Origin of the sequence: Pseudomonas sp. LTGT-11-2Z (genome assembly GCF_003691445.1) — a bacterium.
Lineage (GTDB): Bacteria > Pseudomonadota > Gammaproteobacteria > Pseudomonadales > Pseudomonadaceae > Aquipseudomonas > Aquipseudomonas monteilii.
This window is the reverse complement of sequence record NZ_CP033104.1, coordinates 914,836-1,030,178: the sequence shown is the minus strand read 5'-3', so window position 1 is coordinate 1,030,178 and position 115,343 is coordinate 914,836. Positions and strand designations below refer to the sequence as shown.

The window sequence follows — 115,343 nt, the reverse complement described above, 5'->3', positions numbered from 1 at the left end:
TGCCTTGCGCGCGCCGAGCTTGCAAAGCGCGTAGCAGCCAAAGCTGCAGCGCATGATGATCGGGGTTGTCGTGCTTCTCGCCCACCATGACTCGGGGAGCGTCTGCCAAGCGCTGCACCAACTGCTCAGGGCTGATCAACTGTCCACTGGCAAGGTCGATGATGTGCCCCAACTCGGCATGCGTGCGCCCTTCACTGCTCTGCCAGGCGGGTAATGGCGGCAAGCTGGCCTGGCAGCCACCCAGTGACAGCATCAGGCATAGCATCAGACCAGACAGCAGCAGATGACGCATCGGCAATGCCTCCTAGCGGGTGATGATCAGCGGGTGCCCACGCTCCGGGTGTGCCTGCACCAGCACGTCAATACCGTATACCGCTTTCAACGCTGCGGGTGTCAACAACGCCTCGGGCGTGGCAAAGGCATGGCAGCGCCCCTGTTCCAGCAACAGGATACGGTCACAGTAACGCGCCGCCAGGTTCAAGTCGTGCAGGATCACCAGCACTGCGGCGCCACGGTCGGCGAAACGGCGTACAGACTCCAGCGTCGTGTGCTGGTGCAGCGGGTCGAGCATCGAGGTGGGCTCGTCGAGCAGCAGCGTGGTGCCCTCTTCGCCCGGCCACAACTGCGCCAGCACGCGGGCCAGGTGTACTCGCTGCCGCTCACCGCCCGATAACGCCAGGTAACTGCGGTCCACCAGATGCCAGGCATCTGCCGCCTGCAAGGCCGCCTCGACAATTTCTGCATCGCGCCGCTGCCCGGTGCCATGCGGCATGCGCCCCATGCTCACAACCTCCTCGACCCGGAAGGAGAAGCCCAGGCTGGACACCTGCGGCAGCACGGCCAGGCGCCTGGCACGCTCCTGCCCACCCCAGTCAGCCAGTGGCCGTCCCTGCAGCGTTACCTGCCCACGGTCCGGTGCCAGTTCGCCACACAGCACCCCCAACAGGCTGCTTTTGCCAGCACCGTTGGGGCCTAGCACACCCACAACCTGCCCCGGGCTCAGTTGCAGGTGAATGTCATGCAGCACCTCATTACTGCCCCGCCGCAGGTGCAGCCCTTCCACTTGCAACATCAGCTGCGCCCTCGTATCAGCAAGAACAGGAAGAACGGCGCACCGATAAAGGCCGTGACGATACCGATCGGCAACTCGGCAGGCGCCAGCAGCAGCCGCGCGGCCAAGTCGGCAAACAGCATCAGCACGCCACCCGCCAGCAACGAAGCCGGCAGCACCACCCGGTGATCAGGCCCGGCCAGCAAGCGCACCAGGTGTGGCACCACCAGGCCGATGAAACCGATCAGCCCAGCGGCAGCCACTGCTGCCCCCACCCCCAGCGCCGTGCAGAACACCAGCTCACGCTTGAGTCGCTCCACATCAACACCCAGGTGGCGCGCCTCAGACTCTCCAAGCAACAGGGCATTCAGTGCCTTGGCCCGGCGCGGCAGCCACACCGCTACCCCCGCCGCCACCAGCAGCAGCGGCCACAGCCGCTCGTAGCTCGCGCCGTTCAGGCTCCCGAGGTTCCAGAATGTCAGGGTGCGCAGGGTAGCGTCGTCGGCCAGGTAGGAGAACAGCCCCACGGCCGCACCGCCCAGCGCGGTCATGGCCACACCGGCCAGCAGCATCGTGGCTACGTTTGTCTGCCCATCGCGCCGCCCCAGGCGGTAAACCAGCGCGGTTACCCCAAGCCCCCCGACAAACGCGCAAAAGGACAGCAAATAGGGCGCGAAGGCCTCCGGCATGCCACCAAACCAGGCACCACCGACAATCGCGACCGCAGCCCCCATCGCAGCCCCGGCGGCCACCCCCACCAGCCCTGGGTCGGCCAGCGGGTTACGGAACAGCCCCTGCATGGCCACACCGGACAGCGCCAGCACCGCGCCCACCGCCAACCCCAACAGGGTACGCGGCAGGCGGATCTGGCCCAGGATCATCTCGGCCTGTTGCAGGCCGTCAGCCGCAATCGGCAGCCCCAGCAGGCGCAGGCCGGCGCGCAGGGTGTCGAACAGCGGCAGGCTGACCGGCCCCAAGGCCAACGACAGCCAGACCGCCAACAGGCACAACAGGCTCAGGCAAATGAACAACGTACGTGGCTGCACCCGCTGCTTCATTGTGCAAAGCTGGCCTTGGCCGCCGGGTAGAAGTTGGCAGCCAGCGACTGCAAGGTAGCCGGCAGGCGTGGCCCAAGACCGCCGACCAGCAATGTTGGGTCAAGCGATACAAGGCGCTTCTCACGCACTGCACGGGACGCCGCCAGCGCGGGGTTTTCTTTCAGCAGCGCCTGCAAGGCCTGCTCATCGGCCAACGCCCGGTCGGAGAACACGATCACATCCGGGTCCAGCGCGGCCAGTGCTTCGTTGGAGAAATTCTTGTAACCCTGATGCGCTGCCAGGTTACGCCCACCCGCCTGGCCCAACAGCCAGTCACCCGCAGTGCCCTGCCCGGCAATCAGCGGCTTGGCACCGGCATGCCCGACGAGTAGCAGCACGCCCGGCGCCTTGTGCCCTGCCTGGGCCTGCTTGACCTTGGCCTGCAAACCCTCAAGTTGCTGGTGGTAACTGGCCGCCAACGCCGACGCTTGCTGCTCGGCGCCAAGCAACTGGCCCAGGTACTTGAGGTTTTCATCCACCGCCGACAGCTCGGCCTTGCTGGAAAACAACTCCACCTGCACACCCGCCTTGCGGATTTGCGCCAGCACCGGTGGCGGGCCCATTTCTTCGGTGCCCACCAGCACATCCGGTCGCAGGCTGAGGATGCCTTCTGCCGACAGTTGCCGCTGATAACCCACGCTAGGCAGTGATTTCAACGATGCCGGGTGCTGGCTGGTGGTATCAACCCCCACCAGCCGCGCTTCACCGCCCAGCGCAGTTATCCACTCACTCAGGGCACCACCCGCGCTGACCCAGCGTTGCGGCAGCTCGGCCGCCAAGGCCTGGGTAGAGAGCACAAGGCTTGCGCACAGCGCGAGCAAGGCGACGGGACGGCGCATCATCGGGTTCCTTCTTAAGGCGGGCCGCGCGCCTTGTGGCGGGCGGCAGAACTGCGCACCATAGGTAGCCAGGCGCAGCGAATGCGGGCAATTTGATAATTATTCGCATTGGCGCGTCAAGCCATCATCTGTTTCACGAGTCGTCCTTGCCATGCACTTCCTTTGTACTTCCCACGGCCTGGCCGAAGGCCAAAGCCGCGCCTTCAGCGTAGACGGCGTCGAACTGTTCGGCGTACGCCGCCAGGGCCAGGTGTACCTGTACCGCAATCGCTGCCCGCATCGGGGGATCCCGCTGAACTGGGCAGAAGACGCGTTTCTGGATGACAGCGCCAGCCTCATCCACTGTGCCCACCACGGCGCGCTGTTCCTAATAGAAAGCGGCGAATGTGTGGCCGGCCCCTGTGAAGGAGAGCAACTTCAGCCCATGGGCTGCCACGAAGACAGCCAGGGTATCTGGTTCAAGGGTTGAGCAGCACTGGCAACCGGCGGTCGATGACGATGCCTTCAGCGTCCAGGCGGGCACCGTAAGCCAGTACCTCCACTCCGTCGGCTACCGCGGCACGCAGGGCCTGAGCGTAGGCACCGTCGATTTCCTCGGCCGGGCGCACGGCATCGATACCGGTCAGGTTCACGCAATACAGTTGTACCGCCCGTACGCCCTGCCGGGCCAGCGTGGCCAACTCGCGCAGGTGCTTTGCACCGCGCTGGGTCACCGCATCCGGGAACGCTGCGACCGTGCTGTCGGGGTAGCCCAAAGTCACGCTCTTGACCTCGACATACACGGGCGCACCGTCAAACTCCAGGCGAAAGTCGATCCGGCTGCCTTCCTCGCCGTAAGCCACTTCGCGCTTGAGCGCCGTGAAACCGGCCAGCTCGACAATCACGCCTGCCCTCAATGCCTCCTCGACCAGCGCATTGGCCCGCCCGGTATTCACACAGGCCAGCCGACCCTGCGGCGTTTCGCTGATTTCCCAGGTGCCCGGCAGCTTGCGCTTGGGGTCGTTGGAGCGGCTGAACCACACCTGCCCGCCTTCACGCATGCAGTTGAGCATGGAGCCGGTGTTCGGGCAGTGAATGGTCAACTGCTCACCGCTGGCCAGTTCGATATCGGCCAGAAAGCGCTTGTAGCGGCGCAGCAGGCGGCCCTGTTCAAGTGAAGGAGAGAAACGCATCAGCCTTGCCAGCTCCGCAGACCACGGGCAATGCGCTGCACCGCCTCCTCCAGGCGTGGCAGGCTCTGGGTGTAGGCAAAGCGCACATGGTGGCCGGCCAGGTGGCGGCCGAAGTCCAGGCCCGGCGTAAAGGCCAGGTGCTCGGTTTCCAGGAAGTGCCGACAGAAGGCGAACGCATCACCGCCAAAGGCACTGATGTCGGCATACAGGTAAAACGCGCCCTGTGGCTCGACGGCAATGCGGAAGCCCAGTTCGCGCAGGGCTGGCAACAGGTAGTCGCGACGGCGGGCGAACTCGGCGCGGCGTTCTTCGAAAATGGCCAGGGTTTCCGGCTGGAAGCATGCCAGAGCGGCATGCTGCGCCATGCTAGGTGCGCTGATGTACAGGTTCTGCGCCAGTTTTTCCAGATCGGCCACTGCGCCGGGCGGCGCCACCAGCCAGCCGAGGCGCCAACCGGTCATGCCGAAATACTTGGAAAAACTATTCAGGACGAACGCCGAGTCGTCGACTTCCAGCACGCTTGGCGCGTCCATGCCATAGGTGAGGCCATGGTAGATCTCGTCCACCACCAGGTGGCCGTGACGCTCATGGGTGGCCCTGGCAAGGCTGGCCAGCTCGTCACGCCCCAGCACGGTGCCGGTCGGGTTGGCCGGCGAAGCGACCAGAGCGCCCACCGTGTCCTTGTCCCAGTAACGGTCGACCAGGTCGGCTGTCAGTTGGTAATTCACGTCCGGCCCTACCGGCACCAACTGCGCGCCACCCTCGACCAGGCGCAGGAAGTGGCGGTTGCACGGGTAGCCCGGGTCGGCCAGCAGCCAGTGCTTGCCTGGGTCAACCAACAGGCTGGTGGCCAACAGCAATGCACCAGAGCCCCCCGGGGTGATGAGGATGCGCTCCGGGTCGATACTCAGCCCATACCGCTGGCCATAAAAGCCGGCAATGGCTTCGCGCAGTTGTGGCAGCCCACGTGCAGCGGTGTAGCGGGTGTGCCCGGCGGCCAACGCTGCCTGCCCGGCGGCGACGATCGGTGTGGCAGTGGTGAAGTCCGGTTCGCCGATTTCCAGGTGGATCACGTCGTGCCCGGCCGCCTGCAGCTCGTTGGCCCGGGCCAGCAGTGCCATGACATGGAAGGGTTCGATGGCGCGACTGCGCGCACTGTAGGGGTGGGCCATGACCTTCTCTCAATTGGGTCTAAACTAGAGATTCTACCTCTGCACGCCACCGAACGTACGGCTCGCGCCGGTGTCAACAAGCAGGATCGGGCGGGCTAGCGCACCCCCGATCTATCTGGTAAGTTCGGCGGCTCGCAGTCGCAGGGCCGGCGGTCGCCGGAGATGGAGCATCCTGCGCATTGGATCAGATGAGTGAGAGGCGGTCTATTCATGTCCACCGTAGAAAAGCAAAAAACCGGTCAAACCATGTACGGTGTCGAGCCCTATAAAGAGACCAAGGGCGAAGAGTACATGGGTGAGCCCATGAAGAAGCACTTCACCAAGCTTCTCAATGCCTGGAAAGGCGAGCTCATGCAGAGTGTGGATCGCACCGTAGACCACATGAAGGATGAAGCTGCGAACTTCCCGGACCCGGCCGACCGTGCCAGTCAGGAAGAAGAATTCGCTCTGGAGCTGCGCAACCGTGACCGCGAGCGCAAGCTGATCAAGAAAATCGACAAGACCCTGCAGAAGATCCAGGACGAAGATTACGGCTGGTGTGAATCGTGCGGTATCGAGATCGGCCTGCGCCGTCTTGAAGCCCGTCCGACCGCCGACCTGTGCTTCGACTGCAAGGAAATCGCCGAGAAAAAGGAAAAAACGGTCGGCAAAGGCTGATCTTTCTTCCACCTGAACGGGGCGCTCGATGCGCCCCGTTTCATTTATATGCCCAGCCAGACCATGACCGACTCCAGCTACATCGGGCGCTTTGCCCCTACCCCCAGCGGCTTCCTGCACTTCGGCTCGCTGGTCGCCGCCCTCGCCTCCTGGCTCGATGCCCGCGCCGTCAACGGCCGCTGGCTGCTGCGCATGGAAGACACCGACCCACCCCGGGAAATGCCCGGTGCCCGTGATGCAATCCTGCAAACCTTGGAGCGTTACGGGCTGGAATGGGATGGCGAAGTGGTGTTCCAGAGCCAGCGGCACGATGCCTACGCCGCAGTAGTCGACCGCCTGTTCAATATGGGCCTGGCCTATGCCTGTACCTGCTCGCGCAAGCAGCTGGAAGGTTACAAAGGCATCTACCCAGGCTTGTGCCGCAACGCCGGTCATGCCCGTGAAGGTGCGGCGATCCGCTTGCGCGTGCCAGAGCTGATTTACCGCTTTACTGACCGGGTACAGGGCGAGTACCAGCAACACCTGGGCCGTGAAGTGGGAGATTTCGTCATCCAGCGCCGCGACGGGCTGTATGCGTACCAGCTGGCGGTGGTGCTGGACGATGCCTGGCAGGGTGTTACCGACGTCGTGCGCGGCGCCGACCTGCTCGACAACACCCCGCGTCAGCTGTACCTGCAGGAGTTGCTGGGCTTCTCACAGCCGCGCTACCTGCATATTCCGCTGATCGTGCAGCCGGATGGGCACAAGCTGGGCAAATCGTACCGCTCGCCACCCCTGCAGGCGGAGCATGCCACGCCGCTGTTGTTGCGGGCGTTGCGGGCGCTGGGGCAGGAGACTGACCCGGAGTTGCTGCTGGCGACGCCGGCTGAAGTGTTGGCAGTGGCCCGCCAGCAGTGGCGGCCGGAGGCGATTGCACAGAGGGCCACAGTGCCAGAGGCTGATTTGCGCTGAGGCCGGCACAGGCAAACCACCTTTAAAAAACAAAAGCCCATTAAATTCAAACCGTTGGCGAACCCTATGGTTTCCCGCTAGCATCCCCCCCGCCATTTGCGCCAATAATAAGTCCAAGCCCGCAGCGCCCAACCATCGAGGCCAGCATGTACATCTATCGTTTGGTCCTGCTTCTGGTCGTGGGGATCTACCTGTTCTCCCCGGCCATCATGGACTGGTGGATCGAACCGACCGGAGCCTGGTACCGCCCTTACCTGCTCTGGCTGATCCTGATCGTCGTCACCTTCATCCTGCAGAGCCAACGAGATGCCGATGAGCTTTAGCCTGACCCAGATGATCCTGATCAGCGCCGGGTACCTCATGGTGCTGTTCGGCGTGGCCTGGATCAGCGAGCGGGGGGTCATCCCGCGTTCGATCATTCGCCACCCGCTTACCTACACCCTGTCGCTGGGCGTGTACGCCAGTGCCTGGGCCTTCTACGGCTCAGTCGGCCTGGCCTACCAGTACGGCTACGGCTTCCTCGCCTGTTACCTGGGCGTGTCCGGCGCGTTCCTGCTGGCACCGGTGCTGCTTTACCCGATCCTCAAGATCACCCGCACCTACCAGCTGTCATCACTGGCCGACCTGTTGGCATTCCGCTTCCGCAGTACCTGGGCGGGGGCGCTGACCACCATCATCATGCTGATTGGCGTGCTGCCTTTGCTGGCGCTGCAAATCCAGGCGGTGGCCGACTCGATCAGCATCCTCACCGGTGAGCCGGTCAAGGCAAGGGTGGCATTCGCCTTCTGTACGCTGATCATCCTGTTCACCATCTTCTTCGGTTCGCGGCACATCGCCACGCGCGAGAAACATGAAGGGCTGGTGTTCGCCATCGCCTTCGAATCGGTGATCAAGCTGCTGGCCCTGGGCGGCATCGGCCTCTACGCCCTTTATGGCGTATTTGGCGGCCCGCACGAACTGGAAGTCTGGCTGCTGCAGAACCAGACCGCCCTGGCCGCCCTGCACACCCCGCTGCAGGAAGGGCCATGGCGCACCCTGCTACTGGTGTTCTTCGCCTCGGCCATCGTCATGCCGCACATGTACCACATGGCCTTCACCGAAAACCTCAACCCACGCTCGCTGGTCAGCGCCAGCTGGGGCCTGCCGCTGTTCCTACTGCTGATGAGCCTGGCCGTGCCGCTGGTGCTGTGGGCCGGCCTGCGCCTAGGCGCCAGTACCAACCCCGAGTACTTCACCCTGGGCCTGGGTATTGCCGCCAACAACGAGGCACTGGCACTGTTGGCCTACATCGGCGGCTTGTCTGCCGCCAGCGGCCTGATCATCGTTACCACCCTGGCGCTGTCGGGCATGGCCCTCAACCACCTGGTATTGCCGCTGTATCAACCCCCGGCCGAGGGCAACATCTACCGCTGGCTGAAGTGGACCCGCCGCGCGCTGATCGTTGCCATCATCACTGCCGGTTTCATGTTCTACCTGACCCAGAACAACCACCAGAGCCTGGCCAACCTGGGCATCGTCGCCTTCGTCGCCACCCTGCAGTTCCTGCCCGGCGTGCTGTCGGTGCTGTACTGGCCCACAGCCAACCGCCGTGGCTTCATCGCCGGGCTGCTGGCCGGCACCCTGGTGTGGATGGTGACCATGCTGCTGCCGCTGCTGGGCAACCTGCAGGGCTTCTACATCCCGCTGCTGGACATGATCTATGTGCTGGACGACACCAGCTGGCACATGGCGGCCATTGCCTCGCTGGCGGCCAACGTGCTGCTGTTTACCCTGATCTCGCTGTTCACCAACGCCAGCAACGAAGAAGTCAGCGCCGCCGAAGCCTGCGCGGTGGACAACGTGCGCCGTCCGCAGCGCCGCGAGCTGCACGCTGCCTCGCCCCAGGAGTTCGCCACCCAGCTGGCCAAACCGCTGGGCGCCAAGGCCGCACAAAAGGAAGTGGAGCAGGCCCTGCGTGACCTCTACCTGCCGTTCGACGAGCGCCGCCCCTATGCCCTGCGTCGCCTGCGAGACCGCATCGAAGCCAACCTGTCCGGGTTGATGGGACCGAGCGTGGCCCAGGACATGGTCGAGACCTTCCTGCCGTACAAGTCCGGTAACGAAAACTACGTGACCGAAGACATCCATTTCATCGAAAGCCGCCTGGAAGACTACCACTCGCGCCTGACCGGCCTTGCCGCAGAGCTCGATGCCCTACGCCGTTACCACCGCCAGACCCTGCAGGAGCTGCCCATGGGCGTCTGCTCGCTGGCCAAGGACCAGGAAATCCTGATGTGGAACAAGGCCATGGAAGAGCTCACCGGCATCGCCGCCAAGCATGTGGTCGGCTCGCGTCTGGTCACCATCGACGAGCCTTGGCGCGGCCTGCTGCAAGGCTTCATCAACGTGCCCGACGAACACCTGCACAAGCAGCGCCTGGCGCTGGACGGCCAGCCGCGCTGGCTGAACCTGCACAAGGCCGCCATCGACGAGCCGCTGGCACCCGGAAACAGCGGCCTGGTGCTGCTGGTGGAAGACCTGACCGAAACCCAGGCACTGGAAGACAAGCTGGTGCATTCCGAGCGCCTGGCCAGCATCGGCCGCCTGGCCGCTGGCGTAGCCCACGAAATCGGCAACCCGATTACCGGCATCGCCTGCCTGGCGCAAAACCTTCGTGAGGAACGTGAAGGTGATGGCGAAATCATCGAGCTGTCCAGCCAGATCCTCGACCAGACCAAGCGCGTCTCACGCATCGTCCAGTCGCTGATGAGCTTCGCCCATGCCGGCGGCAGCCACCAGAACAGCGAAGAGCCGGTGTGCCTGGCCGAAGTGGCGCAGGACGCCATCGGTCTGCTGGCGTTGAACCGGCGTAATTTCGAAGTACAGTTCTTCAACCTCTGCGACCCGGACCACTGGGCCGAAGGGGACCCGCAGCGCCTGGCCCAGGTGCTGATCAACCTGCTCTCCAACGCCCGCGACGCATCAAAGCCCGGCAGCGCCGTGCGCGTGCGCAGCGAAGTGAGCGAGCACACCGTCGACCTGATCGTCGAGGATGAGGGCAGCGGGATACCGAAGAGCATCATGGACCGCCTGTTCGAACCCTTCTTCACCACCAAGGACCCGGGCGAAGGAACCGGACTGGGGCTCGCTCTGGTCTATTCCATCGTGGAAGAGCATTATGGGCAAATCACCATCGACAGCCCGGCCGATATCGAACGGCAACGTGGCACCCGGATCCGCGTGACCCTGCCCCGGCATGTCGTAGCGACGTCCCCTGAAATTCGAGACCGTCGAGAGAATTGAATCAATGCCGCACATTCTGATCGTCGAAGACGAAACCATCATCCGCTCGGCCTTGCGTCGCCTGCTCGAGCGGAACCAGTACCAGGTCAGCGAAGCCGGCTCGGTGCAGGAAGCCCAGGAACGCTTCAGCATTGCCACCTTCGACCTCATCGTCAGCGACCTGCGCCTGCCAGGTGCGCCTGGCACCGAGCTGATCAAGCTCGGCCAAGGTACCCCGGTGCTGATCATGACCAGCTACGCCAGCCTGCGCTCTGCGGTGGACTCGATGAAAATGGGCGCGGTGGACTACATCGCCAAGCCCTTCGACCACGACGAGATGCTGCAGGCCGTGGCGCGTATCTTGCGCGACCGGCAGAACGCTCCGGCCGCTGCACCAGCTGCCGAGCCACGCGCCACCAATGGCAAGGCCGCCCCGGCCGACAAAGCCAGCGCGGCTGCGGCCAATGGCGAAATCGGCATTATCGGTTCATGCCCGCCCATGCAGGACATGTACAGCAAGATCCGCAAGGTTGCGCCCACCGACTCCAATGTGCTGATCCAGGGTGAGTCGGGTACCGGTAAAGAGCTGGTGGCCCGCGCCCTGCACAACCTGTCACGCCGGGCCAAGGCACCGATGATCTCGGTGAACTGCGCGGCCATCCCCGAGACCTTGATCGAGTCCGAACTGTTCGGCCACGAGAAAGGCGCATTCACCGGTGCCAGCGCCGGGCGTGCGGGCCTGGTAGAGGCTGCCGACGGTGGCACGCTGTTCCTTGACGAAATCGGTGAACTGCCACTGGAAGCCCAGGCCCGTCTGCTGCGTGTACTGCAGGAAGGCGAGATTCGCCGGGTGGGTTCGGTGCAGTCGCAAAAGGTCGATGTGCGCCTGATCGCCGCGACCCACCGCGACCTGAAGAACCTGGCCAAGGCCGGCCAGTTCCGCGAAGACCTTTACTATCGCCTGCACGTCATCGCCCTGAAACTGCCTGCCCTGCGCGAGCGCGGCAGTGACGTGAACGAGATCGCCAGCGCCTTCCTCGCCCGCCAACGCGCGCGTATTGGTCGCGACGACCTGCACTTCTCGGCTGAAGCCGAGCAAGCCATTCGTCATTACAGCTGGCCGGGTAACGTGCGTGAGCTGGAAAACGCCGTGGAGCGTGCGGTGATTCTTAGCGAGAGCGCAGAAATTTCGGCCGACCTGCTGGGCATCGACATTGAACTGGGCGACCTGGAGGAGGACGAAGTCCTCAACAACGCCCTGGTTGCAGCCAGTGCTGCCAATGCCAGCCACGAGCCGACCGAAGACCTGTCGCTGGAAGACTACTTCCAGCACTTCGTGCTCGAACACCAGGATCACATGACCGAGACCGAGCTGGCACGCAAGCTTGGCGTCAGCCGCAAGTGCCTTTGGGAACGCCGTCAGCGCCTGGGCATCCCGCGGCGCAAGAGCAACGTTACCAGCGATAACTGACCTGCCTGGCGTACGCCGCAGCATATGCGGCGTCGGGGAGATCGAGCGCCGCCCGCGCGGCGCTTGATCTCACAGGCGCTGAACCTGTCACGGCGAAAACCCAGGTAACACATCAGTCCCCGCAAAAATCTGTTACCCAACCTTTGAGCCGTAACAGTTCCCGAGGCGTACGGTAACGAAATCCTGGCATTTTCAGCCTCTCGAAAATCGCTAGAACGCCTCAACCCCTTGATTTTACTAGGTTTGCAAAAGTTGGCACGGCACCTGCTATATGCTTAGTACAAAAACAATAACAAGCACTGCAACTCAGAATAAGAACAAGACGAAACGGCTCACGCACAATAAAAACAAGACGGCGGAGGCGCAGCTAACTGATTCTTTTGGAGAGGATGCGTGTTTGGGGCTTGCCCCACAACCAGGCAGAGAACAACAAAAACTGCACTAAAAAGCAGCGCCTGAACTGGTTGGATCGACAGATCAACGTGACATCAGCGGCCAAAGCAATCCGTTTGCTCTTAACCCCTGGATTGGGGGTCGTCCACAAGCTTCGAGATTTGTGGACAGGGCACTCAACAAAAACAAGAAGCCCAGCAAAAAAACAATAAGAGCACGCAACGACTTCTTGGGGAGCTTAGGCTCCCCTTGTCGTTTCCACCCTTCTGGCAGGCATCCTGCTACCCGCCTACACCATTCCCTGAGTAAATGCTAGAATCCCCGCCCATCATGCGGCCATTCTCCTATTCTTGGCCGAACATTCCTTCAAACAGTGCATCCCATGCTGAAGAAGCTGTTCCAGTCGTTCCGCCCGCCCGTACCGGGCCAACACCACAGGCGCACCACGCCTGAGGTGATCAACAAGAGCCAGCACTCGCTGCAGCGCCACCAGTTCAGCCGCCATGCGGTGAACATCGTGGAACGCCTGCAAAGCGCCGGCTACCAGGCTTACCTGGTCGGTGGCTGTGTCCGCGACCTGATGCTGGGCATCACGCCGAAAGACTTCGACGTCGCCACCAGTGCCACTCCCGAACAGGTCCGTGCCGAGTTCCGCAACGCGCGCATCATTGGTCGCCGCTTCAAGCTGGTCCACGTGCATTTCGGCCGTGAGATCATCGAAGTCGCCACCTTCCGCGCCCCTCACTCGGAAGACGATCAGGGCGACAGCCACCGTTCGTCGCACAATGCCAGTGGCCGCATCCTGCGTGACAACGTGTACGGCACCCTGGAAGAAGACGCGCAACGCCGCGACTTCACCATCAACGCCCTGTACTACGACCCGGTCAGCGAGCGCATTCTCGATTACGCCAACGGTGTGCACGACGTGCGCAACCGCCTGCTGCGGCTGATCGGTGACCCGACCCACCGCTACCAGGAAGACCCGGTGCGCATGCTGCGCGCGGTGCGTTTCGCCGCCAAACTCGACTTTGGCATCGAAAAGCACACGGTCCAGCCGATTCGCGAACTGGCCCCGCTGCTGCGCGAAATCCCGCCAGCGCGCCTGTTCGAGGAAAGCCTCAAGCTGTTCCTTTCCGGCCAAGGCGCCATCGCTTTCGAAATGCTGGTCGACCTGCAGCTGTTCGAGCCGCTGTTCCCGGCCAGTGCCCACGCCCTGGACGAGCGCCCGACCTACACCCACACGCTGATCAGCCAGGCCCTGAACAACACCGACCTGCGCGTGAAGCAAGGCAAGCCGGTCACGCCGGCGTTCCTGTTCGCTGCACTGCTGTGGCCAGCCTTGCCATCCCGCGTGCTGCACCTACAGAACCAGGGTGTACCGCCGATCCCGGCCATGAACGGTGCCGCTCACGACCTGATCGCCGAGCAATGCGCGCGCATCGCCATCCCCAAGCGCTTCACCCTGCCGATCCGCGAGATCTGGGACATGCAGGAGCGCCTGCCACGTCGCAGTGGCAAGCGTGCCGACATGCTGCTGGACAACCCCCGCTTCCGGGCTGGTTATGACTTCCTGCTGCTGCGTGAAAGCGCAGGCGAAGAAACCGACGACCTCGGCCAGTGGTGGACCGATTACCAGGATGCCAACGACAGCGAGCGCCGCGAGATGATCCGCGAGCTGGGCAGCCGTGACGAAGGCACCGGTGCCGGCCCGCGCAAACGCAAGCGCAGCGGCAGCAAGCGCAAACGCGGTGGCGACGAGGCGTTCGAGTGAAGACCCGCGCCTACGTCGGTCTGGGCAGCAACCTGGACGCACCTGCCGAGCAGCTGCGCAGCGCCTTGCAGGCGCTTGACCAGGTGGACGGAACGCGCCTGGTAGCGGCCTCAGCCCTGTACACCAGCGACTCGTTGCTGCCCGGCCAACCGCGCTACACCAACGCAGTTGCTGCCCTGGACACCGCTCTGCCGCCCCTGGCCCTGCTCGATGCGCTGCAGGCCATCGAGAACGACCAGGGCCGCGTACGCAAGGAACGCTGGGGCCCACGCACGCTGGACCTGGACATCCTGCTGTTCGGTGATCAGGTACTCGACGAACCACGCCTGAAAGTGCCGCACTACCACATGCACGCCCGCCCCTTCGTGCTGTACCCGCTGGCCGAACTGGTACCGGGCGATTTCCGCCTGGCCGATGGCCGCGCCCTCGCACAGTTACTCGACGACTGTCCGTTCGTCGGCCTGGAACGCTTGTAAACCGGGCGTTCCAGCCTGCCACGCCACCGCGGTAACGCCAGTAACACCCTGATCGTAACAATGCGGTAACAGGGTGATTGACTTCCCCCACATCGCTCACGACTATAGGCGTCCCGTGTGACACCAAAGTGCCGCATACCCGTATTTAGGCCCGGACGGACCTGTGCCCGAACATCACGCGCGATGATGTGCCGCTCCGGAAGATGACTACACGCGTTGAATGCAGTCGTTTTTTACAGCGCCTGAACGAGGAATTTCCTACATGCCTGAAGTAACCCTCACCACCCTTAATGGCCTCAAGGCCAAGGGTGAAAAAATCACCATGCTGACCTGCTACGACGCGACCTTCGCCAAGGCCGCCAGCCAGGCCGGTGTCGAAGTGTTGCTGGTGGGCGACTCGCTGGGGATGGTCCTGCAGGGCCACGACAGCACCTTGCCGGTCACCACAGCAGACATGGCCTACCACACCGCCTGTGTCAAACGCGGTAATGACGGCGCCCTGATCCTTGCCGACCTGCCATTCATGGCACATGCCACCCCGGAGCTGGCCTTCGCCAACAGCGCCACGCTGATGCAAGCCGGCGCCCACATGATCAAGATCGAAGGCGCTGCCTGGCTGGCAGAAACCATCCGCCTGCTGGCCGAGCGTGGCGTGCCGGTGTGCGCACACATGGGCCTGACCCCGCAGACCGTCAACGTGCTGGGCGGCTACAAGGTGCAGGGCCGCCAGGAGGCCCAGGCCCGGCAGATGCGTGCCGACGCCATCGCCCTGGAGCAGGCCGGTGCCGCCATGCTGCTGCTTGAATGTGTACCCAGCGAACTGGCGGCAGAAATCACCAATGCCGTGGGCATCCCGGTAATCGGCATCGGCGCAGGCAGCGCCACCGATGGCCAGGTGCTGGTGCTGCACGACATGCTCGGCCTGTCACTGAGCGGCCGGGTACCGAAGTTCGTGAAGAACTTCATGGAAGGCCAGCCAGACATTCAAGGTGCCCTTGTCGCCTATGTCGAGGCCGTCAAGCAAATCAGCTTCCCAGGTAGCGAACACGGGTTCAGTGCATGAATACAGTCAAAACCGTCCGTGAACTGCGTGCAGCCGTTGCCCGCGCCCGCGGTGAAGGCAAACGCATCGGCTTCGTGCCGACCATGGGCAACCTGCACAGCGGCCACGCAGCCTTGGTGACCAAAGCTGCACAGCGCGCCGACTTTGTGGTGGCCAGCATCTTCGTCAACCCGCTTCAGTTCGGCGCCAACGAAGACCTGGACAAATACCCGCGCACCCTGGCCGCCGACCAGGAACGCCTGCTACAAGCCGGCTGCAACCTGCTGTTCGCGCCCACCGTGGAAGAGATGTACCCCGACGGCATGAGCGTGCAAACCCGAGTCAGCGTACCGCAGCTTTCCGAAGGCCTCTGCGGCGCCAGCCGGCCTGGGCATTTCGAAGGCGTGGCCACCGTGGTCAACAAGCTGTTCAACATGGTCCAGCCGGACCTTGCCGTATTCGGTGAAAAGGACTTTCAGCAACTGGCAGTGATCCGTGCCATGGTGCGCGACCTGAACATGCCGGTCCAGATCATCGGCGAGCCCACCGTGCGTGCTGAAGATGGCCTGGCGCTGTCGTCGCGCAATGGTTACCTCACGCCCGAGCAGCGTATTGCAGCGCCCGCGCTGTACCGCACACTGCAGCACATTGCAGCGGGCATCAGCCGTGGCCAACGGGATTTTGCCGCGCTGGTCGCTGAAGGCCAGGCGCAACTGAGCACTGCCGGTTTCCGCCCGGACTACCTGGAAGTGCGTCATGCCGTGAGCCTGCGCCCGGCAATGATCGATGATCGCGACCTGGTTGTGATCGCGGCGGCTTACCTCGGTAACACCCGGTTGATCGACAACCTTTACCTGCACGTCGAAGACAAGACCGCGTAATAGCCTGGGGCTGCTTTGCAGCCCCAAAATCACCCTGCCATACCCATTCCCAGCGCGTGGCCTTTGCCTATAATGATGCCAGCCTGAACCCGGCAATGACTGCCGTGTCCAAGGCATCACCACGCACCAAGGGAACCCCGCGCAATGGCGTATTACCGTACACCCCACGATGTGACGGCCCTGCCCGCCTGGCAGGCGCTTCAGCAACACCGCGACGCCATGCAAGGTTTCAGCATGCGCGAAGCCTTTGCCGCCGATGCCAAACGCTTCGACCAGTTCTCCCTGAGCTGCTGCGGCCTGTTCCTGGACTACTCGAAAAACCTGATCACCGAACAAAGCCGCGACCTGCTGGTCAACCTGGCCAACGAAGTGGGCCTGCAAGACGCCATCAAGTCGATGTTCGGCGGCGAAATCGTCAACGCCTCCGAAGGCCGCCCCGTGCTGCACACTGCGCTGCGCCGGCCAGTGGGCGACAAGCTCAGCGTTAACGGCGTGAACGTCATGCCGGAAGTACACAAGGTGCTCAACCAGATCACCGAACTGGTGGGGCGCATCCACGACGGCCTGTGGCGCGGCTACAGCGAAAAGCCGATCACCGACGTGGTCAACATCGGCATCGGCGGCTCGTTCCTCGGCCCCGAACTGGTGTCCGAAGCACTGCTGCCGTACGCCCAACGCGGCGTGCGCTGCCACTACCTGGCGAACATCGACGGCAGTGAGTTCCACGAGCTGTCGGCCAACCTGCGTGCCGAAACCACCCTGTTCATTGTCTCGTCGAAGTCGTTCAATACCCTCGAGACCCTGAAAAACGCCATGGCCGCGCGTACCTGGTACCTGGCCCAGGGCGGCTCGGAAGCCGAGCTGTACCGCCACTTCATCGCCGTTTCCAGCAACAAGGCTGCGGCCGTGGCCTTTGGTATCCGCGAAGAGAACATCTTCCCGATGTGGGACTGGGTAGGCGGGCGTTACTCGCTGTGGTCGGCCATCGGCCTGCCAATCGCTCTGGCTATCGGCATGGCCAACTTCAAGGAGTTGCTGTCGGGTGCCTACACCATGGACCAGCACTTCCAGACCGCGCCGTTCGACAAGAACATGCCAGTGCTGCTGGCCCTGCTAGGCGTGTGGTACGGCAACTTCTGGGGCGCCAACAGCCATGCGATCCTGCCGTACGATCACTACCTGCGTAACATCACCAAACACCTGCAGCAGCTGGACATGGAGTCCAACGGCAAGAGCGTGCTGCAGGACGGCACCCCGGTGAAAGTTGATACCGGCCCGGTGATCTGGGGCGGCGTCGGCTGTAACGGCCAGCACGCCTACCACCAGTTGCTGCACCAGGGCACCCAGCTGATTCCGGCAGACTTCATCGTGCCGGTGGTGAGCTTCAACCCGGTGGCCGACCATCACCAGTGGCTGTACGCCAACTGCCTGTCGCAGAGCCAGGCGCTGATGCTCGGCAAAACCCGTGAAGAAGCCGAAGCCGAGCTGCGCAGCAAAGGCCTGAATGAAGCGGACATCGAAAAGCTGGCCCCGCACAAGGTGATCCCGGGCAACCGCCCGAGCAACACCTTGGTCGTGGAGCGCATCAGCCCGCGCCGCCTGGGTGCGCTGGTGGCGATGTACGAGCACAAGGTGTTCGTGCAGAGCGTGATCTGGGGTATCAACGCGTTCGACCAGTGGGGCGTAGAGCTGGGCAAAGAGCTGGGCAAAGGCGTATACCAGCGCTTGGTTGGCAGCCTGGAAGACAGCGCCGAAGATGGCTCCACCCAAGGCCTGATCAACTACTTCCGTGGCCGTCACCGCGGTTGATCTAAAGCCTGTAAGGGCCTCTTCGCGGGTTCACCCGCGAAGAGGCCAGCAAGGTTGAACACCTCTCCCAGCTACACTGTCCTATCGAATAGCCGTTGCAGTCCATCGCCCCTTACAAGAGCAGGACCACCCGCCATGTTCGATATCAAGCAGTATCCCAAGGCCCTGGCCGTCAGCCAGTCTGCCGCCCTCACTCCCGACGAATATCGCCGCCTCTACCGCCAGTCGGTCGATGACCCCGATACCTTCTGGGCCGAACAGGCCAAGCGCCTGGACTGGATCAAACCTTGGTCCAGCGTGCAGCAAAGCGACCTGAAAACCGGCAAGGCCCGTTGGTTCGAGGGTGCCCAACTCAATGTCAGCTACAACTGCATCGATCGCCACCTGGCTCAGCGTGGCGAGCAAACTGCCCTGTTGTGGGAAGGCGACGACCCAAAAGACTCAAAAGCCATCACCTACCGCGAGCTGCACCGCCAGGTCTGCCGCCTGGCCAACGCCCTGAAGGCTCGCGGGGTAAAGAAAGGCGACCGGGTATGCATCTACATGCCGATGATCCCCGAGGCCGCCTTCGCCATGCTTGCCTGCACCCGCATAGGCGCCATCCACTCGGTGGTGTTCGGCGGTTTCTCCCCCGATGCCCTGCGTGACCGTATTCTCGATGCCGACTGCCGCACCGTGATCACCGCCGATGAAGGTGTGCGTGGCGGCAAGTGCATCCCGCTGAAACAGAACGTCGACAAGGCCCTTGCCAATTGCCCTGCCGTCAGCAGCGTATTCGTGGTGCGCCGCACCGGTGGCGATGTTGCCTGGGTCGAGGGCCGTGACCTTTGGTACCACGAGGCAACAGAAAATGCCGGCAACGACTGCGTCCCCGAGCCGATGGATGCCGAAGACCCGCTGTTCATCCTCTACACCTCTGGCAGCACCGGCAAACCCAAGGGCGTGCTGCACACCACCGCCGGTTACCTGCTACAGGCGACGATGACCTTCAAGGTGGTGTTCGACTACCGTGACGGCGAGGTGTTCTGGTGCACCGCCGACGTCGGCTGGGTCACCGGCCACAGCTACATCGTCTACGGCCCACTGGCCAATGGCGCGATTTCGCTGATGTTCGAAGGCGTGCCCAACTACCCGGACACCTCACGCTTCTGGCAGGTGGTGGACAAGCATCAGGTGAACATCTTCTACACCGCCCCGACCGCCCTGCGCGCACTGATGCGCGAGGGCTCCGCGCCGCTGCAAAGCACTTCGCGCAAAAGCTTGCGCCTGCTGGGCAGCGTCGGCGAGCCGATCAACCCCGAAGCCTGGGAATGGTATTTCGAGGAAGTCGGGCAAAAGCGCTGCCCCATCGTCGACACCTGGTGGCAGACCGAAACCGGCGGCATCATGCTTACCCCGCTTCCCGGTTCCCAGTCACTCAAGCCCGGCTGCGCGACCCAGCCCATGTTCGGCGTGCAACCGGTACTGCTGGACGAAAAGGGCAAGCTGATCGAAGGCCCCGGCGCCGGCCTGCTGGTGATCAAGGCCAGCTGGCCTGGGCAGATTCGCAGCGTGTATGGCGACCACCAGCGCATGGTGGATACCTACTTCAAGCCCATGCCCGGCTATTACTTCACTGGCGACGGTGCCCGCCGCGATGCCGACGGCGACTACTGGATCACCGGCCGCATCGACGATGTGATCAATGTCTCGGGCCACCGCATCGGCACCGCCGAAGTGGAAAGCGCACTGGTGCTGCATGACAGCGTCGCCGAAGCGGCAGTGGTCGGATACCCCCACGACCTCAAAGGCCAAGGCGTCTACGCCTTTGTCACGCCTATGAATGGCGTGACGGCAGACGACACGCTGAAGGCCGAACTGCTGGCCCTCGTCAGCAAGGAAATCGGCAGTTTTGCCAAGCCCGAGCTGATCCAGTGGGCCCCGGCGCTGCCCAAGACACGCTCAGGCAAGATCATGCGGCGTATACTGCGCAAAATCGCCTGCAACGAGCTGGACAACCTGGGTGACACCTCTACCCTGGCCGACCCCAGCGTAGTCCAAGGCCTTATCGACAAACGCCTCAACCAGTAACCGGCGGCCGCTGCCCATGGCCGCCCTGCACCGCAGGTCGCCATGGAAGCCCTTCGTCGCCGTATCGAAACCCAGGTCATGAGCCTCACCGGGCTGGCCCTCGGCCAGCTCGACCTGGAAACGCCCAAGGGCGACCCCGGCCTGTTCGGCCCTCACAGCATCAGTTGGCAAGTGCATGGCGACTTCCCGAGCATGCTTGTCGGCGGCATCAGTGCACTCATGCTGCAGTTACTGCACCCGCTGGCCCTGGCCGGTGTGTGGGACCACTCCAATTTCCGTGAGGACCTGATCGGCCGCTTGCGCCGTACCAGCCAGTTTATTTCCGGCACCACCTTCGGTTCCACGCGCGATGCCGAATGGCTGATCGACAAAGTGCGCACCATTCACCTGCAGGTCACCGGCACTGCGCCGGATGGCCGCCCTTATGCGGCCAGCGACCCCGACCTGCTGACCTGGGTCCATGTGGCAGAGGTCAGCAGCTTCCTCGCTGCCCACTTGCGCTACCGCAACCCGCAGCTGTCGCGCGCCGAGCAAGATACCTACTACGCCGAAATCGCCCTGATTGCCGAGCGCCTTGGCGCCCGTGACGTGCCACGTTCGTGCCAGCAGATCGAAGACTACCTGCTGCGCATGCGTGCGCAGTTGCGCTGCGACAGCCGCAGCCACGAGGTAGTCGGGATTCTGCTCGATGCACCGGCCCCCAGCCGCCTGGCACAGCCGGTGGGCAAACTGATGCTGCACGCCGGTATCGACCTGTTGCCGGATTGGGCCCAGACCCTGCTCGGCCTGCAGCACGGGCCTTTGCAGCGGCGCCTGATACGCCTGGGCCTGCGACGCACCGCACCGGTATTGCGCTGGGCCATGCGTGACGGTTCGGCGCACCGGGCCAAACGGCGCATGGGCATCGAATAAGGTCAAATGCTCGCCCCTGCGGAACTGATTTAACGTGCCATACTCCAAGCACTCCTGCTTAGACAGACGAAGCGACACATGTACAAAGGATTGACTCGCGCCGCTGGCGCAATCTTGGCCCTGGTGGCCCTCTACAGCCTGCTCGGCTTTCTCATTCTTCCCGGTGTGGCACTGCGCATCGCCAACCAGCAGTTGGCCCAGTACGCGACGGTGCCGGCCCACCTCGAACGGATCGAACTCAACCCCTTCAGCCTGGAGCTGACATTGTGGGGCATGCAGATCGGCGAGCCCGGCAAGGAACAGGTCGGGTTCGAGCGGCTGTACGCCAACCTCTCGCTCGACAGCCTGTGGACCAAAGCGCTGCACCTGGAAGCCGTCGAGCTCAACAAACCGCGTAACGAGGTGCTGTTTGCCAAGGACGGTAGCCTTAACCTGACCGGCCTGTTCAAGCTGCCCGCCAGCGAAGCCAAACCTGACGAGCCACCCAGCGAGCCGTTTCCGCTGCGCATCGGTAGCATCAAGCTCATCGACGGCTACCTGCATTTCGAGGACTTGCGCCCCAGCGAGCCGATCGAGTTCCTCTACGACAACATGAACCTGGAGCTGAAAAACCTCAGCACCTTGCCCGACGACAGTGCCGACATGACCTTGGTGGCCAACGGCCCCAATGGCGGGCGCATTGATTGGAACGGGACCCTGAGCCTGTCACCGATCGCCTCTGAAGGCACGCTGAAGATCACGGAAGGCAAGATGAAGGCATTCTGGCCGTACGTGCGTGATGCCGTGCCACTGGTGCTGGAAGACGGCGTGGTCAGCCTCGACACGCACTACAAGCTCAACCTCGCCAAACAGACAGAGCTGTTGCTGGAAAACACCTCCGTGCGCATTGCACCGTTCGCCATCAAGGCGCCGGATGGCCGCCCCTTGGCACGCCTGGCCAGCCTGGAGGTGAGCGAAACCTCCGTTGACCTGGTCAAGCAACAGGTCACCGTAGGCAAAATCCGCAGCGAGAAACTCGAAACCTGGGCTGCGCTGGAAAAAGACGGCCAGCTCGATTGGCAAAAGCTGTTTGCCAGCCAGCCTGCCAAAGCCACGCCGAAGGAAAAGGCAGAGCCGGCAGCCGCCGAGCCGACACCTGAGCAGCAAGCCGCCAAAGAGCCGAGCAAGCCTTGGCAAGTGCTGCTCAAGGACGTGCAATTGCGCAACTACCTGGTGCACCTGGCAGACCGCAGCCAGAAAGAACCGGTAGCCTTGGACATTGGCCCGCTCAACGCCGACCTGCAAGGCTTCGACAGCCTCAATCAGTCGCCCTTCACGCTCAAGCTCGATACGGGCGTAGGCAAGCAAGGCAAGCTGCAGGCGGCCGGCCAGGTCAACCTGGCGCCAGTATGGGCCAAGCTGGACGTAAGCACCCGCGATATCGACCTGCGCGTAGCACAGGCCTATATCAGCCCGTTCATCCTGCTTGAACTGCGCAGTGGCATGCTCTCCAGCGACCTCAAGGTCGACCTGAAGAACACCGCACCGCTGGCCTTCAATATCACAGGCAAGGCCCAGGTGAACCAGATGCACACCCTCGACACCATCAAGAGCCGCGACTTCGTCAAATGGCAGCAGGTGAACGTCGATGGCTTGTCTTATGTACACGGCGATGCGTTGTCGATCGACAAGGTAACCCTGCTGCAACCCTATGCACGCTTCATCATCAACGAAGACCGCACCACCAACGTCAACGACCTGTTGATCCCGCAACCGGCTGGCACCCCGGCGAAAAGCCAGGCCAAGCCGGCCGCAGCCAGCAATGACAAGCCGCTGGGTATCCACATCGGCCAGATCGACATCAACGACGGCTCGGCCAACTTCGCCGACCTCTCCCTCACCCCCAACTTCGCCACGGCCATTCAGCAGCTCAATGGCCAGATCGGCACCATCGACAACCGCAAGCCGGTGCCGGCCAAGGTCGACGTGAAGGGCAAGGTCGACCGCTATGCACCGGTCACCATCAAGGGCGCACTCAACCCGTTCAACCCGCTGGCCAGCCTGGATATCGCCACCAGCTTCAAGCGCGTCGAACTGACCACCCTCACGCCCTACTCCGGCAAGTTCGCGGGCTACCGCATTCGCAAAGGCCGGCTCAACCTCGACCTGCACTACCTGATTACCAACGGCCAGCTCAAGGCCGAGAACAAGGTGGTGGTGGAGCAACTGCAACTGGGTGAAAAAGTCGACAGCCCAGACGCAGTCGACCTACCGATCCGCCTTGCGGTGGCGTTGCTGAAAGATACCGAGGGCAAGATTTCGATCGAGCTGCCCGTGTCTGGCGACCTCAACAACCCGCAATTCAGTGTGATGCCGATCGTCTGGCAAACCCTGCGCAACTTGGTACTGCGTGCGGCACAGGCGCCGTTCAAGTTCATTGGCGGGCTGATTACCGGCGGTGGCTCGGAAGACCTGGGCAACGTGGCTTTCGCCCCAGGGTCCAGCGAACTCAGTGGCGACGCCCAGTCGTCTCTGGACAAGCTGGCATCCGCGCTGAAAGAACGCCCGGAACTGCGCCTGGAAATCGAAGGCACCAGCGCCCAGGCCAGCGATGGCCCGCTGATCGCCCAGCAGCGCCTGGAGCGTGAGTACCAGGCCACTTGGTACAAGATCCTGCAGCGCCGGGGCGACAAGGTGCCTGCCAATGCCTCGATGCTGGTGGTGGACGACAGCGACAAATCGGCAATGCTCGAAGGCATTTACCGCACTCGCCTGAAGCAGCAGCCACCTGCCGAATGGGAGCAACTGGGCCGCGACGAACGCACCACCAAGCTACGCGAGGCAGTGATCAAGTCGTGAGCCGAGAGTACCGCCTTGCTGCGCACGCTGGGCCAGGAGCGGGCCAGCAGTATCAAGGATTACCTGGTGGACAAGGGCAAGCTGGAAGATGACAGGGTGTATTTCATCGACACCAGCCTTGGGCAGCCTGAGAGCGATGGGCGGGTGGTGACGCCGATGCATCTGGATGCTGAATAATCTCTAAAAGCAGGCCCGGCCTCTTCGCGGGCTCACCCGCGAAGAGGCCGGAACAGTCTTCACACCAACCGCTGCCCCGACACTGCTGGGTGATACAGCGGCTGCACCTTGTTTCCCGCCGGGTCCAGCAGATGGAAGCTGCGCGCCCCGTCACCGTGGTTGAATGGCCGGTCCAGCAGCGTCACACCGTGGGCCTTGAAGTACTGGTACCACGCCTCCAGCTCTTCCACACTGTCCACAATGAACCCGTAATGGTCCAGGGTCTGCAGCCCGTTGGCCGCCCCAGCCCCACGCCCCAGCGAAAGGTTGTCGTTGCCACAGGTGAGGTACACCAGGTCTTCGTTGGCACGGTTCAACACCTCCATACCCAGCACATCGACATAAAAGCGTTCGCACTCTTCCAGGTTGGGTACCAGCAAGGCGATATGGCGCAAGCCATTCAGGCGGCCGGGGCGTGCAGGCAATTCGGACATTAGCGAGACTCCGTTTTTGTATACAATTCATTAATGAATTTAAAACAAAAGGAGCGCCTTGTGTATAGCCTGTTTATCAAGACCCGTGTGAAGCCCGGTTGCGCCGAGGATTTCCTGACGGCGATCAAGGTCAATGCCGCGGCTTCTGTCACCCACGAGCCAGGCTGCCTGGTATTCGATGTGTCGCAGGACCGACTCGATCCGGAGGTAATCTACCTGTACGAAATCTACCGCGATGATGCAGCGTATGAAGCGCATACCCAGACCGCGCACTTTCGCGACAGCCGGCCACTGGTGGAGCCGCTGATCGTCGAGCAGGAATGCTTCGAAAGCGATGTAATCGCCCTCAACCCGGGCTACTGAGCGCAAAAGCAAAGCCCCGGCACAGGCCGGGGCTTCGGTAGAGGTGGCCAAATCCGTTTGGCCGACGGGACATCCCTTATTCGGACTTCAGGCCATCAGCCGATACAGCCTGGACGCCTTTGATCTTCTTGGCGATGGCGACTGCCATCTCTTTCTGTGCATCGGTAATGGCCACGTCGGACGACAGCGACACGACACCTTTATTGGTCTCGACTTTGATGTCACTGCCTGGCACGCCTTTCTCGGTCATCAGGTCAGCCTTGACCTTGGTGGTGATCCAGGTATCGGAGGTAGCTTCCTTGGCTTTGGTCACCTCACCGGCCGCCAGCGTCATGGGGGCCTGGGTGGACTGCTGGGCGAATGCCGCGTTAGCCATGGTCAGGGTCAGAGCGGTAGCAGTAGCGGCAGCAATGGCGAACTTCTTCATGTGGGTCACTCCTGTTTATCGAAAGGTCTGCGCCGTATGTCCTGGCGGCAGGTATGAAGGTAGTTGCATGTGTTGTGCCAGCTTTTCCGCCTCAACTTAACCCTTTTAAATCAATAAGTTAGAAAAATACATCACTTCCGGCGTCGTGCATTTTGCAACCTGCACGGTAAACCTGCATGCAAGATGCAAGTCCGCAAAAGGTTCCCGCAGCCCATAAAAAAAGGGCCCCGAAGGGCCCTTTTCCTGTTGCGTGGCAGTCGCTTAGACGCCCGAGGCCTTGGCCGCGGCAACGTCCTTGATCGACAGCTTGATACGGCCGCGGTTGTCCACGTCCAGTACCAGTACTTCAACTTCCTGGCCTTCTTTCAGGATGTCGGTGACTTTCTCGACGCGAGCATCGCTCAGCATGGAGATGTGCACCAGGCCGTCCTTGCCAGGCAGGATGTTGACGAAGGCGCCGAAGTCGACGATGCGCTCAACCTTGCCGACGTAGATCTTGCCGATTTCGGCCTCGGCGGTGATGCCCAGGATGCGCTGCTTGGCAGCATCTGCAGCTTCCTTGGTTTCGCCGAAGATCTTGATCGAGCCATCGTCTTCGATATCGATCGAAGCCTTGGTCTCTTCGCAGATGGCGCGAATGGTGGCGCCGCCTTTACCGATGACGTCACGGATTTTGTCGGTGTCAATTTTCATCGCGATCATGGTCGGGGCGTTGGCCGACAGCTCGGTACGCGACTGGCCAATGATCTGGTTCATCTGGCCGAGGATGTTCAGGCGCGCTTCCAGGGCCTGGCCCAGGGCGATTTCCATGATCTCTTCGGTGATGCCGTTGATCTTGATGTCCATCTGCAGCGCAGTAACGCCTTTGGCGGTACCGGCTACCTTGAAGTCCATGTCGCCCAGGTGGTCTTCGTCACCGAGGATGTCGGTCAGGACCGCGAACTTGTCGCCTTCCTTGACCAGGCCCATGGCGATGCCGGCAACTGGCGCCTTCATCGGCACACCAGCGTCCATCAGGGCCAGGGAAGCACCGCAGACCGAAGCCATGGAGCTGGAACCGTTGGATTCGGTGATTTCCGAAACCACGCGGATGGTGTACGGGAACACGTCGGCGGCCGGCAGCATGGCCTGGACCGAACGACGGGCCAGACGGCCGTGGCCGATTTCGCGACGGCCAGCACCGCCCATGCGGCCACACTCACCTACCGAGAACGGTGGGAAGTTGTAGTGCAGCATGAAGGGGTCTTTCTTCTCGCCTTCGAGGGTGTCCAGCAGCTGGGCGTCACGGGCAGTACCCAGGGTCGCAACGACCAGAGCCTGGGTTTCGCCACGGGTGAACAATGCCGAACCGTGAGTTTTCGGCAACACGCCTACTTCGATGTTCAGCGGGCGAACAGTCTTGGTGTCGCGGCCGTCGATACGTGGCTTGCCGTTTACGATGTTTTCGCGAACGGTGCGGTATTCGATTTCGCCGAAGATTTCTTTTACTTCGGAGGCCGAAGGCTGGCCTTCTTCACCCGAGAACTTGGCAACGGCCTGGTCACGCAGCTCGCCCAGGCGCGCGTAGCGGTCAGCCTTGACGGTGATGGTGTAGCCCTGCGAAACCGCTTCGCCGAACTCGGCGCGGATGGCGTTGAACAGCTCGGTGTTGGCAACGGCTGGTTTCCAGTCCCAGGTCGGCTTGCCAGCTTCGGCAGCCAGTTCCTTGACAGCCTGGATAACGGCCTGGAATTCGTCGTGGGCGAACAGTACGGCACCCAGCATCTGGTCTTCGGTCAGCTCTTGAGCTTCCGATTCAACCATCAGTACGGCATCGGAAGTACCGGCTACGACCATGTCCAGGCTCGAAGCAGCCAGTTGCTCGTAAGTCGGGTTCAGCAGGTAGCCGGTGCTTTCGTGGAAGGCAACGCGAGCGGCGCCGATCGGGCCTTCGAACGGAATGCCGGAGATGGCCAGGGCAGCCGAGGTACCGATCATCGCGGCGATGTCCGGATCGGTCTTCTTGCTGGTGGAAACCACGGTGCAGACGACCTGCACTTCGTTCATGAAGCCTTCCGGGAACAGCGGACGGATCGGACGGTCGATCAGGCGCGAGGTCAGGGTCTCTTTCTCGGAAGGACGGCCTTCACGCTTGAAGAAGCCACCCGGGATCTTGCCGGCGGCGTAGGTCTTTTCCTGGTAGTGAACCGACAGCGGGAAGAAGCCCTTGCCTGGATCAGCCTGTTTGGCGCCTACCACAGTCACCAGCACGGTGACGTCGTTGTCGACGGTAACCAGCACAGCGCCGGTTGCCTGACGGGCAATACGGCCCGTTTCGAGAGTAACGGTCGATTGACCGAACTGGAAAGTCTTGATTACCGGGTTCACGGTTTCCTACCTTTTTCAGTGGCTCTTGGGGGAACTGGTTTCTTGCGAATTCTTGGGCAGAACGGGGAATCGGCCCCATTGACCGTCCAGATACAACACGAGGCTGGGAGCCTGGCACCAAGCGGAAAAACCGCTCAGCATTGCCAGGCTGCCAACCTCGGAGATACGCGTGGCGTGTCCAACGGCAGCACTGCAAAACAACCCTGCCGAAGCCTGCGACACGCCATGCACACCACTGACCAGGCCGCTATTAGCGACGCAGGCCCAGGCGACCGATCAGGGCGCTGTAACGAGTGGTGTCTTTGCCCTTCAGGTAGTCCAGCAGCTTACGACGCTGGTTAACCATACGGATCAGACCACGACGGGAGTGGTGGTCTTTATCGTTGGCCTTGAAGTGGCCTTGCAGCTTGTTGATGTTGGCGGTCAGCAGAGCAACCTGCACTTCCGGGCTACCGGTATCGCCGGCGGCTTGCTGGTATTCGGCAACGATCTGAGCTTTTTCTTCAACGCTGAGGGCCATTTGGCTTCTCCTGATAACGGATCCCGCAAGCGGGGTCCAATAGGCCAGGGACAAATCCCTGTATTAATAAAAAAGGTGTGACCGTGCCTACTGACAGCCACCCTTGATGCCGTGGGGTTCGGCTACTGCCTGGCCCCCCGGTTTCGGTCATTCCGACCGAATCAGCCGACGCGGCGCAATGCGCCCGTCTTCGCTCACTTCACCGATACCGATGAAGCGCGCATTGTGATCCTGTACCCGGACCATGCCAAATTGTGGCGCGTCCGGTGCGCGTACCGCCTGCCCATGCAGCCAGTAGAACGCACTGTGTTCGGACAGGCACACCAAAGGCCAGTCCTGCAGGCCGCTGTCCGATGGCATCAGGAAGCGATCGAGCGCTTCGTTGCCACCTTCGGCGTGGGCCTGTTCGAGTTCCTCAAGGGTGACCGTCTGTGCCAGCGCGAAAGGCCCGGCCTGGGTCCTGCGCAGCTCGGCGACATAGGCGCCACAGCCAAGGGCCTCGCCAATATCCTCCACCAGGGTACGGATATAGGTGCCTTTGCTGCATCCTACGCTCAACCGTGCACGGGTGCCTTCGCACTCGAGCAACTCCAAGCGGTTAATAGTAACAGAACGCGCCTCGCGCTCCACTACCTCTCCTGCACGAGCCAGCTTATACAGTGGCTGGCCGTCACGCTTGAGCGCCGAGTACATCGGCGGTATCTGGCTGATCTGGCCACGAAAACGCGGCAACAGCGCCTCGATGTCGGCGCGACCAACGGTCACGTCGCGGGTCTGCAGTACCTCACCTTCGGCATCGCCGGTGTTGGTAGTCTGCCCCATCTGCATGACGGTTTCGTAGCCCTTGTCGGAATCGAGCAGGTACTGCGAAAACTTGGTCGCTTCACCGAAGCACAGCGGCAGCACGCCGGTTGCCAGCGGGTCGAGGCTACCGGTGTGCCCGGCCTTTTCCGCATTGAGCAGCCAGCGCACCTTTTGCAGGGCGGCATTGGAGGTGAAACCCAGCGGCTTGTCGAGCAGGATGATGCCGCTGACGTTGCGGCGGATACGTTTGACCTGGGCCACCGCTTACTCCTTGGTGTCCGGCTCGTCGGCTTCCTTGTGCATGCGGTCTTCGGCCACTGCACGTTCGATCAGCGCCGACAGATGGACACCGCGGCTGACGCTTTCATCGAAGTGGAAGTGCAGTTGCGGCACGCTGCGCAGCTGCATCGAGCGGCCCAGGTGCAAACGCAGGAAGCTGGCAGCGCTGTTCAACGCCTTCAGCGACTGCTGCACGGCATCTGGCGTTTCCTCGCCCATGACGGTGATGAACACCTTGGCATGGCCCAGGTCACGGCTGACGTCCACGGCGGTGATGGTCACCAGGCCAACACGCGGGTCTTTGACTTCGCGACGGATCAGCTCGGCCAGCTCACGCTGCATCTGATCGCCAATACGTTGGGTACGGCTATATTCTTTGGCCATTCTTGTTACCTGTAACTTAAAGCGGCAAACGCCCGGTCAGACCAATGCCTGACCGGGCGCTACCTGTAGAGGTGCTGAAAACCGCCGCGTAGAGAAGCGGTTTGCAGCCAGCTCACCCTTAGAGGGTACGAGCAACCTGGACTTTCTCGAAGACTTCGATCTTGTCGCCGACCTTGACGTCGTTGTAGCTCTTGACGCCAATACCGCACTCCATGCCGTTACGCACTTCGGAGGCATCGTCCTTGAAGCGACGCAGCGATTCCAGCTCGCCTTCGAAGATCACAACGTCTTCGCGCAGTACACGGATCGGACGGTTGCGGTACACGGTACCCTCGATGACCATACAGCCAGCGATGGCGCCGAACTTCGGCGAACGGAACACGTCACGTACTTCGGCAACGCCCAGGATGTTCTCGCGAACATCGCTGCCCAGCATACCGGTCAGGGCCTTCTTGACGTCTTCGATGATGTCGTAGATCACGTTGTAGTAACGCATATCCAGACCTTCCTGCTCGACGATCTTGCGCGCGCCGGCATCGGCACGCACGTTGAAGCCGAACAGTACTGCATTCGAAGCCAGCGCCAGGTTGGCATCGCTTTCGGTGATACCACCGACGCCGCCACCAATCACGCGCACCTGAACTTCGTCGTTGCCCAGGCTGCCGAGCGAGCCCTGCAGTGCTTCCAGGGAACCACGCACGTCGGTCTTGAGGACGATGTTGAGGGTCTTCTTCTCTTCCTGACCCATGGTCTCGAAGATGTTTTCCAGCTTGCCGGCGTGAGCACGGGCCAGCTTGACCTCGCGGTACTTGCCTTGACGGAACAGGGCAACTTCGCGGGCTTTCTTCTCGTCGGCAACCACGGACAGCTCGTCACCGGCTTCCGGAGTACCGTCCAGGCCGAGGATTTCGACCGGGATCGACGGGCCGGCTTCCTTCACAGGCTTGCCGTTCTCGTCGAGCATGGCGCGCACGCGGCCATAGTTGGAACCGCACAGGACCATGTCGCCCTGACGCAGGGTACCGTCCTGAACCAGGATGGTCGCCACCGGGCCGCGGCCCTTGTCCAGGCGCGATTCAACGACCACGCCACGACCTGGAGCGGTCGGGGTAGCGGTCAGTTCGAGAATCTCGGCCTGCAGCAGGACGGCTTCGAGCAGCTCGTCGACACCGGTACCCATCTTCGCCGAAACCTTGACGAACGGCGTGTCACCACCCCAGTCCTCGGAGGTAACGCCTTCGACGGCCAGCTCGTTGCGGATGCGATCGAGATCGGCACCCGGCTTGTCGATCTTGTTCACTGCAACCACCAGCGGAACGCCAGCTGCCTTGGCATGCTGAACCGCTTCGCGGGTTTGCGGCATCACGCCGTCGTCCGCCGCCACCACCAGGATGACGATGTCGGTGGCCTTGGCACCACGGGCACGCATGGCGGTAAACGCGGCGTGGCCAGGGGTGTCGAGGAAGGTGACCATGCCACGGTCGGTTTCCACGTGGTACGCACCGATGTGCTGGGTAATACCACCGGCTTCGCCAGCAGCCACCTTGGCACGACGGATGTAGTCGAGCAGCGAGGTCTTACCGTGGTCAACGTGACCCATGACAGTAACGACCGGTGCACGCGACTCGGTCTGGCCTTCGAACTTGAGCGATTCGGCCAGGGAGTCTTCCAGTGCGGTATCGCTGACCAGGGTGACCTTGTGGCCCAGCTCTTCTGCGATCAGCTGAGCGGTTTCCTGGTCGAGCACCTGGTTGATGGTAACCGGGGTGCCCAGCTTGAACATGAACTTGACGACTTCAGCGCCCTTGACGGACATCTGGTTGGCCAGTTCAGAGACCGTGATGGTCTCGCCGATGGTCACATCACGGATGATGGGGCCAGTCGGGTTCTGGAAGCCATGCTGATTGCGCTTCTTCAGCTTGCTCTTGCCACCGCGGCCACGGCGTACGCCATCGCTTTCTTCATCGGTGGTGCGCGGTGCGGCACGTGGAGTCGGAGCCTTTTCCTTCTCCTTGACCTTGACCTTGATCGACACGCGCGGGGCTTCGCCACGACGCTCGCCGCCACGACGGTCTTCGTCACGGGTACGGCCTTCGTTGCGACGGGCTTCGTCCTTCTTGCGCTCGGCAGCACGGGCTGCGGCGTCTTCGGACGCCGGGGCGTCGGCGACTACCGGGGCCGGAGCAGCGGCAGGCGCCGGCTCAGGCTTGGCGGCTGGCGCAGGTGCGGATACAGCAGCTTCGGCGGCCTGACGGCGAGCCTGCTCTTCGTTGCGCTGGCGAACTTCGGCCTCGACCTTGTCGCGAGCGGCATTTTCAGCCGCGCGGCGCTCATCCAGCTCACGCTTCTGCTCAGCCTGAATTTCTTCAGGGCTGCGCTGCACGAATACTTTCTTCTTGCGTACTTCTACGCTGATGCTCTTGCTACCGGCGACACGCAGCGTACTGGTGGTTTTGCGCTGCAAGGTAATCTTGCGCGGTTCTTCCGCCTTGCTTTTGTGGCTGCTCTTCAAATGAGTCAGCAGGGTCTGCTTCTCATTGTCGGTCACTACCTGACCGGCGTCGGTGTGCGGCAGACCTGCCTCACGCATCTGCTGCAGCAGGCGCTCTACCGGTGCCTCGACCTCTTGGGCCAGTTCTTTCACCGTGACTTGCGTCATGCACTTCTCTCCTCAGGCCGCGCCTAATTACTCGAACCAATGGGCTCGGGCGGCCATGATCAACTTGCCGGCACGCTCTTCGTCGATGCCGTCGATGTCGAGCAGATCGTCGATCGACTGCTCGGCCAGGTCTTCGCGGTTAACCACGCCGCGCACCGCCAGTTCAGCCGCCAGGTCCTTGTCCATGCCCTCAAGGGAGAGCAGGTCTTCGGCCGGGTGGGCGTCTGCCAGTTTTTCTTCGGTAGCGATGGCCTTGGTCAACAAACGGTCCTTGGCTCGAGCGCGGAGCTCATTGACGATATCTTCGTCAAAGCCATCGATGTTGAGCATTTCTTCCAACGGTACGTAGGCAATTTCTTCGAGGCTGGTGAAGCCTTCGTCGACCAGCACTTGGGCCAGCTCCTCGTCGACTTCCAGCTCATCGATGAAATTGCGCAGGATGTCACCGGTTTCGGCCTGCTGCTTGGCCTGGATGTCCTTCTCGGTCATCACGTTCAGGGTCCAGCCGGTCAGCTGACTGGCCAGGCGAACGTTCTGACCACCACGGCCAATGGCCTGAGCCAGGTTATCCTCGGCGACGGCGATGTCCATGGCATGGGCATCTTCATCAACGATGATCGCCGCGACTTCAGCCGGCGACATGGCGTTGATGACAAACTGCGCCGGGTTATCGTCCCACAGGACGATATCCACACGCTCACCACCCAGCTCCCCGGATACGGCCTGGACGCGCGAACCACGCATGCCGATACAGGCGCCTTGCGGGTCGATGCGTTTGTCCTTGGAGCGGACGGCGATCTTGGCTCGCGAACCCGGATCACGGGAAGCAGCCATGACTTCGATCAGGCCCTCGGCAATTTCCGGCACTTCAATGCGGAAAAGCTCGATCAGCATCTGCGGCGCGGTGCGCGACAGGATCAGCTGTGGGCCACGGTTTTCGGTGCGAATTTCCTTGAGCAGCGCACGCAGGCGCACGCCAACACGGAAGGTTTCGCGTGGAATGATGTCTTCGCGGGCCAGCAGGGCCTCGGCGTTGTTGCCCAGGTCAACGATCACGTTGTCGCGGGTAACCTTTTTGACAGTGCCGGAGATGATCTCGCCCACGCGCTCACGGTAAGCATCGACCACCTGCGCACGCTCGGCCTCGCGGACCTTCTGCACGATGACCTGCTTGGCGGTCTGGGCGGCGATACGACCGAACTCGATGGACTCGATCTTCTCCTCGATCACGTCACCGACCTTGGCTTCAGGGTGGGTGTCCTTGATCTTGTCCAGCCAGGTCTCGATTGCCGGATCATCAAGATCGGCTTCGTCGACCACGGTCCAGCGACGGAAAGTCTCGTAGCTACCGGTGTGGCGGTTGATTTCCACACGCAGGTCGACTTCGTCTTCAAAACGTTTTTTGGTTGCAGTGGCCAGGGCCACTTCCAGCGCTTCGAAAATGACGCCGGGCGGTACACCTTTTTCGTTGGATACCGATTCAACAACCAGCAGTACTTCTTTGCTCATCGTACGCCTCGCCTTGCGCAAGCCATTGGGCCCGGACAGTTCACCGGGCCCGGCACGTCTCAGTCAAAACTGGGAATAATATTGGCCTTGTCGATCGAGTCGATCGGCAACAGGAACTCCTGGTTGTCCACCTGGACCACCACGTCCTGCTCCTCCACACCGCGGAGAAGGCCCTGGAAGTTACGACGACCCTCGAAGGGTGAGCGCAGCTTGATCTTCACTTGTTCGCCGGCATGCGAGGCAAACTGTTCCAGAGTGAACAGTGGGCGATCCATGCCTGGAGAAGACACCTCGAGGGTGTACTCACTGCTGATTGGATCTTCCACATCGAGGATTGCGCTGGCCTGACGGCTGACCGCTTCGCAGTCGTCCACCAGGATGCCACCTTCCTTGTCGATGTAGATGCGCAGTACCGAATGCTTACCCTGGGAAACGAACTCGATCCCCCAGCACTGATAGCCCAGACCCTCGACAACCGGGGCCAACAAGGCCTGCAACTGTTCTAGCTTGCTCGACACCTGAACCCCCTCGTGCATGCTGTGCAAATAAAAAATGGGCAAAGCGCCCATCCCTGAAAGCGCCGTTGGACAACGACGCCGAAAACTGTTCGGTTAGCAAAAAGCCCCTGAAAAGGGGCTCCGCTGAAGCTGGTTGCGGGGGCTGGATTTGAACCAACGACCTTCGGGTTATGAGCCCGACGAGCTACCAAGCTGCTCCACCCCGCGACAAAGCTGGGGCAAAAGTATAAGACCGAACCCTGTTGAGGGTCAAATCAGAACCTTCACCTGCAAGAAAGCCCGCTAAAGCGGGCTCTCAAGCTTTAATTGGTACCGAGAAGGGGACTCGAACCCCTACACCCTATGGGCACAACCACCTCAAGGTTGCGTGTCTACCAATTCCACCACCTCGGCAATACTACTACTTGAAACCCGTTACTTCTGCTCTTGTGCCGGAGGAGGTACATCACCCGAGTTGCTGGTGGTTTCACTCTTCTGCTGCTGGAGCACCGGTACATCATCATTAACTGCCGGTTTTTGCGGCTCTTTCACTTCTAGCACTGCTGGATCTGGAAGACCTGCTTGGCTAAGCTGGTGAGCTTGTTGCTTCGCGAAGTATCCTAACCCAAGTGCTGTCAAAAAGAAAGTGGCAGCGAGTATAGCAGTTAATTTACTTAGGAACGTTGCAGAGCCCTGGCTTCCGAACACGGTGTTTGAGGCACCCGCGCCGAAAGATGCACCTGCTTCAGCACCTTTACCCTGTTGCAACAGAACCAGCACTACTAGCGACAGCGCTGCCAACAGATGAAAAACAACGATGACTGTTTCCAGCATTTGTTCAGTTTCCTGCGGCGCGACAAATTGCACCGAATTCGTCTGCGTTCAGGGAAGCCCCACCAATGAGACCCCCATCGATATCCGGCATGCCGAACAGTTCGGCCGCATTGGCCGCCTTCACGCTGCCGCCGTAGAGCAACTGCACCTTCGCAGCCACTTCAGCATCTTCTGCCGCCAGCTGGCCGCGGATGGCGGCATGCACATCCTGGGCCTGCTGAGGCGTGGCCGTCAGGCCAGTGCCGATGGCCCATACAGGCTCATAGGCAATTACTGCATTGGCAAAAGCCTTAACACCGAATGCTTCGATGATACTGCTTAGTTGACGCCCGACAACTTCAAGCGTCTTGCCAGCCTCGCGCTCTTCAAGGGTTTCCCCGATGCAAAGCACTGGCTTCAAACCTTTGGCCTGCGCTGCTGCAAACTTGCGATTGAGCACTTCGTCGGTTTCACCAATGATCTGGCGACGCTCCGAATGACCAATCAACACCAACTTGCAACCCGCTTCAACCAGCTGCTCGGGAGCAACTTCCCCGGTCAGCGCACCCTGTTCGGGTTGTACAGCAGAATTCTGTGCGCCAACAGTAATTTCTTTACCTGCCAGGCCATCAATCACTTGATTGATGAACAAGGCCGGCGGAAATACCGCGACTTCCACTCCGCTCGGCAAGGCGAGATTACTCAAGCCTTTGGTCAGCTCAGCGACGCTAGCGCGGGTACCGTGCATCTTCCAGTTACCAGCTACCATAGGGCGACGCATGCTTTACCTCGTCGGTCAAAGTGGGCGCAGATCTTACCCAACCAGATCTGCGCTGGCAAGCGCCTTCAGACACAAACTTCGCCGACCAGTTTGGCCAGCGCTTCAGCGTGCATCCGCACCTGGTTTTCGTCCTCGCCCTCGACCATGACCCGAACCAGCGGCTCGGTACCGGATTTGCGCAACAGCACACGGCCACGACCCGCCAACGCCTCGGTCACCTTGGCACTGGCTTCCTTGACAGCCGGGTGCTCCAGCGGGTCGACCTTGCTGGCGCCGAAGCGCACGTTGATCAGCACCTGTGGGCACTTGCGCAGGGCCTGGCGGGCCTGGGCAAGGGTTTCGCCACGGCGCTTGAGCGCCATCAGCACCTGCAGCGCGGCGATGATCGCATCACCGGTAGTGGTGTGGTTGCAGCACACGACGTGGCCGGAGTTTTCACCGCCGACCAGCCACTCACGCTCAAGCAGCTCGGCCATGACGTAACGGTCACCGACCTTGGCCCGCACGAACGGGATATCCAGGTCCTTCAGCGCCAGCTCCAGGCCCAGGTTGCTCATCAGCGTGCCCACTACCCCGCCCTGCAGCTTGCCGCGGTCGCGCAGATCCCGGGCGATGATGAACAGCAACTCGTCACCATCGACGATGGCGCCGGTGTGGTCGACCATCAACACGCGATCGCCGTCTCCGTCGAAGGCGATACCGAGGTCGGCATGCCCCACCAGCACGGCGGCCTGCAGCGATTCGATGTGCGTCGAGCCGCAACCTTCGTTGATGTTAAGGCCATCCGGCTGCGCATGCAGCACGGTCACGTCGGCACCCAACTCACGGAACACGCTCGGCGCAACCTTGTAGGTGGCACCGTGGGCGCAATCGACCACCAGCTTGAGGCCTTCAAAGCCAGTACCCGTGGGTACGCTGCTCTTGCAGAACTCGATATAACGGCCGGCAGCGTCGTTGATGCGCGAAACCTTGCCCAACTTGCCCGAGTCGACCACGGTCATCGGCTGGTCGAGCAGCTCTTCGATCATCAGCTCGACTTCGTCTGGCAGCTTGGTGCCCTGGCCCGAGAAGAACTTGATGCCGTTGTCTTCGTGCGGGTTGTGCGAGGCACTGATGACAATGCCAGCCTGGGCATGGAACGTGCGCGTCAGATAGGCGATGGCCGGCGTAGGCATTGGCCCCAGCAGCATGACGTCGGCACCTGCCGCGGCCAGACCGGCTTCGAGTGCAGACTCGAACATGTAGCCGGAGATACGCGTGTCCTTGCCCACCAGCACCCGGCAATGGCCTTGCTTGCGGAAGGCCATGCCGGCCGCCCAACCCAGCTTCAGCATGAAGTCAGGCGTGATCGGGTATTCGCCGACGCGGCCACGAATGCCGTCGGTACCAAAGTATTTTCTGCTCATAGGGACTCCAATGTTCTTATTCGGCGTGTTGTACCGCAGCAATCATGCGCACCACATCGACAGTTTCAGCCACGTCATGGACACGAAGGATGCTAGCCCCCTTGGTCATGGCCAACGCCGCCAGCGCAAGGCTGCCGTACAACCGCTCGCCGACCGGACGTTCCAGCGTCAGGCCGATCATGCTCTTTCGTGAAACGCCCACCAGCAGCGGGCGCCCAAGGCGATAGAGCGCTTCCATGTGCTTGAACAGGCTCAGGTTGTGCGCCAGTGTCTTGGCGAAACCAAAGCCCGGGTCAAGGATGATTCTGTTTGCGTCGATGCCCACCGCCGCACAGGCGGCCATCCGCTGCTCAAGATAACGCGTAACGTCAGCGGTCACATCATCGTAATGCGGGTCGTCCTGCATGTTACCCGGCTCGCCACGCATGTGCATGAGGCACACCGGCAGGCCGGTATCCGCCACAGCGTCCAGAGCCCCATCGCGCTCCAGGGCGCGCACGTCATTGATGAGCCCGGCACCGAGACGGGCCGATTCACGGATGACGGCAGGTGTAGAAGTGTCGACCGAGATGACCACATCGAGGCGGCTATTGATTGCCTCGACCATCGGCGCGACACGCTCCAACTCCTCAGTGACCGATACCGCCCGCGCACCAGGGCGCGTGGACTCGCCACCGATGTCGATCAGCGTGGCGCCGGCGGCGACCATTGCCTCGGCATGGCGCAGAGCCTCGTCACGCTGACTGAAGCGTCCGCCATCGGAAAAGGAATCGGGGGTGATATTGAGAATACCCATGACATGGGTACGCGACAAATCAAGAACCCGGTTGCCGCAAGGCAACCGGGTCGGGTACTGCACTGAGCTCATAGATGCCCTTAGTGTTGAGCTGCTGGGCCGCCGATTGGCGATTCCGGACGGTCATTCTGGGCCGCAGGCGTACCCGAATCCTTGTCATCGTCCCAGTCACGCGGTTCGCGCGGCGTACGCCCAGCCATGATGTCGTCGATCTGATCGGCATCGATGGTCTCATACTTCATCAGCGCTTCGGTCATCGCTTCGAGCTTGTCGCGGTTGTCGACCAGCAGCTGCTTGGCTGTGGCGTAGCACTGATCGATGATGCTGCGCACCTCGGAGTCGATCAGCTTGGCAGTCTCGCCAGAAACACTGGCGTGCTGGCTGCCGGCGCTACGACCGAGGAACACCTCACCCTCTTCTTCTGCGTACATCAGCGGCCCGAGCTTCTCGGACAGGCCCCATTTGGTGACCATGTTACGCGCGATCTGGCTGGCACGCATGATGTCGTTGGACGCGCCGGTCGTGACGCCATCGAAGCCCAGCGTCATCTCTTCGGCGATACGGCCACCGTACAGCGAGCAGATCTGGCTGATCAGCGCACGCTTGGACAGGCTGTAGCGGTCTTCTTCCGGCAGGAACATGGTCACACCCAGGGCGCGACCGCGCGGAATGATGGAAACCTTGTAGACCGGGTCGTGCTCAGGCACCAGGCGACCAACAATGGCGTGGCCAGCCTCGTGGTAGGCCGTGTTGCGCTTTTCTTTCTCGGACATGACCATGGTCTTGCGCTCGGCGCCCATCATGATCTTGTCCTTGGCCAGTTCGAACTCTTTCATCTCGACCAGGCGCTTGTTGGAGCGTGCGGCAAACAGCGAGGCTTCGTTGACCAGGTTGGCCAGGTCGGCGCCGGAGAAGCCAGGGGTACCACGGGCAATGACCGCCGGGTTGACGTTTTCGCCGACCGGCACTTTGCGCATATGTACCTTGAGGATCTGTTCGCGACCGCGGATGTCTGGCAGGCCTACCACCACCTGGCGGTCGAAACGGCCAGGACGAAGCAGCGCCGGGTCGAGTACGTCCGGTCGGTTGGTAGCAGCGATGACGATGATGCCATCGTTCATCTCGAAGCCGTCCATCTCTACCAGCAACTGGTTGAGGGTTTGTTCACGCTCGTCGTGACCGCCACCCATGCCGGCGCCACGGTGGCGACCCACAGCGTCGATCTCGTCGATGAAGATGATGCACGGGGCATGCTTCTTGGCTTGCTCGAACATGTCGCGCACACGGCTGGCACCGACACCTACGAACATTTCCACGAAGTCCGAACCGGAAATGGTGAAGAACGGTACTTTCGCTTCGCCGGCAATTGCCTTGGCCAGCAGGGTCTTACCGGTACCTGGCGGACCAACCATCAGCACACCGCGCGGGATGCGGCCACCCAGACGCTGGAATTTCCCCGGATCACGCAGGAACTCGACCAGCTCGCCAACCTCTTCCTTGGCCTCGTCGCAGCCGGCAACATCGGCCAGCGTGGTCTTGACCTGGTCTTCGGACAGCAGGCGCGCCTTGCTCTTGCCAAAGCTCATCGGCCCACCCTTGCCGCCCGCACCGCCTTGCATCTGGCGCATGAAGAACATGAACACGGCAATGATGACCAGGATCGGGAAGCTCGCCACCAGCAATTGCGTCCAGATGCTCTGCTGCTCAGGCTGCTTGCCTTCGATGATGACGTGGTTATCGACCAGGTCACCGATCAGACCATTGTCGGTAATGGCCGGGCGCACGGTCTTGAAGTTGTCGCCGTCGGCGCGCTTGCCGGTAATGATGTAGCCGTCGACGGTCACACGCTCGACCTTGCCATCCTTGACCTGCTGGATGAAGTCGGAGTAGTTGAGGGTCTGCGGCTCGTTAGGGCTGGAGAAGTTGTTCATCACTGTCACCAGGACAGCTGCGATGATCAACCACAGGATCAGATTCTTTGCCATGTCGTTCAATTCGCTACCCTCTGAGGCCGGCGCACGACGCAGCCGTGCCTCGCATGATATTCATCGCCCTAACTTACTACATTACCCACGCAGCCGCAGGCACCGTCTGTAACCCTTTGTGAAAGCTAGACTACACGAAGTTCGGACAATCCTGACGCAGTGGCCGATTGGAATTAACTATCGGCCACCCCGCTTCACACCTTTCACGCCCCTTTGAAGCCCCTGCCCAACAGGTACTGCTCACGGGAACGATCCCGCGACGACGACGGCTTGCGCATCTGCACCTTGTCGAACTTGCTGCGCACGTCCTTCAGGTACACGTCAAAACCTTCACCCTGGAAAATCTTGATCAGGAAGTCGCCGCCGGGCTTGAGCACGCGGGTCGCCAGATCGAGGGCCAGCTCGCAGAGGAACATGGCGCGCGGTATGTCCACCGCAGGCGTACCACTCATATTGGGGGCCATGTCGGAAATCACAAGGTCTACGTGCGAATCACCGACCGCTTCGAGAATGCGCTGTAGGACTTCGTCGTGGGTGAAATCGCCCTGGATGAAGGTCACATCGGCAATCGAGTCCATTTCCAGGATGTCGGACGCGATCAGCCGGCCCTGACCACCAATCAGACGACTGGTCACCTGCGACCAGCCTCCCGGGGCCGCACCGAGGTCGATTACGCTCATGCCTGGACGGATCAGGCGGTCCTTTTCCTGGATCTCAAGCAGTTTGTAGCTCGCACGCGAGCGGTAGCCATCCTTCTGCGCCTGCTTCACAAAAGGATCGTTGAAATGCTCTCGCAGCCAGTTTGCGCTGCTTTTGGAACGTTGTACCACGGGGCACCTCGATGATATGCGTCGTGATTGACTGGGCGGAGCCGGTGGCCCTCGGGTAAAATGCCCGTCAATTTTACAGAATCAGACGGAAAGGGTCAGATTATGCCGCTCAATAACGAGCAGAAGAAGCAATACAAGTCCATTGGTCATGACCTGAAGCCGGTCCTGATCGTTGCTGGCAACGGTTTGAATGAAGGCGTCATCGCCGAACTGGAACGCGCGCTGGTCGACCATGAACTGATCAAGGTCGAGATTCGCTCGGAAGACCGCGAAGAACGCGCCGAAACCATTGCCGAGCTGTGCAAGGCTGGCCGTGCCGAGCTGGTGCAGACCATTGGCAAGAAAGCCCTGATCTACCGCAAGAATCCACAGCCGAACAAGCAGCTGTCCAACATCCACCGCTACAAGTAACGGTGGCTCCGGTCAGTGGCGCGGCGAACGCGCCCTGACCGGCACCGGCTGGGCCACCAGCACGATGCCGGAAAAGCCCAGTACCAAGAAGCAGAACATCTGCCAGCGCTCGCCCACGGAAATACCGTAGCGCAAGGTGTAGTACCCCACGCAGGCGCCGAAGCCGAGCAACAGCATCTGGCCACGGAACTGCCGCCACCAGGCCGCCAGGCCGTCCACCCTTGCCAGCACTGCCAGCTGGGTCAACAAGCCAAGTAACGCCACACCGATCAACCAGCGGTCGATCTGCCCGGCGATATCCTGCACCAGCAGCGGCGCCAGGCCACTGACCTTGAGCGCAGGCACCAGCCCCACGTGAAACACCCAAAGGCCACCGACCCAGAAAACCTGGGCCAGCTGCCAGAGGATCCCCTCGAGGGATGGCGCCCGCAGGCGCCGGTCAGATGTGCTTGACTTCGACAATCTCGTACTCGACCGTGCCACTAGGCGTCTTGACGACGACAATATCACCTTCTTCCTTGCCGATGATGGCGCGGGCAATCGGCGCACCGGCCGAGAGCTTGCCCTTCTTGATGTCGGCTTCGTCCTCGCCAACGATCTGGTAGGTCACCTGGTCACCGGTCTCGGTGTTTTCCAGGTCTACGGTGGTACCGAAGATGACCTTGCCGGTGTGGGGGATGGTGGTCACGTCGATCACCACCGAGTTCTGTAGGCGGCCTTCGATATCGCGGATACGCGCTTCGACCATGCCCTGCTCTTCGCGGGCGGCATGGTATTCGGCGTTTTCCTTGAGGTCACCCAGTTCGCGCGCTTCGCCGATTGCCTGGCTCAGGCGCGGGCGCTCGGTCTTGCTCAGGAACAGGTGCTCCTCTTCCAGGGCGCGAGCGCCCTGGACGGTCATCGGGTACTTGGTAATGCTCATGCTTTCAGTCCTGCATGCAGATCTTGCAAGCGACGAACGGTCTTTTCCGGACCAAACTTCAGCGCTTCGCAGATGGCTTCACCGGCCGCAATGGTAGTGGTGCAGTAAATCTTGTGCTGCAGCGCATTGCGACGAATCGAGTAGGAATCGGCGATCGACTGACGGCCTTCGGTGGTGTTGATGATCAGCGACACTTCGTCGTTCTTGATCATGTCGACCACGTGCGGGCGACCTTCGGTCACCTTGTTCACACGGCGCACTTTCAGGCCAGCCGCTTCGATAACCTTGGCGGTGCCAGCAGTTGCAACCACTTCGAAGCCCAGGGCGATCAGGTCGCGAGCAACGCCAGCCACTTGTGGCTTGTCGTCGTCACGCACGCTGATGAACGCGGTACCGCCGGTCGGCAGCACTTCGCTGGCACCCATCTGGGCCTTGGCGAAGGCTTCACCGAAGCTGTCACCCACGCCCATGACTTCACCGGTCGATTTCATCTCAGGGCCGAGGATCGGGTCAACCCCTGGGAACTTGGCGAACGGGAAGACGGCTTCCTTGACGCTGTAGAAGTTCGGGATGATTTCCTGGGTGAAGCCCAGCTCTTTCAGGGTTTTGCCAGCCATCACGCGGGCGGCGATCATGGCCAGGGAAGTGCCGATGCACTTGGACACGAACGGCACGGTACGCGAGGCGCGCGGGTTGACTTCGATCACATAGATCTTGTCGCCTTGCAGGGCCAACTGCACGTTCATCAGGCCGACGACGCCCAGCTCCAGGGCCATTTTCTTGACCTGTACGCGAACTTCGTCCTGCACTTCCTTGCTCAGCGAGTAAGGTGGCAGCGAGCACGCCGAGTCACCGGAGTGAACGCCGGCCTGCTCGATGTGCTGCATGATTGCGCCGATCACCACATCGGTACCGTCGCACACGGCGTCCACGTCCATCTCGATGGCGCAGTTGAGGAAGTGGTCGAGCAGTACCGGGCTGTCGTTGGACACCTGTACGGCTTCACGCAGGTAGCGCTTGAGCTCGTCCAGTTCGTAGACGATTTCCATGGCGCGGCCACCCAGGACGTACGACGGGCGCACCACCAGCGGGTAACCGATGCTGCCAGCAGCGCTGATGGCTTCTTCTTCGCTGCGTACGGTGGCGTTTGGCGGCTGCAGCAGGTTCAGGCGCTGAACCATCTGCTGGAAGCGCTCACGGTCTTCGGCGCGGTCGATAGCGTCCGGGCTGGTACCAATGATCGGTACGCCGGCTTCTTCCAGGGCGCGGGCCAGTTTCAGCGGCGTCTGGCCGCCATAGTGCACGATCACGCCTTTCGGCTTCTCGACGCGGCAAACTTCCAGCACGTCTTCCAGGGTCAGCGGCTCGAAGTACAGGCGGTCGGAGGTGTCGTAGTCGGTGGAGACGGTTTCCGGGTTGCAGTTGACCATGATGGTCTCGTAACCGTCTTCACGCAGCGCCAGTGCGGCGTGTACGCAGCAGTAGTCGAACTCGATACCTTGACCGATACGGTTCGGGCCACCGCCCAGGATCATGATCTTGTCGCGGGTCGACGGGTTGGCCTCGCACTCTTCCTCGTAGGTGGAGTACAGGTAGGCGGTGTCGGTGGCGAACTCGGCGGCGCAGGTGTCGACGCGTTTGTAGACCGGGAACACTTCCAGCTTGTGGCGGTGACGGCGCAGGTTCTTGTCGGTGATGCCCAGCAGCTTGGCCAGACGCTGGTCCGAGAAGCCCTTGCGCTTGAGGCGCAGCATGTAGTCCTTGTCGATCGCCGACAGGGCCAGGGTCTTGACCTTCTCTTCTTCCTTGATCAGGTCTTCCATCTGCACCAGGAACCACAGGTCGATGCCGGTCAGCTCGAAGATTTCCTCGATGGTCATGCCGGAACGCATGGCGTCAGCCACGTACCAGATACGCTCGGCACCCGGCACAGTCAGCTCGCGCTTGAGGATGCCGGCAGCTTCCGGGCTGGCCAGGTCGACTTTCGGGTCGAGGCCGCAGGCACCGACTTCCAGGCCGCGCAGGGCTTTCTGCAGGGATTCCTGGAAGGTACGGCCGATGGCCATGACTTCACCCACAGACTTCATCTGGGTGGTCAGGCGGGCGTCGGCTTTCGGGAATTTCTCGAAGGCGAAGCGTGGCAGCTTGGTGACGACGTAGTCGATCGACGGCTCGAAGGACGCCGGGGTGCGGCCGCCGGTGATGTCGTTCTGCAGTTCGTCGAGGGTGTAACCAATGGCCAGCTTGGCAGCGATTTTGGCGATCGGGAAGCCGGTAGCCTTGGAGGCCAGTGCCGAGGAACGCGACACACGCGGGTTCATCTCGATCACGACCATGCGGCCGGTGTTCGGGCAGATACCGAACTGAACGTTGGAACCGCCGGTTTCAACACCGATTTCACGCAGCACCGCCAGCGAGGCGTTGCGCATGATCTGGTATTCCTTGTCGGTCAGGGTCTGTGCCGGAGCAACGGTGATCGAGTCACCGGTGTGCACGCCCATCGGGTCGAAGTTCTCGATCGAGCATACGATGATGCAGTTGTCCTTTTTGTCACGGACCACTTCCATCTCGTACTCTTTCCAGCCGATCAGCGATTCGTCGATCAGCAGCTCTTTGGTCGGCGACAGGTCCAGACCACGGGTGCAGATTTCTTCGAACTCTTCACGGTTGTAGGCGATACCACCACCCGTACCGCCCATGGTGAACGATGGGCGGATGATGCATGGGAAGCCCAGCTTCTCGAGGACCGCATTGGCCTCTTCCATGCTGTGGGCGATACCGGAGCGCGGGCACTCCAGGCCGATGTCCTTCATGGCCTTGTCGAAGCGCGAACGGTCTTCGGCCTTGTCGATGGTGTCGGCGTTGGCACCGATCATCTCTACGCCGAACTTCTCCAGAACGCCGTGGCGCTCCAGGTCCAGGGCGCAGTTCAGTGCGGTCTGGCCACCCATGGTCGGCAGGACGGCGTCCGGGCGCTCTTTCTCGATGATCTTGGCCACCGACTGCCATTTGATCGGCTCGATGTAGGTGGCGTCGGCCATGGCCGGGTCGGTCATGATGGTGGCTGGGTTGGAGTTCACCAGGATGACGCGGAAACCTTCCTCGCGCAGGGCTTTACAAGCCTGGGCGCCGGAGTAGTCGAATTCGCAGGCCTGGCCGATCACGATCGGGCCAGCGCCGAGAATCAGGATGCTTTTGATGTCTGTACGTTTTGGCATGGTTGTCACTCAAATCCGGGGTCAGTCGGCAAGCCGCTTTGAACAATCTGGGTCAGGCGCTTCCGGGCGCGGCGCGAGCCGGCCCGGGGCCTTGAAGCAGGATGCTCAGCGGCGCTTGGCCATGGCATCGGTGAAACGATCGAACAGTGGCGCGACGTCGGTCGGGCCTGGGCTCGCTTCAGGGTGGCCCTGGAAGCTGAACGCGCTCTTGTCAGTGCGCTCGATACCCTGCAGGGTGCCGTCGAACAGCGACTTGTGAATGGCGCGGACGTTGCCCGGCAGGGTGGCCTCGTCAACGGCAAAGCCGTGGTTCTGGCTGGTGATCATGACCACGCCGGTGTCCAGGTCCTGGACCGGGTGGTTGGCACCGTGGTGGCCGTGGCCCATTTTCACGGTCTTGGCGCCGGAAGCCAGGGCCAGCAACTGGTGGCCGAGGCAGATGCCGAATACCGGGATCTCGGTTTCGAGGATTTCCTTGATCGCCTGGATCGCGTAGTCGCAAGGCTCAGGGTCACCAGGGCCGTTGGACAGGAACACGCCATCCGGGTTGAGTGCCAGCACTTCGCTGGCCGGAGTCTGGGCCGGTACCACGGTCACGCGGCAGCCACGGGCCACCAGCATGCGCAGGATGTTCAGCTTGACGCCGTAGTCGAAGGCAACCACGTGGTACGGCAGGTCGGCCGCATCGATCGTCGGGTGGCTGTCGGTCTTCAGCTCCCACACGCTGGAGCGCCACTCGTAGCGTTCCTTGGTGGAAACGACCTTGGCCAGGTCCATGCCCTTCAGGCCCGGGAAGCCGCGGGCGGCGGCAATGGCGGCTTCTTCGCTGATGTTGTCACCGGCGAGGATGCAACCGTTCTGGGCGCCCTTTTCACGCAGGATTCGGGTCAGGCGACGGGTGTCGATGCCAGCGATGGCAACAACGTTGTTGGCCTTGAGGTACTCAGGCAGCGACTGGGTGTTACGCCAGTTGCTGGCCAGCAGCGGCAGGTCACGGATGACCAGGCCAGCGGACCAGACGCGGTTCGACTCGGCATCTTCCGGCGTGGTACCGGTGTTGCCGATGTGCGGGTAGGTCAGGGTAACGATTTGCTGCGCGTAGGAAGGGTCTGTAAGGATTTCCTGGTAGCCGGTCATAGCGGTGTTGAATACCACCTCACCAACGGTCTGACCGTCGGCACCGATAGCTTCACCGCGGAAAATACTGCCGTCGGCAAGGGCGAGTATGGCTGGCTTTGTCAAGAAGACCTCCCGTAAATCAAGCATGAAAGGGCGATCGCAGGTTGCAAAAAAGCGGAGTGACGTATGGACACGTCACCCCGCTTTCATGTGCTGAATTCAATTCGCTGCGCGCTTTTAGTGGACACACTAAAGCTGTAGCTTACAGAAAAGTGCGTTTTGGGTCTACCGCGGATGTGTCTCTAAAACACAAGATTGCGACAAAGGGGTGCATCGCACCCCAATCGTGGGCCAGGCCCTTGCAAGGCTCAATGCAGTTCGAGCACATCCTGCATATCGTACAGGCCAGGCTCACGCCCATCCAGCCACAGCGCCGCACGCACGGCACCCTTGGCAAACGTCATGCGGCTGGAGGCCTTGTGGGTAATTTCCAGGCGCTCGCCTTCAGCTGCGAACAGAACGGTGTGATCACCCACCACATCGCCGGCGCGTACAGTGGCAAAGCCGATCGTCTTGCGATCACGCGCGCCAGTCTGCCCTTCACGGCCATACACGGCCACTTCCTGCAGATCGCGGCCCAGCGCATTGGCAACCACTTCACCCATGCGCAGCGCAGTACCCGACGGTGCATCGACCTTGTGCCGGTGATGCGCCTCGATGATCTCGATATCGACATCATCGCCCAACACCCGGGCAGCCAGATCAAGCAGCTTCAGGCTAAGGTTCACACCCACGCTGAAGTTGGCAGCGAACACAATTGGAATGTCCTTGCCAGCCTCAGCCAGCAGCTGCTTTTCTTCAACCGTAAAACCGGTGGTGCCGATGATCATCGCCTTACCGTGCTTGCGGCAGAATGCGAGGTTTTTCAGGGTCACCGATGGGTGGGTGAAGTCGATCAGCACGTCGAATTCGTCGGCGACCTTGGCCAGATCGTCAGACAACAACACACCAATCCGGCCAAGAGCCGCCAGCTCGCCGGCATCAGCCCCGACGAGCGAGCTGTCAGGGCGATCGATCGCCGCCGTCAGCCCTGCACCCGGCGTTTGTTGCACGGCCTCGATAAGGGTCTTGCCCATCCGCCCCGCCGCACCCATCACTGCAATACGTCGCATAGCCTTTTCCTTGTCAGAGATCGCCGAAGAAGCGCTTCACGCCATCGAACCAGCCACTGGCCTTGGGCGAGTGGGAGCTGTCGCCTTCCAGCGAGTCACGCAGTTCTTCCAGCAGCTCGCGCTGGCGACGGCTGAGGTTGACCGGGGTTTCCACCGCCACACGGCACAGCAGGTCGCCCGCACCACCGCCACGCACCGGCGCCACACCCTTGCCACGCAGGCGGAACTGCTTGCCGGTCTGGGTACCTTCCGGAATTTTCAGCTTCACGCGGCCATCCAGGGTCGGCACTTCCAGCTCGCCACCCAAGGCAGCGTCGGTGTAGCTGATCGGTACTTCGCAATACAGGTGCTTGCCATCACGCTGGAAGATCTCGTGCTCACGCACGCTGATCACCACATACAGGTCGCCAGTCGGGCCACCATGGGTACCCGCCTCGCCCTCGCCAGACAGGCGGATGCGGTCGCCCGTATCGACGCCCGCCGGCACCTTGACCGACAGCGTCTTGTATTCCTCGACCCGGCCTTCGCCGTGGCACGAGGTGCATGGGTCGGTGATGATCTTGCCCTGGCCATGGCAGCGCGGGCAGGTCTGTTGTACCGAGAAGAAACCTTGCTGCATGCGCACCTGGCCAATGCCACCGCAAGTCGGGCAAGTCGATGGAGTCGAGCCCTTCTTGGCGCCGGAACCATCGCAAGGCTGGCAGTTGACCAGGGTAGGTACGCGGATGCTGACCGTGGTGCCACGCACCGCTTCTTCCAGGTTCAGCTCCAGGGTGTAACGCAGGTCGCTGCCACGCTGGGCACCGCCACGACCACCACCACGGCCGCCACCGAAGAAGTCACTGAATACATCGCCGAAAATGTCGGAGAAGTTGGCGCCGCCGAAGCCAGCACCGCCGCCACCCATGCTTGGGTCTACGCCTGCATGGCCGTACTGGTCGAACGCCGCACGCTTGCTGGCATCAGACAGTACTTCGTAGGCCTCGTTGGCCTCTTTGAACTTGTCTTCCGACTCTTTATCGCCCGGGTTGCGGTCCGGGTGGTACTTCATCGCCAGTCGGCGGTAAGCCTTTTTGAGGTCAGCTTCACTGGCGCCGCGCTCGACACCCAGAACCTCATAGTAATCACGCTTGGACATAGGTCATTTGCACCTTGTTGGGCGTCTGGCATCTGCGCCGCGCCATCAGCACCTGCCGCCCCCTCCAGGAGCGCTGACAGATACTGTAAAAATTCTCGAATTCCAGATACGCCAACGCGGGAGCAAGCCCCCGCGCGGCGACATCCTACCAGCTCACCGCCAAACGGCGGTGAACTGGCCGACAACATGCAGGGATTACTGCTTGTTGTTGTCTTTCACTTCTTCGAACTCGGCGTCAACCACGTCATCGTGCTTGGCTTCCGGCTCGGCCTGCTGCGCGCCACCCTGAGGCTGTTCAGCCGACTGCTCGGCGTACATCTTCTGGGCAACCGGGGCAGAGACCTTGGACAGCTCTTCAACCTTGGCATCGATTGCGGCCTTGTCGTCGCCTTTGACAGCGGCTTCCAGGGCAACAACGGCGGCCTCGATGGCGGTTTTCTCTTCAGCGGTAACCTTGTCACCTGCGTCAGCGACCATCTTGCGGGTCGAGTGAACCAGCGCATCACCCTGGTTACGGGCAGCGGCCAGCTCTTCGAACTTGCGGTCTTCCTCGGCGTTGGCCTCGGCGTCACGCACCATGCGCTCGATTTCTTCGTCCGACAGGCCGGAGTTGGCCTTGATCACGATCGACTGCGACTTGCCGGTGGCCTTGTCTTTGGCGCTGACATGCAGGATGCCGTTGGCGTCGATGTCGAAGGTGACTTCGATTTGCGGCACGCCACGCGGAGCTGGCGGAATGTCAGCCAGGTCGAACTTGCCCAGCGACTTGTTCTGCGCAGCCTGCTTACGCTCGCCTTGCAGCACGTGAATGGTCACGGCGCCCTGGTTGTCGTCGGCAGTCGAGAACACCTGCGACTTCTTGGTCGGGATGGTGGTGTTCTTCTCGATCAGCGAAGTCATCACGCCACCCATGGTTTCGATACCCAGGGTCAGCGGGCTGACGTCCAGCAGCAGTACGTCTTTCACGTCACCGGCCAGAACGGCGCCCTGGATGGCAGCACCCATGGCAACGGCTTCGTCCGGGTTGACGTCCTTGCGAGCTTCTTTACCGAAGAAGTCAGCAACGGCTTTCTGCACCAGCGGCATACGGGTCTGGCCACCGACCAGGATCACGTCGTCGATCTTGCTGGCATCGATGCCAGCGTCTTTCAGGGCGATGCGGCAAGGCTCGATGGTACGGTTGACCAGGTCTTCGACCAGCGACTCCAGCTTGGCGCGGGAGATCTTCACGTTCAGGTGCTTCGGACCGGTGGCGTCTGCAGTGATGTACGGCAGGTTGACGTCGGTCGACTGGGCGGACGACAGCTCGATCTTGGCCTTTTCAGCAGCTTCTTTCAGGCGCTGCAGAGCCAGCGGATCGTTCTTCAGGTCCATGCCGGACTCTTTCTTGAACTCGTCGACGAGGTAGTCGATCAGGCGCATGTCGAAGTCTTCACCACCCAGGAAGGTGTCACCGTTGGTGGCCAGTACTTCGAACTGGTGCTCACCGTCGACTTCGGCGATCTCGATGACCGACACGTCGAAGGTACCGCCACCCAGGTCATAAACGATGACAGTGTGGTCGCCCTTGGCCTTGTCCATGCCGTAGGCCAGCGCAGCGGCGGTCGGCTCGTTGATGATACGTTTTACGTCCAGACCAGCGATACGGCCGGCGTCTTTGGTGGCCTGACGCTGGCTGTCGTTGAAGTAGGCCGGAACGGTGATGACCGCTTCGGTGACCGGCTCGCCGAGGTAGTCTTCGGCGGTTTTCTTCATTTTTTTCAGGACTTCGGCGCTGATCTGCGGCGGTGCCATGTCCTTGCCGCTGGCCTGCACCCAAGCGTCGCCGTTATTGGCCTTGACGATCTTGTACGGCACCAGCTTGATGTCTTTCTGCACGACGTCTTCTTCGAAGCGGCGGCCGATCAGGCGCTTCACTGCGAACAGGGTGTTGTGCGGGTTGGTGACGGCCTGGCGCTTGGCCGACTGGCCAACCAGGATTTCGCCGTCGTTGGCGTAGGCCACGATCGAAGGGGTGGTACGCGCACCCTCAGCGTTTTCGATGACCTTGACGTTACCGTTTTCCAGAACGGAGACGCACGAGTTGGTGGTCCCCAGGTCGATACCGATGATTTTGCCCATGTTAACTCTCCCGAAACTTGAATTTGGTAGCAGCGACTACTTTGGCCAACTGCGGTAATACTTGAAGGCTTGACACCTAAATGGGGATGCCCCGATGGATTTCAAGCCTTTTCATTGATAGAGGGTTGCGCCGCGCTCGGCGCCTTGCTGACCACCACCATGGCGGGGCGCAGCAGGCGGCCGTTCAGCAGGTAACCCTTCTGGAACACGTTCAGCACACTGTTCGGCTCGACCTCAGCGCTTTCCTGCATAGCCATGGCCTGGTGGTGCTCCGGGTTGAACGGCTCACCGTGCGGGTCGACGGCTTCGAGGTTGTAGCGCTTGAGGGTGTCCTGGAACATCTTGAGGGTCAGCTTGACGCCTTCGCGAATGGCTTTGACTTGCTCGTCTTCGTCATTGGAGTGCGCCAGGGCCAGTTCCAGGCTGTCAATTACCGGCAACAGGTCGTTGGAGAACTTCTCCAGGGCAAACTTGTGGGCTTTTTCCACATCCTGCTCGGCGCGACGGCGCACGTTCTGCAAGTCGGCTACAGCGCGCAGCGACTGATCCTTGGCGGCGGCCAGCTGCTCCTCGAGTTCCAGAACACGGGCGTCCGCAGTGGTTTCTGCACCGGTGTCTTCAACGTTAAGGTCTTTTTCATTCAGCTGTTCGTCAGCCATGGGGTCTCTCCTGCGCAATTTTGTGGACTGCGAGCCAGGCTCGCCTTGGATGTCGGCTATATGGGGTCGGAAAAACCAGCTTCAAGGGGCAAGGTGGTTTTCCGGGCAGCAACAGAATCTGCCAAGGAGCATTGGCAGGCCTGAAAAAAGTACTGTATAAATAACCAGACCTGACTTTCGGGAGCCGCCCCCATGCTGGTGCACCTGTCCATTCACAACTACGCCATCGTCGAGCACCTCGACCTCGAAATTGCCCGCGGCATGTCCGTCATCACCGGCGAGACCGGTGCCGGCAAATCGATCATGCTCGACGCCCTCGGCCTTGCCCTGGGCGACCGGGCCGACAGCGGCGTGGTGCGCCCCGGCACCGACAAGGCAGATATCCTTGCCACCTTCGACCTGGTGGACATTCCCGAGGCCCATGCCTGGCTGGCCGAACGCGACCTGGACAACGAAGGCCTGTGCATCCTGCGCCGGGTCATCACCGCCGAAGGCCGCAGCCGCGGCTACATCAACGGCACACCCTGCCCGCTCGGCGACCTCAAGGCGCTGGGCGAACTGCTGATCGATATCCACAGCCAGCACGAACACCAGTCGCTGCTCAAGACCGATACTCACCGCCGCCTGCTCGACGAGTACGCTGGTGCCGTCGACCTGGCCCGCCAGGTGCAACTGGCGGCCAAGCGCTGGAACCAGACGCGCCTGGAGCTGGAACGGCTGTCCAACTCCGGCGATGAGCAGCGCGCCCGCCACCAGTTGCTGAGCTATCAACTGGAAGAGCTGGACAACCTTGGCCTGGGTGAACACGAACTGGAGCACCTGGAGCAGGAGCACAAGAACCTGACCAGCGCCGAAGCGCTATTCGGCATCTGCCGCCAGGTTATCGATCAGTGCAGCGAAAGCGATTCGGGCAACGTGCTGAGCGCCCTCACCTCCAGCCTCAACCGGCTGGGTGCAGCCACCCACTCACCCAAAGCCCTGGTTGAAGCGGCCAACCTGATTGCCAGCGCGCAGATCCAGGTAGAAGAAGCCGTGGGCGAGCTCAACCGCTTCCTCGACAACTTCGACGCCGACCCTATGCGCCTGCAAGCCTTGGAAGAGCGCCTCGACACCATCTATACGCTGGCGCGCAAACATCGCGTGCACCCCACCGAGCTGCCTCACCTGCAGCAGCAGTTGATGGAAGAGATCGAGGGCCTGAACGCCAGCGACGAGTCAATCGAGCGATTGGGCGAAGAGCTTGCCGCCTTCGCCCAGCACTATAAAGAGAAGGCTCGTGAACTCAGCAGCCTGCGCCAGCAAGCGGCGCAGCAGCTGGCAGGCGCGGTGGAGCAGGAAATCCAACGCCTGGGCATGCCTGGTGGGCGCTTCTGCATCGAACTGACGCCCAACGAAGGCGCAGATTTGTCGCCTCACGGTTTGGAGCAGATCGAGCTGCTGGTCAGCGCCAACCCCGGTCAACCGCTCAAAGGGCTGGCAAAGGTAGCCTCAGGCGGCGAACTGTCGCGTATCAGCCTGGCGATCCAGGTGATTACCGCGCAGACCTCGCGGATCCCCACCTTGGTGTTCGACGAAGTCGACGTGGGCATCGGCGGCCCCACTGCAGAAATCGTCGGGCAACTGCTGCGCCGCCTGGGCGAGCGCGGGCAAGTACTGACCGTGACCCACCTGCCTCAGGTGGCCGCGCAAGGGCATCACCACCTGTTCGTGCACAAGGTGCGCAACAGCGATACCACCCACACGGCCGTGGCCAGCCTGGGCAAGCGTGAGCGGGTCGAGGAAGTAGCGCGAATGCTAGGCGGCATCGACCTGACCAAAGAATCCCTGGCGCATGCGCGCAAGATGGTCGTGAGCGGCAAAGCCTGACCCCTTCTTGTTCGGACCCTCCAAAAGCACAAAGGCGACCCTAGGGTCGCCTTTGCCATTCATAACGATAAAAAATCGTTACTTCTTCTTACGCACATACAGGACCAGATTGTGGTCCACCAGCTCGTAGCCATGCTCGGCCACGATTTCGCGCTGGCGCTTCTCGATTTCGGCGTCCATGAACTCGATGACTTCACTGGTATCCACGTTCACCATATGGTCGTGGTGACCGCCATCGGCCAACTCGAACACGGCGTGGCCGCCATCGAAGTTGTGGCGAACCACCAGGCCAGCCGCTTCGAACTGGGTCAGTACGCGATAGACGGTGGCCAGGCCTACGTCCTCGCCTGCCTCCATCAGCGCCTTGTAGACATCTTCGGCGCTCATGTGACGCTGCTCGGTGGAATCGAGCATCTGAAGGATCTTGACTCGAGGCAGGGTCACCTTGAGACCGGCTTTGCGCAATTCGCTATTTTCAACCATGGTCAGCTTTCTCGCCGATGCTGCTTCGCAGCTTCTCTTAATACGGGTATGATCGGGGTTTACGTTGTCCAGCCAAGATAGTGGAAGTCGCCCACCGATGCAAAACACCAAGCTCTTGCTAAACAGCCTCGCCCTCGCGGGACTGCTCGCACTCGCCGGTTGCTCGTTTCCCGGGGTTTACAAAATCGACATCCAGCAGGGCAATGTCGTCACGCAAGACATGATAGACCAATTGCGCCCCGGAATGACCCGACGGCAAGTAAGGTTTATCATGGGCAACCCGCTGATTCAGGACACCTTCAACACCAACCGTTGGGACTACCTGTACAGCCTGCAGCCAGGTGGCGGTAAACGTCAGCAAGAACGCATGAGCGTGTTCTTCAACGAAAGCGACCAACTGGTCAGCCTGTCTGGCGACTTCATGCCAGGCGTCAGCCGCGACCAGGAAATCCTCGGCGGCAGCAGCGACACCACGGTCAGCCCGGCCACCGAGCCAGGCCAAGCCGAACAGCCAACCGCGCAGCCTGTGGAAAAACCAGCCAAGCCTGGCTCGACCGAAGAGGCCATCCAGCGCGAAATCGACACCATCGAGACTACCCCGGTCCCGACCCCTGCACCGCTGGAAACCCGCTAATAGGGCCAGCAGGCACAAAAAAGCCCGGACGTGTTCCGGGCTTTTTATTTTCGCTCGTTTCAATCAGGCATTCAGTTGCTTGGCGCGCTGGCAGAAAGCATCAACCAACGTGTTGGCCGCCTGGTTGAACAGTGGGCCCAACGTGGCGCGCACAATCGGACCGGCATAGTCGAAGGACAGGTCGAGGCTGATCTTGCAGGCCTTTTCACCGAGCGGCTTGAACACCCACACACCATGCAGCTGGGTGAACGGCCCTTCTTCGAGGTTCATCTCGATGGACTGCCCCGGTACCAGCACGTTACGCGTGACGAAGTGCTGGCTCATGCCCCCCTTGGCCACTTCGAGCTTGGCGCGCATATGCGTTTCGCTGGCTTCCATTACCGTCGAGGCCGAGCACCACGGCAGAAACTCAGGGTAGCTGGCCACATCGTTGACCAGATCGTAAAGCGCCTGGGCGGGGTATGGCAGCAGGGCAGAGCGTTGAATATGGGTAGTCATCCAGGCGTCACTTCCAAGGCTGGGTGGCGACGCTTCGCAGCGTGCCGAAAACAGGTTCTGTGCGTATGACAGGGTTTGTATTGTCCGGTATTCATTCCAGTGGCTCAAGCACACCGAAATCCCATAGCGGACGACGCGCGGACTTGCCTATAATGCCGCCCCTATGGCTAAGCAAAAAAAACATCCGACCGGGACCATCGCGCAAAACAAGAAAGCGCGACACGATTACTTCATCGAACACAAGTTCGAGGCCGGGCTGGTCCTGTCCGGCTGGGAAGTAAAAAGCCTGCGCGCCGGCAAGGCACACCTGACAGACAGCTATGTGCTGCTCAAGGACGGTGAAGCCTGGCTGTTCGGCAGCCACATCACCCCGCTGACCACCGCCAGCACCCACGTCATCGCCGACCCCATCCGCACCCGCAAGCTGCTGCTGAACAAGCGCGAGCTGGAGCGCCTGGAGGCCGCCGTGGCGCAAAAAGGCTACACCTGCGTAGCCTTGGCGCTGTACTGGAGCAAGCACCTGATCAAGTGCGAAATCGCACTGGGCAAGGGTAAGAAGGAATTCGACAAGCGCGACACCATGCGCGAACGCGATTCCAACCGCGAGCTGCAGCGGGCTGTACGGAACAAGGGCAAGGAAGACTAGCTCTTCTTCAGCCTGTTCCGGCCTCTTCGCGGGTTTACCCGCGAAGAGGCCAGCACTGCCCATACAAATCTCAACGCCCGCTGCGCCGCTCCGCCCGCGCCACGCGCTGCGCTTCTTCGTGCGCCTCTTCCAGCACCTCCTGCACATACAAAATGTGCCGACTGGACACCTCCCGCGCATCCTCCGCCCTGCCCTCGACAATCGCCAGGTACAGCTCCCGGTGCTGGCTGATCAGCATGTCCCGGGTCTCGGTGCGTTGCTGGTACATGCCACCAATGTTGGTCACCACGTTGCGCTTGAGCAGGTCGAACAGCCCTCGGATGGTATGCAGCAACACCGCGTTGTGGCTGGCCTCGGCAATCGCCAGGTGGAAGCTTGCATCGGCTGCGCCCTCTTCCGCACGGGTCACTTCATCGACCCGGGCATAGCAGTCCTGCAGTGCATCGAAGGCCGCCTTCAACCGCGCCCGATCCGGCTCGGTGGCACGCTGGGCAGCGTAATAGGCGCAGGACGCCTCCAACGTGTGGCGGAACTCAAGCAAATCACGCTGGGCCTCGGCACTGTGCTCTAGCAACTGCAGCAACGGGTCGCTGAAAGTGGACCCCAACGACTCGGCAACAAAATTGCCCCCGCCCTGCCGGCTGACCAGCAGCCCCTTGGCCACCAGTTTCTGGATCGCCTCACGCAGTGACGGGCGGGACACGCCGAACTGTTCGGCAAGGACGCGCTCGGCCGGCAGCCGCTGCCCCGAGGTCAGCGTACCTTCCAGAATCATCCCTTCCAGACGATCGACAATGTCGTCGGACAGGCGCCGTTGGCGGACCTGATCAAAAACCATCACATGCTCTCCACAAACCCCCGGCAAATTTCAGGGGGCGCCTATTCTCGCCGATCCAGGCCGCGCAAACACCCATCAAGTCGCGATTTTCCCAGCACATCAGGTGCCCGCTCATCGGCACGCGACCAAAGTTTTGCACGGGACAAATTGACACACCCATGACAGCGCTTTTAACCTAGCGCCCAGTCATTGTAAATTGGTCTTACCAATTATCCAATGCCAGTGCTGACCAACAACAATTAGGGGCCACCCCATATGCAAACCTGGCAACAACTCTATAGCCCGCTTGGTAGTCTTGGCCTGTCCGCATTGGCGGCGGTCATTCCCATCGTGTTCTTCTTCCTTGCCCTCGCCGTGTTCCGCCTTAAAGGCCACGTAGCCGGCAGCATCACCCTCGCGTTGTCGATCCTGGTGGCCATCTTCGCCTTCCAGATGCCTGTCGACATGGCTTTCGCCGCCGCGGGTTATGGCTTCCTCTATGGCCTCTGGCCAATTGCCTGGATCATCGTTGCGGCGGTGTTCCTGTACAAACTCACGGTCAAGAGCGGCCAGTTCGAAGTGATCCGCAGCTCGGTGCTGTCGATTACCGACGACCAGCGCCTGCAAGTGCTGCTGATCGGCTTCTGCTTCGGTGCCTTCCTGGAAGGTGCGGCAGGCTTTGGTGCACCGGTGGCAATCACTGCCGCGCTGCTGGTGGGCCTGGGCTTCAATCCGCTGTACGCCGCCGGCCTGTGCCTGATCGCCAACACCGCACCGGTAGCCTTTGGCGCCCTGGGCATCCCGATCATCGTGGCCGGCCAGGTGACGGGCATCGACGCCTTCCACATCGGCGCCATGACCGGCCGCCAGCTGCCGCTGCTGTCGCTGTTCGTGCCGTTCTGGCTGGTGTTCATGATGGACGGCCTGCGTGGCGTGAAAGAAACCTGGCCTGCCGCCCTGGTCGCCGGCCTGAGCTTCGCCGTCACCCAGTACTTCACGTCGAACTTCATTGGCCCGGAACTGCCCGACATCACCTCGGCGCTGGCCAGCCTGATCGCCCTGACCCTGTTCCTGAAAGTCTGGCAACCCCAGCGTTCGTTCAGCGAAGCCAAAGGCAGCGTCGGCGCAGCGGTTGTGCAGCCAAGCGGCAGCCAGCCTAGCCCGTACAGCTTTGGCGAGATTTTCAAGGCCTGGTCGCCGTTCCTGATCCTCACCGTGCTGGTCACCATCTGGACCCTGAAGCCGTTCAAGGCAGCGTTCGCCCCGGGCGGGGCGATGTACAACTTCGTGTTCAACTTCGCCATCCCGCACCTCGACCAACTGGTGATCAAGACCGCACCGATCGTTGCCGCGCCAACCGCCATGCCAGCGGTATTCAAGCTCGACCCGATCTCCGCCACCGGCACCGCGATCTTCCTCTCGGCGCTGATTTCCATGGCAGTGCTGAAGATCAACTTCAAAACTGGTCTGACCACTTTCAAAGAGACCTTCTGGGAGCTGCGCTGGCCTATTCTGTCGATCGGCATGGTGCTGGCCTTCGCCTTTGTCACCAACTACTCGGGCATGTCTTCGACCATGGCCCTGGTACTGGCCGGCACCGGCGCCGCGTTCCCGTTCTTCTCGCCGTTCCTCGGCTGGCTGGGCGTGTTCCTGACCGGTTCCGACACGTCGTCCAACGCGCTGTTCAGCTCGCTGCAGGCCACCACCGCGCACCAGATCGGGGTGAACGACACCCTGCTGGTAGCCGCCAACACCAGCGGCGGCGTGACCGGCAAGATGATCTCGCCGCAATCGATCGCCGTGGCCTGCGCCGCCACCGGCCTGGTGGGCAAGGAGTCCGACCTGTTCCGCTTCACCGTCAAGCACAGCCTGTTCTTCGCCACCATCGTCGGCCTGATCACCCTGATCCAGGCTTACTGGCTGACCGGCATGCTGGTTCATCACTAAAGTGAAAGGGGCCGGGCGCCATCGCGCGCCCGGCACTCCCCACAAGCAACGCTGCGAGAATCCATGATCATTTCTGCCTCTACCGACTATCGCGCCGCGGCCCAACGCAAGCTGCCTCCTTTCCTGTTCCACTATGCCGACGGCGGCGCCTACGCCGAGCACACCCTGCGCCACAACGTGTCGGACCTGGCCAGCATTGCCCTGCGCCAGCGCGTGCTGAACAACATGTCCGAGCTCAGCCTTGAGACCAAGCTGTTCGACGAAACCCTGAGCATGCCCGTGGCCCTGGCCCCCGTCGGCCTTACCGGCATGTACGCCCGCCGTGGCGAGGTGCAGGCAGCCCGCGCGGCTGCGGCCCACGGCATCCCGTTCACCATGTCTACGGTGTCGGTGTGCCCTATCGAAGAAGTGGCCCCAGCCATCGACCGGCCGATGTGGTTCCAGCTGTACGTGCTGAAAGACCGCGGCTTCATGCGCAACGCGCTGGAGCGAGCCAAGGCTGCCGGGGTCAAGACCTTGGTGTTCACCGTCGACATGCCCGTACCCGGTGCCCGCTACCGCGACGCGCATTCCGGCATGAGCGGCAAGAACGGCCCGCTGCGCCGCGTGCTGCAGGCCATGACCCACCCTGAATGGGCGTGGGACGTCGGCGTGATGGGCCGCCCGCATGACCTGGGCAACATCTCCAAGTACCGTGGCAACCCCACCGGCCTTGCCGACTACATCGGCTGGCTGGGCAACAACTTCGACCCGTCCATCTCCTGGAAAGACCTGGAGTGGATCCGCGAGTACTGGGACGGCCCGATGATCATCAAAGGCATCCTCGATGCCGATGACGCCCGCGATGCGGTCAAGTTCGGCGCCGACGGTATCGTGGTGTCCAACCACGGCGGCCGCCAGCTCGATGGCGTGCTGTCCAGTGCCCGCGCCCTGCCGGCGATTGCCGACGCGGTCAAAGGCGACCTGAAGATTCTCGCCGACTCCGGCATCCGCAGCGGCCTCGACGTGGTGCGCATGATCGCCCTGGGCGCCGACACCGTGCTGATCGGCCGCGCCTTCCTCTACGCCTTGGCCGTGCATGGCCAGGCCGGGGTGAAAAACCTGCTGGAGCTGTTCGAGAAGGAAATGCGCGTGGCCATGGTGCTGACCGGCGCCAAGTCGATCAGCGAGATCACCCGCGACTCGCTGGTACGCGAACTGGGCGCCTGACCGCCTGCAAGAACGACCGCCTGATTGACCCGGGGCATGTGGCGCACAGACGCCACGGCCCCGCGAGGAGACTGCATGAGCTTGCCCGCTGCGTTCCTGCGTGATGCCGAGCGCCTGATACCCGCCGAACGCCGCTTCGACGACCCCACTTCCACCCTGGCCTTTGGCACCGACGCCAGCTTCTACCGGCTGATTCCCAAGCTGGTGGTGCGTGTCGAGTCCGAAGACGAAGTGGTCGGCCTGATCAAACTGGCCCAGCGCGAGCGGGTGCCGGTCACCTTCCGCGCCGCCGGCACCAGCCTGTCTGGCCAGGCCATCACCGACTCGGTGCTGATCGTGCTTGGCGATAGCTGGGGGGGTAAAGAAATTCGCGGCCAGGGCGAGCAGATCCGCCTGCAACCCGGCGTCATCGGCGCCCAGGCCAACGCCTGGCTGGCCCCCTTCGGGCGAAAGATCGGCCCGGACCCTGCCTCGATCAACGCCTGCAAGATCGGCGGCATCGTCGCCAACAACGCCAGTGGCATGTGCTGCGGCACCGCGCAAAACACCTATCACACCCTGGCCGGCCTGCGCCTGGTGCTGGCCGACGGCACCCGCCTGGACAGCGAAGACCCGGCCAGCGTGGCCGCCTTTGAACACAGCCATGCCGACCTGCTAGAGGCGCTGGCCCGCCTGGGCCGCGAAACCCGCGCCAACACGGCGCTGGCTGAGCGCATTCGGCACAAATACCGGCTGAAAAACACCACCGGCCTGTCGCTGAACGCACTGGTGGACTTCGACCAGCCGCTGGACATCCTGCAACACCTGCTGGTGGGTTCCGAAGGCACTCTGGGCTTTATCAGCGCCGTCACCTACAACACCGTGCCCGACCACCCGCACAAGGCCAGTGCCCTGCTGGTGTTCCCCAGTGTCGAAAGCTGCTGCCGCGCGGTCACCGTGCTCAAGCGCCAGCCGGTTTCCGCTGTGGAACTGCTCGACCGCCGCAGCCTGCGCTCGGTGCAGAACATGCCCGGCATGCCGCTATGGGTAAAAGGCCTGTCGGACAACGCCTGCGCCCTGCTGATCGAGTCCCGCGCCGCCAGCCAGAGCCTGCTACATGAGCAACTGCAACAGGTGATGGCCTCCATCGCCGATTTCCCGCTGGAACAACAGGTGGACTTCAGCGAAGACCCGGCCGTGTACAACCAGCTGTGGAAAATCCGCAAGGACACCTTCCCCGCTGTTGGCGCCGTGCGCCAGACCGGCACCACGGTCATCATCGAAGACGTGACCTTCCCCGTCGAGCAGCTGGCCGAAGGCGTCAACCGACTGATCCAGCTGTTCGACAAACACCGCTATGACGAAGCGATCATTTTCGGCCACGCGCTGGAAGGCAACCTGCACTTCGTCTTCACCCAGGGCTTCAACAGCGCCGAGGAAGTCGCCCGTTACCAGGCGTTCATGGACGACGTGGCGCAACTGGTGGCCGTGGAGTTCGGCGGCTCGCTGAAGGCCGAACACGGCACCGGGCGCAACATGGCGCCGTTCGTAGAGCTGGAATGGGGCCATGACGCCTACCAGCTGATGTGGACGCTCAAGCGCCTGCTCGACCCCAATGGCATCCTCAACCCCGACGTGGTGCTGAGTGAAGACCCGGACATCCACCTGAAAAACCTCAAGCCGCTGCCTGCCGCCGACGAAATCGTCGACAAGTGCATCGAGTGCGGCTTCTGCGAACCGGTGTGCCCGTCCAAGGGGCTGACCCTCAGCCCGCGCCAGCGCATCGTCATGTGGCGTGACATTCAGGCCAAGCAGCGCGCCGGCATCGACACCCGCGAACTGATGCGAACCTACCAGTACCAAGGCATCGACACCTGCGCCGCCACCGGCCTGTGCGCCCAGCGCTGCCCGGTGGGCATCAATACCGGCGAACTGGTGAAAAAACTGCGCAGCCAAGCTGCCGACCACGGCAAGACCGCCGACTGGCTGGCCGATCACTTCCACACCGCACTGGGCGGCGCCCGCCTGACCCTGACCGCCGCCAACACCGCACGCAAGCTGCTCGGCGCCCCCCGCCTGAGCCGCCTGACCGCCTCGTTGAGCAAAGCCAGCAAAGGCCGCCTGCCCCAGTGGACGCCCGCGATGCCACAGCCGCTGCGCCCGCTGGACTTCGGCCCGGCCAGCAACGACGCCCGCCCCCGCGTGGTGTACCTGGCCGCCTGTGTTTCACGGGTGATGGGCCCGGCCTATGCCGACCGCGAGCAAAGTTCGCTGCTGGACAAAACCCGCGCCCTGCTGGAAAAGGCCGGCTACCAGGCGGTGTTCCCCGACAACGCCGACAGCCTGTGCTGCGGCCAGCCCTTCGCCTCCAAGGGCTACCCCGAACAGGCCGAACACAAACGCCAGGAACTGATCACCGCCCTGCTGCACGCCAGCCGCGGCGGCCTTGACCCGATCTACTGCGACACCAGCCCCTGCACCCTGCGCCTGGTGCAAGACCTGGGCGAAACACGGCTGGACCTGTACGACCCCGTACGCTTCATCCGCACCCACCTGCTCGACCGCCTGGAGTTCACCCCCCAGGACGAGCCGGTGGCTGTACACGTGACGTGCAGCACGCAGCACCTGGGTGAGAGCCAGGCCTTGATCGACCTTGCGCGACGTTGCAGCAAACAGGTGGTGATCCCGGAAGGCATTCATTGCTGCGGCTTTGCCGGCGACAAAGGCTTCACCACCCCCGAGCTCAATGCCCACTCGCTGCGCAGCCTGAAGGATGCGGTGCAGTATTGCAGCGAAGGCATCTCCACCAGCCGCACCTGCGAGATTGGCCTGTCGAGCCACAGCGGCATCGACTATCACGGCCTGGTCTACCTGGTAGACCGCGTTACCCGGCCGCGCAGCATTTAGGCTGGAGGGGTCGCCGTTAGGTTTGCGGCGCCGGTGAGACCGAGCGCCGCCCGCGCGGCGCATCGCGAGCTGCGCTCGCTCCTACGTTTGTTTAGGGCCAATCCTGCCTGTGGCATTTGCACGCGAACGCCTTGGCGCATGGCTGGATATCGCGCCGTACAAACAAGGCGGTCGCGCGAGCCTGTCGCAGGCATAACTGGCCCGAAACAAACGTAGGAGCGAGCGCAGCTCGCGATGCGCCGCACGGGCGGCGCTCGGTCTGCCAGGCGCTATAGAAACAAAGGCGAGCACCAGCAGCCCCGATCCCGATTGAACCCCCGCCAATCCCCCACAGTCCACCTTACAGGCCCACCTTCCAGAGGCCCCAGAGGAGACACCCATGAAAGGTACCGCGCTTTCGGCCCTGTTCGCGGCCGCCACCCTACTGGCTTCGCCTGTGTTTGCCGCCGAAGACCTCTGCACCACCAACCTGCAAAAGATCGACGACAGCATGGCCACCGCCGGCGCCACCTCCGAAGGCCTGGACAAGGCCATCACCGAGCACGTCGACAAAGCCAAGGCCGCCCAGGCCTCCGGCGACACCAAGGAATGCATCGCCATCACCAGCAAAGTGCTGGAGCGCCTGGAGAAAACCGAGAAAGGCAGCGGCACCGGCAGCGGCGGTGCGTAACCCCGAACGCGGGCGACAGGACCGGCTGTCGACGTCGCCCGCGCAATGGCGTATACTCCACTTCACGTGCCGTAAGGTGCGTTAGCGTAACGCTAGTGTGGGGCCGATTAGGATTCGACGCCGGTAGCGAAACTCTAGGTGCATGCCGAGTTGGTAACAGAACTCGTAAATCCACTGTTGCAACTTTTATAGTTGCCAATGACGAAAACTACGGCGCGGAGTACAAGCTGGCTGCGTAAGCGGCCCTCTTGACCCGTTGCTTCTGGTAGCTTCGGCTCCAGCAATCACTAGGGGATGCCTGTAAACCCGAACTGATTGTCATACAGAACAGGATCGTCGCGTAGCACGTTGTGGGCGAAGTGACTAAAACTTACACAACTCATCCAAAGCACCCTGCCCGTCGGGCGGCTGCGGATTAAATCAGTAGACACGGCTAAGCATGTAGTACCGACAGCGGAGTACTGGCGGACGGGGGTTCAAATCCCCCCGGCTCCACCAAATCCAAAGAAGAAGACGCCCTCGGGCGTCTTTTTTTGTTTCTGAAATTTACGATCTGCGGGCTGAAAAATCGGATTTAGCCCCTTCCGTGTAGGGCGTTTCCCAAAGATACTCCCTGCGCCTGTTTTCCGTTGCGGTGATTATTTCAGGGTTTTAGTCTCGGTGGGTCGTTGCTCATCAACGGCATGACTTTGACAGGTCGCGACGGTAAACAACAAAACGGCTCGTCGTTATGGCGGCTGTACGTGCGGGCACGCTTGCGTGCGCCGGAACTTGTTGTTTCCGCCGGTCTGTCAACCCGCGTACAGCTGCCACCCTCTGTTTGACAGCAGATGGTGATAGCCCTGAAATGGAAGCAATCATGTTGAAGATAGTCCCCGATTCACCCCATCACATCCACTCCCTGGAAGACACGATCATGATGGCCTCGGACTACGCACTCTGTGCAGAAGCCGTAGCCCAGCAGGCGATGCTGATACAGCCCAGGTCGCCCGCATCGGTTTTGATCATGGCCTCGATGCACGAGCTTGAAGCCCTGCGGCGATTACTCGAATCAGCGCTGGCACAAATACAGACGCCCGCGAACCCGCAACCGATGCATTGATTCGCATACCGAGCGAGAAACCTGTGGGAGCCCGGCTTGCCGGCGATAGGGCCAGCCCAGGCAATTACAAGACCAGGGAGATTGATCAATGACCACCGAAGACACCCAATGCACTGTTGGTAAAACCATCTTCTTTCAAGGTGAAAACCAGACCCATCCACTGTTCCGCATCGAAGCCGGCATTCCATGCCAGAATGCGCGCGAGCAGGCATCGGAACTGATGGGTTATGCACGGGACCTAACTATCGACGGGTTGATGGAAGATAAACCGAAGCTCATTTGGGCTGCGCACTACCTCTGCGCTTTGGGCAAAGCGCTGCTGGATGATGCAGAGCTCGGGATGATGCGCTGAATTTCGAAGTGCAATGCTTCAAGGGGCCAGCGTCCACCGTTCGGCCCCTAAAGCCTAAAGCGCTCATCGCCGAGGGATGCAATCTTCCTCTGCGACCGTCGCATTGATACGCCGCAACATCGCCATCAAACCACCATGCAGCCCGGTACGCGTCGGTTTACGACTCGCCAGTTGCTGCTGGATGAGAAAGCCCGGCCCGTTGTAGACCTCTTCGAACGTACCGTCGCGGTTCATACGAATACCCAAGTAGTAATCGGGAACATGATGCACCGGGAACGTCAGGCTCGTGCCGAACGTGGTCTTTATCTGAACATTACGCCCCTCGTCACAGACTGCATCATGGTGGTTCGTCAGCCCCTCGTTCAGCGTCAACTTGTAAGCCAAGCTAGCAACCTCTCCGATATCACCGACTAAACGGCCATCCAGGGTAAACGGTTTGCCAGGGTGTGCTGCCTGCAACTGAGAGACGGCTGTGAACAAGCCCTCCAATGCCGCTTGGATTTTCGCTTCGATCGTTGCGTCCATGTAATGCCCTTATGCTCTCAGCCACGCATACGATATCAAATTGACACCAGTGGACCAATTTGCGACCTTTGAGCTCCTAGATTGCGAGAGCTTGATGCGTGCCCAGAACACCTCAGCAATAGAAAGCCACAACAAACGAAGCGATGGGACACGGTAGCCGGTCCCATCCTTTCTAGAGAGCTACAAACCTACTTATCACATCGGTACAGTTGGCCAAGGGTCGCAAACTCGTTCAGCGACTCGCCAAACCCCGGATGCAGGATCTGCATCATTCGGCTCATGGACATTACCGAGGGCAGTTGATGTCGACACTCAATCCCCCATACAACCTCACGCCCCATCACGCTAAGTATTTCGCTTGGGAGCTGACGCGCCGCCGTGCAGCCAGCGAAGAAGACCGCCTTTCTCAGTCGCTGTTCGACGCCAGTGTCGATCTCAACCCACATCAGATTGATGCCTCACTTTTTGCCCTGCAAAACCCTCTGAGTAAAGGTGTGATGCTGGCTGACGAAGTTGGCTTGGGCAAAACAATTGAAGCGGCCTTGGTTTTGGGGCAGATCTGGGCCGAGCGCCGCCGTCGCCTCTTGATCATCTGCCCTGCGGCACTGCGTAAGCAATGGGCGCAGGAACTTTCCGAAAAATTCAATTTGCCCACCCAGGTGTTGGATGCCCGCACTTGGAAACAGCTTCGCCAGACGGGGATCTACGATCCATTTGCTCGCGACATTATCAGTATCATGTCGTTCCACTTTGCCGCGCGTATGGAAGAGCACCTGAGCAATATTCCCTGGGATTTAGTCGTTATCGATGAAGCCCACAAGCTGCGTAATGCCCACCGAAAAAGCAACGAGACAGGGCAATCTCTCAAACGCTCACTGGCCGGGCGACGCAAGCTTTTGCTAACGGCCACTCCGCTGCAGAACTCACTCATGGAGCTGTACGGTCTCAGTTCTCTGATTGACGAGGAAATCTTCGGTGATGAGCGCAGCTTTCGCGCCCAGTACAACAACACGGATGGCGACCTCGCAGCTTTGCGCCGCCGTTTGCAGGCGTTTATCAAGCGCACCCTGCGTAGAGATGTTCTGGAGTACGTGCCTTATACCCAGCGCCATGCGCTGACCACGCCATTTACCCCGAGCGACGACGAGCAGCGGCTTTACGACCTCATCTCCACGTATCTGCACCGCGACTTCAGCTACGGCTTCCCACAGCGTCAGAAGCATCTAGTATCTCTTATCCTACGCAAGCTGCTGGCCTCATCAACGGAAGCTGTCGTCGCCACACTGCAAGCCATCAAAGCACGCCTGCAGAAACTGTTGGACCGCCAAAGCATCGATGAGGAATGGTTCGAGCACCTGATTGAAGAGGAAGACCTGGAGGAGGACCTTCTTGAGGAAACGGAAGGCTCAGCCGATTACGATGTTCATGACTCAGCCAATAAGCTCGATTTCGAACTGCTGAGCAAGGAGATCGCCGAGCTCGACCTTTATATCGAAATCGCTCATAGCATTCGTGAAGATCAAAAATCCGTCGCCCTGCTGAACGCCTTGGAGCAAGGCTTCGTACGCATGTCCGCTATGGGCGCACCGCGTAAAGCTGTGATCTTCACCGAATCCCGCCGCACCCAGGAATACCTGGCTCGCTTTCTTGAAGCTCATGGGCACGCTGGCAAGGTTGTTACCTTCAGCGGTGGAAATCAGGGTGAAGCCGCGACCGGCATCTATCAGCGCTGGCTGGCTCGTTACCATGGCAGCGACCGTATCACTGGCTCCCCCGCCATCGACCGTCGTACAGCGCTGATTGACCACTTCCGCGATAACGCTGAAATTCTGATTGCCACCGAGGCTGCTGCTGAAGGTGTGAACCTGCAGTTCTGCTCCCTGGTGGTGAACTACGACCTGCCCTGGAACCCCCAGCGCGTAGAGCAACGCATTGGTCGCTGCCATCGCTACGGGCAGCGTTTCGACGTAGTGGTGATCAACTTCCTCAACCAACGCAATGCCGCAGACCAGCGTGTACTGGAGCTACTGCAAGACAAGTTTCATCTTTTCGATGGTGTTTTCGGTGCGTCTGACCAAGTGCTTGGCAGGATCGAAGCCGGTATCGACTTTGAGAAACGCATTGCCGAAATTTACGACTGCTGCCGCACACCCCAAGAGATCAATTCCGCTTTTGCCACTCTGCGCGCCGAACTGGATGCTGATATTCAGGCACGCATGCTAGAAACCGAAAAGCTCCTGCTGGAAAATTTCGATGCCGATATCCACAACTTGCTCAAAACCCACAAAGAGCGCGCTGAAAGCCAGCTAGACCGAATCACGCGTCTGTTTTGGCAACTGACCAAGTACATCCTCGCAGAGCAAGCCAGGTTCGACAGCAACCTACTGACCTTCGACCTCAGCCTACCGCCCCTCTCCCAGATCCCAACCGGGCACTACCAGCTCATTCGCAAGGGCGAGCTGGCAAAACAAGTCCAGATTGAAAACACTCGAATCTACCGCCTGACGCATCCACTGGGTGAATACGTACTCGATCAGGGACGTAATGCTCCTGCCCCCACAGCCACTCTGCGCTTCAGTTATGCGCAATGGCTGGAAGGCCGAAACCCGCGCATAAGCGTCATCGAGCAGTTGGTCGGTCAGCAGGGCTGGCTGCAGCTTAATTTGCTGGAGCTCGACAGCTTTCAGCGTGAGGAACATCTGGTATTTACCGCCATGGCCGATAGCGGCGAGTTGCTCGATCAGGAAACCTGCGAGAAACTCTTCCAACTGTTCGCTAGCGCCGAGCCAACGAACAGCACCCCGCCGGATGATCTGCATGGCAACGCCCGTCGCCAGATCGATGCAGCGCTGAGCCAAGCGCTAGAGCAGAACGACAAGTTTTTCCAGCAAGAACGCGAAAAACTGGACGCCTGGGCCGAAGACCGCATCCTCGCCGCCGAGCAAGCCCTGCAAGACACCAAGCTCAAGCTCAAAGGTCTAAAGCGGCAAGCTCGTTCCGCCCAGAGCATGGACGAGGCACGCCGCTTACAGGACGACATCCGCAAGGTGGAAGGCGAGCAACGCCGGCAACGCCAGGAGATCTTTGCAGTGGAGGACGAGATAGAAGCTCGCCGCGATGCCCTTATCGAGGCCTTGGAAAAGCGCCTGCATCGTGCCAGCCGCACCCAAACACTGTTCACTGTGCGCTGGGCCGTGAGCTAACACGTCGCTTAAAAGCCATCTCAAGAACACGTTGTGCGTACATGTCGCCGCCAGCGACACGAGAGTAAAACATGTCGCTGAAACTAAAAAAATGCGACACGTGATCCGCACATGTTTACACTGTCGCCACGAAAAGGGCGCTCATCAGAGCGCCCTTGCTTTAGATGGATACCTCAAGGATCAGGATCGCATCCATGACCGCATCCCCCCTCACCTGGCAGGCCGACAGGCCCTATAACCAGCTGCCGCCTCTGCCACCTGAAGCCGAATTAGAAACCCGTGCAGTGCTCAAGCGTTGTATCGAGGCCCGCGCAGCCTTGGCCGAATTGAAACAGGCGGCCGAGCTGATCCCCAATCAAACGGTGCTGATCAACACCATCCCGTTGCTGGAAGCCAAGGACAGCTCGGAAATCGAAAGTATCGTCACCACCACGGATTTGCTCTTTCAGCACGCCCAGGATGGCGACAACCATGCCGATCCCGCGACCAAGGAAGCCCTGCGCTACCGCAAGGCCCTCCATCATGGCTACCAGTCCCTGGCCGAGCGCCCACTTTCCACCGGCACGGCAGTCGAGATCTGCCGCACGCTCAAGGGCGTAAACATGGATATACGCCGGGTGCCGGGCACACAGCTGGCCAACGACCGCACCGGAGAAATCATCTACACCCCACCGGAGGGTGAAGACCGTTTGCGCGATCTGCTCGCCAACTGGGAGCGCTTTCTGCACAACGAAACGGAGCTAGACCCACTGGTACGTATGGCTGTGGGTCACTACCAGTTCGAGGCCATCCACCCGTTCACCGATGGGAATGGCCGCACCGGGCGCGTGCTCAACACACTGTATCTGATCCACGAAGGTCTGCTGAATCTGCCGATTCTCTACCTCAGCCGCTACATCATCGCCCACCGAGCCGACTACTACCGCCTGCTGCTGGATGTCACCCGCGAACACGCCTGGGAGCCCTGGCTGCTGTACATGCTCAGTGGTGTGGAAGAAACCGCTCGCTGGACCACTGCCAAAATTGCCGCCATCCGCAGCCTGTCCGAGCACACCACCCAGTTTGTTCGCGAACAGCTGCCGAAAACCTATTCCCGCGAGCTGGTAGACGTGATTTTCGAGCAGCCCTACTGCCGCATCAGCAACGTCGTCGATAAACAGATTGCCCAGCGTCAAGCCGCCTCCCGCTACCTCAAAGAGCTAGTCGCCATCGGCGTCCTACAAGAGGTGCAGGTCGGCAAGGAAAAACTCTTTATCCATCCCAAGCTGATGCAACTACTGATTCGTGACAGCAACGACTTCAAGCCCTACGCCTGACCTTTTTTGAGAAGTACCTATGAGCAAGCAAAAAGACCAATTTATCGCCCTGCTGGGCGAGCTCTTCCAGCTAAACCAGCCTGAGCTCGACTTCGGCCTGTATCGCATCCTTCACGCCCGTAGTGCACAGATCAAAACCTTTATCGATACCGAGCTGGGTAGCGAGATCGATGCCCACTTTGCCGGCCAATCGCAAAGCAACGCTCATGACGCGTTAGAAGCCGCCCGCGTAAAAGTCGCCGAGACCCTCGGGGAGGACGCCTTCCTGCCCACGGGTGAACTGAAACCTGAATATCGCGGCACCAAGGTTGGCAAGGAGTTCGAGCTGGCCCAGCAGCACGCCCGGGATGGCGGCGGTGTACTGGCTGACGATGCCCAGGTGTACGAACACCTTTACCGCTTCTTCAGCCGCTACTATGACAAAGGCGACTTCATGTCGAAGCGCTACTTCGTAGCCGAAAACGACAGCCGCGCAGCGCCCTATGCCGTGCCCTACGATGGTCGGGAAGTCATGTTGCACTGGGCCAACAAGGACCAGTACTACATCAAGTCCAGTGAAGCCCTCAGCAACTTCACCTTCGACCTCACCGCAGCCCAGGCCAAGGAGCAGGGCCCGCAAAGCGGATTTGATTTCCAGCCAGCGGCCAAAGAGCCGCTGAAGGTACATTTCCGCCTGGCCGCAGCAGCAGAAGGCGAACACAACAACGTCAAGGAAGGCCAAGAGCGCTTCTTCATTATCCACGCGGCACAACCGCTGAAGCTGGAGACCAACGATAAAGGGCTACCAGAACTCATCGTCCAGTTCGATTATCGCCCCGATAGCATGAAGACTGGCCAAGCCGGTACCTGGCAGCAGAAGCGTCTGGTGGAGGCCGAACAAGTTGTAGCCGAGCAACTGGCTAACCTGGTATTCCCTCACCCAGAGCTGCGCGCCTTCGAGCAGCCGCTGTTTGCTCCAGCTCCCACTGACAAGCAGCCGAACCGTACACTGCTGGGCAAATACCTGGGGCAGTTCACGGCGCGCAATACCATGGACTACTTCATCCATAAGAACCTCGGAGGTTTCCTTCGGCGCGAGCTGGACTTTTATATCAAGAACGAGATCATCCGCCTCGACGATATTGAAGCAGCCGATGCCCCCCGCGTGGATGAATACCTGAAAAAACTGCGCGTTTTGCGCAAAATTGCACGGCGTATTATCGATTTTCTCGCCCAGCTTGAAGACTTTCAGAAAAAGCTATGGCTCAAGAAAAAATTTGTTGTCGAGACTCAATATTGCATCACCCTGGATCGGATCCCCGAAAGCTTCTATCCAGAAATTGCAGCTAATGAGCAGCAGCGGGAAGAGTGGGTAAAATTATTTGCCATTGATGGTATCAAGGCAGATATGGCACAGCCAGGTTACAGCACGCCTCTAACTGTAGATTTTTTGCGTGCCAACCCGTTCCTGACCCTGGACACTCGTTTTCTACACGAGGATACAAAAGAGAAGCTGCTTGCGAGCTTGGTTGACCTTGATGAAAACTGTAGCGGCATTCTGTTAAACGGCGACAACTTCCAAGCATTGAGCCTTGCACAAACCCGCTTAAACAAGCAGATAAAATCCGTATATATCGACCCACCCTACAATACAGACGCTGGGCCTATTGCATACAAGAATGGTTACCGCAGTTCATCTTGGTGCTCACTTATGGCAGACCGGCTTGCGATTACTCCGCCCCTGATGAGCGTCGACGGTGTTTTATGTGCCACAATTGATGATTACCAACAACGTGAGCTTAGCTATCTCATTGAACAGCAGTTTGGACAAGATAATCTGCTTGGTACCATTGCGGTTCGCATCAACCCGTCTGGCCGCCCAGTGCCAAGCGGTCTAGCGCAAGCACATGAATATGCCATTTTCGCCAGAAATACCTCAGCGGGCGAACTAGAAAAACTTCCACGTAGCGAGAAACAATCCGCACGCTACAAACAGGAAGATGAAAGTGGTAATTTTATGTGGGAACTCTTTAGGAAAAGAGGCTCAAACTCAGAGCGAAAGGATCGTCCATCACTCTTCTATCCACTATACGTACTGGGTGAGTCTATACGTGCGCCCAAGATGAGCTGGAACGAAGACAAAAGAGCATGGGTAGATATAGACCCCCAAAACAAGGCGAAGTAGTTGTCTACCCGCTTGACGACTCCGGCAGTGAAAGAACTTGGAGAGGAAAGCCCAGCAACGTAGAGGGCGCACCCGAAAACTACAAAGCAAAAACTAACAATGATGGCAGTATCATTGTCTACTATAAATTTCGCCCAGGCTCAGATGGTGTACTTCCTCCGACCAACTGGACTGATGCTAAGTACTCGGCAACTGAGCATGGCACAGGTGTATTAAAACACTTCTTTACTGGCGTAAGTCCATTTACCTACCCAAAGTCAATCTATGCAGTAGAAGACTGCCTCCGTGTTTCAGGACTAGGAGGATCACAATATGCGCTTGATTATTTTGGCGGTTCAGGAACAACTGGACATGCCGTAATAAACCTCAATAGAGAAGATCGCGGAAGCCGAAAATACGTCTTAGTTGAAATGGGTGCTCATTTCGATACAGTTCTTAAGCCTCGCATTCAAAAAGCGGCCTATTCCAAAGACTGGAGCGAAGGAAAACCCGTATCTCGGGAAGGCATTAGCCATTGCCTGAAATATATTCGACTGGAATCTTTCGAAGACACCTTGAATAATCTGCAACTACCCGAAACACCTCATCTGAACACCAGCACTTCAGAGTCCGTTGAGATGAATCGGGACTACCTCCTGAAATACTGGCTTGAGTTCGAAACCGCAGGCAGTCCGAGCCTACTCAATGTTCGAGAATTCACTGACCCCACCTCCTACAAACTCAAGGTCAAGCAGCCTGGCAGCGATGCCCAAGTGGAGAAGACCATCGATCTGATGGAAACCTTCAACTGGCTGATCGGACTGCATGTCGCTCACCTCGACCAGCCGCGTCGCTATGCCATTGAGCTGGTACGTGAGGCCGACCCAGAACTACCCAAAGACCAAGACACGCGCTGGCTCTCCACCGCCATCAAGGAGCGTGACGATGGCGAGTTCTGGTTCCGTGCCGTGGAAGGTCACATCCTCAGCGTACCTGGGGACGATCTTTCACGCGAACGTGTACTGGTGATCTGGCGCAAGCTGACCGGCGATTCCGGTCGCGATCAGGCCGCCCTCGAGGCCTGGTTGAACAAGCGCGGCATTAACCCGCGTGAAAGCGAGTATGCGTTCATCTACATCAACGGTAACCATGCCCTGCCCAGCGATGGCGATGCTGCCAAACGCGTGCGTCTGATCGAAGAGACCTTCGCCCAGCGTATGTGGGAGGACGCTTAAGATGGCTCGCGCCCCGCGTAAAAGCAAAGTCCAGCCACCGCTGGTAGCCAGTCACTTTCAGGATGCGTTGGTACTCAATCAATACATCATTGGCCTGTTTGGCATCGATCCGCTGGTTACTCATAAAGATGGGGGCCGCCAGGTGCGGCCGCTGGAGATCATCGCAAAATCTCTGCGCGACGCCGAGCCAGGCATCGGACCGGACGGCAAGCACCGCTTTCTGGCCAAGCTGATCTCGCACTTGCCAACCAATGCGACATTGACCCCGGTTGAACTGGAGCGTTACGACGCCAACCTTGTCACGTATACACGCACCATCAATGCCCGGCGCAAGCACAAGACAGAAATCACCTGGAAGTACTTTCAGTGGCTGACACTGCTGTTCGTTGAAGTCTACCTGGACCGCTACTTCAACGACCGTCAGGGGCTGTGTGCGGCGCTCAATGAATCCATCGAGCGCTTCAACCAGCACCATCAAGGCCAAGGTCGCGAAACCGGCATAGGCCCTTACGCTGTTGAAGACCTCAACAAGATCTGCCTGCAAAACGCTACAGGCAGCGGCAAAACGTTGCTTATGCATATGAATTTGCTGCAATTTGCCCAGCACGCGCGCGCAACCGGGCAGGCCGATGCATTCAGCCGGGTCATCGTGCTGTCGCCGAACGAACGTTTGTCTGAACAGCACGAGCGAGAGCTGCGCGAAAACGGCTTCTACCCAGAACCACTGCGCCAGGAAAGCGACCTGATCTCTCGCGGTCAAAATGCCCTTGATGTGCCATTGCTAACCGAAATCACCAAGCTGGCGGACGAACAGAAGGTCAAGCAAATGGCTGTCGACAGCTTTGGCGATGGCAACCTGCTGCTAGTCGACGAAGGCCACCGAGGCATGAGCGGCCGTGACTGGAAAAACAAGCGTGACAAGCTGGCAGCCAAAGGCTTCACCTTCGAGTACTCCGCCACCTTCAAACAGGCCGTCAAAGCAGCAAACGACCGCGTGCTGGCCGAGAGCTATGCCAAGGCCGTGCTGTTCGATTACAGCTACCGCTATTTTTATGCCGATGGCTATGGCAAGGACTACCGCATCTTCAACCTGCCTCGGGATGAGGTGGCCCACAAGGACACCTACCTGACCGCTGCCCTGCTGGGGTTTTATCAGCAACTACGCATGTTCACCGAGGCGGGTAATCGCTTCGCCGGATACAACCTGGATAAACCGTTGTGGGTCTTTGTCGGTGCCAGCGTAACCAGCCGCAAGGTCGATGAGGAAAGCGTATCGCCATCTGATGTGGCTCAGATTCTCGACTTCATTGCACGCTTTCTTATACACCGCGAAGCCTTTACCACGCTCATCCATGGCGTGCTCACCGGCAATAGCCAGCACACCGGCTTGGTCGATGCACAAGGCCACGATATCTTCGTGCAGTCCTTCCCCTACCTGAAGGGGCTGAAGCAAAGCGCAGCGCAGTTCTATTCCGACATCTGCCAGCGTCTGTTCCATGCCCCTGGCGGCGGTCATTTGGTGGTTGAGCGCGTGAAAGGTGACAGCGGCGAGTTGCTGCTGAAGGTTGGCGAATCCGACGAACCCTTCGGCGTCATCAACGTCGGCGATGCAGCGGCGCTAGCCAAGCATGTGCAGGATGAGCTGGAAGCCAAGCACTCCCTTGCAGAGGTACGCCCTAGCGAGTTTGGCGAGCCGGTATTTGGTGATGTGCATAAACCGACCTCTCCCATTCACATGCTGATCGGCTCAAAGAAATTCATCGAGGGCTGGGACTGTTGGCGGGTATCCAGCTTGGGCCTGATGCGCATGGGACAGAGCGAGGGCGCACAGATCATTCAGCTTTTCGGGCGCGGCGTGCGCCTGAAAGGTAAAGATATAAGCCTCATGCGTACAAGCCGCTATCAACCTGTGAATCCACCGCGGGATATTCACTTCCTGGAGACGCTGAACGTGTTCGGTGTGCAGGCTGACTTTATGGCGACTTTCCGCGATTTTCTAGAAAGCGAAGGCCTACCGCCGAACGATGCGCCACATGTTGAGGAAATCACCCTCAACGTCACCCACGACTTTGGCCAGAAGCTGAAGATCCTCCGCTCCAAATTCCGCAAAGACACCCAGGAGCAGTACGACTTCCGCAAACACGGACCCATCGTGGACCTCAGTATCAGAGCCCTCCCGCCCGGTTTGACCAAGGGGGGAATGCCATTGGTGGTTGATCGCTTCCCACGACTGCAAATGATCCAGGCCAAAGAGGTTATGGGCCAGGCTCCTGAGGCAGCCGATAACCCACCACGTCACTTCGATGCCTTGCGCCTGTCGATGCTCGACTGGGACAAGTTATGGTTCGATCTGGAGCGCTTCCGTCGCCAGCGACACCTGGATAACGTCATCGTAAAAGAAGAAGCGCTACGTCCACTGCTGGAGACTCCAGACTGGTATCGCGTCATGGTGCCCGCGCACTGGTGGGCACCTTCGATGGCCAATCTGCGTCACTGGCAATCGATAGCCTTCGAACTGCTCTGCGGTGCTCTGGAGCGCTGCTTCAATCACCAAAAGCGCAAATACCTCGATCCGCGCATGGAACTGGTTCTGCTCACCCGCGAGAACGAAAACCTGCCGAGTGACGACATCAACTACCAGTTAATCGTCGAGGCTACCGAGCAATACCTGATCGACGACATCAAAGCGCTGAAGGCTGAGCTCGCTCAGGTTGGCTGGCGTGATCACGGCCACGTCCAAGGCCTAAGGCTAGACGCTCACCTCTATGAGCCGCTGCTTTCCAGCGAGAAGGTGAAGATCCAGCCCGTCGGTCTCAACAAGTCCGAGTTTCAATTCGTCGAAGACTTGCGCCTCTGGCTGCTGGCCAACGAAACGAATCTTGCTGAACGTGGAGAGCGCATCTTCCTGCTGCGCAACCTGGCCAAGCAGGGCGTCGGTTTCTTTGAGGCTGGCAATTTCTACCCAGACTTCATCCTCTGGTGCCTGAAGTCGGATGGCAGTCAGCGCATCTGCTTTATCGACCCGCACGGACTGGAACACGAAGGCCCCGGTAGCGACAAGATTCAGCTCTCGCAAAACATCAAGGATTTGCAGGCGCGCCTGAATGACCCTGGGGTCACGCTGGAATCGGTCATCCTTTCACCGAGTACGAATCGCATGCGCATCCAGCACCTGTGGAGCCAGCAAGGTCTGCCCACGCCAGATCTGAATGCGCTGCATGTTTTCTTTATCGGAGAACCGGACTACATCGGCAAGGTGATGGAGATCGTTCTACTGTAATCACCTACAAAACCCAAGATGACTTCGAGCGGTTTACCCCGCGCCGAGGGATTTTCCGATCAAGTCGGAACGGGTCGTCTGACCTGTGCTGACTTGATCGGGAAAAGCATATCCGTGGGCTCAAATCCCTTCGGCACTTACTGGGCGTCCCCCCCCCCAACCATTCTGGCCGCCATCAACGTGAAGCCCACGCAACAGCATCACTTCCCCTCTGCATTCCCCCTGCCCCAGCCTTACACCCCCACAACCATGGCAAACCGCCATCAAAACAAGGTAAATTCGCCACATAAATGGCGTCAACAATCGCCACCCCGTTCAAAAAGACAAGGACGTAGCGATGCCCACCCCCAGGTACTCCCTCCTCAGGCACCTGTCCTTAAAGCACGCGCACCACTTCTCCCACAGGCGCTACTCGCAAAGCCGCATGACCGTGGATAAGGAGTAGCATCCATGCCCCAGCCTTTCCACTTCCAAAGCGCACGCTCTGCCGGCTCCAGCACCACAGAAGCCAACATCTTCATCCACGGCTACAGCGCCGGGCATACCGATGAAGACAAGCAGCTCCTGCTCGACAGAATTCCCGAGCAGCTAACGCACTACACCAACATCTTCGCGTTCTGGCCCTCGAATCATATTTTCCGGTTCGACAAATCCTCAGCCTGGAAGCTTGCAGCAGCGGGCCTGAACGCCGGCGCGGCTTTCACCGGCGGCGCCATGGGCTCTCTCGGTCTTGTGGGAACGCTCGCCAAGGACCGGATGGGCAACTTCACCCAGGCCCGCGCACGCGCGGAAAGCATGGGCGCGGCGTTGCTGGACCAGCTCCAGGAGTACCTGAACAGCCACCATCCCCACATCAAGACCATCAACCTGATCGGCCACTCGCTCGGTGGCCGGCTGGTCATCAGTACCCTGAAGAATTTCTCCAACCGGCAGCAGTTGGCCATCAACGATGTGTTGCTGATGGCAGCTGCCGTCGAGGTCACGGCCATCGAAGCACGCAAGATGCGTGGCCTGCTCCAGGGCCGATTGATCAATGCCTATTCGAAGGCAGACAAGACCCTGCTGCTGAACGTGGGTGAAACCTGCTTGGGGCGTAACGAGGTCGAGCACTTCGAAAGCATCGAGATGGACGACTTCGGCCACACCGATTACTGGGAGCGGCTGCCCGAGGTGTTGAGCAAAGCGCGCTTCAAAGCAGGCCGGCCACCTTCACCGGCGCCCGCTCAACCATCCGCTCACGCCAATAAGCCAACCCGCGTGCCTACACAACCCGCCAAAGCAAACACGATGAAACTTGAACTGAACAGCCCACGTGACGTTTACCAGCAAATCAACGATGAACTGTCACTCATCATCGCTGAGCTGAAAAATGCCTCGGACGACGAAGCCTTGAACCAGGCACGCGAAGAGGCGCTCCAACGTCTTGGCCAGCATCGCACCGCGCTGTATGAACGACTCGCCGAGCTGGAAAAGAACGCAGAGTGGAACACGTTCACCATCGCCTTCTACGGCGAAACCGGCGCGGGCAAATCCACCCTTATCGAGACCTTGCGCATCCTGCTCCAGGAGCCTGGCAAGCGGACCAGCCAGCAGGCATTCCGCAAGCTACGCGAGCAATATGGAGTCACGGAAGAAAACCTGAAGCGGCTGCAACAGGATATCGAGCAAGCCGAAGCGCGCCTTGGTGAGCTGACGCAACAGCTGAACGCCACGATGCAGCAGTTCGAACTGCCGTTCAGCGAGGCCCAAAGCGCCCTCGACCAAGCCAATGCACAAGCCAACGAGCTGACTCAACGGCTTGGCGCTGCACTTGAACAACACGAGCAAGCGCACAAGGACGCCTTAACGGCCGTAACCCGACTGCATACGCTGCTCGCCACACGCAAAAGTACCGCCTCGCTCTGGCAAACGCTCTTGGGCATGTTCAGAAAAATGCCGGAAGAGCTCGAGCTGAATGCAGCCACCGCGTCGCTGACCGAAACCACCCAAGCACGCGATAGTGCTGCCGCGACCTTTAACGCCGAACAGCAGAAGACAAGCCATGAGCGCCTTACGCTGGAACGGCAGTTGGTAGAGGTAACGACAGCACGTGACCAAGCCTGTGCGGCGCTTGCCACTCAACAGACGCAGGCAACGCAGCAACAGCAGGCGCTCGTACAACAGCGCCTTGAAAATGAAAGCCAATTAGCGGACCTGGTGGCGCAACTGCAGCTCCATGCCGATGGTGAAATCATCGGTGACGGCCAAGCCGACTACACCCGAACGACACAGCGCTATGAGTTCGAGCTGGACGGCCAGCCATTCGCGTTGCTGGACGTACCGGGTATCGAGGGTAAGGAAGGCTTGGTACTCGACCAGATTGAACGCGCCGTGCAAACCGCTCACGCCGTTTTCTATGTCACCAACCAGCCCGCCCCCCCTCAAACAGGCGATGGGCAGCATCAAGGCACACTGGAGAAAATCAAGCATCACCTGGGGGCGCAAACCGAGGTCTGGACCATTTTCAACAAGAAAATCACCAGCCCCAAGCACTCCCTGGGTAACCGACCGTTGATCTCCGACGATGAACGCATCAGCCTTGCCGGGCTTGACGAGAAGATGGGCGAACAGCTTGGCAAACACTATCAGGAGGTGTTCCCGCTAAGCGCGCTGCCAGCATTTCTCGCTTCAACCGATCACCTCGCGCCGGGGTCACAGAATGCCAAACGGCGCAGCAAAGCGCTTGAAGACTTCGGCGCTGACGAGTTGCTGGAAAAGTCACGGCTGCGCGCCTTCCTGCAACTGCTCGGCGACCGGTTAATCCATAACGGCAAAGCCAAGATCGTCCGGGCCAACTTCAACAAAGCCAATGATGTGCTTAACCAGACCACCACGACGCTTTCAGGCGTGCAGCAAACCTTGGGCGCGCTGTCGAGAAAGCTCTCTCAAGAAGAGCAAAGTGCCAAAAGCCAGCTGAGCAGTAGCTTCCAAGCGCTGAAAAAACGCTTGGAATCCAGTGGCGAAACCTTGATCGACAAGTTCGCCAGCAACGTGCGTAACAGTGTGTATGCGCAGATCGAAGAAAATATCAGCAACGACACTTTCAAAAGCGCCCTGACCGAAGCACTCGAAGACCAGAAGCATCAGCTGAGCGAAAAACTGCCCGACGCCGTGAACGCTGAGGTTGGCAAGTTCCAAAAGGCGGCCGAAGATATTCTCAAGCGCTTCGAAAAACATGCTCAGGAGCTGACCACAAGCTACGCAAAGCTCGGTAGCTTGCGCTTCAACGAGCATTTCAACCTCAACATAAAAATCGATAACGGCATCAAGGTCATGGGATTGCTGGCCAGCCTTGTGGGGATCGCAGCAGCACCGTTCACTGCCGGTGCCAGCCTGTGGGTCGCTGGTGGGGCAGCACTTACCTTCCTGATCGCGGTCGGCAAAGCGCTTTGGAGCGCAATCGACAAGGACTACAAGAAGTCCCAGCAGCGCCAGGCCACTGATAAAAACCTGCGCAGCGCCACCGAGCAACTGAGCGAGACGTTACGCGAGAGCCTAAATAGCGCCCTGGAGGATATGCAAAGCACGATCAAGCAACTCGACCTTGCGCTGGAAGCACCCGCCAAACAGGCTGCCAACCAGGTGAACACACTGTCTCGCTCGACCAACCGCCTGAAAATCCTCTCTCGCCAAATTGAAATCGCAGGAAATCTGTAATGGAAAACACCCTCAAGACATTCAAGGCCCAACAGACAAGTGCGCTGACGCTGCTCGACAGGCTGCAAGATTTTCTCGCACAGGGCGCACAGGCGGGTATACCGATTGACCCTGCGTTGATCGGCAAGCTGCAGAATGTCATCAACAGCATGTCCGGTGAGAAACTCAAGGTCGCGCTGATTGGCGGCTTCTCGGAAGGCAAGACCTCCATTGCGGCGGCCTGGATGGAAAAACTGGACAGGTCGAGCATGAAGATCAGCCACCAGGAGTCTTCCAATGAGGTGAAAGTCTACGAGGTCGGCGAAGACTTCGTGCTGATCGACACCCCCGGACTGTTTGGTTTCAAACAACAGGAGAATGCCGAAACGCACACCGTTGAAAAGTACAAAGACATCACCAAAAAGTACGTGAGCGAATCGCACCTGGTGCTTTACGTGATGAACTCGACCAACCCCATCAAGGAAAGCCACAAGGATGACCTGACCTGGTTGTTCCGCACCTTGGACCTTCTGCCCCGTACCGTTTTCGTCCTCAGTCGTTTCGATGAAGTTGCCGATGTAGAGGACGAGCAGGACTACCAGTCCAACCTGCAGGTAAAACGCAACAACGTGGCAGGTCGCCTTCGCGAACAGATCGGACTGACCGATCAGGAAGCAGCCGAACTGTCCATCGTCGCAGTCGCCGCGAACCCCTTCGACATGGGCGTGGAGCACTGGCTGGCCAACCTTGAGCAGTTCAAGGAGCTGTCGCATATCGCTACCTTGCAGACGGCCACCACTGGCAAGATCCAGCAGAACGGTGGCAGCGCCGCACTGGCCAACGAGATGCGCGCCAGCGTAATCCGAGACGTGCTCAACAACCAACTGCCTGTTGCCATCGAGAACGACGAGAAGGTTGCCCAGGAAGTTGGCCGGCTTGACGAACTCAACACGCGCCTGGTCAATCAACTGGCCGTGACCGGGCAGCAGATCGAAGAGGCGCGCATCAGCCTGCGCAACTTCGCCACGCGCTACTTCTCTGACTTGATCCTTCAAGCCAAAGGTTCCAGCCTGGAAACCTTCGGCGACTTTTTCGAGCGTGAGATCGGTGCTGAAGGCATCATCGTGTCGACCCGCCTGCAAAACGAATTCAGCCGCCAGACCCAGTCGATCACACTCGAAGTTGAAAAGATGCAAGTTGGCTTCGACAGCGAGGTCAACCACTTCAATACCACGGTCAAGGCGCTGGGCAAACAAGGCATCAACCATGTGCTCAAAGGCAACCTGATCAGCAACACCACGGTATTGGCCGCGCGCGATGGCATCACGACAATCGCCAAGACGGTAGGCATGGATATCGGCAAATACCTGAAGTTCAAGCCATGGGGTGCTGTGAAATTCGCCAAAGGTGCCAACGGGGCCCTGGCCTTCATAGGCGTAGCGCTCGAAGCCTGGGATAGCTGGGAGCAATACAAGCGCGAAGAGGCATTCAAGAAGTCTGTTGCGGACATCGTCAGCAACTTCGAACAACAGCGTCAGGACTTCCTTGACCTGGTGAACTCCGAAAGCTTCAAAGAAAAGTTCTTCCCCGACTACCTGCAGCTCAATTCACGCCGCCAGGAACTTCAGGCCAACGTAGATGAAAGCCGTGTCCGTCAGCAGCGGTTCCTGGCATGGCGCAATGAGGCAGAAGCCATCGACGCCGAATTCAAAAGGTTGAGCTAACCCGCCTCAGGTGCCCGCTGCATGCAGCGGGCACACTACAAGCACGGCTAGTCACCAAGCGGACGCACATCGCCGTTCACAACGTCTTCCTTGCCCGCTGTTCAGCTAGCCCCTCGCCGCGCCAAAAACTCCGCTACAGCAGCCTCCAGCCACCCCGCCGCTCGCATCTTCAAATCGGTGCTACCACACCGCGGGCACACCATAAACCATTCACTCGGCCTCAATGCATCGCTACGCGGGGCGATAGTCTTCTTCCAGTTGCAGTCCTCACACACCAGCGTGAAGGGCTTTGGCTTTATGGGCATGAATGCCTACTCCTGTAGAACGTTACCAAGCATCACTGCCCAACCGGCATCATCCCCTGCAACAACTCCACCTTGCGCCGCAACTGCCCCACATGCTCCCGCTCCGCCCGCACCGCCGCCCTCAGCTCCCGGTTCTCCATCTCCCAAATCTGCAACCAGCGCAAATCCTTCTGGCAGTGCTCCACCTTCTTCCCAAGCTCACCCAGCCTCAACCCCTGCTGAATCAGCACCAACAGAATGATCCCCATCGCCACCAGGGCCCCCGTCGCAACCACTTCCGGCATTGTCATGCTCATATCCTTTGCAGCCCCCGATGTATTCCGAAGACGAGGCAAAGATATGTAATGCATAATTACACGTCTAGAATGTAGACTTATACAGGTAAAGTAATCGCGCACATGGAGAGGGTATGAAACGCAGGCAATCCATCGAGCAGGTACGCTGGGACCTGGCACTTCGCTATCGCCTGATCGAAACCGTTGCCTGGTGGGAAGGCCGGCTGACCACGGGCCACCTGATGCAGAGCTTTGGCATCAGCCGCCAGCAAGCGTCGAAGGACATCAATACCTACATCACCGAGCATGCGCCCGAAAACTTGACGTATGACAAGCAGATCAAGGGCTATGTGCCGAGCGAACAGTTCGAGCCGCTGTTCATCGACAACAGCGCCAGCGCCTATCTGCACCTGCTGTATCAGAACAATGAACGCGCCCCGCACATCGACGGGCTGGCGCTGGCTTATGCGCATACCCGGGTGCTGGAAGTGCCTGATCGCCCCATTCGGCCCGAGGTGCTGCGCCCCTTGCTCAAGGCCTGCCGTGAAGGCCGGCGGCTGGAAACCGAATACGTGTCCTTCAACACCCCCAACGTCGAGGTGCGCCTGATCGCCCCGCACACGCTGGTGTACACCGGCATGCGCTGGCACGTACGGGCCTACTGTGAAAAGAATGGCCAGTATCGCGACTTCGTCCTCAGCCGCCTGCGCGGGCAGCCGGACTTGCTCGACGCCTCGCCGAACACACGCGAGCAGGATGAAGACTGGAATGTCGAAGTGCCGATCATCTTCGAGCCTGATTGGCGCTTGAACGCGGCGCAGAAGGCAATCATCGAAACCGACTACGGCATGACGAATGGGCAACTGGTGGTGCCCAGCCGCAGGGCATTGGTGAAGTATGTGTTGCAGCGGTATCAGATCGACCACCGCAACATGGCGATACTGCCCGAGGCCCAGCAACTGGTGGTCAGCAACCTCCAGGCGCTGGACCCGTGGTTGATGAAGTACTAGCGCCCGGATGTCGGGAGCAGGGGCAATGCCCGCCACGCTGCGGGCGCTACAGCATTGCCCCTCGCCTTACCAGCTATAACTCAACTTGGCCGTAACCTCCCGCCCCGGGTTGTAGTAGTTAGCCGTCCCCGCCCCCACCACATGCTGCTCGTCAAACAGGTTGCTCACATTCAGCGCAAGGTCTGTCCCCTTGGCAATCTTGTAGTTCAGCGCCGCGTCAAACAGTGTGGTGCCGTCGCTTTTCTTGGTGTTGGCAGCATCCATGTAATAGCCACCTACGTACCGAGCCCCCAGACCAACGCTCACATCCGTGTTGGCAATGTCGTAGTAGCTCCACAGCGAGGCCGTATGCTTCGGCGCCACGGTGAATTCCTTGCCCTTGAGCGAAGTGCCGTCATACAGCGCGCCGCGCAGCACCTCCGTTTCCATGTAGGAATAGGCACCGATCAGGCTGAGGTTTTGCGTGACTTGCGCCTTGGCTTCCAGGTCCAGGCCACGTGCCCGTGACTCACCCACCGTCTGCTGCTCGATGATGCCGCTCGGCAGCACGACGGCGATAGTGACGTTTTCCTGGGTCAGGTCATAAACGGCAGCAGAGAACAACGCATCCATGCCCAGTGGCGAGTACTTCACGCCCACTTCGTACTGCCTGCCGGTCTGCGGCGTTACGCCAACCTGCGGAGGCGAAACCGACTCCACCATGCTCACGTAAGTGGAAACTTCATCGTTGACGATGTACGTCAGCGCGCCACGGTAGGACGTTTCAGAGAAGTTGTCGCTTTGCTTGTTCACCCCGCCAACGTACTCCGTGCTGGACAGGTCCATGGAGTCATTACGCACACCCGCTGTTGCGATCAGGCGGTCGTAGAAGGACAGGTTCTGCTGCAGGAACACGGCCTTGGTGGTGGCGTCGTTTTTCTTGCGGGTATAGGGCGTAACACCGCCCGGCACGCCGGTGAATACCGGGTTGGCGATATCGATGGAGGGGGCCAGGCTGTAGACGGAGCTCTGTTTGGTGGTCGAGTCGAGGTATTCCACACCCACCAGGGTGCTGCTGTCGATGTGCTCGAACTGGGCATCGTATTGCAGCATCAGGTTACCGTTGAGCTGGTCGGCATCGCTGTCAGTCCCGAATACATAGCGCGGTATGGTGGTACCCACCCGCGAAGCGCTGTCGCTCAGGTAGACATAGCCAAAGTCATCGCTCAACTCGCTGTAGCGCAGGTTACTGCGCAGCGTAAAGCCGTTGTCGAAGTCGTGGGTGATGTTGCCGCTGAGGCTGGTGCGCTCGACATCGTGGAAGTTGTAGCCGGGCTCGCCGTAGAAATCGCTGCGGTCGTATTCCTTGTCCAGTGGGTAGCCACCGCTGTTTGGCGAGCTGTTGGTCTTCAGGTAGTCGAGGATCACCGTGGCCGAGGTGAAGTCGGTAGGTGCCCAGGTCAGCCCACCCATCACGAAGCGGTTGTCGTCCTGCGAATGGTCGTACTCGCGGTCGCTGTTCTGCATCTTGGCTGTGAAGCGGCCGGCCAAAGTCTGTTCGTCATTCAGGGCGTCACCCACATCGATGCCGGTCTCGGCATGGTCATAGGAGCCATAGGTCACGTAACCCTGGCCAAACTTTTCGAAGCGCGGCTGCTTGGTCACGAAGTTCAACGAGCCACCCGGGTCTGCCGGGCCGAACAGGGTGGAGTTGGCGCCTCGCAGAATTTCGATGCGCTCGTATGCGTAAGGGTCTTCGCGCACACCCCGCATCGAGCTCAAGGTCAGGCCGTCACGGTACGTGGTGGCCTGAAAGCCGCGAATCTGGAAGTAGTCGTTGCGGTCGTCCGAGCCGTAGAAGTCGCTGACCACGCCAGGGGTGTATTGCAGCGCCTCTTCCGTGGTGCTGACACTGCGCTGCTGCATTTCCTTGTTGGTGACCACAGACACCGAAGCTGGCGTGTTGAGGATGCTGGTCGCCACCTTGCCACCTACCCACAGTTCCTTGGCAACCACCGAGTTAATGTCGTCATCGGCACTGGCCTTGACCTTGGAGTTGATGATGATGGGCGCAAGGCGATAGTCCTCAGTCGCACCCAGCTCCAGCGGGCCGGCAGGTTTTGGCTGCGGCACCACCAGGTAGGCAGCAGGGCCTTGCTGTTCAAGCTGCAACTCGGTCCCTTGCAGCAACGACGACAATGCCGACTGGGTATCCAGCGCGCCCTGCACCCCTTGGGTGTTGCGGTTGGCCACGTTCTGCGCTTCGAAAGAAAGGCTGATCCCCGCCTCCCGCGCAAAGCGGTCAAGTGCCGGTGCCAGCGGGCCGGCGGGAATGTTCCACTGCTTGAGCGGGCTGCTGTGTTCAGCGCTCGAAGGCTGCGCCAACGACGGTAGCGCGTAAGTGCTGACAACCAGACCAAAGAGTGCCGCGTGTAGGGCACGATTCAATGGGGTGCGCTGTGAAACCGGGGTAAAACTCATTCTCTCGCTCCGTGTCGGGGGTCGGCTGACTGGCCTGTAATCCGGCCTTATCTACACAAGCCGAACGAGAATGAGAAATTACCTCATTTATTTTTACTGGAGTTCACGCTCCGCCACTACACCCCGACTGCAGCACGGAAATGCGGCCGGATTTCGACATTGAATGAGCCGCAGACGACATCTGGAACATGAACCCCTAGCCAGAAATGCAGGCACAAAAAAACCGGACATTGATCCGGTTTTTTGTGCCTGCCAACACCGACAAAAGCCGGTGAACTCACGCGCTATCGCCAGGGCAATTGCCTTACTGCCAGGTGAACTCAATCACCCCATCGAACGCGCCCCCACCGGTTGCGCATGGCCCCGCGAAGTCACGATCCCCAGGAAGGAAATCACGATCGCCAGGCCCAAGGTCGAACTCACTTCCGCCCGGTGCTCAGGCGTGTACATCATCACCGCCAGTGCCCCGGCGATGAAGATGATCACCGCCCAGGTCATGTACGGGAACAGCCACATACGGAACTTCAGCTCGGTGTTCTCCCGCTCCAGGCGGCGGCGCATGCGCAGCTGCGAGATGGCGATGACCATGTACACCAGCAGGGCGATGGCGCCAGAGCTGGCCAGCAGGAACTCGAACACGCCCTTCGGCGCGAAGTAATTGAGGATGGCGATGGCCGCGCCGATCAGGGTGCTGCCAAACACTGCAGCCCGTGGCACGCCAACCTTGGAGGTCTTGTTGAGGAAGGCCGGGGCGTCACCGCGCTTGGCCAGCGAGTACATCATGCGCGAAGCAATGTAGATCGACGAGTTCATGCAGCTGGTCACGGCCACCAGCACCACCAGGTCGACCATGAACGCCGCATTGGGGATGTTCATGATTTCCAGCGCACGCTGGTACGAGCCCACCACGGCCAATTGCGGGTCGTTCCATGGCACCACCGAGATGATCACGAAGATCGACAGGATATAGAAGGTGCTGATACGCCAGATCACCGAGCGGGTGGCCTTGGCAATGTTGCGCGACGGGTCGCTGGACTCGGACGCAGCGATGGTCACCGCCTCGGTGCCGATGAAGCTGAACATCACGGTAATGAACGCGCCCACCACTGCCGACCAACCCTTCGGCGTAAAGCCGCCGTGCTCGGCCATCAGGCTGCTCAGGCCGCTGACCTCGCGGTTAGGCAGCCGGCCCATCAGCGCGGCAAAGCCCAGGCCGATGAAACCCAGAATCGCCGTTACCTTGAGAATGGCGAACCAGAACTCGAACTCACCGTACTTGGCCACGCTGAACAGGTTGGTGCCAGCGAGCAGCAGTACCGAGGCCAGGGCGAAGATCCAGCTGTCCACCTGCGGGAACCAGGCGTTCAACACATGCCCGGCGGCCAGCGCTTCGATAGGGATCACCAACACCCAGAACCACCAGTACAACCAGCCGATGGTGTAGCCGGCCCAACGGCCGATGGCCTGGTCGGCATAGGTGGAAAACGACCCGGTGTCAGGGTGCGCCACGGCCATTTCGCCGAGCATGCGCATAACCAGAACCACCAGGGTCCCGGCCACGAAATAGGAAATTATGGTAGCTGGCCCGGCCGCCGCGATGGCATGGCCAGAGCCTACGAAAAGTCCGGCGCCGATGATGCCGGCGATGGACAGCATCGTTACATGACGTGGCTTGAAACCTTGTGCAAGGTTGCCATCAGATCCCACGGTGTTCATTGATGTTGTTCTCTTTTTGCTGACACAAGGATGGACGGGCAGGCGTAGGCGAAAATATCTCCTTTCAAATCAATAAGTCGACAGGTTGCTCGCGCGCTGTTGTTGATCTTTGGCACGCATCACAGAGCAAGGTGTCATTGCGGTTCGGGCTTCATTTAAGCCCCGCAAGGCTGTGGGAAATTACACGAGAACGCCCCGGAACTGTTCGATCACGACAGGGCAATTCCATTAACGCCAGATGTCGCGAACGGCATGCCCGATCGCGCCATCGGGCCGTCTGAAGCTTTTGTTTTTCATTTGAATGTGCCAACGGGTCTGGCCACGTTTGAGCGCCCACAAAAAAGCCCCGGTCTCCCGGGGCCTCTGTTGCCAAGGCGTCTGCCTACGCCTGCCCGGTGCGCTCGAAGCGTCGGGCCAGCAACAGGTAAGCGAAGATCCCCAGCACGCCATGGGCGGCCACGAACCAGAGTGCGTTATGGAACGAGCCGGTGCTGGCCACCACATAACCGATCACCAGCGGGGTGACGATACCGGCAACGTTGCCGATGCCATTGAACACACCGCCGCACAGGCCAACCATCTTTTTCGGCGCCACATCCGACAGCACCGCCCAACCCACCGCTGCCAGGCCCTTACCGAAGAAGGCCAGGGTCATCATGGCAATCACCGCCGCGTTGCTATCCATGTAGTTGGCCAACACCAGGCTGGTGGACAGCGCCATGCCAACGATGAACGGGGTCTTGCGCGCTCTGGACGGATGCACGCCACGGCGGATCAGCCAATCGGAAATGAACCCGCCAAGGATGCCGCCCGTGAAACCACAGATGGCCGGCAACGCAGCCACCCAGCCTGCCTCCATGATGGTCATGCCACGGCCCTTGATCAGGTAGATCGGGAACCAGGTGATGAAGAAGTAGGTCAGCGCCGTGATGCAGTACTGGCCCAGGTACACCGCCCACAGGTTGCGACTGGTGAACAGTTGCATCACTTCGGCACGGGTCGGTTTGCTTTGGGTCGCCTTGCGTTCCTTTTCCAGGTCGACCAGCGCGCCGCCTTCACGCATGTAATCCAGCTCTTCGCGGCTCAAGCCTGGCGCGCTGTGCGGTTCGTGGTACAGGCGGAACCACACCACGCTCAGTACCAGCCCCAACACCCCCATCCAGATGAACACCTGCTCCCAACTCAGCGTATGGGTCATCCACGCCATCAGCGGGGCAAATACCACCACAGCCATGTACTGCGCCGAGTTGAACAGCGCCGAGGCGGTTCCACGCTCACGGGTGGGGAACCAGCAACTGACGATGCGCGAGTTGGCCGGGAACGCAGGCGACTCCACCAGGCCCAGCATGAAGCGCATGGAAAACAGCGCGACCGCAGCAGACACACCGGCCAAACCCATCCAGCCGACAGTCCCTTGCAGCAGCGTGAACAGCGACCAGAGGATCAGGCTGATGCCATACACGCGGCGGGCACCGAAGCGGTCGAGCAACCAGCCCCCGGGCACCTGGCCCAGGGCGTAGGCCCAGGCGAACGCAGAAAAGATCATGCCCAGCATGACCGGGTCCAGGCCGAGGTCCTTGAGCACCTCGGTGCCGGTGATCGACAAGGTGGCGCGGTCGGCGTAGTTGATGACGGTGATGACGAAGATCAGCGCCAGGACCAGGAAGCGATGGCGACCGATCCCGGCCACGGCCTGCGGTGCGGCGACGGCGGATTTGCTGTTCATGTGGACCCTCTTGCTTCTCGATGGAAGCGATTGTTCTTGTGAAGAGAAGGTGTGGCCCTTGGGCCTTTGAGCTGCTTGTACTGGCCTCTTCGCGGGCACGCCCGCGAAGAGGCCCTAGCGGTAAACCACCCGATTCGGCGGCATCTCACTCCGGAAGCAAGCCTCCAGATTGCTTAAGACCATGCCCCCCATCTCCAGCCGAGTCTGCAACGTGGCACTACCCCGATGCGGCTGAAGGCTGACCTGGTTGAGGTCACGCAAGGCCGGCGGCACCTGCGGCTCATCGACGAACACGTCCAGCCCGGCGCCGGCGATACGCTGCTCGCGCAATGCCTCGACCAGCGCGTCTTCATCCACCAACTTGCCGCGCGCCACGTTGATCAGGTAACCATTCGGCCCCAGTGCCTCCAGCACCTCGGCCGTTACCAACACCTGCCCGCCATCGGCGGAGGCAGCGACCACCAGCACGTCCACCGACCGCGCCAGCTCGACCAGGCCAGCCTCATAGCGGTAGCCCGTTTCCGGCTGTTCACGCCGCCCGTTGTAGGCAATGCGCATGTCGAATGCCGCCGCACGCCGGGCAATCGCCTTGCCCACCTGGCCAAGCCCGACAATGCCCAGGTCGATACCACTGACCCGCCGCGCCAGCGGCAGGTCGACCTTGCCCCACAAACCATCGCGCACCAGCCGTTCGCCCTCGCCCAAACGGCGCAAGGTGTTGATGATCAGGCCCATCGCCAGGTCAGCCACGTCGGCGGTGAGTACACCCGGTGTTGTGGTGACATGGATGCCGCGGCTGGCTGCATGGCGCAGGTCCACGGCGTCGGTACCGATGCCGCTGATGGCGATGATCTCCAGCGCGGGCAGCTGATCCATCAGCGAATTGGACAGCCCTTTGGCACCGCCAGTGACCACACCGCGAATGCGTGGGCCAACGTCGTTGATCAGCTGTTGCGGGTCGCGCTGTTGATACAGGCGATGCACCTGATAAGCGCTGACCAGCTGGGCATCGATGGCCTCGGGGACTGGCTGGGTCAGCAGCACTTCGATGGCATTTTCCTTCATGTTGAGCATCCGGCAGTTCGAAGACATGACTCGATGCTAGGCCTGCAATTGATACAGGTCTAATATAGATACTGGATCGAATAATTCAGGAATTGAATCATGGAGCTGCACCAGTTGCGCTGCTTCGTGGCCGTTGCCGAAGAGCTGCATTTCGGCCGTGCCGCCACCCGCCTGCACATGACTCAACCGCCGTTGAGCCGGCAGATACAACTGCTGGAACATTCCCTGGGTGTACTGCTGCTTGAGCGTAACAACCGCCAGGCGCGGCTGACCCTGGCGGGCCAGAGCTTTCTTGAAGACGCCCGGCGCATCCTGCAAATCGCCGACTCGGCCAGCCACTCGGCACGGCGCATCGCCCATGGCGAGGCAGGCCGGCTGACTCTGGGCTTCACTGCGGTGGGGGCCTACAGCATGATCCCGCGCTTGCTGGTGCATGCCGGGCAGACGCTGCCGGATATCGAACTGGTGCTCAGCGAACGGGTTTCCAGTACCCAGGTGCATGACCTGGAAGCCGGGCTGATCGATGTCGGCCTGGTGCGCCAGGTGCTGCCCAGTGCGCGCGTGGAGTACCTGCCGATTCACCGCGAACCCTTCGTCGCCGCCCTGCCCGCCGGGCATGCGCTGGCACCGCGCGAGCGGATCAGGCCAAGCGATTTCGATAAGCAGCCTTTCGTGATGTACAGCGCCAACGAAGGGCGCTACTTCCATGACCGCATCGCCAACCTGTTTGCGCGGCATGAAGTGCAGCCGAAGTACCTGCACCAGCTGGGGCAGACGCATTCTATTCTGGGCCTGGTCAATGTGGGGTTGGGGTGTGCGGTGGTACCGGCCTCGGCGCAGGCGCTGCGCCTGGAACAGGTGGTGTTCAGGCCGCTGGTGGGGATGGAGCAGCAGGCGGAGATATTTTTGGCGTACTGCCGGGATAACCCCAACCCGGTACTGGGGGCATTCGTAGAGATGGCGCGGGCCTTCTTTGAAGCAGGATAAAAGGTGATGGCCTCTTCGCGGGCAAGCCCGCGAAGAGGCCGGCAGCTTTAACGCACCAGGCAAGGCCGCTTGTTATCGAAGCTCCACCCCGGAATCAGGAACTGCATCGCCACGCTGTCATCCCGCGCGCCCAGGCCCATGTTGCGGTAGCACTCATGCGCCTTGGCCAGCTGATCCTCATCCAGCTCCACCCCCAGCCCCGGCCGTGCCGGTACCCGTACATGCCCGTCGACAATGCGCAGCGGCTCGCGGGTCAGGCGCTGGCCATCCTGCCAGATCCAGTGGGTGTCGATCGCAGTGATCTCGCCCGGCGCCGCAGCCGCCACCTGGGTGAACATCGCCAGCGAAATGTCGAAGTGGTTGTTCGAATGCGAACCCCAGGTCAGCCCCCAGTCATTGCACATCTGCGCGACACGTACCGAACCCTGCAAGGTCCAGAAGTGCGGGTCGGCCAGCGGGATGTCTACCGACTGCAACTGGATCGCATGGCCCATCTGCCGCCAGTCGGTGGCGATCATGTTGGTGGCGGTGGGCAGGCCGGTGGCACGGCGGAACTCAGCCATCACCTCACGGCCCGAGTAACCGTTCTCGGCACCGCACGGGTCTTCGGCGTAGGCCAGCACGTCGTGCTTGTCGCGGCACAGGGCAATGGCTTCCTTCAACGACCACGCACCGTTCGGGTCGAGGGTAATACGGGCTTCGGGGAAGCGCTCGGCCAGGGCCGTTACCGCCTCCATCTCTTCTTCTCCCCGCAGTACACCGCCCTTGAGCTTGAAGTCACTGAAGCCATAACGCGCCTTGGCGGCCTCGGCCAGGCGCACCACTGCTTCCGGGGTCAGGGCCTTTTCGTGGCGCACGCGGAACCAGTCATCCTCGGCATCGGCTTCGTTGCGGTAGGCCAGGTCGGTCTGCTGGCGGTCGCCGATGTAGAACAGGTAACCCAGCATCTTCACGGCATCGCGTTGCTGCCCTTCACCCAGCAATGCCGCCATCGGCACGTTGAGGTGTTGGCCGAGCAGGTCGAGCAGCGCCGATTCGATGGCGGTTACCGCATGCACGGTAATGCGCAGGTCGAAGGTTTGCAGCCCGCGCCCCGCCGAGTCGCGGTTGGCGAAGGTCTGGCGCATGGCATTGAGCACGCGCTGGTAATGGCCGATCGGCTGGCCGACCACCAGGCTGCGGGCGTCTTCCAGGGTTTGCCGAATTTTTTCCCCACCCGGCACTTCACCCAGCCCGGTGTTGCCAGCGCTGTCGCGCAGCACCACTACGTTGCGGGTAAAGAACGGGCCATGGGCGCCACTGAGGTTGAGCAGCATGCTGTCATGGCCAGCCACAGGGATCACGCGCAGGTCGGTGACCACTGGGGTGCTGGTGTGAACGGCGGGATTGGTCTGCATATTCATGGTTGTTGTCTCGCAGTCATCAGTGGGTCTGGCCTAGGGCCGAACGGGCCTTGAGGTCGTCAGAAGGGGCGCCCTTCGGGCGAGTGCGTACAAAGAAGATGGCTATGGCCGCCAGCACCGAGGTCACCGCCAGGCCATACAGGCCGCCTTGGATCGAGCCGGTCTGCTGCTCCAGAAAACCGAAGGTGGTAGGGGCGACGAAGCCACCAAGGTTGCCGACCGAGTTGATCAGGGCGATCACGGCCGCCGCGATGCGGGCGTCCAGGTAACCCTGTGGAATCGGCCAGAACAGAGACGACGCCGACTTGAAACCGATGGCGGCGAAGCACACGGCCACGAAGGCAAACACCGGCCCGCCGGTGGTGGACACGAACATGCCGATGGCAGCGACCACCAGCGCCCCGGCCACCCACGCCTGCTGGAACTTCCAGCGCGCAGAACCGGCAGCGAAGGCATACATGGCCAGGATCGAGATCAGCCACGGGATCGAGTTGAAGAAGCCTACCTGCAAGTCGCTGAGGTCACCCATGCGCTTGATGATGCTCGGCAACCAGAAGGTGGCAGCGTAGATAGTCAGCTGGATGCAGAAGTAGATGAGGCAGAACAGGACAATCTGGCGGTCCTTCAGCAGGCTCCAGGCCGATGGTTTGACCGCCCCCACCGCTTCGCGCTCTCGCTGCTCGCGGTCGATGGTAGCCACGAGCGCGTCTTGCTCGGCCTGGCTCAACCACTTGGCATCCTGTGGTTTGGAATCCAGCCAGAAGAACACGAAAAAGCACAGCACCACCGAGGCCATGCCTTCGATGAACAGCATCCACTGCCAGCCATGCATACCCAGGCCCTGAATCTGCATCAGCGCACCGGCCAGCGGCCCGGAAATCAGCGAGGCCAGCGCCGAGCCGCTGAGGAAGATGGCAATCGCCTTGCCACGCTCCGCACCTGGCAGCCAGCGGGTGAAGTAGTAGATCACACCGGGGAAAAAGCCCGCTTCGGCAACACCCAGCAAAAAGCGCAGCACGTAGAACTGAGTTTCGTTCTGCACAAAGGCCATGGCCGTGGCCACCAGCCCCCAGGTGAACATGATGCGCGTCAGCCAAAGCCGCGCGCCCACCTTCTGCAGCAACATGTTCGAAGGCACTTCGAACAAGGCGTAGCCAATGAAGAACAAGCCGGCACCAAAACCATAAGCCGCGGCACTGATGCCCAGGTCGCTTTCCAGGTGCGGGCGGATGAAACCGATATTGACGCGGTCGAGGTAGTTGACGATGAACATGATGACGAACAGCGGCAGGACGTGGCGCTTGACCTTGGCCACGGCACTAGCCAACGCGTCGCCTTCAGTCCGGGCAGACGGAGCGAGGGTGTCGTTCACTTGTGAATCTCCCACTAATTGTTTTTGTGCGGGTCTGGGTTGTCTGACATGGCAGTGGGATGAGCATATGCCCAGCGAAGTTGTACGACAAGATCAACAACGTCGACAAATAGGCAAAATACAAGCTGTCACAATGCCAAATTGCTGCGATCGTGCAAAATCAAAGTGGCTACGCGTGGGATTGGCGACAGGAAAAAACGGCAAAAAATATTTTTATGGTTTAACTTGTCGTACAAGCACAACAAGAAGTGGCGCACACCATGGACCCCGAACACACGCACAAACGCGGCCATAGCCGCGCCCATGACCTGGTCTCCAGCCTGACCCAACAGATTTTGTTGGGCACCTTCAGGCCTGGGGACAAATTGCCCTCGGAGAACACCCTGGTGCGCGAGCATGGCGTCAGCCGCACGGTGGTGCGTGAAGCCTTGTCGAAATTGCAGGCCTCGGGGCTGGTGGAGCCGCGCCACGGTATCGGTACCTTCGTGATGGAGCGCCAGCCGCAGGCGGGGCTGCGCATCGGCGCGGAGAGCGCAGCCAATGTGCGCGACCTGCTGGAGCTGCGCATTGGCCTGGAAGGCCAGGCCGCGGCTCTGGCCGCGCTGCGCCGTGACGAGGGGCACCTGGCTCGCATGCGCCAGGCACTGGATGACTACCAGGACCTGGCGGCAGCCGGTGACAGCTGCATCGAGGCGGACCGGCGCTTCCACCTGTTGATTGCCGAGGCCACCGGTAACCTGTACTTCACCGAGATGCTACTGCAACTGGGCAACAGCCTGATCCCCCGCAACCGCATGGCGCTGGCCGAACGCGGTGGGGCGAAGCTGGCGCGGCAGGCTTACCTGGCGAACCTGGAGCATGAGGCCGTGCTCAATGCCATCCGCCGGCAAGACCCGGATGCAGCGCGGGCGGCGATCTGCCTGCACCTGTCCAACAGCCGTGACCGGTTGCTGCCGGATTAGATGTTGTGCCCACCCGGCCGTTACATCCGGCCGGCTCACCTCACCAGGTCAGGCAAATCTTGCCGAAATGCCGGTTGCTTTCCTGGTAACGGAACGCCTCGACGATCTGCTCCAGCTCGAAGTGCTTGTCCACCACTGGCCGCAGACCGTTGGCATCGATTGCCCGCACCATCGCCTGTTGCTGCGCGCGGCTGCCCACCAGCACACCTTGCAGGCGAATTTGTCGCACCAGCGCCTGTACCAGCGGCAACTGCCCCGCCACACCGGTGAGGATGCCGATCAGCGACACATGCCCACCAATGCGCGCGGCAATCATCGACTGCTCCAACGTCGCCGGGCCGCCCACTTCAATCACATGATCGACGCCGCGATTACCGGTCAGCTCGCGCACTTTTTCCCCCCAGGCCGGGGTGCTCTTGTAATTGATAAGGTGATCGGCACCCAGGGCCTTGAGGCGCTCCAACTTGGCATCGCTGGACGAGGTGGCGATTACCGTCGCGCCGGCCAGCTTGGCGAACTGCAGGGCGAAGATCGACACGCCACCCGTGCCCTGTACCAGCACCGTGTCGCCCGGCTTGAGGTGGTCATCGCTCATCAACGCACGCCAGGCGGTAAGGCCGGCTGTAGTCAGCGTAGCCGCCTCGGCGTGGCTGAAGCCCTTGGGTGCCAGGGTAAACGCGGTAGCGCGGGCAGTGACCTGTTCACGGGCATAACCATCGATGCCGTCGCCGGGCACTCTGGCAAAGCCTTCGACATTGGCCTGGCCGTCGAGCCAGTCGGGGAAAAAGGTGCTGACCACGTGGTCGCCAACCTGGAACTCGGTGACACCAGCCCCCACCGCGACCACTTCGCCGGCGCCATCGGCCATGGGGATGCGCCGCTCGCTCGGGCCCCACATGCCGCTGACCACGGCGAAGTCGTGGTAGTTGAGGGAGCTGGCGTGCAAGCGCACGGTGATCTCGCCGGCCTCGGGCGCGGCAGCCTCGCGGGTGCCGACCTCGACCTTGTCGTAGCCGCCGCCGGGTTGTACGTAGATGGCTTTGCTGGTCATGGGTGGGTCTCCGTATCAGGGGAAAGAGTGGAGTTCAGCATAGACAGGTCAGGCCCTTTCGCGGGCATGCCCGCCAAAGGGCCCGTACAGGCGACACAACGGTCAACCCAGCATCACCTTCAATTTCCGGCAATCGGCAGCATGCCAATCCACCAGCTCCGGCCATGGGTTATCCGGCAAGTTCACCAGCACCGTCCGCGCACCCGCCGCGCGCCCGCAGTCCAGGTCGAACCGGTAATCCCCCACCATCACCAGCTCGCTCGGCGCCACGCCCCAGGCACTGGCAATCTTCAGCAACCCATCCGGGCTCGGCTTAGGTGCGGCCTCGTCACGTCCCAGAATGTGCTCCACCGGGAAGCAGTCCGCCAGGCCGATGGCCTCCAGCGTCACATGCGCCAGCTCACGTGCATTGCGGGTGAGAATACCCAGCCGGCAACCACGCTCGGCCAACTCACGCACCAGCTCCACCGCCCCGGAGGCCGCCGTGGAGGCGAGCGCCAGGTCGCGTTCGTGCTCCAGCAGCCAGGCATGCTTGGCCGCCGCTTCGTCTGCCGGCAAGGCCGCCAGGTGGGTGAGGATGTCGTGCTCGGCCGGGATGTCCAGCGCCACGCGTATGGCGGCGAAATCGTGCACGGCCACGGTCAGGGTGCCGTCCATGTCGAACACCCAGTTGCGTACCTCGCCCAGGCTCATGCCCAGTCCTTACGGTGGCGAATCAGGCCTTCCTGGCTCGACGATGCCACCAGTTGCCCGGCCTGGTTGAAGATGCTGCCACGGCAGAAACCACGGGAATTACCGGCCCACGGGCTGTCGGTGGCGTACAGCAGCCACTCGTCGGCACGCAGGTTGCCATGGAACCACAGCGAATGGTCGAGGCTGGCGATCTGCATGTCGCGCTGCCACACCGATTTGCCATGCGGCAACAATGACGTGGTCAGCAGGCCGAAGTCCGAGGCGTAGGCCAGCATGTACTTGTGCAGGGCAGGTACGTCGGGCAGGTTGCCGTCGGCGCGGAACCAGGCGTACTTCACCGGGTCGCCAGGCTTGGGGTTGAACGGGTCGCGCTCGGTGACCGGGCGAATTTCGATCGGCTTGGCGCACAGCACCTTGTCGCGAATGCGCTCTGGCAGCTGGTCGGCCATGGCGCGGGCCAGCTCCACCTCGGTGGGCAGGTTTTCCGGGCCGACCACGTCTGGCATCTGCGCCTGGTGCTCGAAACCTTCCTCGTCGTACTGGAACGACGCGCTGCAGGTGAAGATGGTCTGGCCCTTCTGAATCGCCGTCACCCGCCGGGTGCTGAAGCTGCCGCCATCGCGCACGCGGTCAACCGAGTACACCACCGGCAGGCTGGCATCGCCCGGGCGCAGGAAGTAGCCGTGCAACGAATGCACATGGCGAGCGTCCTCGACCGTCTGGCTGGCCGCCGACAAGGACTGGCCCAGCACTTGCCCACCGTACAGCTGGCGGAAGCCCAGGTCCTGGCTACGTCCACGGAACAGGTTCTCCTCGATGGCTTCGAGGCTCAACAGGTCGACCAGGTCGTCCAACACATGACTCATTGGGGGTTCTCCTCGCAAGGCAACACGTCTCTACAGCGCTCTTTGATAAGGGCAAATGATACAGGGTTTGTCATTCGCGCCGGGCATGGCCGTGCATTCAGGCACGCAGGGTCTTTTCCCAGTGTGCGCGGTCGATGCGGTACAGCACATGCGGGCGCAGCGGGTGGCCCTCGGGCAGGCGGGGGTGTTCGAAGCTGCCGTTCAGGTCCTGCTGCATGCCAATGGCCTGCATCACCTTCTGCGACGGCAGGTTGCTCTCGCTAGTGAACGACACCACCTCTTCCAGGCGCAATTGGGCGAAAGCACAACGCAGGCAGGTCCACGCCGCCTCGCTGGCGAAACCCAGGCCCCAGTGCCGCCGTGCCAGGCGCCAGCCAATCTCCACAGCCGGCGCAAAATCGGCATCGAAGCCGACATGCAACAACCCGGTCATGCCGATGAACGCACCGCTGTCCTTGCGCTCCAGCGCCCATAAACCAAAACCGTACTCGTTGAAGTGCCCACGCACGCGGCCAATCAGTGCAGCCGCTTCAAGGCACGTCAGCGGCGCCGGGAAGTAGCGCATTACCTGGGGGTCTGCACACAGCGCGGCGAACTCGCGCAGGTCGTCGTCATGCCATTGGCGCAGCACCAGCCGTGCGCTTTCCAGTTCAAGAATGGGGGTCATCGGGCCTGCTCCGGTTTTGCCGTGTTGCAGTTTACAGCGTAGGCGCGGGCGCAGGTTTCACCCAGCCGTCATCAGCCGAATGCAATTTTCACATGCCCTTCACTGCCTCCCGACAGGGCGCTTGCCAGGATGCCGCCATCACTGCCGCGCAAGGCGCGGCCATGCCAAATGGAGCAACGCATGCAATCGAGCAATACCCTGGGGCACCCTGCCATCCACGCCCGGCGCAAGCGACGCCTGTCCCGCAAAGCCCTCGGTGCCGCTCTTGGCCTGTGCATGGTCGTGGCGGCATTGACCACCTGGCTGGCGACGAGGACGCACATCGTGGACCTTGGCAACGAGCAACAACTGAGTGACAGCGGCCTGCTGCAGGATTGGGCCGATGGCGCAGTGATCGTGATGATCCGCCACGCCGAACGCTGCGACAGCGCGCCCGGCCCCTGCCTGGACGACCCCACCGGCATCACCGTGGCTGGCAGCCAGGCCGCTGGCCGCGTTGGCCAGGGGCTGCACCAGTTGGGCCTGGACAATGCCGACCTGCTCAGCAGCCCGAAACTGCGTACCCGGCAAACCGCGCACTTCATCCTCGGCCAGGCGGTAGCCAGCGAGGACTGGCTGGAAGGTTGCGACAAGCAATTCGCCAGTGAGGCATTGGCCCATAAACGGCCCGGGCATAACCTGGTGCTGGTAACCCACAACGGCTGCATCGACCATTTCGCTCGCCAGCAGAACGTTGTGGGTGGCGAGCGTGAAAGCGGCTATGCCAGCGCCCTGTTCGTGTCGGTGGATGGCAACGGCAAGGCGCGTATCCTCGGGCGCCTGAACGAGCCAGACTGGCAACGCGTATTGGCCAGCGCCGGGCGATAACTGGCAAGATCAGCACTGGCCCCGATTGCGAACACCCCATGCCGCTGCCGCTGATCTACCACGAAGACTACAGCCCGGAGTTCCCCGCCGAACACCGCTTCCCGATGGACAAGTTCCGCCTGCTGCACGACCACCTGGTCGACAGCGGGCTGACCACTGATCAGGCCCTGCTGCGCCCGGACATCTGCCCCAACGACATCCTCGCCCTGGCCCATGACCGCAGCTACATCGAACGCTACATGAACGGCGAACTGTCCCGCGAGGACCAGCGCCGCCTCGGGCTGCCCTGGAGCGAAGCCCTTGCCCGGCGCACCGTACGCGCCGTAGGTGGCTCGCTGCTGACCGCCGAAATGGCGCTGCAGCACGGCATCGCCTGCCACCTCGCTGGCGGCACCCACCACGCCCATTACGACCACCCCGCCGGCTTCTGCATTTTCAACGACCTGGCCGTGATCAGCCGCTACCTGCTGGAGGCTGGCCGGGTACACCGGGTGCTGATCTTCGACTGCGATGTGCACCAGGGCGACGGCACAGCACGCATTCTGCACGACACACCCGAGGCCATCACCGTGTCGCTGCATTGCGAACAAAACTTCCCGGCGCGCAAGGCACAAAGCGATTGGGACATCCCCCTGCCACGCGGCATGGGCGACGCAGCCTACCTGAAGGTGGTGGACGACGCCCTCAACTACCTGCTGCCCCTCTACCAACCCGACCTGGTGCTGTATGACGCGGGCGTCGATGTGCACAAGGACGACGCGCTGGGTTACCTGCAACTGACCGACGCTGGCGTTGCTGCCCGTGACGAAGCAGTGCTGCGCCATTGCCTGGGCCGCGATATCCCGGTGGTGGGTGTGATCGGCGGCGGCTACAGCAAGGACCGCGAGGCCTTGGCCAGGCGCCACGGCATTCTTCACCACAGCGCTGCACGGGTCATCGGTTGTTCACAATGACTGTGGAACCGCTTGTGGATAACCTGCGGGAAAGGCGCTGTAGCCCTTTGCGGGCAAGGCCTGCAGGATACTGATTGTTTTTTGACCAGTGCTTCCATGGGCAGCGCTGCGCTAGAATGCGCCTCTTTTCCACAGCCTGCTGCCCACCATGCCCGATCTCAACCCCGCCCCCTCTCCCCTCGCTGTCGTCATCGGTGGCGGCCCTGCCGGCCTGATGGCCGCAGAAGCACTGGCCCACGCGGGCCTGGCGGTCGAGGTGTTCGATGCCATGCCTTCCGTGGGCCGCAAGTTCCTGCTGGCGGGTGTTGGCGGCATGAACATCACCCACTCCGAGCCCTACCCGGCCTTCGTTGCCCGCTATGCCGGGCGTCAGGGCGAAATCGATGCGCTGCTGCGCGACTTCGATGCCGACGCCTTGCGCCAGTGGATTCACGGTTTGGGCATCGAGACCTTCGTCGGCACCTCGGGCCGGGTGTTCCCCACCGACATGAAAGCCGCGCCACTGCTGCGTGCCTGGCTCAAGCGCCTGCGCGACGCCGGGGTAGTTATCCACACCCGACACCGCTGGCTGGGCTGGGACGCGGATGGCGCCTTGCGGATTGCTTATCCACAGGGCGAGCGTGCGGTGAAGGCTGCGGTCGTAGTGCTGGCGCTGGGCGGTGGCAGCTGGGCGCGATTGGGCTCCGACGGCAGCTGGCAAGCGCTGCTGGCCGAACGGGCTGTGGATATCTCGCCTTTGCAGCCGAGTAACTGCGGTTTTGAAGTTGAGGGCTGGAGCGCACTGCTCAAGGACAAGTTCGCGGGCGCACCGCTGAAGAACATTGCCCTCAGCGTTCCGGGCAACGCACCGCGCAAGGGCGAGTTCATCCTCACCGTGCAAGGGGTGGAGGGCAGCCTGGTATATGCCTGGTCGGCATTGGTGCGCGAGGCCATCAATCGCGAAGGCCGTGGGCTGCTGTTGCTCGACCTGCTGCCGGACAAGCCTGTGGACAAGATTGCCCAGGCACTGGCCAAGCCACGCGGCTCGCGCTCCATGGCCAAACACTTGCACAGCCAGTTGGGGATTGACGGAGTGAAGGCTGCGTTGCTGCGCGAGCTGACCGATCAGGCGACCTTTGCCGACCCGCAGGCGCTGGCTCAGGCGATCAAGGCATTGCCGATCACACTGGTGCGTACGCGGCCGCTGGATGAAGCGATCAGCAGTGCTGGCGGGGTGCGCTTCGAGGGGCTGGATGAAGGGTTGATGGTCAAGGGCATGCCGGGGGTGTTCTGTGCCGGCGAGATGCTGGACTGGGAGGCGCCGACCGGGGGGTATTTGCTGACGGCGTGCTTTGCCAGCGGCTTGCGCGCCGGGCGGGCGGCGGCGGATTGGCTGGCGCGGGATTCCTGATAGATTGCCGGGGCCGCAAAGCGGCCCCAAAAATCTCAAGGCTTACGCTTACGCGGCCCACCATTGAAGCTTGGCACCTTGCGCACCGCCTTGACCGCCGGCTCTGCATTACCCGCTTCAGTGCTATCCATCCAGCGCCCCAGCCCACGCTTGGCGCTGTTCTCTTTCGGCTTCTTGGGCTTCTTCGGCTTCTTGATCACCTGGCCCGTGGCATCGGTCATCGGCACCCGGTGATCGGGGATGAAGTCCGGCTCTTCATGGCGCGGCAGTGTCTGGCGAGTCAGCACTTCGATGGCCGCCAGCAATTGCACTTCATCCGCGCACACCAGCGAAATCGCCTCGCCCTTGTTGCCGGCTCGCCCGGTACGGCCGATGCGGTGCACGTAGTCCTCGGCCACGATCGGCAAGTCGAGGTTGACCACCAACGGAAGATCATCGATGTCCAGGCCACGGGCCGCCACGTCGGTCGCCACCAGTACCTGCACCTCGCGGGCCTTGAAGCTGTCCAGCGCGCGCTGGCGGGTGGCTTGCGGCCTGTCACCGTGGATACCATCGGCATTCACACCCTCAGCCAGCAAGCGCTCAACCAGCTGGTCAACGCCATTGCGGGTCTTGGCAAATACCAGCACCTGCTTCCAGCGCTGTTTGCGCAGCAGGTGGCAGAACAGGTCGACCTTGCGCTTTTTATCCACAGGCACCAGCCACTGCTTGACGCTGGCGGCCGTGGCATTGCGCGGGCTCACTTCGATGCTGAGCGGGTCATTCAGCGCCAGCCCCGCCAGCATGCGGATCTGGTCAGAGAAGGTCGCGGAAAACAGCAAGGTCTGGCGCTTGCGTGGCAGCGCGGCGTACACCGATTGCAGTTCTTCGGCAAAGCCCAGGTCGAGCATGCGGTCGGCTTCATCCAGCACCAGCGTTTGCACCTGGTTGAACTTCACCGCGTTTTGCCGGAACAGGTCGAGCAAGCGGCCCGGGGTGGCCACCAGCAGGTCGACGCCACGGCGCAGGCGCATCATCTGCGGGTTGATGCTGACCCCGCCGTACACCGCGTAAGTGCTCAGCGGCAGGTTCTCGGCGTACTCGCGCACGTTGTTGTGTACCTGCTCGGCCAGCTCGCGGGTGGGCACCAGCACCAGCGCACGGATCGAGTTGCTGGCCACTTTCTCACCCTCCAGCGCCAGGCGCTGCAGCACAGGCAAGGCAAAGCCCGCAGTCTTGCCGGTGCCGGTCTGGGCTGCGGCCATCAGGTCGCGGCCAGCCAGCACGGCAGGGATAGCCTTGGCCTGCACCGGGGTCGGGGTGGTGTAGTCCAGCTGCTGCAGCGTGCGCAGCAGCGGTTCGATCAGGCCGAGTTTGGCGAAATTCATGGCAATACCGTCAGGGGGTTCAGCGAAGGCGGCAAGTTTACCGCATCGCCCCTGCCTACTTGCAGATTTCGCCTTTCAACGGCTGAGGGGGCTGGGGCGCCTTGCGCCACTGTGGCAGGCCGATCAGCACCACCGCACCGATGATCACTGCCATGGCCACGCACTCTTCGGCACCAATCTGTTCACCGGCAAAGACAATGCCCAGCAACACCGCCACTGCCGGGTTGACGTAGGCATAGCTGGTGGCGGCAGCCGGGCGCACATGCTTGAGCAGGTACATGTAGGCACTGAACGCCAGGATCGAGCCGAAGAACACCAGGTAGGCCAACGCCCCCCAACCTGCTGCGGTCGGCATCTGCGTCATGCGCTCGCCCGACAGCACGCTGCCCAGCAACAGCACCGCACCACCCACCAGCATTTCCGCAGCACTGGCCATCGGCCCCTGGGGCAACGGCAAGGTCTTGCTCCACACCGAGCCGAATGCCCACGACGCCGCCGCGAAAATGATCAGCGCCGCACCAATCGGGCTCGCCTGCAGGTTGGACCCCATGTTCAGCATGCCGATGCCCACCAGCCCCAAAGCGATGCCCGCCCACTCCAGCTTCGAATTACGGTGCCCGAACAACAGGCCAAACAGCAAAGTGAACAACGGCACTGTCGCCACTGCCAGCGCCGCCACACCCGACGCCACCCCAGCGTGTTCGGCCACGGTCACACCGCCGTTGCCACAACTGAGCAGCAGAAAGCCGATCGCCCCCGCTGCCCGCCATTGCGGCCAGGTCGGTGCCGGCACGCCACGCCAGCGCAAAAAACCGTACAGCAGGCCCCCGGCAATCAGGAAGCGCACGCCGGCCATGAGCATCGGTGGCCAGCTCTCCACGCCGATGCGAATGAACAGGTAGGTAGACCCCCAGACCAGATACAAGGCCAGGAAAGCACCAATGAGCAACAGCGGGAAACGACGGGCGGCAGGCATGGGAAAAACTCGAAATCCGTTTACGGGTGACTCAGTTTAACGGCCTGCCTGGGTGAAGATACGTTACAGAACCGGCGCAAATGAGCGGCACACTTTTGGTGCGTTCGGTTTGGGTGGTGGGGAGCCTTAACGGTATTTGGCCAAGGTTTCGCGAATCTTCGCGGCGGGCACTTTCTGCAAGCGGCACAGGAAGTCGTGTGAAAGTTGCTGGATACCATGGGCCTGACGCAGTTCACCGGCCAGGTGTTGCAACAGGTTGGCCGCCATCTCGGCATCGGCCATGGCCCGGTGCGCGGTACCGGTGTCCGGCAGCCCGGCCCAGCGGGTCAGGGTGCCCAGCTTGTGGTTCGGCGCCATTGGCAGCAAGCGCCGCGACAGCAGCAGGGAGCAGGCGAACGACTGCCTGCGGCTGCGGCCAATGCGGCTCAGTTCGTAATCCCAGAACTTTTGGTCGAACGCCGCATTGTGTGCCAGCAGCGGGGTGTCGCCGACAAACTCGGCCACTTCGTTCATTACCTTGTCCACCGGCGGCGCGCTGCGCAGCATGGCGGTGGTGATCCCGGTCAACCCGGCAACGAAGGCCGGTACCGGCACGCCCGCGTTCATCAGGCTCTGGTAGCGCTCGACGATGCGCCCGCCCTCCAGTATCACCACCGCCACTTCGGTGGCACGGCAACCTGCACTGGGGGTGATACCGGTGGTTTCAAAGTCGATGACAGCAATACGTTCCATGCAAGGGCCTCAATGTTTGAGCAATAGCTTACCCTCGATGGGCACATAACGGGTGGCGGCACGGATCAGCGACAAGGCGGTGAGCCCCGGCACGCCATATACCACGGCCTCGGTGCCATGGCGCTGGATCACCCGCTCCAGCAGCAAGTCGAAATCGCCATCACCAGAGGCCAGCACCACCTGGTCGACCCGGCTGGCGGCATCGATTACATCCAGGGTGATACCCACATCCCAGTCACCTTTGGCCGAGCCGTCGCTGCGCTGGATGAAGGGTTTGAGGCGCACATCGAAACCGAGGTTGCGCAAGATCTGCTGGAACTGCTGTTGCTTGCTGTCGCCACGGTCGATGGCATAGGCCACGGCTTCGACGATCTGGCCTTCACGGCTGACGTCGGCCCACAATTCGGTGTAGTTGAAATGGCAGCCATGGGCCTGGCGCACGGTGTAGTAGAGGTTCTGCACATCGGCGAACAGCGCGATCTTTTTCACCTTGAACCTCATGGTCGGCCTGGAATACAGAGGGCTGCAAAGCAGCCCCCAGAAATGCCAGCAGTATGCCAGACCTGTCAGACGTACGAATCGTCGTCCGAGAAGAACCCGCCATCATCGCTGCCGTAATCGGTGTCGGCATAACCGCCTTGGTCATTGCCCCAACCACCGTTGTCAGCCACTTGCTGCTGCCCGCCCTGGTCGTTCCAGCCGCCGCTGTCACTGGCCGGTGTCGGCTCTTCCTTGATCACCTCGACCACCTCTTGCGGCTGCGAGTTGTGGTTGAACAGGCTGCTGATGCCCTGCGCCAGCAACACACCACCGGCTACACCTGCTGCTGTCTGCATGGCGCCGCCCAAGAAGCTGCTGGCACCACTGCGCGCTGGCCCCGCGCCAAAGCCGGGCTGTTGCGCTTGCGGCTGGGAGAAGCCAGGTGCCGACGGCTCGCGCCAGCCACCACCGGACGCTACAGGCGGCGCCGAAGGGCGCTGAGGCTGCACAGCCGGGGCCGCGTTACGCCCACCCGAACCAAAGATGCTGGACAGGAAACCACCACCGCCATTGCTTGGCGCACTGGTGGCGGCTTGTGCGGCCTGGGCCTGAGCCCGGGCCTGCTGCAACTCGGCCTCCAGTTGCTTGTTCTGCTCGTCGAGGCGCTTGATTGCCGCCTCCTGCACCAGGATGGCCTGGGCCATGTAGTAAGGCGCCGCCGGCTGCTGGCGCAGGTGTTGCTCGATACACGCCTGGGCCTGCGCGTCACGCGGCTGGCTCGGGTCTTCGGCTTGCTTGATGCGGCTGAACAGGCCGTCGATCAGGGTTTGTTCTTCAGTGTTCATGGGGCGACCTCGTGGGGTAGCGGGACAACGGACAGCGTCAAAGATGGGGCGTACCGGCGCGGGATTCAATCACCGCTGCGGTGAAACTTTTTTCAGCAAGTGACAGCCGCAAGCCCGCTTTGGGCTAAAGTTAGGCCCCTGTTTTAACTGCCATGCGATGTTGACTGATGAATCCGCTGAGCGTTCTGCGCGACTCCCTGTACTTCTTCCGCCGCCACCTGCCGAACATCCTCCAGCTGTGCCTGCCGCTGGTGGTGCTGGAAGCCCTGCTCACCCAACTGCTGTACCGGCAGCTGGGCGACCAGGCATCACCGGCCTACGGCATGCTGGTCAGCCTGCTGTTCTACCCACTGTACAGCGCCGCGCTGATCCTTTACCTGCACACCCGCAGCAACGGCCAGGACATCGCCAAGCGCGATCTGTTCGCCCGCGCCCTGCAACTGTGGCCGCAGTTGGCCCTGCTGATCCTCATCAGCTCACTGCTGATCATGGCGGGCCTGGCGCTGTTCATCTTCCCGGGCGTGTGGATCATGATCAACCTGGTGTTCGCCGAGTACCTGCTGGTACTTCGCGGCCGCCCCGTGGTACAGGCGATGCGCGAAAGCGCAGCCATGACCACCGGGCACTTCATGCGCATCATGATCTGCGTGGTGGCCGTGCTGGCACCGATCTGGCTGATCGACGGGCTGCTGCTGATGGCCTTCCCCGAGCCATCGCCCGGCATGGAGCTGGCCATGGACAGCCTCAGTGGCTTCCTGCAGCTGTTCAGCACTGTGGTGTTGTACCGCCTGTTCATGCTGCTGGAGAGCGAAGCCAGCACTTGAACCAACAAGGGAAGGCTTTCGATCTGCTGTGGTCTGCGCACTTGACATTAGGGTGCCCCCTCAATGCCAATCGAGGAGCACACCATGAACGAAGCCATTCAAACCGGGTTTGCCAGATCGTTTCGCGGCAAGCTGTACGTGCGCGGCGCCAAAGGCAACATCCCGCTGCGCCTGAGCCGCAGCACCGACAAGTTCAGTTGGGGCGTCACCCCTGAGGATGACTGGTTGCAGGCCGGCGGCAACCACGACTCGCCGACGATGGACTTTCATTACCAGTCAGGCAGCGAAAACCGCCTGCACTACCACATCAGCATTCCAGGGCGCCCAGAGACCAAAAAGCTGGGTGTAAGCCTCAATGGCTACCTGGGTTTCTACTGGTTTGCCCAAGTCACCGACGACTGGAAAATCGAACCGCTGCAATTGACCGAGGAAGGCCTGGTTTGCCATCTGCGCGACCATCGAGGCTACCGGGTGGGGGGCATCATGGATGAACCCCACATCAACGGAGACCTTGTGGCGCTGCTGAACGTAGAGCAAGGTGTGGTACTTACGTTCCTTCTCAAACCGATTGGCTGACCGCAGTCAACCAGGCCTTCAGGTTCCGCGAGGCTTGGCCCGCGCGGTGGCCTCGGCCACCAGCGGGTCATCTGGCCAATAATGCTTTGGATAGCGCCCTTTCAGGTCCTTCTTCACCTCGGCATAAGTCGTACGCCAGAAATTGGCCAAGTCCTGGGTCACCTGCACCGGGCGGCGGGCCGGTGACAGCAGGTGCAGCTTGACCTGCTGGCGGCCATTGGCAATGCGTGGGGTATCGGCAAGGCCGAACAGCTCTTGCAGGCGCACGGCGAGAATCGGCGGGTTTTCACTGTAGTCCAGCCGAATGTGGGAGCCGGAAGGCACGGCCAGGTGCGCAGGTGCCTGTTCTTCCAGCCGCTGTGGCAGCGGCCAGGGCAACAGGTTACGCAGCATCGACGGCAGGTCCAGTGCGGCGAAGTGGCTAAGGCGCGATACCTTGCCCAGATAAGGCTGCAGCCAGTCTTCCAGGCTGGCGAGCAACGCCTCGTCCCCCAGGTCGGGCCACTCGCTGTTGCCCGTCTTTTCCACGTCGAGCTGACGCAGCAGTGCCACCCGTGCCTGCCACTGGCGCAACTCCGGGGTCCAGGTCAGCAGATTCAGGCCTTTACGCCGGACCAGGCCAAGCAGGGCCCTTGCCCTGGCGTCATCATCCAGCCCCGGCAGCGGCTCACGGCTGAGCACCAGTTCACCAACCTTGACCTGACGCTCTGCGCGCAACACCTGCTCGCGCTCGTCCCAATCCAGGATGTCGACCCGCTCGACCTGCTCGGCCAGCACACCCTCAAGCAAGGCTGGATCGAACTCGGCAGCCAGGTAAATCCGCTCTTCGCGCTGCCCTTGGCGGCTCCCCAGGTCGGCGATCACCAACCATGGGCATTTCATCAATGCATCGACCTCCGCGAACAGCGCTGCACGGCCATTGGCCAGCCGGTACTCCGCACCGCCCTCGCGGCGCTGCTGGGCGACACGGTCGGGGTAGGCCAGCGCCAGCAGCGCGCCCAGCCAACGCGGGTGTTCGGGGTCGGCGACCGCAGCCCCAGGCTTGCCACGCAGCAGGCCGCGGTACTGGCGAGCCAGCTGGCGGGCACGCTGCACGCCGCCCTGGCCACTACGCGCAGCCTTGCTCTCGCCGCTCACCAGCGCCAGCCGGCTGTGCAAGTCGGCGCCACCGCCCCGCTGGATATCCCGCTCCCCCAGCAACGCAGCCACATCGCACGCCATCTGTGCCAGGCCCAGGTTCTGGCCCCGTAGCAACAAATGCGCGATGCGTGGATGAGCTGGCAGTTCGGCCATGGCCTGGCCATGTTCGCTGAGGCTGTCGCGGCTGCCGGGCTTGAAAGCATTGAGCCGCGCCAGCAGGTCCTGGGCCTGGGCGAATGCAGCAGGCGGCGGCTGGTCGAGCCAGCACAGTTGCTCGGGGGTAACGCCCCAGCGCGCCAGTTGCAGGGCCAGGCCGGCCAGGTCGGCCTGAAGGATCTCGGCACTGCCGTAGGCGGCCAGCTGGTCATGCTGGGCCTCGGACCACAGGCGGTAGCAGACACCAGGCTCCAGGCGGCCGGCACGCCCGGCGCGCTGGGTGGCACTGGCGCGGGAAATGCGCTGGGTGTCCAGGCGGGTCATGCCGCTGCCGGGGTCGAAGCGCGGCACGCGGGCCAGGCCTGCGTCGATCACCACACGCACGCCGTCGATGGTCAGGCTGGTCTCGGCGATGTTAGTCGCCAGCACCACCTTGCGCAGGCCCTTGGGCGCCGGGTCGATGGCGGCGCGCTGGGCATTGAGGTCGAGTTCGCCGTGCAGCGGGCACAACAGGATCTCGGGGCGCTCACCCAGCGCCTCCTGAAGGCTTTGGTGCACCCGGCGGATCTCCGCCTGGCCGGGCAGGAATACCAGCACGCTGCCAGCCTGGTCGGCCAGCGCCTGCAACACGCTGTCCACCACCCGTGGCTCGATGAATTCGCCCGGCTGAAACGGCCGCCCCCAGCGGATGTCCACCGGGTGCATGCGCCCTTCACTGCGGACCACCGGGGCATCGCCCAGCAACCGCGACAGCCGCTCGCCCTCCAGGGTGGCAGACATCAGCAGCATTTTCAGCGGCGGGTCATCACGCAGCAGTTCGCGGCCATTAAGGCTCAGCGCCAGGGCCAGGTCGGCGTCCAGGCTGCGCTCATGAAACTCATCGAAGATCAGCAAGCCTACGCCTTCCAGCGCCGGGTCGGCCTGAAGGCGGCGAGTGAGGATACCTTCGGTTACCACTTCGATGCGGGTGTTCGGCCCGACCTTGCTGTCCAGGCGAATGCGATAACCGACGGTCTGGCCCACCTGCTCGCCCAGTTCGCTGGCCAGCCTTTCGGCGGCCGCTCGCGCCGCCAGACGCCGGGGTTCAAGCATGAGAATGGTCTGCCCGGCCAGCCACGGCTCGTTCAGCAGCGCCAGCGGCACGCGGGTGGTCTTGCCGGCGCCTGGTGGTGCTTCAAGCACCGCTTCGTCACGTTTTTCCAGGGCTTGGCGCAAGGCGGGCAAGACGGCATCGATCGGTAATGAAATCATGGTGGTCCTCGAACAGTCTCGCGAGTATAACGGCGAACCCAGCCTGCTCTATCATGGTCTTAAGCTTCAGGCGCAGGCGCTTCGCTTGCCCTGCTGAATACCTTCTCGGAGATTTACATGCGCATCTCGACCCGCGTCATCGGTGGCGCCCTCATCGCCACCCTGCTGACCCAACTGACGGCCTGCGGCACCATTTTCTATCCAGACCGGCGCGGCCAGATCGGCGGCAAGATCGACCCTGTGGTTGCCGCAATGGACGCCATTGGCATCCTGTTCTACGTGATCCCGGGCCTGATCGCCTTCGGCATCGACTTCGCCACGGGCGCCATCTACTACCCGGGTGGCCGCACCGCCCAGGTCGACCCGGCCAAACTGCAAGAAGCCGTCAGCCCCGACGGCAAGGTCGACAACCTGAAGTTGCAGGCCATTCTTGAAAGCGAGCTGGGCCAACGCCTGCCGCTGAACGACCCGAGGCTGATCCAGCACCGCGGCAGCGTCGAGCAACTGGCCAGCCTTGGCCTGGTGCCGGCAGCCTGAAACCCACACGGACATTGACCACGGATGATCACCCCAGCTGAACACCAGCGCCTGCTACGCCTGGCCACCCGCGCATCACTGGCGGTGGCCAGTATCCTTGTACTGAGCAAGGCCCTGGCCTGGTGGCTGAGCGGCTCGGTGAGCCTGCTGGCCGGGCTGACCGACTCGGCACTGGATGCCGTTGCCTCGTTTCTCAACTTGCTGGCCGTGCATTACGCCCTGCGACCGGCCGACGACGACCACCGCTTTGGCCACGGCAAAGCCGAAGCGCTGGCAGGCATGGCGCAGGCGCTGTTCATCGCCGTCAGTGCGGTGCTGATAGGCGTGCAGGCAGCCGAACGCCTTCACACCCCGCAACCCTTGGGCGATACCGGTATCGGCATTGCCGTGATGCTGCTGTCACTGGTGCTGACCCTTGCCCTGCTGGCATTGCAGCGCAAGGTCATTCGCCTGACCGGCTCCACCGCCGTGCGGGCCGACTCCCTGCACTACCGCTCGGACCTGCTGCTGAACGGCAGCATCCTGTTGGCCCTGTTGCTGGCGCGTTTTGGCTGGCCGCAACTGGATGCGCTGTTCGGCCTTGGCATAGCCTGCTACATCCTCTGGAGCGCGCTGCAGATTGCCCGCGAAAGTACGGCGACCCTGATGGACAAGGAACTGCCCGGCGATGTTGGTGAAGGCATGGCCGCACTGGTACTGGCCATTCCCGGCGTGAAAGGCGTGCACGACTTGCGCACGCGGGTATCGGGCAACCAGTGGTTTGTGCAATTGCACCTGGAGCTGCCGGGGCAGTTGCCGCTACATGAAGCGCACGGGTTGTGCGTTGAGGCATCAAAGGTAATCCGCCAGCGTTACCCACAGGCGGATGTGATGGTGCACGCAGACCCGGTATAGCGATCAGTTGATGCTGTAGCCTCGCCCACTGAAGCAAGCCCCCAGCGCCCGCCGGTAGTTGTCCAGCACATTGGCAGGTGGCGCATACGTCGCCGTCGCGGGGTCGAAGCCAGACTGGCTCACCGCCCAACGATGGCACTGGTAGCGGTCCTGGTCCTGCTGCTGTTGCCCCTGCCCATACATCGGGTAAGCCACCACGTCATAGCCGCCGTTTGCCGGTGCCACCGGCACGGGCGCCGGTACGCCGACCGGCGGGTTGACCACCACGTACTCCTGGCTGTCCGCCAGGTACTGGTAATAGGTATCGGCCACCAGGAAGAACAGCGCCCCTCCCAGCCAGACCTCACGCGCATAGGAAGGCAGGTAACTGACCCGTACGCCGTAGGGCGGAGCCACTACGATGTAACTGCCACCGTGTGGGCGGTACCAGTAGCCACCGGAATAGAAGTAATCCGCGCCACGATAGGGCACCTTCCAGTAACGGTCGGGCAAATGATCAATGGTGTGGCCCGGGCGATACTGCGGCCCAGGCCCCCAGCCATTGCCATGGCCATCCGGGCGCCCCTGCCAGTCACCGCCGGGCCGTGGGCCACCGGCTTGCCAGTGGTGGTCGTCGCCATGGCGATGGGGAATGTCCTGGTAATAACCCTGGCGCGGCGGCTGGGTCTGGCGCACTTCATCGCGCGAGTTGAGCGAGCGGCCTGGCCCGCCCTCGCCTTGCATCTGCTGGCCGCGTTCGCCATGCCCTTCGCCCGGCCCTTCGGCCAGTGCCCCGAGGCTGATGCTCAAACCCAGCAAACCAACACCTGCCAACTGCCAGATGCGCGACTTCATGGTATTCCTCTCGGTAGAAAATACTGCAACCACAGCCAGTCTACCGCGCCCGTCACACAGGCCAATTAAATTTCCAGACATGAAAAAAGGGAGGCCGCAGGGCCTCCCTTCAGGAATTGTCGTCCGTGCTCGGCACTTGTGGCGCCGGCTCACCTCACACCTTCTTCTGGAGGGTGTGTAGCCCGGGGGCCTGCAGATCCTGTTGGATGGCTGGCCGCGACCGCCCGCCTAGGGCGCGTCGCCGTGGACTGATGTCCGGGCAGTGATTCTGGTGATAAAGATACCGGACAGGTTGCGGCAGAGGATTGCGAAGATTGCTTGGATAAATAGCACTTGCGCAATTTTTCACCCTGGATTGATAATTCGCCGCAATACGAACAGAAAAGGGCAAATGCCATGAGCAAACTTGACCGCTACGACCTGAGCATCCTCGCCGAATTGCAGCGCGATGCGCGCATTTCCAACCAGGAGCTGGCCGAACGCATCGGCCTGTCACCTTCGCCATGCTCGCGTCGGGTCAAGCAACTGGAGGACGACGGCTACATCTCGCGCCAGGTGGCCCTGCTCGACCGCAAAAAGCTGGGCCTGAGCCTGACCGCCTACGTGCTGATCGGCATGGACCGCCACACCCCGGAGCGCTTCGAAACCTTCGAGGCGGCCATCCGCAACCTGCCACAGGTGCTCGAATGCAGCCTGGTCACCGGCATGGATGCCGACTATCAGCTTAAAGTGGTGGTACCCGACATGGACCACTACCAGAAACTGCTTCTAGGCAGCCTGACCCGTATCGAAGGTGTTACCAGCGTGCGTTCGAGTTTCGTGCTCAACCAGGTGCTGGCCAGTACCGAGATGCCATTGACCCACCTGCGTTAATTGCCCATGGCAGCCGGCGTATGATCGGCTGCTCAGACTGCCTGGAGAACACCGATGGATCCCGCCGTATTAGAAGAATGGATGATGATCATCCTGGTCACCGTGCTGATCGGTTTCATGGGTTTCATCGTCTGGGACCTTGCGAAAAAGTCCAAGGCAGGCAAGTTCGGTACGTTGATCCTGTTCTTCGTGTTGGGGCTAGGGGTGTTGGCCTTTATCATCAAGAGCGTGGTGGTGGGGTTTCTGGAAGGGGTCTAAGGCTCAGGAATGCCGGGAGCGCTTTGCGCTCCTGCTAGCGCTGCAATTTCGCCGGGACCTCGCGCCAGCAGCCTTGCTCCAGCCCATCCAGCGCCCAATCCCCGATCCGTACCCGCACCAGGCGCAAGGTCGGCAGCCCCACCGCCGCCGTCATCCGCCGCACCTGACGGTTACGCCCTTCGCGTATCACCAGCTCTAGCCAGCTGGTCGGCACGCTCTTGCGAAACCGTACCGGCGGGTTGCGCGGCCACAGTTCGGGTTCGTCCAGCCGCCGTGCCTCGGCGGGCAAGGTAGGCCCATCGTTCAGCTCCACGCCATCACGCAAGCGCTGCAACTGCTCGTCGCTCGGTTCACCCTCCACTTGCACCCAGTACGTTTTGGCCAGCTTGTGCTTGGGGTCGGCAATGCGCGCCTGCAGCCCGCCATCGTTGGTGAGCAACAGCAAGCCTTCACTGTCGCGGTCCAGCCGCCCGGCCGGGTACACGCCCGGGATGTCGATGAAGTCCTTGAGCGTCGCCCGCCCGTCGCCGTCACTGAACTGGGTCAGCACGTCGAACGGTTTGTTGAACAGGATCAGGCGCGGCTCGGCGGGTGGCGCCTTGGGCTGGCGGCGTGGGCCGGTGGCAGGCCGCGCCTCGGGACGGCGCGGCTTGTTACGGGGTGGCAGTGACATGGATCCTCAGCGGAACGGCGGCTCATCGAAGCTGCGCAGTTTACGCGAGTGCAGCGAGTTGAGCTCGGTGCGCAGCAAGTCGAGGGCGGCGATACCGATCTTCAGGTGTTGGCTGACCGCCCGGTTATAGAAGGCGTTGGCAGAACCCGGCAGCTTGATCTCGCTGTGCAGCGGCTTGTCGGACACACACAGCAAGGTGCCGTACGGCACGCGCAAGCGATACCCTTGGGCGGCAATGGTGCCACTTTCCATGTCTACCGCCACGGCACGCGACAGGTTGATGAGCGGGCGTTCCTGAGCCCAGCGCAACTCCCAGTTGCGGTCGTCGTAGGTCAGCACGGTGCCGGTGCGCAGGCGCTTCTTCAACTGCTCGCCACGCTCACCGGTGACCTGGGCTGCGGCTTCCTGCAAGGCCAGTTGCACTTCGGCCAGGGCCGGGATCGGGATGTTCGGCGGTACCACCCGGTCGAGAATGCCGTCACGGCGCATGTAGGCGTGCGCCAGCACATAGTCGCCGATGGTTTGCGACTGCCGCAGGCCGCCGCAGTGGCCGATCATCAGCCAGCAGTGTGGGCGCAGCACGGCCAGATGGTCGGTGATGTTCTTGGCGTTGGACGGGCCGACACCGATGTTGACCAAGGTAACGCCGTCGCCATCGGCGGCGATCAGGTGGTAGGCCGGCATCTGGTAGCGGTGCCAGATCACGCTGGCTACCAGCGCCTGGGTTTCACCGTGGTCCATGCCCTTTTCGATCACCACATTGCCCGGCAGCACCATGCGCACGAAACGCGGGTCGTCACGCAGCTGCTCCAGGCCATGGCTGATGAACTGATCAACATAACGGTGGTAGTTGGTCAGCAGGATCCATGGCTGCACATGGCGCCAGTCGCTGCCGGTGTAGTGCACCAGGCGGCGCAGCGAGAAGTCGACGCGGGCGGCGTCGAACAGCGCCAGCGGAAAAATTTCGGCACGGTCCCAGTCGTACAGGCCATCGGCGATGTTGTCGGTGGCGGCCGAAAGGTCGGTGCTGGGGAACACCCGCGCCAGTTGCGCGGCGGTAATACCGCTACCGGCCAGCTCGTCGCCCTGGTCGACCACGTAGGGGTAAGGAATGTTCTGTTCGCTGACGCCGACCTCTACCGTGACGGTGTAGTCGTGCATCAATGGGCGCAGTTGCTCCAGCAGGTAGCTACGGAACGCGGCTGGCTGGGTGACGGTAACGCTGTAGGTGCCGGCCACCTGGACCTTGGCATAG

At 61.3% G+C, this 115,343-nt stretch carries 96 protein-coding genes, 2 tRNA genes, 1 other RNA gene and 1 pseudogene (2 of these 100 only partly in view); 45 read left to right on the top strand and 55 right to left on the bottom strand.

Features of this window, described 5'->3' with window-relative positions; translation table 11 throughout:
- The 4 genes in view from D8767_RS04640 to D8767_RS04625 are tightly spaced (at most 50 nt apart) and all read right to left on the bottom strand, a layout consistent with a single transcriptional unit that may run on beyond the window.
- A protein-coding gene (locus tag D8767_RS04640; protein ID WP_016712061.1) for a ChaN family lipoprotein crosses the window boundary here: on the bottom strand, positions 1 to 292 show its beginning. It extends 593 nt beyond the left edge of the window; the window shows 292 of its 885 coding nt (coding positions 1-292); its start codon is at positions 290 to 292; its stop codon lies beyond the left edge, outside the window.
- 12 nt (positions 293 to 304) lie between these two features.
- Positions 305 to 1,072 (bottom strand): heme ABC transporter ATP-binding protein, encoded by a 768-nt coding sequence (locus tag D8767_RS04635; RefSeq protein ID WP_016712062.1) that lies wholly within the window; start codon positions 1,070 to 1,072, stop codon positions 305 to 307.
- Positions 1,072 to 2,055 carry an iron ABC transporter permease gene (locus tag D8767_RS04630; protein ID WP_161751379.1) on the bottom strand — a complete coding sequence of 328 codons (984 nt, stop codon included), beginning with the start codon at positions 2,053 to 2,055 and terminating at the stop codon, positions 1,072 to 1,074. The genes D8767_RS04635 and D8767_RS04630 overlap by 1 nt, the downstream gene beginning before the upstream one ends.
- 50 nt (positions 2,056 to 2,105) lie before the next feature.
- Complete coding sequence (locus D8767_RS04625) at positions 2,106 to 2,990, bottom strand: hemin ABC transporter substrate-binding protein (protein WP_016712064.1); 885 nt, start codon at positions 2,988 to 2,990, stop codon at positions 2,106 to 2,108.
- 148 nt (positions 2,991 to 3,138) lie between these two features.
- Between D8767_RS04625 and D8767_RS04620 the strand changes: the two genes are divergently transcribed.
- On the top strand, positions 3,139 to 3,456 hold the full coding sequence (locus tag D8767_RS04620) for a Rieske (2Fe-2S) protein (RefSeq protein WP_016712065.1): 318 nt from the start codon (positions 3,139 to 3,141) through the stop codon (positions 3,454 to 3,456).
- Here D8767_RS04620 and sfsA read toward each other — a convergent pair.
- Entirely contained in the window at positions 3,446 to 4,159 is a 714-nt protein-coding gene (gene sfsA / locus D8767_RS04615; protein WP_016712066.1) for a DNA/RNA nuclease SfsA, read from the bottom strand. The two genes, D8767_RS04620 and sfsA, sit on opposite strands and share 11 nt — an antisense overlap.
- Entirely contained in the window at positions 4,159 to 5,331 is a 1,173-nt protein-coding gene (locus D8767_RS04610) for a pyridoxal phosphate-dependent aminotransferase (protein ID WP_016712067.1), read from the bottom strand. Before D8767_RS04610 ends, sfsA begins: the two co-directional genes overlap by 1 nt.
- A 210-nt stretch (positions 5,332 to 5,541) precedes the next feature.
- Here D8767_RS04610 and dksA point away from each other — a divergent pair, with 210 nt between their 5' ends.
- From dksA to D8767_RS04545, 13 genes and pseudogenes are all read left to right on the top strand, one after another.
- The gene (gene dksA, locus D8767_RS04605; protein ID WP_016501618.1) at positions 5,542 to 5,988 is read left to right on the top strand and encodes an RNA polymerase-binding protein DksA; all 447 of its coding nucleotides are present in this window, start codon (positions 5,542 to 5,544) and stop codon (positions 5,986 to 5,988) included.
- A gap of 63 nt (positions 5,989 to 6,051) precedes the next feature.
- On the top strand, positions 6,052 to 6,939 hold the full coding sequence (gene gluQRS, locus D8767_RS04600) for a tRNA glutamyl-Q(34) synthetase GluQRS (RefSeq protein ID WP_033723974.1): 888 nt from the start codon (positions 6,052 to 6,054) through the stop codon (positions 6,937 to 6,939).
- A 146-nt stretch (positions 6,940 to 7,085) separates the two neighbouring features.
- On the top strand, positions 7,086 to 7,262 hold the full coding sequence (locus D8767_RS04595) for a hypothetical protein (protein ID WP_003250005.1): 177 nt from the start codon (positions 7,086 to 7,088) through the stop codon (positions 7,260 to 7,262).
- On the top strand, positions 7,246 to 10,221 hold the full coding sequence (locus D8767_RS04590) for a sensor histidine kinase (RefSeq protein ID WP_016712069.1): 2,976 nt from the start codon (positions 7,246 to 7,248) through the stop codon (positions 10,219 to 10,221). Before D8767_RS04595 ends, D8767_RS04590 begins: the two co-directional genes overlap by 17 nt.
- A gap of 4 nt (positions 10,222 to 10,225) precedes the next feature.
- The gene (locus tag D8767_RS04585; protein ID WP_016712070.1) at positions 10,226 to 11,671 is read left to right on the top strand and encodes a sigma-54 dependent transcriptional regulator; all 1,446 of its coding nucleotides are present in this window, start codon (positions 10,226 to 10,228) and stop codon (positions 11,669 to 11,671) included.
- 775 nt (positions 11,672 to 12,446) lie between these two features.
- Positions 12,447 to 13,835: a polynucleotide adenylyltransferase PcnB gene (locus tag D8767_RS04580; protein WP_016712071.1), complete on the top strand. Its 1,389-nt coding sequence runs from the start codon at positions 12,447 to 12,449 to the stop codon at positions 13,833 to 13,835.
- The gene (gene folK, locus D8767_RS04575) at positions 13,832 to 14,311 is read left to right on the top strand and encodes a 2-amino-4-hydroxy-6-hydroxymethyldihydropteridine diphosphokinase (protein WP_016712072.1); all 480 of its coding nucleotides are present in this window, start codon (positions 13,832 to 13,834) and stop codon (positions 14,309 to 14,311) included. The genes D8767_RS04580 and folK overlap by 4 nt, the downstream gene beginning before the upstream one ends.
- Positions 14,312 to 14,573: 262 nt before the next feature.
- Positions 14,574 to 15,374 (top strand): 3-methyl-2-oxobutanoate hydroxymethyltransferase, encoded by an 801-nt coding sequence (gene panB, locus D8767_RS04570; RefSeq protein WP_016712073.1) that lies wholly within the window; start codon positions 14,574 to 14,576, stop codon positions 15,372 to 15,374.
- Positions 15,371 to 16,234 (top strand): pantoate--beta-alanine ligase, encoded by an 864-nt coding sequence (panC, locus tag D8767_RS04565; RefSeq protein WP_016712074.1) that lies wholly within the window; start codon positions 15,371 to 15,373, stop codon positions 16,232 to 16,234. The genes panB and panC overlap by 4 nt, the downstream gene beginning before the upstream one ends.
- A gap of 144 nt (positions 16,235 to 16,378) precedes the next feature.
- Positions 16,379 to 18,043: a glucose-6-phosphate isomerase gene (gene pgi, locus D8767_RS04560; protein ID WP_016712075.1), complete on the top strand. Its 1,665-nt coding sequence runs from the start codon at positions 16,379 to 16,381 to the stop codon at positions 18,041 to 18,043.
- A gap of 135 nt (positions 18,044 to 18,178) precedes the next feature.
- The gene (gene acs, locus D8767_RS04555; RefSeq protein ID WP_016712076.1) at positions 18,179 to 20,113 is read left to right on the top strand and encodes an acetate--CoA ligase; all 1,935 of its coding nucleotides are present in this window, start codon (positions 18,179 to 18,181) and stop codon (positions 20,111 to 20,113) included.
- A gap of 42 nt (positions 20,114 to 20,155) precedes the next feature.
- Positions 20,156 to 21,025, top strand: a complete 870-nt coding sequence (locus D8767_RS04550; protein WP_016712077.1) for an oxygenase MpaB family protein — start codon at positions 20,156 to 20,158, stop codon at positions 21,023 to 21,025.
- Positions 21,026 to 21,103: 78 nt separating this feature from the next.
- Positions 21,104 to 24,040: pseudogene (locus tag D8767_RS04545) on the top strand (DUF748 domain-containing protein).
- Positions 24,041 to 24,099: 59 nt separating this feature from the next.
- On the opposite strand, the gene D8767_RS04540 reads toward D8767_RS04545, so the two are convergent.
- Complete coding sequence (locus tag D8767_RS04540; protein WP_010955354.1) at positions 24,100 to 24,513, bottom strand: VOC family protein; 414 nt, start codon at positions 24,511 to 24,513, stop codon at positions 24,100 to 24,102.
- 60 nt (positions 24,514 to 24,573) lie between these two features.
- Between D8767_RS04540 and D8767_RS04535 the strand changes: the two genes are divergently transcribed.
- Entirely contained in the window at positions 24,574 to 24,876 is a 303-nt protein-coding gene (locus D8767_RS04535) for a putative quinol monooxygenase (protein WP_016712079.1), read from the top strand.
- A gap of 76 nt (positions 24,877 to 24,952) precedes the next feature.
- Here D8767_RS04535 and D8767_RS04530 read toward each other — a convergent pair whose 3' ends face one another.
- The 16 genes from D8767_RS04530 to rlmE all read right to left on the bottom strand — a co-directional run bounded on the left by D8767_RS04530 (position 24,953) and on the right by rlmE (position 40,933).
- Entirely contained in the window at positions 24,953 to 25,303 is a 351-nt protein-coding gene (locus tag D8767_RS04530) for a BON domain-containing protein (RefSeq protein ID WP_016712080.1), read from the bottom strand.
- A gap of 261 nt (positions 25,304 to 25,564) precedes the next feature.
- The gene (gene pnp / locus D8767_RS04525; RefSeq protein ID WP_003249974.1) at positions 25,565 to 27,670 is read right to left on the bottom strand and encodes a polyribonucleotide nucleotidyltransferase; all 2,106 of its coding nucleotides are present in this window, start codon (positions 27,668 to 27,670) and stop codon (positions 25,565 to 25,567) included.
- Between the two features lie 250 nt (positions 27,671 to 27,920).
- On the bottom strand, positions 27,921 to 28,190 hold the full coding sequence (rpsO, locus tag D8767_RS04515) for a 30S ribosomal protein S15 (RefSeq protein ID WP_003249971.1): 270 nt from the start codon (positions 28,188 to 28,190) through the stop codon (positions 27,921 to 27,923).
- Between the two features lie 147 nt (positions 28,191 to 28,337).
- Positions 28,338 to 29,255, bottom strand: coding sequence for a tRNA pseudouridine(55) synthase TruB (gene truB / locus D8767_RS04510; RefSeq protein ID WP_016712081.1), 918 nt, complete (start codon positions 29,253 to 29,255; stop codon positions 28,338 to 28,340).
- A 3-nt stretch (positions 29,256 to 29,258) separates the two neighbouring features.
- Positions 29,259 to 29,657, bottom strand: a complete 399-nt coding sequence (gene rbfA / locus D8767_RS04505) for a 30S ribosome-binding factor RbfA (RefSeq protein WP_009685351.1) — start codon at positions 29,655 to 29,657, stop codon at positions 29,259 to 29,261.
- A gap of 118 nt (positions 29,658 to 29,775) precedes the next feature.
- Positions 29,776 to 32,316 carry a translation initiation factor IF-2 gene (infB, locus tag D8767_RS04500; RefSeq protein WP_016712082.1) on the bottom strand — a complete coding sequence of 847 codons (2,541 nt, stop codon included), beginning with the start codon at positions 32,314 to 32,316 and terminating at the stop codon, positions 29,776 to 29,778.
- A gap of 27 nt (positions 32,317 to 32,343) precedes the next feature.
- A complete protein-coding gene (gene nusA / locus D8767_RS04495; protein ID WP_009685349.1) occupies positions 32,344 to 33,825 on the bottom strand; it encodes a transcription termination factor NusA in 1,482 nt (493 codons plus the stop codon).
- A 59-nt stretch (positions 33,826 to 33,884) separates the two neighbouring features.
- Positions 33,885 to 34,343 (bottom strand): ribosome maturation factor RimP, encoded by a 459-nt coding sequence (gene rimP / locus D8767_RS04490; protein ID WP_009685348.1) that lies wholly within the window; start codon positions 34,341 to 34,343, stop codon positions 33,885 to 33,887.
- 130 nt (positions 34,344 to 34,473) lie between these two features.
- A tRNA-Met gene (locus tag D8767_RS04485) sits at positions 34,474 to 34,550 on the bottom strand.
- 100 nt (positions 34,551 to 34,650) lie between these two features.
- A tRNA-Leu gene (locus D8767_RS04480) sits at positions 34,651 to 34,736 on the bottom strand.
- 21 nt (positions 34,737 to 34,757) lie between these two features.
- Complete coding sequence (gene secG, locus D8767_RS04475; RefSeq protein WP_016712084.1) at positions 34,758 to 35,156, bottom strand: preprotein translocase subunit SecG; 399 nt, start codon at positions 35,154 to 35,156, stop codon at positions 34,758 to 34,760.
- A 4-nt stretch (positions 35,157 to 35,160) separates the two neighbouring features.
- Complete coding sequence (tpiA, locus tag D8767_RS04470) at positions 35,161 to 35,916, bottom strand: triose-phosphate isomerase (protein ID WP_016712085.1); 756 nt, start codon at positions 35,914 to 35,916, stop codon at positions 35,161 to 35,163.
- Between the two features lie 65 nt (positions 35,917 to 35,981).
- The gene (gene glmM / locus D8767_RS04465; RefSeq protein WP_016712086.1) at positions 35,982 to 37,322 is read right to left on the bottom strand and encodes a phosphoglucosamine mutase; all 1,341 of its coding nucleotides are present in this window, start codon (positions 37,320 to 37,322) and stop codon (positions 35,982 to 35,984) included.
- 16 nt (positions 37,323 to 37,338) lie between these two features.
- Entirely contained in the window at positions 37,339 to 38,190 is an 852-nt protein-coding gene (gene folP, locus D8767_RS04460; protein WP_016712087.1) for a dihydropteroate synthase, read from the bottom strand.
- 8 nt (positions 38,191 to 38,198) lie between these two features.
- Positions 38,199 to 40,103 carry an ATP-dependent zinc metalloprotease FtsH gene (gene ftsH / locus D8767_RS04455; RefSeq protein WP_016712088.1) on the bottom strand — a complete coding sequence of 635 codons (1,905 nt, stop codon included), beginning with the start codon at positions 40,101 to 40,103 and terminating at the stop codon, positions 38,199 to 38,201.
- A 203-nt stretch (positions 40,104 to 40,306) separates the two neighbouring features.
- Positions 40,307 to 40,933 carry a 23S rRNA (uridine(2552)-2'-O)-methyltransferase RlmE gene (rlmE, locus tag D8767_RS04450; RefSeq protein ID WP_012274251.1) on the bottom strand — a complete coding sequence of 209 codons (627 nt, stop codon included), beginning with the start codon at positions 40,931 to 40,933 and terminating at the stop codon, positions 40,307 to 40,309.
- A gap of 102 nt (positions 40,934 to 41,035) precedes the next feature.
- Between rlmE and yhbY the strand changes: the two genes are divergently transcribed.
- Positions 41,036 to 41,344, top strand: coding sequence for a ribosome assembly RNA-binding protein YhbY (gene yhbY / locus D8767_RS04445; protein WP_003249945.1), 309 nt, complete (start codon positions 41,036 to 41,038; stop codon positions 41,342 to 41,344).
- 12 nt (positions 41,345 to 41,356) lie between these two features.
- Here yhbY and D8767_RS04440 read toward each other — a convergent pair whose 3' ends face one another.
- The 8 genes from D8767_RS04440 to grpE all read right to left on the bottom strand — a co-directional run bounded on the left by D8767_RS04440 (position 41,357) and on the right by grpE (position 51,693).
- The gene (locus D8767_RS04440; protein ID WP_012053750.1) at positions 41,357 to 41,806 is read right to left on the bottom strand and encodes a hypothetical protein; all 450 of its coding nucleotides are present in this window, start codon (positions 41,804 to 41,806) and stop codon (positions 41,357 to 41,359) included.
- Complete coding sequence (gene greA, locus D8767_RS04435; RefSeq protein WP_016712090.1) at positions 41,784 to 42,266, bottom strand: transcription elongation factor GreA; 483 nt, start codon at positions 42,264 to 42,266, stop codon at positions 41,784 to 41,786. The genes D8767_RS04440 and greA overlap by 23 nt, the downstream gene beginning before the upstream one ends.
- Positions 42,263 to 45,484, bottom strand: coding sequence for a carbamoyl-phosphate synthase large subunit (gene carB / locus D8767_RS04430; protein ID WP_016712091.1), 3,222 nt, complete (start codon positions 45,482 to 45,484; stop codon positions 42,263 to 42,265). Before carB ends, greA begins: the two co-directional genes overlap by 4 nt.
- A 105-nt stretch (positions 45,485 to 45,589) precedes the next feature.
- Positions 45,590 to 46,726, bottom strand: a complete 1,137-nt coding sequence (carA, locus tag D8767_RS04425) for a glutamine-hydrolyzing carbamoyl-phosphate synthase small subunit (protein WP_003249935.1) — start codon at positions 46,724 to 46,726, stop codon at positions 45,590 to 45,592.
- Between the two features lie 245 nt (positions 46,727 to 46,971).
- Positions 46,972 to 47,775, bottom strand: a complete 804-nt coding sequence (gene dapB, locus D8767_RS04420; protein WP_016712092.1) for a 4-hydroxy-tetrahydrodipicolinate reductase — start codon at positions 47,773 to 47,775, stop codon at positions 46,972 to 46,974.
- A 13-nt stretch (positions 47,776 to 47,788) separates the two neighbouring features.
- Positions 47,789 to 48,913: a molecular chaperone DnaJ gene (dnaJ, locus tag D8767_RS04415; protein WP_012274254.1), complete on the bottom strand. Its 1,125-nt coding sequence runs from the start codon at positions 48,911 to 48,913 to the stop codon at positions 47,789 to 47,791.
- 195 nt (positions 48,914 to 49,108) lie between these two features.
- Positions 49,109 to 51,034, bottom strand: a complete 1,926-nt coding sequence (gene dnaK, locus D8767_RS04410; RefSeq protein ID WP_016712093.1) for a molecular chaperone DnaK — start codon at positions 51,032 to 51,034, stop codon at positions 49,109 to 49,111.
- A 101-nt stretch (positions 51,035 to 51,135) separates the two neighbouring features.
- Entirely contained in the window at positions 51,136 to 51,693 is a 558-nt protein-coding gene (gene grpE / locus D8767_RS04405; RefSeq protein WP_016712094.1) for a nucleotide exchange factor GrpE, read from the bottom strand.
- Positions 51,694 to 51,885: 192 nt separating this feature from the next.
- On the opposite strand from grpE, the gene recN reads away from it, so the two are divergent.
- On the top strand, positions 51,886 to 53,559 hold the full coding sequence (recN, locus tag D8767_RS04400; protein WP_016712095.1) for a DNA repair protein RecN: 1,674 nt from the start codon (positions 51,886 to 51,888) through the stop codon (positions 53,557 to 53,559).
- Positions 53,560 to 53,637: 78 nt separating this feature from the next.
- On the opposite strand, the gene fur is transcribed toward recN, so the two are convergent.
- Positions 53,638 to 54,042 carry a ferric iron uptake transcriptional regulator gene (gene fur / locus D8767_RS04395; protein ID WP_012274258.1) on the bottom strand — a complete coding sequence of 135 codons (405 nt, stop codon included), beginning with the start codon at positions 54,040 to 54,042 and terminating at the stop codon, positions 53,638 to 53,640.
- A 97-nt stretch (positions 54,043 to 54,139) separates the two neighbouring features.
- Here fur and D8767_RS04390 point away from each other — a divergent pair, with 97 nt between their 5' ends.
- The gene (locus D8767_RS04390; protein ID WP_028699671.1) at positions 54,140 to 54,676 is read left to right on the top strand and encodes an outer membrane protein assembly factor BamE; all 537 of its coding nucleotides are present in this window, start codon (positions 54,140 to 54,142) and stop codon (positions 54,674 to 54,676) included.
- Positions 54,677 to 54,739: 63 nt separating this feature from the next.
- Here the strand turns inward: D8767_RS04390 and D8767_RS04385 are convergent, their stop codons facing one another.
- The gene (locus D8767_RS04385) at positions 54,740 to 55,174 is read right to left on the bottom strand and encodes a type II toxin-antitoxin system RatA family toxin (RefSeq protein ID WP_016712097.1); all 435 of its coding nucleotides are present in this window, start codon (positions 55,172 to 55,174) and stop codon (positions 54,740 to 54,742) included.
- 163 nt (positions 55,175 to 55,337) lie between these two features.
- On the opposite strand from D8767_RS04385, the gene smpB reads away from it, so the two are divergent.
- A complete protein-coding gene (gene smpB / locus D8767_RS04380; RefSeq protein ID WP_012274261.1) occupies positions 55,338 to 55,820 on the top strand; it encodes an SsrA-binding protein SmpB in 483 nt (160 codons plus the stop codon).
- 70 nt (positions 55,821 to 55,890) lie between these two features.
- Here the strand turns inward: smpB and D8767_RS04375 are convergent, their stop codons facing one another.
- Positions 55,891 to 56,658, bottom strand: a complete 768-nt coding sequence (locus D8767_RS04375) for an FCD domain-containing protein (RefSeq protein WP_019098164.1) — start codon at positions 56,656 to 56,658, stop codon at positions 55,891 to 55,893.
- Between the two features lie 255 nt (positions 56,659 to 56,913).
- Between D8767_RS04375 and D8767_RS04370 the strand changes: the two genes are divergently transcribed.
- The 7 genes from D8767_RS04370 (at position 56,914) to D8767_RS04340 (ending at position 64,803) form a co-directional block, all read left to right on the top strand.
- Positions 56,914 to 58,584: a lactate permease LctP family transporter gene (locus D8767_RS04370; RefSeq protein WP_016712099.1), complete on the top strand. Its 1,671-nt coding sequence runs from the start codon at positions 56,914 to 56,916 to the stop codon at positions 58,582 to 58,584.
- Between the two features lie 63 nt (positions 58,585 to 58,647).
- On the top strand, positions 58,648 to 59,793 hold the full coding sequence (lldD, locus tag D8767_RS04365) for an FMN-dependent L-lactate dehydrogenase LldD (RefSeq protein ID WP_016712100.1): 1,146 nt from the start codon (positions 58,648 to 58,650) through the stop codon (positions 59,791 to 59,793).
- Positions 59,794 to 59,868: 75 nt separating this feature from the next.
- On the top strand, positions 59,869 to 62,679 hold the full coding sequence (locus D8767_RS04360) for an FAD-binding and (Fe-S)-binding domain-containing protein (RefSeq protein ID WP_121757802.1): 2,811 nt from the start codon (positions 59,869 to 59,871) through the stop codon (positions 62,677 to 62,679).
- 379 nt (positions 62,680 to 63,058) lie between these two features.
- On the top strand, positions 63,059 to 63,349 hold the full coding sequence (locus D8767_RS04355; protein WP_012274266.1) for a hypothetical protein: 291 nt from the start codon (positions 63,059 to 63,061) through the stop codon (positions 63,347 to 63,349).
- 99 nt (positions 63,350 to 63,448) lie between these two features.
- Positions 63,449 to 63,847: a transfer-messenger RNA gene (gene ssrA, locus D8767_RS04350) on the top strand.
- Between the two features lie 361 nt (positions 63,848 to 64,208).
- Positions 64,209 to 64,451 carry a hypothetical protein gene (locus tag D8767_RS04345; RefSeq protein WP_016712102.1) on the top strand — a complete coding sequence of 81 codons (243 nt, stop codon included), beginning with the start codon at positions 64,209 to 64,211 and terminating at the stop codon, positions 64,449 to 64,451.
- An 88-nt stretch (positions 64,452 to 64,539) separates the two neighbouring features.
- Complete coding sequence (locus D8767_RS04340) at positions 64,540 to 64,803, top strand: DUF3077 domain-containing protein (protein WP_003249898.1); 264 nt, start codon at positions 64,540 to 64,542, stop codon at positions 64,801 to 64,803.
- A gap of 63 nt (positions 64,804 to 64,866) precedes the next feature.
- Here the strand turns inward: D8767_RS04340 and D8767_RS04335 are convergent, their stop codons facing one another.
- Positions 64,867 to 65,328 carry a hypothetical protein gene (locus D8767_RS04335; protein ID WP_016712103.1) on the bottom strand — a complete coding sequence of 154 codons (462 nt, stop codon included), beginning with the start codon at positions 65,326 to 65,328 and terminating at the stop codon, positions 64,867 to 64,869.
- A 302-nt stretch (positions 65,329 to 65,630) separates the two neighbouring features.
- Here D8767_RS04335 and D8767_RS04330 point away from each other — a divergent pair, with 302 nt between their 5' ends.
- The 7 genes from D8767_RS04330 (at position 65,631) to D8767_RS04305 (ending at position 81,904) form a co-directional block, all read left to right on the top strand.
- Positions 65,631 to 68,531 carry an SNF2-related protein gene (locus tag D8767_RS04330; RefSeq protein ID WP_122048283.1) on the top strand — a complete coding sequence of 967 codons (2,901 nt, stop codon included), beginning with the start codon at positions 65,631 to 65,633 and terminating at the stop codon, positions 68,529 to 68,531.
- A gap of 194 nt (positions 68,532 to 68,725) precedes the next feature.
- Complete coding sequence (fic, locus tag D8767_RS04325) at positions 68,726 to 69,847, top strand: protein adenylyltransferase Fic (RefSeq protein WP_016712106.1); 1,122 nt, start codon at positions 68,726 to 68,728, stop codon at positions 69,845 to 69,847.
- 19 nt (positions 69,848 to 69,866) lie between these two features.
- On the top strand, positions 69,867 to 72,011 hold the full coding sequence (locus tag D8767_RS29020) for a DNA methyltransferase (RefSeq protein ID WP_208722298.1): 2,145 nt from the start codon (positions 69,867 to 69,869) through the stop codon (positions 72,009 to 72,011).
- Entirely contained in the window at positions 71,975 to 73,225 is a 1,251-nt protein-coding gene (locus D8767_RS29015; RefSeq protein ID WP_208722299.1) for a hypothetical protein, read from the top strand. The genes D8767_RS29020 and D8767_RS29015 overlap by 37 nt, the downstream gene beginning before the upstream one ends.
- Position 73,226: 1 nt before the next feature.
- Positions 73,227 to 76,505, top strand: coding sequence for a DEAD/DEAH box helicase family protein (locus D8767_RS04315; protein ID WP_016712108.1), 3,279 nt, complete (start codon positions 73,227 to 73,229; stop codon positions 76,503 to 76,505).
- A 450-nt stretch (positions 76,506 to 76,955) separates the two neighbouring features.
- Entirely contained in the window at positions 76,956 to 80,201 is a 3,246-nt protein-coding gene (locus D8767_RS04310; RefSeq protein ID WP_016712110.1) for a DUF726 domain-containing protein, read from the top strand.
- The gene (locus D8767_RS04305; RefSeq protein WP_016712111.1) at positions 80,201 to 81,904 is read left to right on the top strand and encodes a LeoA/HP0731 family dynamin-like GTPase; all 1,704 of its coding nucleotides are present in this window, start codon (positions 80,201 to 80,203) and stop codon (positions 81,902 to 81,904) included. Before D8767_RS04310 ends, D8767_RS04305 begins: the two co-directional genes overlap by 1 nt.
- Before the next feature lie 337 nt (positions 81,905 to 82,241).
- Here the strand turns inward: D8767_RS04305 and D8767_RS04295 are convergent, their stop codons facing one another.
- Positions 82,242 to 82,499, bottom strand: a complete 258-nt coding sequence (locus tag D8767_RS04295) for a hypothetical protein (RefSeq protein WP_016712113.1) — start codon at positions 82,497 to 82,499, stop codon at positions 82,242 to 82,244.
- A gap of 119 nt (positions 82,500 to 82,618) precedes the next feature.
- Between D8767_RS04295 and D8767_RS04290 the strand changes: the two genes are divergently transcribed.
- Positions 82,619 to 83,494, top strand: a complete 876-nt coding sequence (locus D8767_RS04290) for a WYL domain-containing protein (protein ID WP_016712114.1) — start codon at positions 82,619 to 82,621, stop codon at positions 83,492 to 83,494.
- Between the two features lie 66 nt (positions 83,495 to 83,560).
- On the opposite strand, the gene D8767_RS04285 is transcribed toward D8767_RS04290, so the two are convergent.
- From D8767_RS04285 to D8767_RS04270, 4 genes are all read right to left on the bottom strand, one after another.
- Positions 83,561 to 85,954 (bottom strand): TonB-dependent siderophore receptor, encoded by a 2,394-nt coding sequence (locus D8767_RS04285; RefSeq protein WP_016712115.1) that lies wholly within the window; start codon positions 85,952 to 85,954, stop codon positions 83,561 to 83,563.
- 324 nt (positions 85,955 to 86,278) lie between these two features.
- Positions 86,279 to 87,670 carry a GABA permease gene (gene gabP / locus D8767_RS04280; RefSeq protein ID WP_121757804.1) on the bottom strand — a complete coding sequence of 464 codons (1,392 nt, stop codon included), beginning with the start codon at positions 87,668 to 87,670 and terminating at the stop codon, positions 86,279 to 86,281.
- A gap of 382 nt (positions 87,671 to 88,052) precedes the next feature.
- Positions 88,053 to 89,396 carry an MFS transporter gene (locus D8767_RS04275; RefSeq protein WP_016712117.1) on the bottom strand — a complete coding sequence of 448 codons (1,344 nt, stop codon included), beginning with the start codon at positions 89,394 to 89,396 and terminating at the stop codon, positions 88,053 to 88,055.
- Positions 89,397 to 89,510: 114 nt separating this feature from the next.
- Complete coding sequence (locus D8767_RS04270) at positions 89,511 to 90,461, bottom strand: 2-hydroxyacid dehydrogenase (protein ID WP_063977369.1); 951 nt, start codon at positions 90,459 to 90,461, stop codon at positions 89,511 to 89,513.
- 99 nt (positions 90,462 to 90,560) lie between these two features.
- Between D8767_RS04270 and D8767_RS04265 the strand changes: the two genes are divergently transcribed.
- Positions 90,561 to 91,448 (top strand): LysR substrate-binding domain-containing protein, encoded by an 888-nt coding sequence (locus D8767_RS04265; protein WP_016712121.1) that lies wholly within the window; start codon positions 90,561 to 90,563, stop codon positions 91,446 to 91,448.
- A 47-nt stretch (positions 91,449 to 91,495) separates the two neighbouring features.
- Here the strand turns inward: D8767_RS04265 and gudD are convergent, their stop codons facing one another.
- Entirely contained in the window at positions 91,496 to 92,851 is a 1,356-nt protein-coding gene (gudD, locus tag D8767_RS04260) for a glucarate dehydratase (protein WP_016712122.1), read from the bottom strand.
- A 19-nt stretch (positions 92,852 to 92,870) separates the two neighbouring features.
- Positions 92,871 to 94,223 (bottom strand): MFS transporter, encoded by a 1,353-nt coding sequence (locus tag D8767_RS04255; protein ID WP_016712123.1) that lies wholly within the window; start codon positions 94,221 to 94,223, stop codon positions 92,871 to 92,873.
- 260 nt (positions 94,224 to 94,483) lie between these two features.
- Here D8767_RS04255 and D8767_RS04250 point away from each other — a divergent pair, with 260 nt between their 5' ends.
- On the top strand, positions 94,484 to 95,185 hold the full coding sequence (locus tag D8767_RS04250) for a FadR/GntR family transcriptional regulator (RefSeq protein WP_016712124.1): 702 nt from the start codon (positions 94,484 to 94,486) through the stop codon (positions 95,183 to 95,185).
- A gap of 40 nt (positions 95,186 to 95,225) precedes the next feature.
- Here D8767_RS04250 and D8767_RS04245 read toward each other — a convergent pair whose 3' ends face one another.
- The 4 genes from D8767_RS04245 to D8767_RS04230 all read right to left on the bottom strand — a co-directional run bounded on the left by D8767_RS04245 (position 95,226) and on the right by D8767_RS04230 (position 98,462).
- Complete coding sequence (locus D8767_RS04245; RefSeq protein ID WP_016712125.1) at positions 95,226 to 96,236, bottom strand: NAD(P)-dependent alcohol dehydrogenase; 1,011 nt, start codon at positions 96,234 to 96,236, stop codon at positions 95,226 to 95,228.
- 102 nt (positions 96,237 to 96,338) lie between these two features.
- On the bottom strand, positions 96,339 to 96,929 hold the full coding sequence (locus D8767_RS04240) for an HAD family hydrolase (RefSeq protein WP_016712126.1): 591 nt from the start codon (positions 96,927 to 96,929) through the stop codon (positions 96,339 to 96,341).
- Positions 96,926 to 97,795, bottom strand: coding sequence for an acyl-CoA thioesterase II (tesB, locus tag D8767_RS04235; protein ID WP_016712127.1), 870 nt, complete (start codon positions 97,793 to 97,795; stop codon positions 96,926 to 96,928). The genes D8767_RS04240 and tesB overlap by 4 nt, the downstream gene beginning before the upstream one ends.
- 97 nt (positions 97,796 to 97,892) lie before the next feature.
- Entirely contained in the window at positions 97,893 to 98,462 is a 570-nt protein-coding gene (locus tag D8767_RS04230) for a GNAT family N-acetyltransferase (RefSeq protein WP_016712128.1), read from the bottom strand.
- A 180-nt stretch (positions 98,463 to 98,642) separates the two neighbouring features.
- Here D8767_RS04230 and D8767_RS04225 point away from each other — a divergent pair, with 180 nt between their 5' ends.
- The 3 genes from D8767_RS04225 (at position 98,643) to D8767_RS04215 (ending at position 101,672) form a co-directional block, all read left to right on the top strand.
- On the top strand, positions 98,643 to 99,329 hold the full coding sequence (locus D8767_RS04225; protein WP_016712130.1) for a histidine phosphatase family protein: 687 nt from the start codon (positions 98,643 to 98,645) through the stop codon (positions 99,327 to 99,329).
- A 38-nt stretch (positions 99,330 to 99,367) separates the two neighbouring features.
- On the top strand, positions 99,368 to 100,282 hold the full coding sequence (locus tag D8767_RS04220) for a histone deacetylase (RefSeq protein ID WP_016712131.1): 915 nt from the start codon (positions 99,368 to 99,370) through the stop codon (positions 100,280 to 100,282).
- 148 nt (positions 100,283 to 100,430) lie between these two features.
- The gene (locus tag D8767_RS04215; RefSeq protein WP_016712132.1) at positions 100,431 to 101,672 is read left to right on the top strand and encodes a TIGR03862 family flavoprotein; all 1,242 of its coding nucleotides are present in this window, start codon (positions 100,431 to 100,433) and stop codon (positions 101,670 to 101,672) included.
- A gap of 35 nt (positions 101,673 to 101,707) precedes the next feature.
- Here the strand turns inward: D8767_RS04215 and D8767_RS04210 are convergent, their stop codons facing one another.
- From D8767_RS04210 to D8767_RS04190, 5 genes are all read right to left on the bottom strand, one after another.
- The gene (locus tag D8767_RS04210; RefSeq protein WP_016712133.1) at positions 101,708 to 103,039 is read right to left on the bottom strand and encodes a DEAD/DEAH box helicase; all 1,332 of its coding nucleotides are present in this window, start codon (positions 103,037 to 103,039) and stop codon (positions 101,708 to 101,710) included.
- A gap of 55 nt (positions 103,040 to 103,094) precedes the next feature.
- On the bottom strand, positions 103,095 to 104,015 hold the full coding sequence (gene yedA, locus D8767_RS04205; protein ID WP_016712134.1) for a drug/metabolite exporter YedA: 921 nt from the start codon (positions 104,013 to 104,015) through the stop codon (positions 103,095 to 103,097).
- Positions 104,016 to 104,141: 126 nt separating this feature from the next.
- Positions 104,142 to 104,747, bottom strand: a complete 606-nt coding sequence (locus D8767_RS04200) for a PolC-type DNA polymerase III (protein ID WP_016712135.1) — start codon at positions 104,745 to 104,747, stop codon at positions 104,142 to 104,144.
- Positions 104,748 to 104,756: 9 nt separating this feature from the next.
- On the bottom strand, positions 104,757 to 105,248 hold the full coding sequence (locus tag D8767_RS04195) for an NYN domain-containing protein (protein ID WP_020371263.1): 492 nt from the start codon (positions 105,246 to 105,248) through the stop codon (positions 104,757 to 104,759).
- 65 nt (positions 105,249 to 105,313) lie between these two features.
- The gene (locus tag D8767_RS04190) at positions 105,314 to 106,072 is read right to left on the bottom strand and encodes a DUF2076 domain-containing protein (protein WP_016712137.1); all 759 of its coding nucleotides are present in this window, start codon (positions 106,070 to 106,072) and stop codon (positions 105,314 to 105,316) included.
- Between the two features lie 167 nt (positions 106,073 to 106,239).
- Between D8767_RS04190 and D8767_RS04185 the strand changes: the two genes are divergently transcribed.
- On the top strand, positions 106,240 to 106,896 hold the full coding sequence (locus D8767_RS04185; protein ID WP_016712138.1) for a YciC family protein: 657 nt from the start codon (positions 106,240 to 106,242) through the stop codon (positions 106,894 to 106,896).
- 84 nt (positions 106,897 to 106,980) lie between these two features.
- The gene (locus D8767_RS04180) at positions 106,981 to 107,472 is read left to right on the top strand and encodes a hypothetical protein (protein WP_016712139.1); all 492 of its coding nucleotides are present in this window, start codon (positions 106,981 to 106,983) and stop codon (positions 107,470 to 107,472) included.
- A gap of 18 nt (positions 107,473 to 107,490) precedes the next feature.
- On the opposite strand, the gene hrpB is transcribed toward D8767_RS04180, so the two are convergent.
- Entirely contained in the window at positions 107,491 to 110,019 is a 2,529-nt protein-coding gene (gene hrpB / locus D8767_RS04175) for an ATP-dependent helicase HrpB (protein WP_063977370.1), read from the bottom strand.
- Positions 110,020 to 110,136: 117 nt separating this feature from the next.
- On the opposite strand from hrpB, the gene D8767_RS04170 reads away from it, so the two are divergent.
- Together D8767_RS04170 and D8767_RS04165 are read left to right on the top strand one after the other, a co-directional pair.
- Entirely contained in the window at positions 110,137 to 110,556 is a 420-nt protein-coding gene (locus D8767_RS04170) for a hypothetical protein (protein WP_016712156.1), read from the top strand.
- A gap of 24 nt (positions 110,557 to 110,580) precedes the next feature.
- The gene (locus D8767_RS04165; protein ID WP_016712157.1) at positions 110,581 to 111,450 is read left to right on the top strand and encodes a cation diffusion facilitator family transporter; all 870 of its coding nucleotides are present in this window, start codon (positions 110,581 to 110,583) and stop codon (positions 111,448 to 111,450) included.
- Between the two features lie 3 nt (positions 111,451 to 111,453).
- On the opposite strand, the gene D8767_RS04160 is transcribed toward D8767_RS04165, so the two are convergent.
- Positions 111,454 to 112,284 carry a DUF6515 family protein gene (locus D8767_RS04160; RefSeq protein WP_016712158.1) on the bottom strand — a complete coding sequence of 277 codons (831 nt, stop codon included), beginning with the start codon at positions 112,282 to 112,284 and terminating at the stop codon, positions 111,454 to 111,456.
- Positions 112,285 to 112,680: 396 nt separating this feature from the next.
- Between D8767_RS04160 and D8767_RS04155 the strand changes: the two genes are divergently transcribed.
- Positions 112,681 to 113,157: an Lrp/AsnC family transcriptional regulator gene (locus D8767_RS04155; RefSeq protein WP_016712159.1), complete on the top strand. Its 477-nt coding sequence runs from the start codon at positions 112,681 to 112,683 to the stop codon at positions 113,155 to 113,157.
- A 54-nt stretch (positions 113,158 to 113,211) separates the two neighbouring features.
- Complete coding sequence (locus tag D8767_RS04150; protein WP_121757848.1) at positions 113,212 to 113,415, top strand: DUF2788 domain-containing protein; 204 nt, start codon at positions 113,212 to 113,214, stop codon at positions 113,413 to 113,415.
- 34 nt (positions 113,416 to 113,449) lie between these two features.
- Here the strand turns inward: D8767_RS04150 and D8767_RS04145 are convergent, their stop codons facing one another.
- Both D8767_RS04145 and amn read right to left on the bottom strand, forming a co-directional pair.
- Positions 113,450 to 114,088, bottom strand: coding sequence for a pseudouridine synthase (locus D8767_RS04145; protein ID WP_016712160.1), 639 nt, complete (start codon positions 114,086 to 114,088; stop codon positions 113,450 to 113,452).
- Positions 114,089 to 114,094: 6 nt separating this feature from the next.
- Positions 114,095 to 115,343, bottom strand: partial view of an AMP nucleosidase gene (amn, locus tag D8767_RS04140; RefSeq protein WP_016712161.1) — the 3' portion only. 215 nt of this gene lie beyond the right edge of the window; only the last 1,249 of its 1,464 coding nucleotides appear in the window; its start codon lies off the right edge, out of view; it ends in the stop codon at positions 114,095 to 114,097.

What these genes read in the sequence shown, in the direction of transcription:
- D8767_RS04635 (WP_016712062.1), bottom strand. Translation starts at nt 1,072, where the DNA reads ATGTTGCAAGTGGAAGGGCTGCACCTGCGGCGGGGCAGTAATGAGGTG.
- D8767_RS04625 (WP_016712064.1), bottom strand. Translation starts at nt 2,990, where the DNA reads ATGATGCGCCGTCCCGTCGCCTTGCTCGCGCTGTGCGCAAGCCTTGTG.
- D8767_RS04620 (WP_016712065.1), top strand. Translation starts at nt 3,139, where the DNA reads ATGCACTTCCTTTGTACTTCCCACGGCCTGGCCGAAGGCCAAAGCCGC.
- sfsA (WP_016712066.1), bottom strand. Translation starts at nt 4,159, where the DNA reads ATGCGTTTCTCTCCTTCACTTGAACAGGGCCGCCTGCTGCGCCGCTAC.
- D8767_RS04610 (WP_016712067.1), bottom strand. Translation starts at nt 5,331, where the DNA reads ATGGCCCACCCCTACAGTGCGCGCAGTCGCGCCATCGAACCCTTCCAT.
- dksA (WP_016501618.1), top strand. Translation starts at nt 5,542, where the DNA reads ATGTCCACCGTAGAAAAGCAAAAAACCGGTCAAACCATGTACGGTGTC.
- gluQRS (WP_033723974.1), top strand. Translation starts at nt 6,052, where the DNA reads ATGACCGACTCCAGCTACATCGGGCGCTTTGCCCCTACCCCCAGCGGC.
- D8767_RS04595 (WP_003250005.1), top strand. Translation starts at nt 7,086, where the DNA reads ATGTACATCTATCGTTTGGTCCTGCTTCTGGTCGTGGGGATCTACCTG.
- D8767_RS04590 (WP_016712069.1), top strand. Translation starts at nt 7,246, where the DNA reads ATGCCGATGAGCTTTAGCCTGACCCAGATGATCCTGATCAGCGCCGGG.
- D8767_RS04585 (WP_016712070.1), top strand. Translation starts at nt 10,226, where the DNA reads ATGCCGCACATTCTGATCGTCGAAGACGAAACCATCATCCGCTCGGCC.
- D8767_RS04580 (WP_016712071.1), top strand. Translation starts at nt 12,447, where the DNA reads ATGCTGAAGAAGCTGTTCCAGTCGTTCCGCCCGCCCGTACCGGGCCAA.
- panB (WP_016712073.1), top strand. Translation starts at nt 14,574, where the DNA reads ATGCCTGAAGTAACCCTCACCACCCTTAATGGCCTCAAGGCCAAGGGT.
- panC (WP_016712074.1), top strand. Translation starts at nt 15,371, where the DNA reads ATGAATACAGTCAAAACCGTCCGTGAACTGCGTGCAGCCGTTGCCCGC.
- pgi (WP_016712075.1), top strand. Translation starts at nt 16,379, where the DNA reads ATGGCGTATTACCGTACACCCCACGATGTGACGGCCCTGCCCGCCTGG.
- acs (WP_016712076.1), top strand. Translation starts at nt 18,179, where the DNA reads ATGTTCGATATCAAGCAGTATCCCAAGGCCCTGGCCGTCAGCCAGTCT.
- D8767_RS04550 (WP_016712077.1), top strand. Translation starts at nt 20,156, where the DNA reads ATGGAAGCCCTTCGTCGCCGTATCGAAACCCAGGTCATGAGCCTCACC.
- D8767_RS04540 (WP_010955354.1), bottom strand. Translation starts at nt 24,513, where the DNA reads ATGTCCGAATTGCCTGCACGCCCCGGCCGCCTGAATGGCTTGCGCCAT.
- D8767_RS04530 (WP_016712080.1), bottom strand. Translation starts at nt 25,303, where the DNA reads ATGAAGAAGTTCGCCATTGCTGCCGCTACTGCTACCGCTCTGACCCTG.
- rpsO (WP_003249971.1), bottom strand. Translation starts at nt 28,190, where the DNA reads ATGGCCCTCAGCGTTGAAGAAAAAGCTCAGATCGTTGCCGAATACCAG.
- rbfA (WP_009685351.1), bottom strand. Translation starts at nt 29,657, where the DNA reads ATGGCCAAAGAATATAGCCGTACCCAACGTATTGGCGATCAGATGCAG.
- infB (WP_016712082.1), bottom strand. Translation starts at nt 32,316, where the DNA reads ATGACGCAAGTCACGGTGAAAGAACTGGCCCAAGAGGTCGAGGCACCG.
- nusA (WP_009685349.1), bottom strand. Translation starts at nt 33,825, where the DNA reads ATGAGCAAAGAAGTACTGCTGGTTGTTGAATCGGTATCCAACGAAAAA.
- secG (WP_016712084.1), bottom strand. Translation starts at nt 35,156, where the DNA reads ATGCTGGAAACAGTCATCGTTGTTTTTCATCTGTTGGCAGCGCTGTCG.
- tpiA (WP_016712085.1), bottom strand. Translation starts at nt 35,916, where the DNA reads ATGCGTCGCCCTATGGTAGCTGGTAACTGGAAGATGCACGGTACCCGC.
- glmM (WP_016712086.1), bottom strand. Translation starts at nt 37,322, where the DNA reads ATGAGCAGAAAATACTTTGGTACCGACGGCATTCGTGGCCGCGTCGGC.
- folP (WP_016712087.1), bottom strand. Translation starts at nt 38,190, where the DNA reads ATGAGCTCAGTGCAGTACCCGACCCGGTTGCCTTGCGGCAACCGGGTT.
- ftsH (WP_016712088.1), bottom strand. Translation starts at nt 40,103, where the DNA reads ATGGCAAAGAATCTGATCCTGTGGTTGATCATCGCAGCTGTCCTGGTG.
- yhbY (WP_003249945.1), top strand. Translation starts at nt 41,036, where the DNA reads ATGCCGCTCAATAACGAGCAGAAGAAGCAATACAAGTCCATTGGTCAT.
- greA (WP_016712090.1), bottom strand. Translation starts at nt 42,266, where the DNA reads ATGAGCATTACCAAGTACCCGATGACCGTCCAGGGCGCTCGCGCCCTG.
- carB (WP_016712091.1), bottom strand. Translation starts at nt 45,484, where the DNA reads ATGCCAAAACGTACAGACATCAAAAGCATCCTGATTCTCGGCGCTGGC.
- dapB (WP_016712092.1), bottom strand. Translation starts at nt 47,775, where the DNA reads ATGCGACGTATTGCAGTGATGGGTGCGGCGGGGCGGATGGGCAAGACC.
- dnaJ (WP_012274254.1), bottom strand. Translation starts at nt 48,913, where the DNA reads ATGTCCAAGCGTGATTACTATGAGGTTCTGGGTGTCGAGCGCGGCGCC.
- dnaK (WP_016712093.1), bottom strand. Translation starts at nt 51,034, where the DNA reads ATGGGCAAAATCATCGGTATCGACCTGGGGACCACCAACTCGTGCGTC.
- grpE (WP_016712094.1), bottom strand. Translation starts at nt 51,693, where the DNA reads ATGGCTGACGAACAGCTGAATGAAAAAGACCTTAACGTTGAAGACACC.
- recN (WP_016712095.1), top strand. Translation starts at nt 51,886, where the DNA reads ATGCTGGTGCACCTGTCCATTCACAACTACGCCATCGTCGAGCACCTC.
- fur (WP_012274258.1), bottom strand. Translation starts at nt 54,042, where the DNA reads ATGGTTGAAAATAGCGAATTGCGCAAAGCCGGTCTCAAGGTGACCCTG.
- D8767_RS04390 (WP_028699671.1), top strand. Translation starts at nt 54,140, where the DNA reads ATGCAAAACACCAAGCTCTTGCTAAACAGCCTCGCCCTCGCGGGACTG.
- D8767_RS04385 (WP_016712097.1), bottom strand. Translation starts at nt 55,174, where the DNA reads ATGACTACCCATATTCAACGCTCTGCCCTGCTGCCATACCCCGCCCAG.
- smpB (WP_012274261.1), top strand. Translation starts at nt 55,338, where the DNA reads ATGGCTAAGCAAAAAAAACATCCGACCGGGACCATCGCGCAAAACAAG.
- D8767_RS04375 (WP_019098164.1), bottom strand. Translation starts at nt 56,658, where the DNA reads ATGGTTTTTGATCAGGTCCGCCAACGGCGCCTGTCCGACGACATTGTC.
- D8767_RS04370 (WP_016712099.1), top strand. Translation starts at nt 56,914, where the DNA reads ATGCAAACCTGGCAACAACTCTATAGCCCGCTTGGTAGTCTTGGCCTG.
- lldD (WP_016712100.1), top strand. Translation starts at nt 58,648, where the DNA reads ATGATCATTTCTGCCTCTACCGACTATCGCGCCGCGGCCCAACGCAAG.
- D8767_RS04360 (WP_121757802.1), top strand. Translation starts at nt 59,869, where the DNA reads ATGAGCTTGCCCGCTGCGTTCCTGCGTGATGCCGAGCGCCTGATACCC.
- D8767_RS04355 (WP_012274266.1), top strand. Translation starts at nt 63,059, where the DNA reads ATGAAAGGTACCGCGCTTTCGGCCCTGTTCGCGGCCGCCACCCTACTG.
- D8767_RS04345 (WP_016712102.1), top strand. Translation starts at nt 64,209, where the DNA reads ATGTTGAAGATAGTCCCCGATTCACCCCATCACATCCACTCCCTGGAA.
- D8767_RS04340 (WP_003249898.1), top strand. Translation starts at nt 64,540, where the DNA reads ATGACCACCGAAGACACCCAATGCACTGTTGGTAAAACCATCTTCTTT.
- D8767_RS04335 (WP_016712103.1), bottom strand. Translation starts at nt 65,328, where the DNA reads ATGGACGCAACGATCGAAGCGAAAATCCAAGCGGCATTGGAGGGCTTG.
- D8767_RS04330 (WP_122048283.1), top strand. Translation starts at nt 65,631, where the DNA reads ATGTCGACACTCAATCCCCCATACAACCTCACGCCCCATCACGCTAAG.
- fic (WP_016712106.1), top strand. Translation starts at nt 68,726, where the DNA reads ATGACCGCATCCCCCCTCACCTGGCAGGCCGACAGGCCCTATAACCAG.
- D8767_RS29020 (WP_208722298.1), top strand. Translation starts at nt 69,867, where the DNA reads ATGAGCAAGCAAAAAGACCAATTTATCGCCCTGCTGGGCGAGCTCTTC.
- D8767_RS29015 (WP_208722299.1), top strand. Translation starts at nt 71,975, where the DNA reads ATGGGTAGATATAGACCCCCAAAACAAGGCGAAGTAGTTGTCTACCCG.
- D8767_RS04315 (WP_016712108.1), top strand. Translation starts at nt 73,227, where the DNA reads ATGGCTCGCGCCCCGCGTAAAAGCAAAGTCCAGCCACCGCTGGTAGCC.
- D8767_RS04310 (WP_016712110.1), top strand. Translation starts at nt 76,956, where the DNA reads ATGCCCCAGCCTTTCCACTTCCAAAGCGCACGCTCTGCCGGCTCCAGC.
- D8767_RS04305 (WP_016712111.1), top strand. Translation starts at nt 80,201, where the DNA reads ATGGAAAACACCCTCAAGACATTCAAGGCCCAACAGACAAGTGCGCTG.
- D8767_RS04295 (WP_016712113.1), bottom strand. Translation starts at nt 82,499, where the DNA reads ATGACAATGCCGGAAGTGGTTGCGACGGGGGCCCTGGTGGCGATGGGG.
- D8767_RS04290 (WP_016712114.1), top strand. Translation starts at nt 82,619, where the DNA reads ATGAAACGCAGGCAATCCATCGAGCAGGTACGCTGGGACCTGGCACTT.
- D8767_RS04285 (WP_016712115.1), bottom strand. Translation starts at nt 85,954, where the DNA reads ATGAGTTTTACCCCGGTTTCACAGCGCACCCCATTGAATCGTGCCCTA.
- gabP (WP_121757804.1), bottom strand. Translation starts at nt 87,670, where the DNA reads ATGAACACCGTGGGATCTGATGGCAACCTTGCACAAGGTTTCAAGCCA.
- D8767_RS04275 (WP_016712117.1), bottom strand. Translation starts at nt 89,396, where the DNA reads ATGAACAGCAAATCCGCCGTCGCCGCACCGCAGGCCGTGGCCGGGATC.
- D8767_RS04270 (WP_063977369.1), bottom strand. Translation starts at nt 90,461, where the DNA reads ATGAAGGAAAATGCCATCGAAGTGCTGCTGACCCAGCCAGTCCCCGAG.
- D8767_RS04265 (WP_016712121.1), top strand. Translation starts at nt 90,561, where the DNA reads ATGGAGCTGCACCAGTTGCGCTGCTTCGTGGCCGTTGCCGAAGAGCTG.
- gudD (WP_016712122.1), bottom strand. Translation starts at nt 92,851, where the DNA reads ATGAATATGCAGACCAATCCCGCCGTTCACACCAGCACCCCAGTGGTC.
- D8767_RS04250 (WP_016712124.1), top strand. Translation starts at nt 94,484, where the DNA reads ATGGACCCCGAACACACGCACAAACGCGGCCATAGCCGCGCCCATGAC.
- D8767_RS04245 (WP_016712125.1), bottom strand. Translation starts at nt 96,236, where the DNA reads ATGACCAGCAAAGCCATCTACGTACAACCCGGCGGCGGCTACGACAAG.
- D8767_RS04240 (WP_016712126.1), bottom strand. Translation starts at nt 96,929, where the DNA reads ATGAGCCTGGGCGAGGTACGCAACTGGGTGTTCGACATGGACGGCACC.
- tesB (WP_016712127.1), bottom strand. Translation starts at nt 97,795, where the DNA reads ATGAGTCATGTGTTGGACGACCTGGTCGACCTGTTGAGCCTCGAAGCC.
- D8767_RS04230 (WP_016712128.1), bottom strand. Translation starts at nt 98,462, where the DNA reads ATGACCCCCATTCTTGAACTGGAAAGCGCACGGCTGGTGCTGCGCCAA.
- D8767_RS04225 (WP_016712130.1), top strand. Translation starts at nt 98,643, where the DNA reads ATGCAATCGAGCAATACCCTGGGGCACCCTGCCATCCACGCCCGGCGC.
- D8767_RS04220 (WP_016712131.1), top strand. Translation starts at nt 99,368, where the DNA reads ATGCCGCTGCCGCTGATCTACCACGAAGACTACAGCCCGGAGTTCCCC.
- D8767_RS04215 (WP_016712132.1), top strand. Translation starts at nt 100,431, where the DNA reads ATGCCCGATCTCAACCCCGCCCCCTCTCCCCTCGCTGTCGTCATCGGT.
- D8767_RS04210 (WP_016712133.1), bottom strand. Translation starts at nt 103,039, where the DNA reads ATGAATTTCGCCAAACTCGGCCTGATCGAACCGCTGCTGCGCACGCTG.
- yedA (WP_016712134.1), bottom strand. Translation starts at nt 104,015, where the DNA reads ATGCCTGCCGCCCGTCGTTTCCCGCTGTTGCTCATTGGTGCTTTCCTG.
- D8767_RS04200 (WP_016712135.1), bottom strand. Translation starts at nt 104,747, where the DNA reads ATGGAACGTATTGCTGTCATCGACTTTGAAACCACCGGTATCACCCCC.
- D8767_RS04195 (WP_020371263.1), bottom strand. Translation starts at nt 105,248, where the DNA reads ATGAGGTTCAAGGTGAAAAAGATCGCGCTGTTCGCCGATGTGCAGAAC.
- D8767_RS04190 (WP_016712137.1), bottom strand. Translation starts at nt 106,072, where the DNA reads ATGAACACTGAAGAACAAACCCTGATCGACGGCCTGTTCAGCCGCATC.
- D8767_RS04185 (WP_016712138.1), top strand. Translation starts at nt 106,240, where the DNA reads ATGAATCCGCTGAGCGTTCTGCGCGACTCCCTGTACTTCTTCCGCCGC.
- D8767_RS04180 (WP_016712139.1), top strand. Translation starts at nt 106,981, where the DNA reads ATGAACGAAGCCATTCAAACCGGGTTTGCCAGATCGTTTCGCGGCAAG.
- hrpB (WP_063977370.1), bottom strand. Translation starts at nt 110,019, where the DNA reads ATGATTTCATTACCGATCGATGCCGTCTTGCCCGCCTTGCGCCAAGCC.
- D8767_RS04170 (WP_016712156.1), top strand. Translation starts at nt 110,137, where the DNA reads ATGCGCATCTCGACCCGCGTCATCGGTGGCGCCCTCATCGCCACCCTG.
- D8767_RS04165 (WP_016712157.1), top strand. Translation starts at nt 110,581, where the DNA reads ATGATCACCCCAGCTGAACACCAGCGCCTGCTACGCCTGGCCACCCGC.
- D8767_RS04160 (WP_016712158.1), bottom strand. Translation starts at nt 112,284, where the DNA reads ATGAAGTCGCGCATCTGGCAGTTGGCAGGTGTTGGTTTGCTGGGTTTG.
- D8767_RS04155 (WP_016712159.1), top strand. Translation starts at nt 112,681, where the DNA reads ATGAGCAAACTTGACCGCTACGACCTGAGCATCCTCGCCGAATTGCAG.
- D8767_RS04150 (WP_121757848.1), top strand. Translation starts at nt 113,212, where the DNA reads ATGGATCCCGCCGTATTAGAAGAATGGATGATGATCATCCTGGTCACC.
- D8767_RS04145 (WP_016712160.1), bottom strand. Translation starts at nt 114,088, where the DNA reads ATGTCACTGCCACCCCGTAACAAGCCGCGCCGTCCCGAGGCGCGGCCT.